This window comes from Geomonas terrae (assembly GCF_004791675.1).
GTDB lineage: Bacteria > Desulfobacterota > Desulfuromonadia > Geobacterales > Geobacteraceae > Geomonas > Geomonas edaphica.
On sequence record NZ_SRSC01000001.1, the window covers coordinates 1,261,849 to 1,377,191 of the forward strand.

94 protein-coding genes and 1 riboswitch (2 of these 95 only partly in view) are annotated in these 115,343 nt (G+C 63.6%); of the genes, 66 read left to right on the forward strand and 28 right to left on the reverse strand.

The window, feature by feature from the left end:
- The 6 genes in view from fliN to flhB are tightly spaced (at most 10 nt apart) and all read left to right on the forward strand, a layout consistent with a single transcriptional unit that may run on beyond the window.
- Positions 1 to 117: the 3' end of a flagellar motor switch protein FliN gene (gene fliN, locus E4633_RS05380; RefSeq protein WP_135869210.1), read on the forward strand. It extends 189 nt beyond the left edge of the window; only the last 117 of its 306 coding nucleotides appear in the window; its start codon lies beyond the left edge, outside the window; the stop codon is at positions 115 to 117.
- Positions 114 to 581 (forward strand): flagellar biosynthetic protein FliO, encoded by a 468-nt coding sequence (fliO, locus tag E4633_RS05385; RefSeq protein WP_135869211.1) that lies wholly within the window; start codon positions 114 to 116, stop codon positions 579 to 581. The genes fliN and fliO overlap by 4 nt, the downstream gene beginning before the upstream one ends.
- Positions 578 to 1,336: a flagellar type III secretion system pore protein FliP gene (gene fliP / locus E4633_RS05390; protein WP_281276074.1), complete on the forward strand. Its 759-nt coding sequence runs from the start codon at positions 578 to 580 to the stop codon at positions 1,334 to 1,336. The genes fliO and fliP overlap by 4 nt, the downstream gene beginning before the upstream one ends.
- Before the next feature lie 10 nt (positions 1,337 to 1,346).
- Positions 1,347 to 1,616, forward strand: coding sequence for a flagellar biosynthesis protein FliQ (fliQ, locus tag E4633_RS05395; RefSeq protein ID WP_129124837.1), 270 nt, complete (start codon positions 1,347 to 1,349; stop codon positions 1,614 to 1,616).
- On the forward strand, positions 1,617 to 2,402 hold the full coding sequence (gene fliR, locus E4633_RS05400; protein ID WP_135869212.1) for a flagellar biosynthetic protein FliR: 786 nt from the start codon (positions 1,617 to 1,619) through the stop codon (positions 2,400 to 2,402).
- A 9-nt stretch (positions 2,403 to 2,411) separates the two neighbouring features.
- Positions 2,412 to 3,470, forward strand: a complete 1,059-nt coding sequence (gene flhB, locus E4633_RS05405) for a flagellar biosynthesis protein FlhB (protein WP_135869213.1) — start codon at positions 2,412 to 2,414, stop codon at positions 3,468 to 3,470.
- A 10-nt stretch (positions 3,471 to 3,480) separates the two neighbouring features.
- On the opposite strand, the gene glgP is transcribed toward flhB, so the two are convergent.
- Genes glgP through E4633_RS05420 form a run of 3 tightly spaced genes read right to left on the reverse strand, consistent with a single transcriptional unit; the run spans position 3,481 to position 8,908 of the window.
- Positions 3,481 to 6,033, reverse strand: a complete 2,553-nt coding sequence (glgP, locus tag E4633_RS05410; protein ID WP_135869214.1) for an alpha-glucan family phosphorylase — start codon at positions 6,031 to 6,033, stop codon at positions 3,481 to 3,483.
- A 16-nt stretch (positions 6,034 to 6,049) separates the two neighbouring features.
- Entirely contained in the window at positions 6,050 to 7,417 is a 1,368-nt protein-coding gene (locus E4633_RS05415) for a sigma-54-dependent transcriptional regulator (RefSeq protein ID WP_135869215.1), read from the reverse strand.
- A gap of 42 nt (positions 7,418 to 7,459) precedes the next feature.
- A complete protein-coding gene (locus E4633_RS05420; RefSeq protein ID WP_135869216.1) occupies positions 7,460 to 8,908 on the reverse strand; it encodes a sensor histidine kinase in 1,449 nt (482 codons plus the stop codon).
- 189 nt (positions 8,909 to 9,097) lie between these two features.
- On the opposite strand from E4633_RS05420, the gene E4633_RS05425 reads away from it, so the two are divergent.
- The gene (locus E4633_RS05425; RefSeq protein ID WP_135869217.1) at positions 9,098 to 9,283 is read left to right on the forward strand and encodes a hypothetical protein; all 186 of its coding nucleotides are present in this window, start codon (positions 9,098 to 9,100) and stop codon (positions 9,281 to 9,283) included.
- Here E4633_RS05425 and E4633_RS05430 read toward each other — a convergent pair.
- Positions 9,280 to 10,131, reverse strand: coding sequence for an HDOD domain-containing protein (locus E4633_RS05430; RefSeq protein ID WP_135869218.1), 852 nt, complete (start codon positions 10,129 to 10,131; stop codon positions 9,280 to 9,282). The two genes, E4633_RS05425 and E4633_RS05430, sit on opposite strands and share 4 nt — an antisense overlap.
- A 152-nt stretch (positions 10,132 to 10,283) precedes the next feature.
- Here E4633_RS05430 and yihA point away from each other — a divergent pair, with 152 nt between their 5' ends.
- The 11 genes from yihA to E4633_RS05485 all read left to right on the forward strand — a co-directional run bounded on the left by yihA (position 10,284) and on the right by E4633_RS05485 (position 19,792).
- On the forward strand, positions 10,284 to 10,919 hold the full coding sequence (gene yihA / locus E4633_RS05435; RefSeq protein ID WP_135869219.1) for a ribosome biogenesis GTP-binding protein YihA/YsxC: 636 nt from the start codon (positions 10,284 to 10,286) through the stop codon (positions 10,917 to 10,919).
- A gap of 42 nt (positions 10,920 to 10,961) precedes the next feature.
- Positions 10,962 to 11,142, forward strand: a riboswitch (cobalamin riboswitch).
- 89 nt (positions 11,143 to 11,231) lie between these two features.
- Complete coding sequence (cobU, locus tag E4633_RS05440) at positions 11,232 to 11,753, forward strand: bifunctional adenosylcobinamide kinase/adenosylcobinamide-phosphate guanylyltransferase (protein WP_135869220.1); 522 nt, start codon at positions 11,232 to 11,234, stop codon at positions 11,751 to 11,753.
- Between the two features lie 29 nt (positions 11,754 to 11,782).
- Positions 11,783 to 12,835 (forward strand): nicotinate-nucleotide--dimethylbenzimidazole phosphoribosyltransferase, encoded by a 1,053-nt coding sequence (gene cobT, locus E4633_RS05445; RefSeq protein ID WP_135869221.1) that lies wholly within the window; start codon positions 11,783 to 11,785, stop codon positions 12,833 to 12,835.
- Positions 12,836 to 12,850: 15 nt separating this feature from the next.
- Complete coding sequence (gene cobS, locus E4633_RS05450; protein WP_135869222.1) at positions 12,851 to 13,597, forward strand: adenosylcobinamide-GDP ribazoletransferase; 747 nt, start codon at positions 12,851 to 12,853, stop codon at positions 13,595 to 13,597.
- A gap of 23 nt (positions 13,598 to 13,620) precedes the next feature.
- Positions 13,621 to 14,214, forward strand: a complete 594-nt coding sequence (locus E4633_RS05455; RefSeq protein WP_135869223.1) for a histidine phosphatase family protein — start codon at positions 13,621 to 13,623, stop codon at positions 14,212 to 14,214.
- A gap of 13 nt (positions 14,215 to 14,227) precedes the next feature.
- Positions 14,228 to 15,610, forward strand: a complete 1,383-nt coding sequence (locus E4633_RS05460; protein WP_135869224.1) for a cobyrinate a,c-diamide synthase — start codon at positions 14,228 to 14,230, stop codon at positions 15,608 to 15,610.
- A complete protein-coding gene (gene thiC, locus E4633_RS05465) occupies positions 15,607 to 16,914 on the forward strand; it encodes a phosphomethylpyrimidine synthase ThiC (protein WP_135869225.1) in 1,308 nt (435 codons plus the stop codon). Before E4633_RS05460 ends, thiC begins: the two co-directional genes overlap by 4 nt.
- A gap of 296 nt (positions 16,915 to 17,210) precedes the next feature.
- A complete protein-coding gene (locus E4633_RS05470; RefSeq protein ID WP_135869584.1) occupies positions 17,211 to 17,894 on the forward strand; it encodes an energy-coupling factor ABC transporter permease in 684 nt (227 codons plus the stop codon).
- Positions 17,887 to 18,198 (forward strand): cobalt ABC transporter permease, encoded by a 312-nt coding sequence (locus E4633_RS20720; protein ID WP_135869226.1) that lies wholly within the window; start codon positions 17,887 to 17,889, stop codon positions 18,196 to 18,198. The genes E4633_RS05470 and E4633_RS20720 overlap by 8 nt, the downstream gene beginning before the upstream one ends.
- Positions 18,170 to 18,931, forward strand: a complete 762-nt coding sequence (gene cbiQ, locus E4633_RS05480) for a cobalt ECF transporter T component CbiQ (RefSeq protein WP_135869227.1) — start codon at positions 18,170 to 18,172, stop codon at positions 18,929 to 18,931. The genes E4633_RS20720 and cbiQ overlap by 29 nt, the downstream gene beginning before the upstream one ends.
- 9 nt (positions 18,932 to 18,940) lie before the next feature.
- Entirely contained in the window at positions 18,941 to 19,792 is an 852-nt protein-coding gene (locus E4633_RS05485) for an energy-coupling factor ABC transporter ATP-binding protein (RefSeq protein WP_135869228.1), read from the forward strand.
- A gap of 33 nt (positions 19,793 to 19,825) precedes the next feature.
- Here E4633_RS05485 and E4633_RS05490 read toward each other — a convergent pair whose 3' ends face one another.
- On the reverse strand, positions 19,826 to 21,259 hold the full coding sequence (locus tag E4633_RS05490; RefSeq protein WP_135869229.1) for a transglutaminase-like domain-containing protein: 1,434 nt from the start codon (positions 21,257 to 21,259) through the stop codon (positions 19,826 to 19,828).
- 389 nt (positions 21,260 to 21,648) lie between these two features.
- Between E4633_RS05490 and E4633_RS05495 the strand changes: the two genes are divergently transcribed.
- Together E4633_RS05495 and E4633_RS05500 are read left to right on the forward strand one after the other, a co-directional pair.
- Positions 21,649 to 23,931, forward strand: a complete 2,283-nt coding sequence (locus E4633_RS05495) for a sigma 54-interacting transcriptional regulator (protein ID WP_135869230.1) — start codon at positions 21,649 to 21,651, stop codon at positions 23,929 to 23,931.
- Between the two features lie 252 nt (positions 23,932 to 24,183).
- Complete coding sequence (locus E4633_RS05500; protein WP_135869231.1) at positions 24,184 to 24,363, forward strand: ribbon-helix-helix protein, CopG family; 180 nt, start codon at positions 24,184 to 24,186, stop codon at positions 24,361 to 24,363.
- Positions 24,364 to 24,461: 98 nt separating this feature from the next.
- Here the strand turns inward: E4633_RS05500 and cysS are convergent, their stop codons facing one another.
- The 6 genes from cysS to E4633_RS05530 form a co-directional block, all read right to left on the reverse strand.
- Positions 24,462 to 25,904, reverse strand: a complete 1,443-nt coding sequence (gene cysS / locus E4633_RS05505) for a cysteine--tRNA ligase (RefSeq protein WP_135869232.1) — start codon at positions 25,902 to 25,904, stop codon at positions 24,462 to 24,464.
- Between the two features lie 94 nt (positions 25,905 to 25,998).
- Complete coding sequence (locus E4633_RS05510) at positions 25,999 to 27,687, reverse strand: glutamine--tRNA ligase/YqeY domain fusion protein (RefSeq protein WP_135869233.1); 1,689 nt, start codon at positions 27,685 to 27,687, stop codon at positions 25,999 to 26,001.
- 56 nt (positions 27,688 to 27,743) lie between these two features.
- Positions 27,744 to 28,217: a 2-C-methyl-D-erythritol 2,4-cyclodiphosphate synthase gene (gene ispF, locus E4633_RS05515; RefSeq protein WP_135869585.1), complete on the reverse strand. Its 474-nt coding sequence runs from the start codon at positions 28,215 to 28,217 to the stop codon at positions 27,744 to 27,746.
- Between the two features lie 3 nt (positions 28,218 to 28,220).
- Entirely contained in the window at positions 28,221 to 28,916 is a 696-nt protein-coding gene (gene ispD, locus E4633_RS05520) for a 2-C-methyl-D-erythritol 4-phosphate cytidylyltransferase (protein ID WP_129124814.1), read from the reverse strand.
- Between the two features lie 132 nt (positions 28,917 to 29,048).
- Positions 29,049 to 30,437: an L-seryl-tRNA(Sec) selenium transferase gene (gene selA, locus E4633_RS05525; RefSeq protein ID WP_135869234.1), complete on the reverse strand. Its 1,389-nt coding sequence runs from the start codon at positions 30,435 to 30,437 to the stop codon at positions 29,049 to 29,051.
- A gap of 223 nt (positions 30,438 to 30,660) precedes the next feature.
- Positions 30,661 to 31,350 carry a GntR family transcriptional regulator gene (locus E4633_RS05530; RefSeq protein ID WP_135869235.1) on the reverse strand — a complete coding sequence of 230 codons (690 nt, stop codon included), beginning with the start codon at positions 31,348 to 31,350 and terminating at the stop codon, positions 30,661 to 30,663.
- 145 nt (positions 31,351 to 31,495) lie between these two features.
- Between E4633_RS05530 and E4633_RS05535 the strand changes: the two genes are divergently transcribed.
- Together E4633_RS05535 and E4633_RS05540 are read left to right on the forward strand one after the other, a co-directional pair.
- Positions 31,496 to 32,548, forward strand: a complete 1,053-nt coding sequence (locus E4633_RS05535; RefSeq protein ID WP_135869236.1) for a potassium channel family protein — start codon at positions 31,496 to 31,498, stop codon at positions 32,546 to 32,548.
- Positions 32,541 to 33,311, forward strand: coding sequence for a sugar phosphate isomerase/epimerase family protein (locus E4633_RS05540; protein WP_135869237.1), 771 nt, complete (start codon positions 32,541 to 32,543; stop codon positions 33,309 to 33,311). The genes E4633_RS05535 and E4633_RS05540 overlap by 8 nt, the downstream gene beginning before the upstream one ends.
- Here the strand turns inward: E4633_RS05540 and E4633_RS05545 are convergent.
- Genes E4633_RS05545 through E4633_RS05555 form a run of 3 tightly spaced genes read right to left on the reverse strand, consistent with a single transcriptional unit; the run spans position 33,308 to position 34,452 of the window.
- Entirely contained in the window at positions 33,308 to 33,787 is a 480-nt protein-coding gene (locus E4633_RS05545) for a DUF2127 domain-containing protein (protein ID WP_135869238.1), read from the reverse strand. The two genes, E4633_RS05540 and E4633_RS05545, sit on opposite strands and share 4 nt — an antisense overlap.
- Before the next feature lie 14 nt (positions 33,788 to 33,801).
- Positions 33,802 to 34,107: a putative quinol monooxygenase gene (locus E4633_RS05550; protein WP_135869239.1), complete on the reverse strand. Its 306-nt coding sequence runs from the start codon at positions 34,105 to 34,107 to the stop codon at positions 33,802 to 33,804.
- 15 nt (positions 34,108 to 34,122) lie between these two features.
- The gene (locus E4633_RS05555; protein WP_135869240.1) at positions 34,123 to 34,452 is read right to left on the reverse strand and encodes a DMT family protein; all 330 of its coding nucleotides are present in this window, start codon (positions 34,450 to 34,452) and stop codon (positions 34,123 to 34,125) included.
- Positions 34,453 to 34,883: 431 nt separating this feature from the next.
- On the opposite strand from E4633_RS05555, the gene E4633_RS05560 reads away from it, so the two are divergent.
- From E4633_RS05560 to E4633_RS05570, 3 genes are all read left to right on the forward strand, one after another.
- On the forward strand, positions 34,884 to 36,329 hold the full coding sequence (locus tag E4633_RS05560) for a glyceraldehyde-3-phosphate dehydrogenase (protein ID WP_135869241.1): 1,446 nt from the start codon (positions 34,884 to 34,886) through the stop codon (positions 36,327 to 36,329).
- A gap of 185 nt (positions 36,330 to 36,514) precedes the next feature.
- Complete coding sequence (locus E4633_RS05565; protein ID WP_135869242.1) at positions 36,515 to 40,072, forward strand: AsmA family protein; 3,558 nt, start codon at positions 36,515 to 36,517, stop codon at positions 40,070 to 40,072.
- A 49-nt stretch (positions 40,073 to 40,121) separates the two neighbouring features.
- On the forward strand, positions 40,122 to 40,784 hold the full coding sequence (locus E4633_RS05570; RefSeq protein WP_135869243.1) for a DUF1318 domain-containing protein: 663 nt from the start codon (positions 40,122 to 40,124) through the stop codon (positions 40,782 to 40,784).
- A 455-nt stretch (positions 40,785 to 41,239) separates the two neighbouring features.
- Here E4633_RS05570 and E4633_RS05575 read toward each other — a convergent pair whose 3' ends face one another.
- Both E4633_RS05575 and radC read right to left on the reverse strand, forming a co-directional pair.
- Complete coding sequence (locus E4633_RS05575) at positions 41,240 to 41,713, reverse strand: hypothetical protein (protein WP_135869244.1); 474 nt, start codon at positions 41,711 to 41,713, stop codon at positions 41,240 to 41,242.
- An 86-nt stretch (positions 41,714 to 41,799) separates the two neighbouring features.
- Positions 41,800 to 42,501 (reverse strand): RadC family protein, encoded by a 702-nt coding sequence (gene radC / locus E4633_RS05580; RefSeq protein WP_135869245.1) that lies wholly within the window; start codon positions 42,499 to 42,501, stop codon positions 41,800 to 41,802.
- Between the two features lie 218 nt (positions 42,502 to 42,719).
- Here radC and E4633_RS05585 point away from each other — a divergent pair, with 218 nt between their 5' ends.
- Positions 42,720 to 43,337 (forward strand): DUF47 domain-containing protein, encoded by a 618-nt coding sequence (locus E4633_RS05585; protein ID WP_129124801.1) that lies wholly within the window; start codon positions 42,720 to 42,722, stop codon positions 43,335 to 43,337.
- Entirely contained in the window at positions 43,330 to 44,331 is a 1,002-nt protein-coding gene (locus E4633_RS05590; RefSeq protein ID WP_135869246.1) for an inorganic phosphate transporter, read from the forward strand. Before E4633_RS05585 ends, E4633_RS05590 begins: the two co-directional genes overlap by 8 nt.
- 63 nt (positions 44,332 to 44,394) lie before the next feature.
- Here E4633_RS05590 and E4633_RS05595 read toward each other — a convergent pair whose 3' ends face one another.
- On the reverse strand, positions 44,395 to 44,880 hold the full coding sequence (locus E4633_RS05595; RefSeq protein ID WP_135869247.1) for a DUF2062 domain-containing protein: 486 nt from the start codon (positions 44,878 to 44,880) through the stop codon (positions 44,395 to 44,397).
- A 145-nt stretch (positions 44,881 to 45,025) separates the two neighbouring features.
- Between E4633_RS05595 and proB the strand changes: the two genes are divergently transcribed.
- The 9 genes from proB to E4633_RS05640 all read left to right on the forward strand — a co-directional run bounded on the left by proB (position 45,026) and on the right by E4633_RS05640 (position 53,228).
- Positions 45,026 to 46,147 (forward strand): glutamate 5-kinase, encoded by a 1,122-nt coding sequence (proB, locus tag E4633_RS05600; RefSeq protein ID WP_135869248.1) that lies wholly within the window; start codon positions 45,026 to 45,028, stop codon positions 46,145 to 46,147.
- 114 nt (positions 46,148 to 46,261) lie between these two features.
- The gene (locus E4633_RS05605) at positions 46,262 to 47,518 is read left to right on the forward strand and encodes a glutamate-5-semialdehyde dehydrogenase (RefSeq protein WP_135869249.1); all 1,257 of its coding nucleotides are present in this window, start codon (positions 46,262 to 46,264) and stop codon (positions 47,516 to 47,518) included.
- A gap of 134 nt (positions 47,519 to 47,652) precedes the next feature.
- Positions 47,653 to 48,303: a nicotinate-nucleotide adenylyltransferase gene (gene nadD, locus E4633_RS05610; RefSeq protein WP_135869250.1), complete on the forward strand. Its 651-nt coding sequence runs from the start codon at positions 47,653 to 47,655 to the stop codon at positions 48,301 to 48,303.
- Positions 48,293 to 48,679: a ribosome silencing factor gene (gene rsfS / locus E4633_RS05615; protein WP_135869251.1), complete on the forward strand. Its 387-nt coding sequence runs from the start codon at positions 48,293 to 48,295 to the stop codon at positions 48,677 to 48,679. Before nadD ends, rsfS begins: the two co-directional genes overlap by 11 nt.
- On the forward strand, positions 48,676 to 49,140 hold the full coding sequence (locus tag E4633_RS05620) for a 23S rRNA (pseudouridine(1915)-N(3))-methyltransferase RlmH (RefSeq protein ID WP_135869252.1): 465 nt from the start codon (positions 48,676 to 48,678) through the stop codon (positions 49,138 to 49,140). Before rsfS ends, E4633_RS05620 begins: the two co-directional genes overlap by 4 nt.
- 82 nt (positions 49,141 to 49,222) lie before the next feature.
- Entirely contained in the window at positions 49,223 to 50,761 is a 1,539-nt protein-coding gene (gene gpmI, locus E4633_RS05625) for a 2,3-bisphosphoglycerate-independent phosphoglycerate mutase (RefSeq protein ID WP_135869253.1), read from the forward strand.
- Positions 50,762 to 50,876: 115 nt separating this feature from the next.
- Positions 50,877 to 51,539, forward strand: coding sequence for a flavodoxin family protein (locus E4633_RS05630; RefSeq protein WP_135869254.1), 663 nt, complete (start codon positions 50,877 to 50,879; stop codon positions 51,537 to 51,539).
- 157 nt (positions 51,540 to 51,696) lie between these two features.
- Entirely contained in the window at positions 51,697 to 52,350 is a 654-nt protein-coding gene (locus E4633_RS05635) for a lactate utilization protein (RefSeq protein ID WP_135869255.1), read from the forward strand.
- Between the two features lie 140 nt (positions 52,351 to 52,490).
- A complete protein-coding gene (locus tag E4633_RS05640) occupies positions 52,491 to 53,228 on the forward strand; it encodes a ComF family protein (protein ID WP_135869256.1) in 738 nt (245 codons plus the stop codon).
- 15 nt (positions 53,229 to 53,243) lie between these two features.
- Here the strand turns inward: E4633_RS05640 and E4633_RS05645 are convergent, their stop codons facing one another.
- A complete protein-coding gene (locus tag E4633_RS05645) occupies positions 53,244 to 53,843 on the reverse strand; it encodes a DUF2845 domain-containing protein (RefSeq protein ID WP_135869257.1) in 600 nt (199 codons plus the stop codon).
- 590 nt (positions 53,844 to 54,433) lie between these two features.
- Between E4633_RS05645 and E4633_RS05650 the strand changes: the two genes are divergently transcribed.
- The 3 genes from E4633_RS05650 (at position 54,434) to E4633_RS05660 (ending at position 57,988) form a co-directional block, all read left to right on the forward strand.
- Positions 54,434 to 55,927 carry a hypothetical protein gene (locus tag E4633_RS05650; protein ID WP_135869258.1) on the forward strand — a complete coding sequence of 498 codons (1,494 nt, stop codon included), beginning with the start codon at positions 54,434 to 54,436 and terminating at the stop codon, positions 55,925 to 55,927.
- A 91-nt stretch (positions 55,928 to 56,018) separates the two neighbouring features.
- Entirely contained in the window at positions 56,019 to 57,005 is a 987-nt protein-coding gene (locus tag E4633_RS05655; RefSeq protein ID WP_135869259.1) for a prenyltransferase/squalene oxidase repeat-containing protein, read from the forward strand.
- An 11-nt stretch (positions 57,006 to 57,016) separates the two neighbouring features.
- Positions 57,017 to 57,988, forward strand: a complete 972-nt coding sequence (locus tag E4633_RS05660) for a peptidylprolyl isomerase (RefSeq protein ID WP_246037917.1) — start codon at positions 57,017 to 57,019, stop codon at positions 57,986 to 57,988.
- A gap of 101 nt (positions 57,989 to 58,089) precedes the next feature.
- Here the strand turns inward: E4633_RS05660 and E4633_RS05665 are convergent, their stop codons facing one another.
- Positions 58,090 to 60,582, reverse strand: a complete 2,493-nt coding sequence (locus E4633_RS05665; RefSeq protein ID WP_135869261.1) for a helicase C-terminal domain-containing protein — start codon at positions 60,580 to 60,582, stop codon at positions 58,090 to 58,092.
- 117 nt (positions 60,583 to 60,699) lie between these two features.
- Here E4633_RS05665 and E4633_RS05670 point away from each other — a divergent pair, with 117 nt between their 5' ends.
- A complete protein-coding gene (locus tag E4633_RS05670) occupies positions 60,700 to 61,641 on the forward strand; it encodes a TIGR01212 family radical SAM protein (protein WP_135869262.1) in 942 nt (313 codons plus the stop codon).
- Here the strand turns inward: E4633_RS05670 and E4633_RS05675 are convergent.
- Positions 61,638 to 62,315 carry a hypothetical protein gene (locus tag E4633_RS05675; RefSeq protein ID WP_135869263.1) on the reverse strand — a complete coding sequence of 226 codons (678 nt, stop codon included), beginning with the start codon at positions 62,313 to 62,315 and terminating at the stop codon, positions 61,638 to 61,640. The two genes, E4633_RS05670 and E4633_RS05675, sit on opposite strands and share 4 nt — an antisense overlap.
- A gap of 194 nt (positions 62,316 to 62,509) precedes the next feature.
- Between E4633_RS05675 and pdxR the strand changes: the two genes are divergently transcribed.
- On the forward strand, positions 62,510 to 63,946 hold the full coding sequence (gene pdxR, locus E4633_RS05680; protein WP_135869264.1) for a MocR-like pyridoxine biosynthesis transcription factor PdxR: 1,437 nt from the start codon (positions 62,510 to 62,512) through the stop codon (positions 63,944 to 63,946).
- A gap of 69 nt (positions 63,947 to 64,015) precedes the next feature.
- Positions 64,016 to 64,813, forward strand: a complete 798-nt coding sequence (locus tag E4633_RS05685; RefSeq protein WP_135869265.1) for an FRG domain-containing protein — start codon at positions 64,016 to 64,018, stop codon at positions 64,811 to 64,813.
- A 101-nt stretch (positions 64,814 to 64,914) separates the two neighbouring features.
- Here the strand turns inward: E4633_RS05685 and E4633_RS05690 are convergent, their stop codons facing one another.
- The gene (locus E4633_RS05690) at positions 64,915 to 66,147 is read right to left on the reverse strand and encodes a BamA/TamA family outer membrane protein (RefSeq protein ID WP_135869266.1); all 1,233 of its coding nucleotides are present in this window, start codon (positions 66,145 to 66,147) and stop codon (positions 64,915 to 64,917) included.
- Between the two features lie 424 nt (positions 66,148 to 66,571).
- Here E4633_RS05690 and flhA point away from each other — a divergent pair, with 424 nt between their 5' ends.
- From flhA to flaF, 24 genes are all read left to right on the forward strand, one after another.
- Positions 66,572 to 68,650 carry a flagellar biosynthesis protein FlhA gene (flhA, locus tag E4633_RS05695; RefSeq protein WP_135869267.1) on the forward strand — a complete coding sequence of 693 codons (2,079 nt, stop codon included), beginning with the start codon at positions 66,572 to 66,574 and terminating at the stop codon, positions 68,648 to 68,650.
- Entirely contained in the window at positions 68,640 to 70,055 is a 1,416-nt protein-coding gene (gene flhF / locus E4633_RS05700) for a flagellar biosynthesis protein FlhF (protein ID WP_135869268.1), read from the forward strand. The genes flhA and flhF overlap by 11 nt, the downstream gene beginning before the upstream one ends.
- Before the next feature lie 2 nt (positions 70,056 to 70,057).
- Entirely contained in the window at positions 70,058 to 70,975 is a 918-nt protein-coding gene (locus E4633_RS05705) for a MinD/ParA family protein (RefSeq protein ID WP_246037918.1), read from the forward strand.
- Positions 70,959 to 71,711, forward strand: coding sequence for a FliA/WhiG family RNA polymerase sigma factor (locus E4633_RS05710; protein ID WP_129124775.1), 753 nt, complete (start codon positions 70,959 to 70,961; stop codon positions 71,709 to 71,711). Before E4633_RS05705 ends, E4633_RS05710 begins: the two co-directional genes overlap by 17 nt.
- Positions 71,712 to 71,723: 12 nt before the next feature.
- Positions 71,724 to 72,455 carry a flagellar basal-body rod protein FlgF gene (gene flgF / locus E4633_RS05715; protein WP_135869270.1) on the forward strand — a complete coding sequence of 244 codons (732 nt, stop codon included), beginning with the start codon at positions 71,724 to 71,726 and terminating at the stop codon, positions 72,453 to 72,455.
- 177 nt (positions 72,456 to 72,632) lie between these two features.
- Positions 72,633 to 73,421, forward strand: coding sequence for a flagellar basal-body rod protein FlgG (gene flgG, locus E4633_RS05720; protein ID WP_135869271.1), 789 nt, complete (start codon positions 72,633 to 72,635; stop codon positions 73,419 to 73,421).
- Between the two features lie 6 nt (positions 73,422 to 73,427).
- Positions 73,428 to 74,147 (forward strand): flagellar basal body P-ring formation chaperone FlgA, encoded by a 720-nt coding sequence (gene flgA, locus E4633_RS05725; protein WP_135869272.1) that lies wholly within the window; start codon positions 73,428 to 73,430, stop codon positions 74,145 to 74,147.
- Positions 74,147 to 74,848: a flagellar basal body L-ring protein FlgH gene (locus E4633_RS05730; protein ID WP_135869273.1), complete on the forward strand. Its 702-nt coding sequence runs from the start codon at positions 74,147 to 74,149 to the stop codon at positions 74,846 to 74,848. Before flgA ends, E4633_RS05730 begins: the two co-directional genes overlap by 1 nt.
- 82 nt (positions 74,849 to 74,930) lie before the next feature.
- Positions 74,931 to 76,031: a flagellar basal body P-ring protein FlgI gene (locus E4633_RS05735; RefSeq protein WP_135869586.1), complete on the forward strand. Its 1,101-nt coding sequence runs from the start codon at positions 74,931 to 74,933 to the stop codon at positions 76,029 to 76,031.
- A 9-nt stretch (positions 76,032 to 76,040) separates the two neighbouring features.
- Positions 76,041 to 76,382, forward strand: a complete 342-nt coding sequence (locus E4633_RS05740; protein WP_135869274.1) for a rod-binding protein — start codon at positions 76,041 to 76,043, stop codon at positions 76,380 to 76,382.
- Complete coding sequence (flgM, locus tag E4633_RS05745) at positions 76,372 to 76,677, forward strand: flagellar biosynthesis anti-sigma factor FlgM (RefSeq protein ID WP_135869275.1); 306 nt, start codon at positions 76,372 to 76,374, stop codon at positions 76,675 to 76,677. The genes E4633_RS05740 and flgM overlap by 11 nt, the downstream gene beginning before the upstream one ends.
- A gap of 10 nt (positions 76,678 to 76,687) precedes the next feature.
- Positions 76,688 to 77,188, forward strand: coding sequence for a flagellar protein FlgN (locus tag E4633_RS05750; RefSeq protein WP_135869276.1), 501 nt, complete (start codon positions 76,688 to 76,690; stop codon positions 77,186 to 77,188).
- Position 77,189: 1 nt separating this feature from the next.
- Positions 77,190 to 78,635, forward strand: coding sequence for a flagellar hook-associated protein FlgK (gene flgK, locus E4633_RS05755; protein WP_135869277.1), 1,446 nt, complete (start codon positions 77,190 to 77,192; stop codon positions 78,633 to 78,635).
- A 9-nt stretch (positions 78,636 to 78,644) separates the two neighbouring features.
- Positions 78,645 to 79,565 (forward strand): flagellar hook-associated protein FlgL, encoded by a 921-nt coding sequence (gene flgL, locus E4633_RS05760; RefSeq protein ID WP_135869278.1) that lies wholly within the window; start codon positions 78,645 to 78,647, stop codon positions 79,563 to 79,565.
- Between the two features lie 166 nt (positions 79,566 to 79,731).
- The gene (locus E4633_RS05765; RefSeq protein ID WP_135869279.1) at positions 79,732 to 79,989 is read left to right on the forward strand and encodes a flagellar FlbD family protein; all 258 of its coding nucleotides are present in this window, start codon (positions 79,732 to 79,734) and stop codon (positions 79,987 to 79,989) included.
- Between the two features lie 41 nt (positions 79,990 to 80,030).
- Positions 80,031 to 80,795 carry a flagellar motor protein gene (locus tag E4633_RS05770; RefSeq protein ID WP_135869280.1) on the forward strand — a complete coding sequence of 255 codons (765 nt, stop codon included), beginning with the start codon at positions 80,031 to 80,033 and terminating at the stop codon, positions 80,793 to 80,795.
- The gene (locus E4633_RS05775) at positions 80,796 to 81,557 is read left to right on the forward strand and encodes an OmpA/MotB family protein (protein ID WP_135869281.1); all 762 of its coding nucleotides are present in this window, start codon (positions 80,796 to 80,798) and stop codon (positions 81,555 to 81,557) included.
- A 209-nt stretch (positions 81,558 to 81,766) separates the two neighbouring features.
- Positions 81,767 to 82,819, forward strand: a complete 1,053-nt coding sequence (locus tag E4633_RS05780) for a glycosyltransferase family 4 protein (RefSeq protein ID WP_135869282.1) — start codon at positions 81,767 to 81,769, stop codon at positions 82,817 to 82,819.
- A gap of 4 nt (positions 82,820 to 82,823) precedes the next feature.
- The gene (locus E4633_RS05785) at positions 82,824 to 87,170 is read left to right on the forward strand and encodes a tetratricopeptide repeat protein (protein ID WP_135869283.1); all 4,347 of its coding nucleotides are present in this window, start codon (positions 82,824 to 82,826) and stop codon (positions 87,168 to 87,170) included.
- Positions 87,167 to 90,124: a tetratricopeptide repeat protein gene (locus E4633_RS05790; protein ID WP_135869284.1), complete on the forward strand. Its 2,958-nt coding sequence runs from the start codon at positions 87,167 to 87,169 to the stop codon at positions 90,122 to 90,124. Before E4633_RS05785 ends, E4633_RS05790 begins: the two co-directional genes overlap by 4 nt.
- 208 nt (positions 90,125 to 90,332) lie before the next feature.
- Positions 90,333 to 91,151 (forward strand): flagellin N-terminal helical domain-containing protein, encoded by an 819-nt coding sequence (locus tag E4633_RS05795; RefSeq protein ID WP_135869285.1) that lies wholly within the window; start codon positions 90,333 to 90,335, stop codon positions 91,149 to 91,151.
- Between the two features lie 59 nt (positions 91,152 to 91,210).
- Positions 91,211 to 91,951, forward strand: a complete 741-nt coding sequence (locus E4633_RS05800; protein WP_135869286.1) for a hypothetical protein — start codon at positions 91,211 to 91,213, stop codon at positions 91,949 to 91,951.
- Positions 91,952 to 91,956: 5 nt separating this feature from the next.
- A complete protein-coding gene (locus E4633_RS05805; RefSeq protein WP_135869287.1) occupies positions 91,957 to 92,346 on the forward strand; it encodes a flagellar biosynthesis repressor FlbT in 390 nt (129 codons plus the stop codon).
- On the forward strand, positions 92,336 to 92,725 hold the full coding sequence (gene flaF, locus E4633_RS05810) for a flagellar biosynthesis regulator FlaF (protein ID WP_135869288.1): 390 nt from the start codon (positions 92,336 to 92,338) through the stop codon (positions 92,723 to 92,725). The genes E4633_RS05805 and flaF overlap by 11 nt, the downstream gene beginning before the upstream one ends.
- A 150-nt stretch (positions 92,726 to 92,875) precedes the next feature.
- Here flaF and E4633_RS20725 read toward each other — a convergent pair whose 3' ends face one another.
- The 7 genes from E4633_RS20725 to E4633_RS05845 all read right to left on the reverse strand — a co-directional run.
- Complete coding sequence (locus E4633_RS20725; RefSeq protein ID WP_246037919.1) at positions 92,876 to 96,565, reverse strand: O-linked N-acetylglucosamine transferase, SPINDLY family protein; 3,690 nt, start codon at positions 96,563 to 96,565, stop codon at positions 92,876 to 92,878.
- Positions 96,562 to 108,369 (reverse strand): glycosyltransferase, encoded by an 11,808-nt coding sequence (locus E4633_RS05820; protein WP_135869289.1) that lies wholly within the window; start codon positions 108,367 to 108,369, stop codon positions 96,562 to 96,564. The genes E4633_RS20725 and E4633_RS05820 overlap by 4 nt, the downstream gene beginning before the upstream one ends.
- Positions 108,359 to 110,338, reverse strand: a complete 1,980-nt coding sequence (locus tag E4633_RS05825) for a DUF4254 domain-containing protein (RefSeq protein ID WP_135869290.1) — start codon at positions 110,336 to 110,338, stop codon at positions 108,359 to 108,361. The genes E4633_RS05820 and E4633_RS05825 overlap by 11 nt, the downstream gene beginning before the upstream one ends.
- Position 110,339: 1 nt before the next feature.
- A complete protein-coding gene (locus E4633_RS05830) occupies positions 110,340 to 112,007 on the reverse strand; it encodes a methyltransferase domain-containing protein (RefSeq protein ID WP_135869291.1) in 1,668 nt (555 codons plus the stop codon).
- Positions 112,004 to 113,065 carry a GDP-mannose 4,6-dehydratase gene (locus E4633_RS05835; RefSeq protein ID WP_246037920.1) on the reverse strand — a complete coding sequence of 354 codons (1,062 nt, stop codon included), beginning with the start codon at positions 113,063 to 113,065 and terminating at the stop codon, positions 112,004 to 112,006. Before E4633_RS05835 ends, E4633_RS05830 begins: the two co-directional genes overlap by 4 nt.
- A 324-nt stretch (positions 113,066 to 113,389) precedes the next feature.
- The gene (locus E4633_RS05840; protein WP_135869293.1) at positions 113,390 to 114,583 is read right to left on the reverse strand and encodes a tetratricopeptide repeat protein; all 1,194 of its coding nucleotides are present in this window, start codon (positions 114,581 to 114,583) and stop codon (positions 113,390 to 113,392) included.
- 161 nt (positions 114,584 to 114,744) lie between these two features.
- Positions 114,745 to 115,343, reverse strand: partial view of a tetratricopeptide repeat protein gene (locus E4633_RS05845; protein ID WP_135869294.1) — the final stretch only. It continues 1,198 nt past the right edge of the window; only the last 599 of its 1,797 coding nucleotides appear in the window; its start codon lies beyond the right edge, outside the window — the gene reads right to left on this strand; the stop codon is at positions 114,745 to 114,747.

The window sequence follows — 115,343 nt, forward strand, 5'->3', positions numbered from 1 at the left end:
GTCTTCGTGAACTCGAAGCTCGTGGCGCGCGGCGAGGCGGTGGTGGTGAACGACAAGTTCGGCATCAGGCTCCTCGACATCGTGAGCCCGAACGAAAGGGTGGACAAGGTGCTATGAGAACGCTTGCCGCAGTAACCGCCCTCTTTTTCGCCCTCCCCGGGGCGGCGCACGCCGAAGGCGGGCCCGACCTGGTGGGGAGCATGGCCCAGATGGCGGGATCGCTCATGCTCGTGATCGGGATCATCCTGATCCTCTATTACTTAGCCGGGCGCCTGCTGAAGATGCCGCAGGGGAACCGGGGCGGCTACATCCGGGTGGTGGAGACGAAGCACCTGGCGCCTAAGAAGTCGCTCATGCTGGTGGAGGTGGGGGGAGAGTACCTGCTCCTCAGTAACAGCGGCGAGGGGGTCACCCTCATCAAGCAGGTGGAGATGCTGGAGGAGATCGAGGTGGTCCCCGAAGGCGTCGGCGGGCTGGTCGTACCGGACCGGCTCAAGGACAAGCTGGCGGCGCTCAAGGGTGTGCTCCCGCGCAGGGAGGCGCCGCTCGAACAGTTAAGGAAAAGCGGTGGATGTGCGTGAAAGCTGACAAGATCCTCGGGGTCGTTCTTCTGGCGGCCCTCTCCCTCGTTCTGGTCGCGACTGCGGGTGCCGAGCCCCTCTCCCTCCCCACGGTAAGCGTCGGGGTCGGCAAGGTGAGCAAGCCCGGCGACGTCTCCGTGGTGCTGCAGATCTTCTTCATGATGACGGTCATCTCGCTGGCGCCAAGCCTCCTGATGATGACCACCTCCTTCACCCGCATCGTCGTGGTGCTCTCCTTTCTCCGTTCGGCGCTCGGGACGCAGCAGGCCCCCTCGAACCAGATCATCGTCGGGCTGTCGCTGTTTCTCACCTTCTTCGTGATGGCGCCGGTCTGGCAGCAGGTGAACACCCAGGCGCTGCAGCCCTACAAGGCGAACACGATCACCCAGGAGGAAGCCCTCAAGCGCGGCGTGGCACCGCTTAGGAAGTTCATGCTCTCCCAGGTGCGCGAGAAGGACCTGGCGCTCTTCATCAGCCTATCCAAGCTCCCGAGGCCCCGTAACGCCGACGACATCCCGACCATGACCCTGATCCCGGCCTACATGGTGAGCGAGCTGAAGACCGCGTTCCAGATCGGGTTCCTCATCTTCATCCCGTTCCTCGTGCTGGACATGGTGGTCGCCTCGGTGCTCATGTCGATGGGTATGATGATGCTGCCCCCGGTGATGATCTCGCTCCCCTTCAAGATCCTCCTCTTCGTGCTGGTGGACGGCTGGGGGCTCGTGATCGGATCGCTGGTGAAGAGCTTCGGATAAGGAGTTAGTAATGACCCCGGAAATGGTAGTGCAACTCGGCAGGCGGAGCTTCGAGGCGGTGATCCTCCTCTCGGCGCCGCTTCTCATCTGCGCCCTCGTCGTGGGCCTTCTCGTCAGTATCTTCCAGGCGGTGACCTCCATCAACGAGGCGACGCTCGCCTTCGCGCCGAAGATCATCGCCGTCATGGTCGCCATGGTCGTCTTCTTCCCCTGGATGATGATGTACATGAGCGACTTCACGCGCGAGATCTACGGCATGATCGCCAACATGAGGCACTAGGTGTTCGGCTCCCTCCCCTTGAGCACCCTGGCCGACCTGATCCCCTTCGGCCTCGTCCTTGCCCGGGTGTCGGGGCTCTTCATGGCGATCCCGATCTTCGGCGCCCGCGTGGTACCGAACCGGGTCAAGGCGGTGCTCATCTTCGCCCTGACCCTGCTCATCTTCCCGATCATCCGGCCGCAGGCGATGACCGCGGCGAACGACTCCATCTCCCTCATCCTCCTGGTGGTGCAGGAAGCGCTCATCGGGCTCACCCTCGGGGCGATTTCGCAGTTCGTCTTCGCCGCGGTGGAGCTCTGCGGTCAGCTGGTGGGGACCCAGATGGGGATCTCCATCGCCGCACAGTTCGACCCGACCACCCAGAACAACGTCCCGACCATGGCGATCTTCCAGGGAGCGCTCACCACCCTAATCTTCCTCTCGCTCGGCGTGCACCACTTCTTCATAAAGGCGATGGTGGAGAGTTATCAGGTGATCCCGCTCGGGGCCTGGCACGTGAGCGGGGGGCTTTTGAAGTTCATGACCCAGACGAGCACCGGGGTCTTCGTCATCGCGATCAAACTCGCGGCGCCGGTCTCGGTGGCCCTTTTGGCGACGACCGTGGCGCTTGGCATCGTTGCCAGGAGCTTCCCGGCCATGAACGTCTTCATGGTGAGCATGCCGCTAAACATTGGGATCGGTTTCCTCCTCCTCGGCATCTCCCTCCCCATCTTCCTCAGGGTGCTGCAGGGAAGCTTCGCCACCTTCACGGACCAGATGCGCACGCTCTTCAGGCTACTCGCCTAAGGCCCTCCCATGTCCGACGACAAACACTCCAAAACAGAGAAACCGACAAGCAAGAAGATCTCTGACGCGAAGAGCAAGGGACAGGTCGCGCGCAGCCGCGAGATGACCTCGGCGTTCACCCTTATCGCGGCCATGATCGGTCTCTACGCGAGCTCGGGGCTCATCCTGAAGACGCTGCAGGGAACCATGAGGGACATCTTCGGCGGGCTTGCCACCATCGAGGTGACCCCCGGCGGGGTGCATCACCTGATGATGAAGGAGTTCGGCAACCTGGCCATCATGGTCGCCCCGTTCATGCTGGTCTGCCTCATTGCGGGGATGGCGGTGGAGATCGGTCAGGGTGGGATCAACCTGAGCTCGGAGAAGCTGAAGTTCGACCTGGGGCGCCTGAACCCGGTGCAGGGTGTGTCGAGGCTCTTCAACAAGGACTCGGTCTTCGAGGTGGCCAAGTCCTTCATGAAGATGGCGATCGTGGGGTACATGGCCTACAAGATCCTCGCCGAAGAGATGGAGGGGATCGTCTTCCTGGTGGACCAGGACCTGCAGGGGATCCTGCTGTTCATAGGGCACCTTGCCTTCAAGATCGTGCTGCACACCTGCGGCGTGCTGATCCTCCTCGCGGTCCTCGACCTTGCCTTCGTGAAGTGGCGCTTCACAGAGAACCTGAAGATGACCAAGCAGGAGGTGAAGGACGAGCACAAGAACTCGGAGGGGGACCCGGCCATCAAGGGTAAGCAGCGCCAGAAGGCCTTCCAGATGGCGCGCCGCCGCATGCGCCAGATCGTGCCGACCGCGGACGTCGTGGTCACCAACCCGACCCACTACGCCGTCGCGCTCAAGTACGACCGCTTCAAGATGTCCGCCCCGATGGTGATCTTCAAGGGTGTCGACGAGATGGCGCTGCAGATCAAGATCGTGGCGCGGGAGAACGGGGTGACCCTGGTGGAAAACCGCTTCCTTGCCCGCGAGCTCCACGCCCAGGTGGACGAGGGGGGCGAGATCCCGGAGGGGCTATACGCCGCGGTCGCCGAGATCCTGGCCTACGTCTACAGCCTGAAGAAGAGGTGAGGCGGCCGCCTCACCCCCAAAGGATCAGCCCCGGGTCGTACACGGTCCCTAGTTCCGGGTGCCGCGGCATGACCCTCAAGAGAAAGCCGTGCCGCCCGCAGAAGCGGCACTCCAGCTCGCCGCCGAAGTGACCGGCCCGTTCCGGGTCGGGGGCGGGGGCGAGCGGCACCACTTCCCCTCCCACGATGGATCCCCTCGAATCGAGCACCCCGAAGTACACCTCGACCGCGATCTCGGAAAGCGGCACCTCGCCTGGGGTGATCTGCACCGAGATGGGGACCCGCTCCCCGACGGTCACCTCCCGCGCGCATGTCGCCTCCACCGCCACGATGGAAAGCCCACCCCATACGCCGTGCAGCCGCTCCTTCCAGCGCGCGAGTTCGACGGCCAGCCTCAGGTCGTCCCGGTTCAGCCGCTCCCAATGCTCGAAGGCGGGGAGGTAGCAGCGACGGGTGTACTCCTGCACCATGCGGTGCGTGGAGAACACCGGGCAGAGGGTCTCCATCGACGTCTTCATGAAGGCGGTCCAGCCGCGCGGCACGCCGTCGCTCCCCCGGTTGTAGAAAAGCGGCACGATCTCCTTCTCCAGGAGGTCGTAGATGGCCCGGCTCTCCACCTCGTTCTGGTAGGTGAGATCGTCGTAGACCTCCCCCCTGCCGATGGCCCAGCCGTTGTTCCCGCGGTAACCCTCGCACCACCAGCCGTCCAGGATGCTCATGTTGAGCCCGCCGTTGAAGGCGGCCTTCATGCCGCTCGTGCCGCTCGCCTCTAGCGGGCGGAGCGGCGTGTTGAGCCAGATGTCCACCCCCTGCACGAGGCGCCGGGCCACCGAGATGTCGTAGTCCTCGAGGAAGAGGATGCGGCGCCGGAACTTCTCCTCTTTGGAGAGCTGCACGATCTGGCGGATGAGCTCCTTCCCCTGGTGATCGGCGGGGTGCGCCTTGCCCGCGAAGACGATCTGCACCGGGCGCTCCGGGTGGTTCAGTATCCGCTCCAGACGCTCCTTGTCGTGCAGAAGGAGCGTGCCGCGCTTGTAGGTCGCGAAGCGGCGCGCGAACCCGACGGTGAGGATCTCCGGGTCGAGTACGTCGCCTGCGCGATCGATCTCCTTAGTGCTCGCGTCGAGCTTCTGCAACTGGGTCTTGAGCGAGTTTCTCGCGTAGTCCACGAGGCGCTCGGTGCCGCGGCGGTGCGTGCGCCAAAGCTCGGCGTCCGGGATGCGCGTGACCTTGCGCCAGAGGGCGTCGTCGCTCTGCTCGATCCAGCGGGTCCCGAGGTAGCGGGTCAAGAGGCCGCTCATCTCCTCGGAGAGCCAGCTCTTCTGGTGCACCCCGTTCGTTACGTAGGTGAGGGGGAGTTGTTCTTCGGGAAGGTCGGGCCAGACGTCGGCCCACATGCGGCGCGAGACCGTGCCGTGCAGCTCGCTCACGCCGTTTGAGTGCAACGAGAGCTTCATGGCGAGGACCGCCATGCAGAAATTCTCGTTGTTCCTGCCGTGGTTCTGCATCCCGAGGGCCATGAACTGCTCCCGGGAGAGACCCAGGCGGCGGTAGTACTGCCCGAGGTAGCGCTCGAGAAGCTCGGGGGGGAAGTGGTCGATGCCCGCTTCGACCGGCGTGTGGGTGGTGAAGACGTTGCCGCCGCGCACCGCCTCCATCGCCTCGCCGAAGGTGAGCGAACGCTCCTCCATCAGGAGGCGGATGCGCTCCAGGGCGAGGAAGGCGGCGTGCCCCTCGTTCATGTGGCAGACGTTGGGCTCCACCCCGAGAAGGCGCAGCGCCCGGACCCCGCCGATGCCGAGCAGGATCTCCTGGCGGATGCGCATCTCCTGGTCGCCTCCGTAAAGGCGCGTCGTGATCTCCCGGTCCGCGGGGGCATTCTCTTCCAGGTTGGTGTCGAGCAGGAACAGGCGCACCCGTCCCACGATGACGCGCCAGATCTGCACATGCACCGTGCGCCCGGGGTACTCGACCTCGAAGGCGAGCGGGTTGCCGTCCGCGTCGCGCTCGAGGGCGAGGGGAAGGTTGTAGAAGTCGTTTTCGGGGTAGATCTCCTGCTGCCACCCCTCGAGGTTCAGGTACTGGCGGAAGTACCCCTGCCGGTACAGGAGCCCGACGCCTACGAGCGGAAGCCCCAGGTCGCTGGCGGATTTCAGGTGGTCGCCGGCCAGGATGCCGAGCCCCCCCGAGTAGATCGGGAGCGACTCGTGCAGGCCGAACTCCATGGAGAAGTAGGCGATGCGGGCGCGCGGGTTGCCGTGCCGCTCGTACCAGGTGCGCGTGGCGAGGTACTCGTTGAGCCGCTCCTCCACGTGGCAGAGGTGCGACATGAACCCCTCGTCCAGCATCAGGCTCTCGTAGGTCGCCTGCTGGAGGGAGCCGAGCATCTCGAGCGGGTTGTGGCGCGTGGTGCGCCAAAGCTCCGGGTCGAGCCGTTTGAAGAGGCCGATGGCCTCCGGCTCCCAGGTCCACCAGAGGTTGTATGCGATCCGTTGCAGCCCGGCGAGCTCCTTGGGGAGCGAGGGGACAACGGTGAAGCGGTGCAGCGTCGAGAAGAGGTTCATACCGCCTCCTCGCTACTTACTCCGGCCTCCCGATACCGAACTTCTCGAGCCGGTATTGTAGCGTCTTGTAGCTCATGCCAAGAAGTGGTGCCGCTTTTGCGATGACCCAGTCGGCCCGTTCCATGGCCTTCGTGATCAGGTCGCGCTCCAGGTTGTCGATGGATATCCCTTCGGCGGGGAAGTCGAAGGGGAGAGACCCCGCCGGGTTCGCCTCGTTATGTACCTCGGCCGGCAGGTCCTCGGGCTGGATGTAATCGCTTTCCGCCATGAGGACGCCGCGCTCGATCACCGACTCTAGCTGGCGCACGTTGCCGGGCCAGTTGTAGTCCAAAAGGATCTTGAGCGCCGGTTTGCCGATCCCCTTGACCGGTATCCCCGACGCGGCGCTGTACTTCTTCAGGAAGAAGTGCGCGAGCGTCACGATGTCGTTCCCCCGTTCGCGCAGGGGGGGGAGGGTGATGCGGATCACGTTCAGACGGTAGAAGAGGTCCTCGCGGAAGTTGCCGCGCTTGGTTTCCTGCTCGAGGTCCTTGTTGGTGGCCGAGATGATCCTCACGTCGACCGGGATGTTGATCTTGCCGCCGACCCTGCGGATCTCCTTCTCCTGGATGGTGCGCAAAAGCTTCGCCTGCATGGCGACGTTCATCTCGCCGATCTCGTCCAGGAATACGGTGCCCCCCTCGGCCGCCTCGAAGATGCCGATCTCCCGGCTCCCGGCGCCGGTAAAGGACCCCTTTTCGTGCCCGAAGAGCTCGCTCTCAATGAGCGCGTCGGGGATGGCGGCGCAGTTGATGGCGAAGAACGCCTTGTCCTTCCTCTGGCTGCCGTCGTGGATCGCGCGTGCCACCAGTTCCTTGCCGGTTCCCGACTCGCCATAGATGAGGACCGTGGTGGAGGTAGGGGCGATCTTGTGGATGATGCGGGCCACTTCCATCATCTTCGGGTGCTCCCCGATCATGTTCGGCAGCGTCCTCGTCTCGGCGAGCTTTTTCTGCAGCACCCGGTTTTCCTTCAGGAGCATGATGCGTTCGAAGGCGCGCTGCACGGTGAGGATCAGGTTCTCGCGCTCGAGGGGCTTTTCCAGGTAGTCGAAGGCCCCCTTCTTCATCGCCTCCACCGCCGAATCGATGGTGCCGTGGGCGGTCATCATCACCACGCATTGGACGGGATTTTCGCCGAGCACCTGCTCCATGAGCTCCATCCCGGTCATCCCCTGCATCTTGAGGTCGGTGAGCAGGAGGTCGTACTCCGCTCGCCCCAACTCCTGCAGCGCCTCCTCCGCGCTCGGGACGGTGCAGAGGCGGTACCCCGCCTTGGTGAGGATGGCGCTCAGGATATCCCGCTGCCCTTTCTCGTCGTCTACTACAAGGATGCTGCCGCTCATTACCGCTCCTGTTTCGTTCATGTCTTTATCGATGCCCGCGGCTTACGCCTGCGCTGCCGCTTCCCGCGTTTCCTGCCTCTGTTGCGCCACGCCGGGCGCCGGAAGGATCACGGTGAAGGTAGTCCCTTCTCCCTTGCGGCTCGCCACCGAGATGCTGCCGCCGTGCTCCTTGATGATGCGCTCGGTGATGGCGAGACCAAGACCAATGCCGGCCTCGCGCGTGGTGAAGTAGGGCTGGAAGACCTTCTCGAGGTCCTGCTCCTCGATCCCGGTGCCGTGGTCGCTGAAGGTGAGGCGGAAAACCCCGTTGTCGGCGTCGAGCGCCGCCCCCAGGGTGATGGCGCCACCTTCGGGCATCGCCTGTGAGCTGTTGCTTAAGAAGTTGCAGAGGCAGTTGCGCATCAGTTCCGGGTCGATTTGCAGCGGGGGGAGGTCCGCCGGGATCTCCCTGACCACGGTGATGTTGCGCTCGACGAGCCGGTCCTGCATGATCTGCATCGCCTTGCTGACGAGGTCGTTGTAGCTAACCTGCTGCAGCTTCAGCTTGAGCGGCCGCCCGTAGTTCATGAAGTTGAGGACCATGTAGTTCGCCTTGCGGACCTCTTCCTTGATGTTGTCCGCGATTGAGGTGAGCTCGCCACCCTTGTCGCGGCAGGTCGGCAGCAGCTCGCTCTTCAAGTGGTCGATGGCCAGGCTTATGTAGTTCAACGGGTTGCGGATCTCGTGGGCGATGCCGGCGGCCAGCTGCCCCACCTTCGAGAGGTGTTCTGCCTCGTAGAGCCTTTTTTCCAGCAGCTCCTTCTCCTTCAGCTTCTTCACCATCTCGTTCAGGTTCGCGGCGAGCTCGCCGATCTCGTCGCCGCTTCCCGCCTCGAAGGTGACGCTCAGGTCCCCGGCGGAGACCTCCTTGACGCTGGTGGCCAGGCGGCGGATCGGGCTCGTGTAGCGGCGCGCCAGGAAGATGATGAGGATCATCCCCGCCATGAAGACGAGCACCGTGGCGGAGAGACGCCGGACGAAGTTCGCGTGCTGGATGTCGCGGATGTTGTCCAAAAGGAGGTTTATCTGTACGTAGCCCAGCTGCTCGTCCCCAACGATGACCGGCACGACGAGGTCGTAGGGTTTGAGCGATCCCCCTCCGCCGCCGCGGCGCGATGCCTTGAGACCCTTCTCGAGTTTCTTGATCTCGCGCTTCTTGCCGACCTGTGCCGGGTCGGAGGAGTTGATGATCTCCCCCTCGTTGTTGATGATGTTGATCTCGTTGATCCCTTTGTTCTTGGCGTGGCTTAGGTACTCGGAGAGGCGGGAGGACTCCTCTTCGGAGGTGAGGTCCTCCACGCTCAGCTGAATCGCCTTGGAGACCACCGTGGAGCTCTCCTGGATCTCCTGCACCAGGTCGTTCTGGCTGAACTGGTTCAGGAGGAAGAGTACCAGCGTGGCGACTACCAGCATGGTGAGCATGATCATCACCAGCTTTGTATTAAGTTTCATAACACCCTTTCCGGACGGTGAGTTTTCACTAAGCTCCGAAGTATACTGCAGCGCCTTCACCCAGACAAGAGCGATCTCTCGCTGGGGGGCGGTTGCGACTTCGGTTAATTAACTTCCATTAGCGTGAACTTGCTGCTAAGATGCCGGTCGTTGATATTCATGACCAGAGGCGGCGGGAGGATCGGGAGCATGAGTTACATCGTCGACAGGATTTCGAACAACCTCAAGATCGACCCGGACGCGGGGGGGCAGGAGCATCGACGCAAGCGGGAAAAGCCTGGCCACAAGGCGGATCAGGCGGACAGCGTCAGCATCTCCGACGAGGCGAAAAAGCTGCTGCAGGAGGCCGAGGTGGAGGAGACTCCCGAGGCCTAGCTGGTGAAGAGGGCCTTGTCCTCGCCGAAGGCCTTGTCGAAGATATCCAGCATCTCCTCGGCCTTTTCCTCGCTTATGTTCAGCATCTGGCCAGCCTTCGAGCCGGCGAGATCCACATCTTCCCGCGGCTCCCTGATGCCGATGCCGAGCTTGAGGCAGAACTGGTCCGCAAGCGAGGTGACCGCGGTGAGGTTCACCACCGCCGGGTCGTCCAGTTCGGTGAAGTCGAGGTTGTGGTGCTGCAGTATGGCGCTGGTCAGTATCTCCGGGAAGTTCCACTTCTTTATCACGTATGCCCCCACCTCGTCGTGGGTGAAGGGGTATATCCCGCGTTCCGCCTGCCCGAAGGTGATCCCCTCGTTGTAACAGTGCTGCATGACCTCCTGGAACTTGTCGTGGTCCAGGGTGTTCATGATGATCTTGCCGATGTCGTGGAACAGGCCGGCCAGGAAGGCCTCCTCCTCGTTGGCGGCGCGGGTGCGGTTCGCGATGATTCTGGCGGCGAGGCCGGCGGCGAAGGAATGCTCCCAGAGCATCTTCTCGGTGAGCCCGTACGGCTTGTACACCTGTTTCACCGAGGCGGCTACGACGAGGCTTCGTAAGGTGCTGAAGCCCAAGATGACGATGGCGCTTGATAGGGTCTGGATCTGGCGGCGGCAGCCGTAGAAAGAGGAGTTGGATATCTTGAGGACACGGGCCGCGACGGCCGGGTCCGAGGAAACAATCTTGGCCAGTTCTTCTGCCGTAGCCGTGTCACTCTCGATGAGCTGCATAACCTTGATGGCGACGATGGGGATGGTGGGGAGGTCCGCTGCGGTCATGATCGCAGTTTCGAGTTCTTTGTTCATGCCATGAGATCCTTGCGTGGGCTGGGACGGCGGGTTTCAGTTAGGTTCCAAAATATACCAAATTGTTAGCTTTAAGCAAGCGGGGATTTAATGATTGAAAGGGGGGGCGGCGCGGTCTATACTGCGGCGAAAAAACAGGATAGGTCGGTACATTGATCGTTAAGACGACGCAGTTTATTAAGAGTGCAACGAGACCCGCCCACTACCCCGAGGGTGACCTCCCCGAGATCGCCTTCGCCGGCCGTTCCAACGTGGGGAAATCTTCGCTGGTGAACGTGCTGGTGAACCGCAAGAACCTGGTGCGCACGAGCTCCACCCCGGGGCGTACCCAGCTCATCAACTTCTTCCAGGTGAACGACGACTTCATGCTGGTCGACCTCCCGGGGTACGGCTACGCCAAGGTGCCGCTTGCCGTGAAGAAGGACTGGCGCCCGATGATGGAGACCTACCTCGCCAAAAGGAAGAACCTGCGCGGCGTGGTGCTCATCCTGGATATCCGCCGGGTTCCGACCGAGGACGACCTGCAGATGCTCGCCTGGCTCAGGGCCTATTCCGTCGCCCCGATCCTCGTGGTCACCAAGTGCGACAAGCTCTCTAAGAACGAGCGCGCGCGGCAGACCGCGGTGATCGCGGAGAAGCTCGGCGTGGCGAAGGGGGAGCTTACCTTCTTCTCCGCCCTGAACAAGGAGGGACGCGACGCGGTCTGGGCCCGCATCGACGCCCTTTTGGCGCCCGACGACGCCGAAACCGGCGAAATGGCGTCGGAAGCCGAGCCGGTTATTGATTGACAACCCGCGGCGCCTCTGTTAGTAAACATGGCGCTGTATCAAATTCGAGACGTTCGTCCTGGTGCCCCGAGTGGGGTTAAAAGGGAAGAGGGTGTGAATCCCTCGCTGTCCCGCAACTGTGAACGGAGATGAAAGCCGCAACAACGCCACTGATCGTATCGGGAAGGCGCGGCGAGTAAGACGACCCGTGAGTCAGGAAACCTGCCAGGATAGAAGCTTACCGCAACCTCCGTGGCAGAGGGGCTAAAGCCGGAATCGCGCCCGCAGTGCGATTTTTGACCCGCCTTCCGTCCATGGAAGGGGGGTTTTTTTATGTCCAAAACGGTCCTGGTCACTGGCGGTGCGCGAAGCGGCAAGAGCCGGTTCGCCGAGGGGCTAGCCGAGAGCTACGCCCCGTTGCGCGGCTACCTCGCGACCGGCGAGGCGGGGGACGCCGAGATGGCCGAACGCATCGAGAGACACCGGGGAAGACGCGGGCCCGAGTGGCAGACCGTCGAGGAACCCGTTGGGGTGGAGGCAGCGATCCGCGCCCACGAGCACCGCTTCAACGTGATCCTTATGGACTGCGTCACCCTCTGGGTCACGAACCTCCTCTTCCGCTGCGAAGGGGGCGCCCAGGAGGCCCTCGCCCAGGTGAAGAGCTTCGCCGGAAGTTTCCCGTATTTAAATACACCACTCATCATCGTCACCAACGAGGTCGGCATGGGGATCGTCCCGGAGCACCAGCTCTCGCGGACCTTCCGGGACCTGGCGGGTGAGGCGAACGAGATCATAGCCGCGGCGGCCGACGAGGTGTACGTCACCATCTCCGGGCTGCCGCTCAGGCTCAAATGAAAGTTGCGATGACGCACAAGGAGGCAGGCATGACACTTCTGGAGGCCACCCTGGCCAAAATTCAGCCCGTGGACGAGGCGCTTCTCGCCAAGGCCCAGGCCAAACTCGACAACAAGACCAAGCCGCAGGGCTCGCTTGGGCGTCTGGAGGAGGTGGCGCGCCGTTTCGCCGCCATCACCGAGGACCTCTCCCCCGACACGGCGAAGAAGGTGATCTTCACCTTCGCGGGCGATCACGGCATTGTAGAGGAAGGGGTCTCCCTCTTCCCGAAAGAGGTCACGCCGCAGATGGTGCTCAACTTCCTGCGCGGCGGCGCAGGGGTGAACGTGCTTGCGCGCCACTCCGGTGCAGAGGTGCGTGTTGTGGACGTCGGCGTCGATTACGACTTCGAGCCCGCCCCCGGGCTCATCATCAGGAAAGTTGCGAAAGGAACGCGCAACTTCGCGAAGGGCCCCGCCATGACCACCGAGGAGGCGGTCGCCGCCGTCGAGGTGGGCATAGCACTCGCCGAAGAGGCCAAGAAGGAAGGGGTCGCCATGGTCGGCACCGGCGAGATGGGGATCGGCAACACGAGCCCCTCCTCCGCCATCATCGCCGCCATCGCCGGATGCACGGTCCGCGAGGTGACGCACCGCGGCACCGGCATCGGTGACGAGGCCCTCGAGAACAAGATCCGGGCGATCCAGGCCGGCCTCGACCTGAACCGTCCCGACCCGCAGAACCCGCTCGACGTCCTTACCAAGGTTGGGGGGCTGGAGATCGCCGGGATCGCCGGGCTCGTGCTCGGCGCCGCCGCGAACCGCCTGCCGGTCGTGGTGGACGGCTTCATATCTACTGCCGGCGCGCTCATCGCCTCCGAAATGCACCCCTCGGTGCGCGACTACATCTTCACCGCACACACCTCCGTGGAAATCGGGCACCAGATGATGATGGAGCGGATCGGCGTGAAACCGCTTCTCGACCTGCAGTTCCGTCTCGGCGAGGGAACCGGCGCGGCGCTCGCCATGGGGCTCATCGAGGCAGGTGTCAAGGTGCTGAAGGAGATGGCGACCTTCGAAGAAGCCGGGGTGGCCTCCTCTTAGGAGGCGGGAGGACCGATGCGTCTCTTCATCATCGCCTTCCAGTTCCTCACCATCGTGCCGCTGCCGGTAACGGTGCGCTGCGAGGAGGAGGACCTCGGGCGTTCCATGGCCTTCTTCCCGCTGGTGGGGCTCGCGGTCGGCGCCCTCATGGCGGGGGCGGACTTCCTGCTCGCGCCGCTGCTGCCGCGCCCGGTGGGCGACCTAGTGCTCGTCGCCCTTTTGAGCATCGTGACCGGGGCGCTCCACCTGGACGGACTCTCCGACGTCTGCGACGGGCTGGCGGCGCGCGGCCCGAGGGAGCGCTTCCTCGAGATCATGAAAGATTCCCGTGTCGGCGCGGTCGGGGCGGTCGGCCTAGTGCTCGGGCTCATGCTCAAGTACCAGGCGCTCCTGGCGCTCCCCCTGGAGCATAAGCGCGCGGCGCTTCTCTTCTTCCCGATGGCGGCGCGCTTCGCCCAGGTGCAGATGACGGTCGGCTCGCAGCGGGCGAGGAAGGACGGCCTCGGGCACGCCTTCGTCGGGGGCGCCGGGGCATTGCAGCTCGTCCTGGCCGGTGCCTGCACCGTGGCGGTGGGAGCGCTGCTCCTCGGGCTTTCGGGCCTCATCACCCTGCTCCTTTTGTTCGTGCTCACCTTAGGCATCAAGGGGTGGGCGCACCGCAGGCTCGGCGGCGTCACCGGAGACGTGATCGGCTGCGCGAGCGAGCTGAACGAGATCTTCTCCCTTATCTTCCTGCTGGCCCTTCTCGGGCGGCTAGGGTAAGTCCGGGAATAAAGGACGTGACCATGGAAAGAACACGCATACACCTGATCCGTCACGGCGAGGTCGAGCGCTCCCACTGCTACAACGGGCACTTCGACGTCCGCCTCACCCCGCGCGGCGAGGAGATGTACCACCAGATGAAGCCGCGCCTCGACCCGGACCGGATCACCGCCCTCTACACGAGCGACCTCTACCGCACAGTGCGCGGCGGCGAGATCCTCGGGCCGTACCTCGGCGTGGCCCCGGTGAAGGTCCCTGCCTTCCGCGAACTGAACTGTGGCGCGTGGGAGGGGCTTTCCGTGACCCAGATCCAGGAGCAACGCCCGGACGAGTGGGCGGCAAGGATGGCGGACCTGGAGCACTTCTGCGCTCCCGGAGGAGAAAGCCTCGGCGAACTCGCCGCCCGCGTGCTGCCGGCCCTGAACGAGATCGTGGAGCGGCACCGCGGCGAGGATGTACTCGTCGTGGCGCACGGCGGGGTGAACCGCATCGTCCTCCTGGACGCGATAAAGGCTCCCTTGGGATCCTTCTTCAGCATCGACCAGCAGTACTGCGCCATGAACATCATCGACTACTGGGCCGACGGCAACACCGTGGTGCAGTTGGTCAACGGGTGACGGGGCGGCTTCCATGAAACGATTCGTCATCGCGGCACCGCACAGCGGCTCGGGGAAGACCACAGTCACCCTCGGCATCATGGCCATTTTGAGCCGGCGCGGGTTTAGCGTCGCCCCCTTCAAGGTGGGGCCGGACTTCATCGACCCCGGCTATCACCGGCTGGTGACCGGCGCACCTTCCGTGAACCTGGACGGCTGGATGTGCCCCCCGGGCTTCGTTCGCGACACCTTCGTCCGCCACGCGGCCGGTGCCGACGTCGCGGTGATCGAGGGGGTGATGGGGCTCTTCGACGGCATCGACGGAGTATCCGAGTCAGGGAGCACGGCGCAGGTGGCGAAGCTCCTCGCGGCGCCGGTCGTGCTTGTCGTGGACGCCCGGAGCCAGGCCCGCAGCGCCGCCGCCCTGGTGCACGGTTTCGCGAGTTTCGATCCCGGCGTCAAGGTTGCCGGGGTCATCTTCAACAACGTGGCGAGCGCGAACCATGAGGCGATCCTGCGGGAGGCCGTGACGGCTTCCCTGCCGCACGTCGCCGTCTTGGGCTGCCTTCCGAAGGACCCAGCTCTCGGCATCCCTTCGCGCCACCTGGGGCTGACGACGGCGGAGGAGAACCCGCTCTCGGACGAGTTCCTCGACCATCTGGCCCGGGTCATGGAGCGGCATCTCGATCTGGAGCGCCTGCTCGATACGGCGCAGGAAGAATTCCCGGTTCAAGCAGAGCAGACCTGCGCGAGGGTCGATGACGGCTTCGGCCCGGTGCGCATCGCGGTCGCCCGCGACGCCGCTTTCTGTTTCGCCTATCCGGACAACCTGCGTCTTCTGGAGGAAGCGGGCGCCGAGCTTTGCTACTTCTCGCCCCTTGCCGATACGGCGTTCCCCGACGGCGTCGACGGCATCTACCTCCCGGGCGGCTATCCCGAACTCTTCGCGGCGCGGCTTGCGGAAAACGTGGCGATGCGGCAGGCGATCCTGAACGCGGTGGAGCGGGACATGCCGGTGTACGCCGAGTGCGGCGGCTTCATCTACCTGACCGGCGCGGTGGCCGCCGACGAAGGGAGCCACCCCATGGTGGGGATCTTCCCGGTGCAGACCCGCATGCTGGCGCGCAGAAAGGCGCTTGGGTACCGCGAGGTGGAGCTTTTGGCCGACAGCCCGGTGGGGGAAAAGGGTGCCGTCGCCCGCGGTCACGAATTTCATTATTCAGAGATGGAGGAGGTGCCGCAGCGTTTCGAGCGGCTCTACCGCGTCAGCAGGAAGGGGATCGACCTCGGCTTCGAGGGGTACCGCTACCGCAACTGCCTCGCCTCCTACATACATTTACATTTCGGCAGCGCGCCGGGTATCGCACGGGACTTCGTGGGGCACTGCAGGGCATACCGGACCAGGAGTCTTACATGAAAACGCAGATCGAATCGGCGCGCGCGGGCATCGTCACCGCGCAGATGGCGCAGGTGGCATGTGACGAGAACGTGACGCCGGAGTACGTCCGGGAAAAAGTGGCACTGGGGCAGATCGTCATCCCCTGGAACCACGTCAGGAAACCGAAGGTGGCCGGCATCGGTACCGGTCTCAGGACCAAAGTGAATGCCTCCATCGGCACCTCCTCCGACATCATCGACTACGAGGCCGAGGTAAGAAAGGCGCGTGTCGCGCAGCAGTCCGGCGCCGACACTCTCATGGAGCTCTCCGTCGGGGGGGACCTCGACCGGGTGCGCCGCGAGGTAATCGCCGCGGTCGACCTGCCGGTCGGCAACGTGCCGCTGTACCAGGCGTTTTGCGAGGCGGCGCGCAAATACGGCGATCCCAACAAGCTCGACGAGGAGATGCTCTTCGAGATCATCGAACGCCAGTGCGCCGACGGCATGGCCTTCATGGCGGTGCACTGCGGCATCAACCTCTACACCCTGGAGCGGTTGAGGAAGCAGGGGTACCGCTACGGTGGCCTGGTCTCCAAGGGTGGGGTCAGCATGGCCGCCTGGATGCTCGCCAACAACCGCGAGAACCCGCTCTACGAGAAGTTCGACCGCGTGGTCGAGATCCTGAAGCGCTACGACACCGTCCTCTCGCTCGGTAACGGCCTCAGGGCTGGCGCGATCCACGACTCGAGCGACCGCGCCCAGATCCAGGAGCTCTTGATCAACTGCGAGCTTGCCGAGATCGGCCGCGACATGGGGTGCCAGATGCTCGTGGAAGGCCCCGGCCACGTACCGCTGGACGAGATCGAAGGGAACATAAAGCTGCAAAAAAGGATGAGCGGCGGCGCGCCGTACTACATGCTGGGGCCGATTGCCACCGACGTCGCCCCCGGTTTCGACCACATCACCGCCGCCATCGGGGCGGCCCAGTCCTCGCGCTACGGCGCCGACCTGATCTGCTACATCACCCCTGCCGAGCATCTCGCCCTCCCCAACGAGGAGGACGTGAAGATGGGGGTCAAGGCGGCCAAGATCGCGGCCTACATCGGCGATATGAACAAGTACCCGGAGAAGGGGAGGGAGCGCGACAAGGAGATGAGCAAGGCGCGCCGTGACCTGAACTGGCAGCGCCAGTTCGAGCTCGCCCTCTTCCCCGAGGACGCGGCCGAGATAAGGAAGAGCCGCGTTCCCGAGGACGAGCAGACCTGCACCATGTGCGGCGACTTCTGCGCCTCCCGCGGCGCCGGAAAGATCTTCGCCGCCGACCTGCGCGGAGACAAGATCTGATGTGTGGCACGAGGTTCACAGCAAGGCGTCATCCCTCCTCTATCCCTCTCCCCCCGGGAGAGGGTGGCCGAAGGCCGGGTGAGGGAGATGCCACGAGGGAAGGCATCGCCCGTTGCGAAGCCCTCACCCCGACCCTCTCCCGGAGGGAGAGGGAGGACCGTCAATCCTTCTTCGCTTCGTTATCCATCGGCCCGGAGGCTGCAGCACGTTCCTGCTGCGGCGGGAACGCCAGACCTGGGGCTTTGCTGCTAGCAGTGCTGATCACCTCCCTGGCGACCGCAACTCCCGCCTTCGCGATGCACATCTCGGAGGGGATCCTCCCGTTTTCCTGGGCGCTCGCCTGGTACCTCGTGCTCGTGCCGTTCCTGGCGCTGGGTGCGAGGCGGCTGAACACACTTGCGCGCGAGGACCTTTCCCTCAAGCCGCTGGTGGGGCTTCTGACCGCCGTCGTCTTCATCATCTCCTGCATGCCGATCCCGGTTCCCACCGCGGGGACCTGCTCGCATCCGTGCGGTACCGGCGTGTCGGCGATCCTGGTCGGTCCCCTGATCAGCGTGGTCGTCGCCGCGGTGTCGCTGCTGATCCAGGCGCTCTTTCTAGCCCACGGCGGCCTGTCCACCCTGGGCGCCAACGCCCTTTCCATGGGGGTCATCGGCTCCTTCGCCGCCTGGTTCACCTTCCGCGCCCTGCGCCGTATGGGGGGGAGCCTCGGAGTCGCCGGTTTCTTCGCCGGGATCGTTGCCGACTGGGCCACCTATACGGCAACTTCCCTGTTCCTCGCCCTGGGGATCCGGGGGGACGCGCCTCTCTGGCCGCTCTTTGCCAAGGTCGTGGTGGCCTTTCTCCCCACCCAGCTTCCCTTGGGCATCCTCGAAGGGGTGATCACCGCCGGGATGGTCACGCTTCTCTACCGGAAACGGCCGGACCTGCTGGTCAGGATGAGGGTGATCACGGAAAAGGAGGGGGCCGTCAATGGGTGACCGGAAACAGTGGGAAAAAACGCTCCGCTCTGCGATTATGCTCCCCGCGCTGCTGCTTGCCCTCGCTTGTTTCTCTTCCGTTTCCCAGGCCTGGGACGGGGTCGACGAGGCCGTGGTGGAGAAAGTCGCCAAGGAGCACGGCCGGGAGGCGAAACCGCCCCTTCTCGATCTATCCGGCGACCTGCTGTTGTTCGCCTTTCTCATGGCGGGAGCGGTGGGGGGCTTCGTGGCGGGATACTATTGGCGTGACCTGACGGCCCAAAAGCCGAGGAAAGATGATGCATCATCACTTAAGCACACATAGCTTTCATGGCGCGCATGCCCTGGTGCAGGTCGACGCCCGGGTGAAGCTTTTGAGCGCGCTCGCCTTGCTGGTCATGGTGATCACCTCGCAAGCGGCTGCGTTCCCGCTCCTCGTTGCCGCCGCGGGCCTCGTTTTCTGTCTGCGCCTCGGGACGCCGGTGCGCCTGTTGGCGCTGCGCTTTTCCGAGCCGCTCTTCATCGCGATCGTCGTGCTGCTGCTTAAGACCTTCTTCTCGGGTAATGCTCCCCTTTTCAGCTTCGGCCTTCTGGGGTATGAACTGGTGGCGCACCGCGATGGCCTGGATGCCGGGCTCCTCATCGCCGGGCGCATACTGGGAGGGGTTACCCTGCTGGGGGTGGTCGGATTCTCGACGCCGTTCACCGAGCTGATGGCCGCCCTTTCCTGGATGAGGGTACCCCAGGTGCTTGTCGACGTTGCACTTTTCGCGTGGCGCTACCTCTTCCTGCTTCTGGAGGATGCCCAGGTGGTTTACCACGCCCAGAAAAACCGGCTCGGCTACGTCGGCTGCCGTCGTGCCCTTGCTTCCTTCGGCACCCTCGCCGGCGTTATGGTGATCAAGGCGTTCGACAACAGCCAGAGCATCACGACGGCGATGGTGCAGCGCGGCTACGACGGCGTCATGCCCATGTCGATGCACCGGCCGCTGCGCGTAGCCGAGGTCGGGTCGGCGCTTCTTTTCGTCGGCGCCATGGCCGTCATCAGGCTCATCTAGAGGGGTATCGTGGATACGAGAATTTCGGTCGACCTGGAAAGCTACAAATACCCCGACGGGACCGTCGCGCTTGCCGAGATGCGGCTTGAAATCCGCCGCGGCGAGTTCACCGGGATCCTCGGATCCAACGGCTCGGGGAAGACGACGCTTTTGAAGGTCATGGACGGCCTGATCAAGGGGTACAAGGGCGAGGTGCTGCTCGACGGGGAGAACGTGCTGAAGCTGCATCCGCGCGACATCTACCGCAAGGTGGGGCTCGTGTTCCAGAACCCTGACGACCAGCTCTTCGCCACCACCGTCTTCGAGGACGCCGCTTTCGGACCGCGCAACATGGGGTGCGGCGAGGCGGAGGTGAAAACCCGTGTCGAGGCCGCACTAGCCAGCGTCGACATGGCGGAGTTCGCCGGCAAGGGGATCCATAACCTGAGCTATGGGCAGAAAAAGCGCGTCTGCATCGCGGGACTTCTTGCCATGGGGCACGAGATACTGCTCCTGGATGAACCTACCGCAGGGCTCGATCCTATGGGAGAGTACCGGATGATGGAACTCCTGACCCGGCTGAATCGGGACCAGGGGGTGACCATAGTCATGGCGACGCACAGCGTCGATCTCGTGCCGATCTTCCTGCATCAGCTGCACATCTTGAGTCGCGGGCGTCTGATCCGCGGCGGCGCTCCCGAGGAGGTCTTTACCGCTCCCGAGGAGCTTGCCAACGTGAAGTTGCGCCTGCCCCACATCGCCGAGCTCATCTACCAGTTGAAGCATGAGGAGGGTTTCTCCTTCAGCCGGCTCCCCCTCACCATCGGCGAGGCGCGCCGCGAGATGGTGGAGGCGATGCAGCGTTCCCGTTCCGGGAATTAAGCTTCACCGCAATGTGCCATCTGCACTTCTGGCTCAGTAGCGCTTTTCCAATACTGTGGCGCGCGTCCTGCCTATCATGCCGGCGACGCTACCCATCTCGTCCACGGAATCACCTTCGATCAGCTTTATGTGCGTCAGGCCAGCCGGTATTTCGTTGAAGGTCGGGTCGATCGGCATCCAGCTCCCGTTCAAATAGCTTTCGGCCCAGCTGTGGTAGAGGAAGCCGTCCCCTTGGTAGACGAGACCGGAGACGAAGCGCGTAGGTATGCCTGCGGCGCGGGCGAGCGAGGTGAAGAGACGAGCATGGCTTTGGCAGTTGCCGCGCCCCTTTTGTAGAGTTTCCAGCGGTGATTGTGCGTCGGTTACATCGGGCTTGATCTCCGCCGCGACCCACGCGGCCAAAAGGCCCGCTTTCTTTGCCGGGTCCTTCTCGTCCCCTACGATGGCCTTCGCGCGTGCGATGATTTCGGGATTGTCGCTGGGCGTCCGCGCTCCCGGCTGCACGTCCGCCTCGGCGGGAGGTGCAGCTGCCGCAGGGGTCGGGTTCGGCAGGGTGAAGACGACGCTGCCGTCGGGCGACCGTTCCGCCTTCTGCCTCACACCCTGCAAGAGTGGCTGCTCAGCCGGGATGCCGGTCATACGGACGACCAGTTTCTGCAGCCGCTCCGGATGCTCGATCGGGGGGGTGACCCGTATGAGGCTCAGGTCGAAGACGAGGTCCTTCTTCGCCATGGCAGCCTCGGCGAGCTCGGCCCTCGCCGTCGCCTCGTCCCTGGCGAGCGTGACCACGAGCCCGTCCCGCACGGATTCCTTCAGGACGTTCCCCTTCAAGTCGATCCAGATGTCGTTGTCCACCATGGGGTAAAGGTTGTTCCTGAGGTGCACCACCGCCTTCCCGTCCAGGGTTTCCTGCCCGACTACTTCCACCTTCGCTTGCTTGACCTTCACCGCCTCCACGTCGAGGTACTGGATCTTGTAGGTCTTACCGGGCACCGCCCCATGCATGAGCGGGTAGAGGTTCAGTGCGTGCGGCGGGTAGACGACGCCTTTCACCTTGAGAGTATGCTCCTTCGTGCCGTTCCCGGAGCGGGTTACGACGCTGATCCCTTTGGGCGTGACCTCACCGCTTAACGCCGAGGGGCTGCCGTCGATACGGGTTTCCGCCTGGAAGGAGCGCAGTGCCAGGTTCGGGGCGACCTGGTAGGTCTCGGTGGAGCTTGCTTCTCTCGAAAAGCCCATCACCTTCATCTTTACGCTGCCGCGCGAGGCGAACTGGTAACCATCTGTAGTACGGGTCACGGTGGTTTGGCCGAAACCGACCTGCTCGTCCCCCATGATGATGGCAAACCAGTGCTCCCCTTCCGGGAGGGAAGCAAGTTGCGGCAGGGGGGCTGCCAACAGGCGCAGCGGCAGAAGAAGCATGATGAAGGTGGCCAGCAACTTCCCGTATTTGATATGGCGCGACATGGGCGGCTCCTCGAGGACTTTGATGATTTACTGTGGTGCGTGCGGGGGAATTTATACCACACAACCCGCGGCGTGCGCAACGCGCTAACCGGTCGGTAATTCTGATGAATGCCGGTGTGGTGCAACCTCATGAGATTGATGAGAAATATAATCCTTTGATTAAATGTAGTTAAGCTGTTGCAGTCTAAAAACGGGACAAGTATAATGGGGACATAGATAAGAGTTGCGGGGGATCGTAGGATCCCCCTTCCCCTAGCTGACTTGCCCTCCTAGTCGCTAGGGTTTTTTTTGCCCGCAATCCTGCCCCTTCGAGTGTGCCAACTGTTGCACACTTTTGCCGAATCCTATACAATCCGTTCGTCCTGTAATTCCATATCATGCGAGGAAAGATGTACCCGATAGTCACCATTACCGACCAGTGCCGTAAATGCTACTCCTGTGTGCGCAGCTGCCCGGTCAAGGCGATCAAGGTGGAAAAGAGCTACACCGAGATCATCCCGGAACGTTGCATCGGCTGCGGCAACTGCCTGAGCAACTGTCCCCAGCATGCCAAGGTCATCTCCGACAACGTCACCGTCTCCGAGGCGCTGCTTACCTCCGGGGAGCCGGTCATCGCCGTTCTGGGCTGCTCCTTCCCGGCGTTCTTCCACTACTGCTCCCCCGGTCAGCTCTCCGCCGGCCTGCGCCAGCTTGGCTTTGCCGAGGTGCACGAGGGCGCGAGCGGGGTGGAGCTCATCGCGGACGAGTACAAGAACGCGATCAGCAACGCGAACCTGCCGCTCATCTCCTCGCACTGCCCGGCCGTCGTCGACCTGGTCGAGCGTCACTACCCGCAGCTTATCGAGAACATGGTCGGGGTGGTCACCCACATGGTTGCCATGGGGCGCTACCTGAAGCACGTACTCGGCGACCACGTGAAGGTCGTCTACATCAGCTCCTGCATCGCCGGCAAGTTCGAGGTGCAGGCTGAGCAGACCAAGGGGGCGGTGGACGTCCTTTTGACCTACCGGGAGCTCGAATCGATCTTCAAGGAACGCGGCATCGACCTCACCGCGCTGGAAGAGGAGCCTTACGATGGGCGCGAGCCGCACATGGGGCGCGTCTTCTCGCTCTCCCAGGGATCCTTCCAGGCTTTCGGCATCAACCCGGACCCGCTCGATACCGATATCGTAACAGCCGAGGGGGAAGTGAACGTCATGGGGATCATCAAGGACCTGGCCGCAGGGCGCATCAGCCCGAAGCTTGTCGATCTGCGCTTTTGCTACGACGGCTGCATCGGCGGCCCGGGGCGCAACAGGGAGCTCACCGAGTTCTCCAGGCGCAACATGGTGATATCCCATTTCCGCCGCGAGATCCCCTACCGGCTGGCGCCGCACTACCAGAAGGATTGGCAGATCGATTTCTCCCGCACCTTCTCGGATAAGTACGCGAAGCTCCCCACACCCAAGGGTGGGGACGTGAAGAAGATACTGCAGGCGACCAACAAGTTTACCCAGAAGGATGAGCTTAACTGCCGCACCTGCGGTTACCGGACCTGCCGCGAGTACGCCGTCGCCGTCTTCCAGGGGCTGGCGGACCTGGAGATGTGCCTGCCGCACAACCTGCAGCAGCTCGAGGAGGAGCGCGGGCGCCTGATCCAGAAGTACGAGCTTGCCAAGAGGGAGCTGGACCGCGAGTACGGCGACGAGTTCATCGTGGGGAGTGACAGCCAGACCCTGGATGCGCTGGACCAGATCAAGCAGGTCGGACCGACCCCTACGACGGTGCTCATAAGGGGCGAGTCCGGTACCGGCAAGGAGCTCGCGGCGCGTGCGATCCATCGCTACAGCAAGCGAAACGACAAGCCGCTCGTTACCGTGAACTGCACCACCATCACCGACTCGCTCCTTGAGAGCGAGCTCTTCGGTCACAAGAAAGGTTCCTTCACCGGCGCGATAACCGAGAAGAAGGGCCTTTTCGAGGCCGCCGACGGCGGCACCATCTTCCTGGACGAGATCGGCGACATCACCCCGAAACTGCAGGCGGAGCTCTTGCGCGTGCTTGACCTGGGGGAGGTGAGACCGGTGGGTGGCACCGTGGCACGTCGCGTGGACGTCCGTCTCATAGCGGCGACCAACAAATCGCTTGAGGACGGCGTGCGCGACGGTTGGTTCCGCGAGGACCTCTATTACCGTCTGAACGTTTTCTCCATCACCATGCCACCCCTGCGGGAGCGGGTGGAGTCGATTCCGCAGCTTGCGCACCACTTTCTGGAGAAGGCCCGCAACAAGCTGAACAAGCACATCATCGGCATCGAGGAGCGCGCCATCAACGCCATGGTGAAGTATCCCTGGCCGGGTAATATCCGCGAGATGCAGAACGTCATCGAACGGGCGGCGGTCCTGACCCACGACGACATCGTCAAGCTCGGCAACCTTCCCCTTGCCTTCGCGGAAAGCTACGCCGACGAGGGTGAGGATGTCATCGACCTCCGCTCCTTCAAAAAGGAGCGCGAGCCGCACGTACTGCGCGTCGAGAAGAAGCTGATCCAGCGCTATCTGGCGGACGCGGGAGGTAATGTGTCAAAAGCGGCACAACTTGCAAACATCCCGAGACGCACCTTTTATCGTCTTTTGGCCAAGCATGGGTTAAAAGGACGCACCATTCGCGCCAGAGAGGGCGAAGAAGAGTGATTTCACGCAGGGGCGCCGTTGCGCCGGTGGTCAAAATGATACAAATGGGCACAATTACGCAGCGTGTGCCAAAATTGGCGCACTTTGTATACACTGGAACATAACAGGGCTCTAATCCTAAAAATTCGGTATACGTGAAAACAATGACTTAGGCTGGCTGAGTGCTTTTTTTTCGCATTGGCACGCATGTAGCAATAGTGTAGACATCGTGTCACCAAATTTGAGCACTAACCAGAACAAGGAGAATACAAGATGGGCAGAATGAGAGAGAACCCTAGGTACAACGTTATTTCCATGAGGATCAGCGACGCAGAGCGTGAGACCCTTGAGATGATCATGGACACCACCAAGAAGAGCGTTTCCGAAATCATGAGGGAAGCGATGGAACTGGTAAAGGCCAGAAGCGTTGAGATGGGCCAGAAGGCGGCTTAGGCCGCCTCGTAACCTACCCGTACCATAAAAAACGGCCGCGAAAGCGGCCTTTTTTTATTCCTGCGTCAGTGCCGCCGCAAGAGCGGCACCCCCGTCTCCTATTTCACCTTCCAGGTGGTCCCCTGCGGGCCGTCCAGAAGGACGATGTCCTTTTCCAGCAGCATGTCCCTGATCTCGTCGCTGCGCTTGAAGTTCTTAGCCTTCCTCGCCTCGGCGCGCTCTGCGATGAGCGCCTCGATTTCCTCGACCGGGATCTCCATCTCCGAGGTCTTGCGGTCCTTCATCCGCTGCATGAATTCCGCCGGAACCGAGTCGCACACGCCGAGCGTCACTGCTATCCGCCCTATCTCTTCCTTCACGGCCGTGAGGAGCGCGAGCGGTGCGACGGGGAGGGCGCGGTTCACGCTGCGCACCAGGTCGAAGATGTGGCCGAGCGCCATCGCGGTGTTGAAGTCATCGTCCATCGCCTCGGTGAAGCGCGCCGCGATCGTGCCGCACTTCTCCTCGAGCTCGGCGCTCTCAGCCGTGGGGGCGTGGTCGGTGCCTGCGGCGAGGCGTTCGTCGATGCCGGCCAGCGCCTTGTAGATCCTCTCCAGACCGAGTTCCGCCTCTTTCAGGTTCTGGTCCGAGAAGTCGATCGGCGAGCGGTAATGTGCGGAGAGGAGGAAGAAGCGGAGCACCTCGGCGTCGTAGCGCTCGAGCACCTGCTTGATGGTGAAGAAGTTCCCGAGCGACTTGGACATCTTCTCCGAGTTGATGTTCACGAAGCCGTTGTGCAGCCAGTACTTCACGAAGGGCTTGCCGGAGGCGGCCTCCGACTGCGCGATCTCGTTCTCGTGGTGCGGGAAGACGAGGTCTTTGCCGCCGCCGTGGATGTCGAAGGTGTCACCTAGGAACTTGGAGCTCATCGCGGAACACTCGATGTGCCACCCCGGACGCCCCTGTCCCCACGGCGACTCCCAGTACGGCTCGCCCGGCTTCGCGCCCTTCCAGAGGGCGAAGTCCATCGGGTTTTCCTTCTTGTCGTCCACCTCGATCCTGGCACCGGCCTGCATGTCGTCGAGGTTCCTCTTGGAAAGCTTCAGGTATCCCGCGAAGCGCTCGACGCGGAAGAAGACGTCGCCGCCGGACTGGTAGGCGTAACCTTTCTCGATGAGGCGCTCGACGAGCGAGATGATCTCGGGGATGTGCTCGGTGGCCTTCGGCTGGAAGGTCGGGAGCTGCAGCATGAGCCGCGCCATGTCCTTATCGAACTCCTCGATGAAGCGCTCGGAGATCTCGTTGTAGGGGACGCCGTCGCGGTTGGCGCGGTTGATGATCTTGTCGTCAATGTCGGTGTAGTTACGGACGTAGGTGACCTCGAGCCCCTTCGCCTGCAGGTAGCGGTAGATCATGTCGAAGACTACGTTGGCGCGCGCGTGCCCGATGTGGCAGTGGTCGTAAACCGTTACGCCGCAGACATACATGCCGACCTTGCCGGGGGTGATCGGTACGAACTCTTCCTTGCTGCCGGTAAGGGTGTTGTAGACGCGTAAAGGCATGTGTCGGTTCCTCTTTTAAAAGTAATAAGCCGCTTGGGCCATATCTGGTCTTGCTTTTTTAACGTTCTCCCGAAGGGGGAGGGGAGTATGGTCGTTAACGCTTCTGCTCGCTCCAGGAGTCTCTCAAGGTGGCGGTCCGGTTGAAGACCAGCGCCTCGGGACGGGAGTCCTTCATGTCGGGGCAGAAGTATCCCAGCCGCTCGAACTGGAAGCGGTCTTCGATGGTCGCCGTGGCGAGGGACGGCTCGAGCTTGCAACCCTTCAGCACTTCGATGGACTTCGGGTTCAGCGAGGTGCGGTAGTCCGGCTCGTTCTTGCCGCCGGGGTTCGGCGTTCTGAACAGGCGGTCGTAGAGGCGGACTTCGGCGTCGACGGCGTGATGGGCGCTCACCCAGTGGATGGTTCCCTTGATCTTCCTGCCGTCCGGCGCGCTCCCCCCGCGGGAGGCCGGGTCGTAGCTGCAGCGGACCTCGATGATCTCGCCGTTTTCGTCCTTCACGACGGACTCGCACTTGACGATGTAGGCGTAACGCAGGCGGACTTCCTTGCCCGGCGCCATCCTGAAGAACCCCTTGACCGGTTCCTCCTGGAAATCGTCGCGCTCTATGTAGACCGTGCCGCTGAAGGGAACCATGCGGGTTCCCATCTCCGGGTTGTTCGGGTGGTTCGCCGCCTCGAATTCTTCGTTTTCACCCTCCGGGTACCCCTCGATGACCACCTTAAGGGGGCGCAGCACCGACATGGCGCGCGGGGCGCGGACGTTCAGGTCCTCGCGCACCGCGTCCTCGAGGATGCTCATGTCGATGAGGCTGTCGCTCTTGCCTACGCCGATGGTCTCGCAGAAGGCGCGGATCGACTCCGGGGTGAAGCCGCGGCGCCTGATCCCGACCAGGGTCGGCATGCGCGGGTCGTCCCAGCCGTCCACCAGTTTCTCCTGCACCAGTTCGAGGAGCTTTCTCTTGCTCATCACGGTGTAGTTCAGGTTCAGGCGGGCGAATTCGATCTGCTGCGGGTGGCACGGTACCGGGAGCTGGTCGAGCACCCAGTCGTAAAGCGGGCGGTGATCCTCGAACTCCAGGGTGCAGATGGAGTGCGTGATCCCCTCGATGGCGTCCGAGATGCAGTGCGCGTAGTCGTACATCGGGTAGATGCACCAGGCGTCGCCGGTCCTGTGGTGATCGACCTTCTTGATGCGGTAGATGACCGGGTCGCGCAGGTTGATGTTCGGGGAGGTCATGTCGATCTTCAGGCGGAGCACCTGGCTCCCGTCCTCGAATTCGCCGGCGCGCATGCGGGCGAAAAGGTCGAGGTTTTCGGCGACGCTGCGGCTGCGGTACGGGCTCTCCTTGCCCGGCTCATTCAGGGTGCCGCGCATGGAGCGGATCTCGTCTGCGCTGCTGCTGTCCACGTAGGCGAGCCCCTTCTCGATGAGAACCAGCGCGTACTGGTAGAACTTCTCGAAGTAGTTCGAGGCGTAGTACATGTGCTCGCCCCAGTCGAAGCCGAGCCACTTCACGTTCTCCTTGATGGAGTCCTCGTACTCGATGTCTTCTTTCGCGGGGTTCGTGTCGTCGAAGCGCAGGTGGCAACGGCCGCCGAAGTCGCGGGCGAGGCCGAAGTTGAGGCAGATGGACTTGGCGTGGCCGATGTGCAGGTAACCGTTCGGCTCCGGCGGGAAGCGGGTCACGATGCTCTTGTGCTTGCCGTTTTTGAGGTCTTCGGTGACGATGTTGCGGATGAAGTTGGCCGCTTTCTCGACTAGGGGTGTTTCTTCTGTTGTCATATGTGTTGTCCTGTCCGCTGCCGGTACGACCGGCGTGCGTAGAGTTGAATATTTAATTACTTCTTTTGCAATAGCGCCACGGAGTATGCGGCGATCCCTTCGCCTCTCCCGGCGAAGCCGAGTTCCTCGGTGGTGGTCGCCTTGACGTTCACACGGTCTTCCTCGGTGCCGAGCGTTGCCGCGATGTTGCTTCTCATCTGCGCGATGAAGGGGGCTAATTTCGGGCGCTGCGCGACCACGGTGGCGTCGACGTTGCCGATCCTGTACCCCTTGTTTTCCGCGAGATCCATGACGTGGCGCAGGAGTTTCAGGCTGTCCGCCCCTTTGTAGGCCGGGTCGGTGTCAGGGAAGTGCTTGCCGATGTCCCCTTCGCCGATGGCGCCCAGGATGGCGTCGGAGATGGCGTGCAGGAGCACGTCGGCGTCGGAATGTCCGAGCAGCCCCTTAACGTAGGGGACGTCGACCCCGCCGAGGATCAGTTTGCGCCCCTCCACCAGTCTGTGTACGTCGTAGCCGTGTCCGATGCGCATCATTTACTTCTTCTCCTTCAGAAAAGCCTCGGCGAGGATCATGTCCTCGGGAGTCGTGATCTTTATGTTCGTGTAGTCGCCTCTCACGACCTGAACCGGTTTTCCCTGGCGCTCCATAAGGGAGGCGTCGTCGGTTCCGAGAAAACCATCGGCGGCGGCCTCGTCGTGGGCGGCGCGGATCAGGCCGTAGCGAAAGGCCTGCGGCGTCTGGGCAAGCCAGAGCTGCTCCCGCGCCGGCGTCTCGGCGATGACCCCATCGCGCACCACTTTTACCGTGTCCTTGACCGGGACCGCGACGATGGCGGCGCCTGAAGCTTGCGCTGCGGCAACGGACGCTTCGAGCATGGCGGCGGTGACGAATGGGCGCACCCCGTCGTGGATCAGCACCAGGTCGTCCGGGGCGATTCCCTCTATGGCGCGCAGCCCGTTATGGACCGAGTGCTGCCGCTCAGCGCCTCCCGGCACGATGGCCCGCACCTTCGTGAAGCCGTAGCGCTCGACTACCTCGCTGCGGCAAAAGGGGATCTCCTGCTCGGGGGAGACGAGGTAGATGGCGTCGATGCATGCGGCCTCCTGGAAGACCCGCACGGTGTGCGCGACGATCGGCATGCCGTCGAGCGCGAGGTACTGCTTGTTGTACCCCGCCCCCATCCTCTTTCCCATGCCCGCGGCTGGAATAAGCGCGAAAACCCTGGCCAAAAATAACCTCGATCGTGAGAGCAGCTTTCCCGGAGGGGAAAGCGCCGAATTATTGCAGTTTGGCTGTGAAAAAACCAGTTAAATATCACCAAAGTAAGCGTCGGCACGCCACCTGGAGAAGTGATGCGCTGCCTAGCCGGCCAAGGCCGTCAGGGCGGCGGCCAGATCCTGCAGGTCGTCGTCCTGCAGGGTGCGCGGGTCGAGCAGGAAGGCGTTCTTGCTGATCCGGCCGATGACCGGGATCTCCATCCCCCTGAGCCTCGATTCGATGTCGTTCGGCGAAAGCCCCTCTACGGCGACCTCGATGAGCATGGTGGGGAGGTTCAAAAGCGGCAGCGTCCCGCCACCGGCCTGCGAGAACCCGTCGGTCAGCTTGAAGCTGACTGCGTCCGGCGTGCGGCGGCGCAACTGCCCCGCGATCTTCCTGGCGCGGCCGGTGAGCTCGGGGAGCGTCGCCGTCAGCATGCGCAGCGTCGGCACCTCCTTGAAAGCCACCATCTCGTCGCGGTAGAGGGCAAGGGTCGCCTCGAGGCTCGCGAGCGTCAGCTTGTCCATCCTGAGCGCGCGCAAGAGCTGGTGCTTCTTCATCGCCTCGATGAAGGGCTTCTTGCCGACGATGATGCCCGCCTGCGGGCCGCCCAGGAGCTTATCGCCGCTGAAGGTGATGACGTCGACACCGGCGCGCACGAAGTCCTGCACCGTAGGTTCGGGGCAGGGGAGTTTCCCGGAGAGATCGACGAGGTTCCCGCTCCCCATGTCCGCCAGGACCGGGACGCCGGCCTGCTTGCCGAGCTCCACCATCTCCTCCGCGGTTACCTCTTTGGTGAAGCCCAGAACCGCGAAGTTGCTGCAGTGTACTTTCAAAAAGACCGCGGTGTTCTCGTTCACCGCGTTCTGGTAGTCCTTAGGATGGGTCCGGTTGGTGGTGCCGACTTCCCTGAGCGTCACGCCGGAAAGCCGCATCACCTCGGGGATCCGGAACGAGCCGCCGATCTCGACCAGTTCTCCGCGGGAGACCACGGCCTCGCGTCCCGCCGCCATGGCGCTCAAGGTCAGCAGTACCGCCGCGGCGTTGTTGTTCACCACGATGGCGGCCTCGGCGCCGGTCAGCTCGCACAAGAGGGCCTCGACGTGGCTGTAGCGGCTCCCCCGTACCCCCTGATCGAGGTCGAATTCGAGGTTCGAGTAGGAAAAGGCGATGGTGTTGAGGGCGTCGCGAGCGGCCTCGGGGAGGATGGAGCGCCCGAGGTTCGTGTGGATGACGATGCCGGAGCCGTTGATGACCCGCCGCAGGCTCGGGCGGGTCAGCATGCGCAGCTCACGCAAAACCGCGGTGCAGACCGCTTGCTCGGCGAAGGCCGCATCGTCGAGGGAGCCGGCACGGGCTCCGGCACGAAGGAGATCCAGCACCTGGCGTACCGCCTTCAGCACGAGTTCCCTCGGCTGTTCGGAGAGAAGCCGGCGCACACCCTCCCATTCGAGAACCCGGTCCACTTTAGGGATCAATTTCAGCTGCTGCACAAAGCCCCTCCACTCATTGAAATGGCAACGGGCTAATTTAACCCAAAGCGATGAATGAGGCAAAGAAAATCCACTGGTTCGGGGGGGATGAGCCAATTGACCGTGGGATTGAAGGATGAGGAGAGATATTGGCGGTGAGAGCGTGACGAGGCGGAGCCCTGGCTCCAGTACAGGCAAAAGAAAACCCGCAGGGCTTAAGGGCGCCGCGGGTTGGTAGGGTGGGTTAGAGGTCGAGCCCTTTGGTGGTCCACATCTCTGGGGAGTCTTCCTCCTCAATGAGGACCTTGCCGCCGTACTCGGCGTTTTTCTGCACGAGCATCTCGGCCATCACCGGATCGCGCTTGCGGAACGCCTCGATGATCTTCTCGTGCTCCTCCACCGAAAGCTGCATCCTCCCGGGCTTCATGAGCGACGCCATGCGCAGACGCTGAAACTTCTTCAGCAGCTGAGAGATCATGTCGTGCAGTTTGTCGTTGCCGGCCCCTTTGATGAAGAGCTCGTGAAAACTGTTGTGCACCTTGAAAAAGTGGCGCACGTCACCTTCCTCGGCGATCTCCCGCAGCTTCTCGTTTATCGCCTCAAGCTTGTTTATCTCGCGCGTGCTGAGCTGCGCGCAGGCCTTGCGGGCGGCGTAACCTTCCAAAATGCTCTTTATGGCGTAGAACTCTTCGACGTCCTTGGCGGAGAAGCTGGCGACCAGCGCTCCCTTGCGTGGGATGACGGAAAGATATCCTTCGGATTCCAACTGACGGAAGGCTTCCCGGATCGGTGTGCGGCTGATTCCGAAGCGGGCGGCAAGTTCGGGTTCGGCGACCTTTTCTCCAGGCTTGAGAGCGCCCGACATGATGGCGTCGCGGATCGTCTCAAGTATGCGTTCTCTGAGGGTAAGGTGCTTTTCTACGCTCTTCTTCATGCGGCCCCCTTGAATGATCGCCGTATTGTATACAGTATCCAAAGATTGTCAAGAACTTCCCTCTGCAGTTTAGGGGGATGCACATGAAAATGCTTGAAATGTCATGTCGCGGTCTGTATGTTGCGACGCTGAGGGAGTTTCGGCTATGGATCCGGTCCGGCATTTCAAAATTTCCATAGGGGTGTTGCTGCTCCTCCTTACCGTCGGCACCTGCGGGTACATGACGCTGGAAGGGTGGAGTCTTTTGGACGCCCTGTACATGACGGTGATCACCCTCGGTACGGTCGGCTTCCGGGAGGTTCACGACCTGAGCCACGTGGGGAAGATGTTCACCATGATGCTGATTTTCTTCGGGGTCGGCGTCATCGGCTACATCGTGGGCAGCCTCGCCCAGATCATGTTCGAGGGGCAGTTCCAGAGGATCCTCGGGAGGAAAAAGGTGGAAAAGGCGATAGCGGCCCTCGACGGGCACTACATCATCTGCGGGTTCGGGCGCATCGGCTCCCTCATCTGCAAGGAATTCGCAGCCAAACCGCTTCCCTTCGTGGTGGTGGAAAAGGACATCGACATGATCGCCCAGATGGAGAAGGACGGCAACGGCTACCTGTTCCTGCCGGGCGACGCGACCATCGACGACGTGCTCCTGAAGGCGGGGATACGGAAGGCGAGGGGGCTCATCTCGGTGGTCACCTCCGATACCGAGAACGTGTACATCACGCTCACCGCGCGCGGCCTCAACCCGGATCTCTTCATCCTCGCCCGGGCCGGCGAAGAGGGGTCGGAGATCAAGCTGAAGCGCGCCGGGGCGAACAAGGTCGTTTCCCCCTACCTGATCGGCGGCTCAAGGATGGCGCAGGCGATCCTGCGGCCGACGGTGGTCGACTTCATCGAAATCGCCACCGGGCGCGAGCACATGGAGCTGCAGATGGAAGAGATCCTGATTCCGGCACAGTCAGGCTTCATCGGGGAAAGTCTTGCTAGCTCGGGGTTTCGCAAGGAGACCGGCGTCATCATCGTCGGGGTGAAGAAGCAAAGCGGCAAGATGGTCTTCAACCCCGAGTCGCACACGAAGATCGAGGCGCACGACACGCTCATCGTGCTGGGGGAGCCTGCGGCGATAGAAAAGCTCGACCAGTTGGTGCGCTGCGACGGCTGCGCCGAAGAAATGATCAAAAAGCACAGGAAAAAAGATGAATAAGAGAATCTTCGCCCACGTCCCGTTCGCCCAGATCCGTGAGCATCTCCCCTTTGTCATGGAGCGCCGTCTGAGTCCCGAGATTTATCTCTCGGCCGACGCGCTCGACGCGGCCACCCCCGCGCAGCTCGCGGAGACCGCGCGGACGCTTCAGGGTGAGGGGCTTTCCTGCACCATCCACGCACCGTTCATGGACTTGAACCCGGGCTCGCTGGAGCGACTGCTGCGCGACGCCACCATGCACCGTTTCCGGCAGGTGCTCGATGCCGCCGAGATCCTGCGCCCCGAGGTCATGGTGTTCCACCCAGGCTTCGACCGCTGGCGTTACGGCGAGGCAAGGGGGCAGTGGCTTGAGCTGAGCGTCGCGGCCTGGCAAAGCGTGCTGCAGCGGACGAAGGACATCGGGACGGCGGTCGCGGTGGAAAATATCTTCGAGGAGGAGCCTTCAACCCTGCAGGCGTTGTTCGAGGCTGTGGAGGATGAGTCTTTCGGGCATTGCTTCGACGTGGGGCACTGGAACCTTTTCAAGCAGGTTTCCATGGAGAGGTGGTTCGAGGCGCTGGGCGCTCGGATCAAGGAAGTGCACATCCATGACAACGGCGGGACGAAGGACGACCATGCACCTCCGGGAGAAGGGGCCGTCGATTTCGGATTGTTCTTTCAGCTGATGGAAAGGTACGCGCCGGAAGCCGCCTACACCATCGAGTCGCACAGCAAGCCGCATTTGGAGCGTTCTCTCGAGGTTTTACGCCCGTACTTAGCTTAGCCGCGGCGGGAGCTTCTCGAGCGTTTGAGGGCGGTGGCGAGGTAGCCGACGACGCCGAGGTTGACCAGGAATACGGCGACGCGCAGGCCGTCGGGCTTGCGGAAGATCTCGAACATCTCGACGGGAAGGTAGACCGCTCCGGAGAGAAAACCGAACCATTCCGCCCATCTCCTCTCGTGCCACAGCCCGTACGCCTCGATGAGGCGTACCGAGGAGTAGGCGAGCGCGGAGAGCGCGAGCATCCAGAGCTGAAAGTCTGTGACGCGGTTCGCGGCGTCGATGAAGATGCTGGGATAGTGCCGCGCCGGGTTCATGTGCAAAAGCTGCACGAGCCGCACCGCAATATGGTGCAGGTCCTTGTGGACCAGCGACAGTACCCCGCATCCCGCAAGAAGAACCGCCGCCCCCTTCAGGGCCTCGAAGACCGCCACCACGCGCAGTCCGCGCCCCTTCGCACTTCTCCCCTTTGCCGCCATACCCGATCCCTCTTCTAAACCGGCTGCAGCACCTTGAGCGTCACATCTTCCACGAGGTCCTGTACCCGTTCCTTGTAATCGAGCATGTGCGGCGAGGCGAGGTGCGCATGAAGCGCCTCCACGCTCTGCCACTTCTCGATGATGGTCACCACCCTCTCGTCGCGCACCTGCACGGGGAGGGCGGCGTCGATGTCGAGGGCAGGGAAATATTCTATGCATCCCGCCTCGCCCTTCACCTTGGGGACGTTCTCGTTGAAGATTTTGAGGAACGCCTCGCGCGCCCCCTCCTTGACTCGTATCGAAGCCAGTACGCAGATCATGGTTTGCTCCTTTTTTTACCCGCGGAAGATGAAGAAGACCGCCCCGGCCATGCAGAGCCCGGCCCAGAGGTAGTCAAGTTTGAGCGGCTGCCCCATGTAGAAGACGGCGAACGGGACGAAGACGGACAGGGTTATGACTTCCTGCATTATCTTTAATTGTCCCAGGCTAAAGGTCCCAAACCCGGCGCGGTTCGCGGGGACCTGCAGCATGTACTCGAAAAGGGCGATGCCCCAACTGGCGAGGATGGCGACGTAGACCGGCGCGCTGCGCAGGTCCTTTAGGTGGGCGTACCAGGCGAAGGTCATGAACACGTTGGAAAGGATCAGCAGTACGATGGTTCTCATTGCGTTTTCCGGGACGATGAATTTGGGCGGATCGGCCGTGGCCGCCGCGGCGCCGAGCCTGCCGGCAATCAGATGAGCCGGGGGCACAAGGCGAAAGGATAGCACGACAGAGGCGGCAAGTGCAAAGATTAGCGTGGCGCGAAGGATGCCGATGGTCATAGCATGGTTAAAATGTGGCATGAATAATTAACAAAAACATTACTTAAATATCTCTTTGAACTTTCAATTGTTTACATCACGAAAATGCTGTAGTATGCGGGAGTTTTGGCCGTTCCAGCTCCTGTCGTTCTGTCAACCGCGAAGTGATTCAGTGTACTTAGGCGATGCCCTTGGTGGCAGTTGACAGTGGTGCGTCGGGCCTGTGACACTGAGTTTTGCGCCGGGAGCCTCTCGGTACTTCCCCGGCATTATCTTCCGCGAAGGGACGAACTATGAAGATTGAGAAACAGGAAGCTTATTTGAAGGAATGGCAGGGCCATGAGGAGCTTGCCGAGCGCATGCTCCCGATCATCGGTCATCTTTACCGCGACCACAACATCGTCACGACGGTGTACGGCCGCTCGCTGGTGAACAGCCCGACCATTGAGATCCTCAAGGCGCATCGTTTCGCTCGTCAGATCCTCGACGGCGAGCTGACCGTTCAGGAGACGTTCCCCGTTCTCGAGGCCGCCAGCAGGCTGGACCTCGCGCCGGCGCGCATCGACCTCGGCAGGCTGGCGGTCCGCTACCAGTCGCTGCAGGGCAAGGTCTCCGTCGACGATTTCGTCGCGAGCGAGCTCGCCTCGGTCAACACCGGCCGCACCTCGATTCTGGACGAGCCGCAGGACATCGTGCTCTACGGCTTCGGCCGCATCGGCCGCCTGCTCGCCCGCATCCTCGTGGAGAAATCCGGTAGTGGCGAGAAGCTCCGCCTGCGCGCCGCCGTGGTGCGCAAGGGGGGAGCGGACGACCTGGTGAAGCGTGCGAGCCTGCTGCGCCGCGACTCCGTGCACGGCCAGTTCAACGGCATCATCACCATCGACGAGGAAGAGAACGCGATCATCGCCAACGGCAACATGATCCGCATCATCTACTCCGACGCCCCTGAAACCGTCGATTACACCCAGTACGGCATCCGCAACGCCATCGTCATCGACAACACCGGCAAGTGGCGCGACCGCGAAGGCCTCGGCCGTCACCTGAAGGCGCCGGGCGTCTCCCAGGTGCTCCTCACCGCGCCGGGCAAAGGGGACATCCCCAACGTCGTCTCCGGCATCAACAACGAGCTCATCGTGCCGGAAGAGACCATTTTCTCCGCGGCCAGCTGCACCACCAACGCCATCGTTCCGGTGCTGAAGGCGGTGAGCGACAAGTTCGGCATCGTGAGCGGCCACGTCGAGACCTGCCACTCCTACACCAACGACCAGAACCTGATCGACAACTACCACAAGGCGGACCGCCGCGGGCGGAGCGCCCCGCTCAACATGGTCATCACCGAGACCGGCGCAGCCAAGGCCGTCGCCAAGGTGCTTCCGGAGCTGACCGGCAAGCTGACCGGCAACGCGATCCGCGTCCCGACCCCGAACGTCTCGCTGGCGATCCTCAACCTGCAGTTGAAGCAGGAGACCGACGTGGAGACGCTGAACAGCTACCTGCGCGCCATCTCCCTCGACTCGCCGCTGCAGAACCAGATCGACTACACGAACTCCCCGGACGTCGTCTCCAGCGACTTCGTCGGTTCGCGTCACGCAGGCGTGGTCGACTCGCTCGCCACCATCGTGCAGGGTAACCGCTGCGTGCTCTACGTCTGGTACGACAACGAGTTCGGCTACAGCTGCCAGGTCGTGCGCATGGTCCAGAAGATGGCCGGCCTCGAACTCCCCGCACTGCCGGCCTAAGGGCGTCAGAAATAGTTGGAAAGGGAAGGGGCGTCCGGAAAGCGGGCGCCCCTTTTTTCGTCCGGGAAACCGGTTGCCGTGCGTCCAGCCATGGACTCTCTCGAAGCCTCCTCCCGCTCCTGAAGCCTCTCCTTGCCCATCTTGTCGATCCAAGGTAAAGTTCACCCTGCGAAGAAAGGGGTCACATGGGCAACGACGTCGGCAGAAAATTCACTTTAGAAGGGCCGGGAAGGCTCGTAGCTTTTTGCGCTGCCGCGCTAATCGCCCTTATTCTACTTATCTTCCTCGCACTGGAGATCTATCTCGCCACCCCGCTTCCCGCCCGTCAGTTGTCTCGGTTCATCACCTCCACGCTCCACCAGGAATTCACCGTGGCGAAGGTAGGGCTCTCGGGGCGCAGCGTCATCCTGCGCGGGATCCGGTTGCACTCCCCGAAGGGGTTTGCCGGGCCCGACCTCGTCGCCGCCGAGTCGGTCACCGTGACGCCCAAATGGTTGGACCTCTTGCGTGGGCGCCGCAACTTCGAGCTCATCTCCATCGAGAAGGGTAGCGTCGACCTGCAGAAGAACCCGGCCGGCGCCTGGAACTTCTCGGAACTGCAGCGAATACTTGCCGCGCCAAAGCCGCCGGCGCGTCCCGCTCCCGAGACGGTAATCGGAAAGCTCGTGGTGGTGAACGGGTCGCTGTCGGTGCAGGGCGAGGGTGTGCAGGGGATGAACCTGAAGCTTTTCAACCTCGCCACCGGCGGCTCGCGTAGCGCGCAGCTCGACCTCGTCTTCCAGGACCCCGCCGGGAACGCCTACCATTTGGGCGGAACGGCACGCCCGGGCGCCGAGGCCGCACTCGACCTATCCCTGAGCGCCCCCACTCTCTCCCTGCAGCGGGCCGCAGCTCTCTTCAAGCTGAAGACCCCGGAACCGTTCCAGAAGGCGGGCGGCTCTCTTGCCGTTGCCGCGGTCCTCGCCAAAGGGGAACTCCGCTTCTCCGGGGCCTTACGTTTCAGCGACATCCAGCTCCCTGCCGCCCGCGGCAGCAATCCCGTGGCCGGTTCCCTGAGTTTCACCGGGACCTATGGTCTGGCGGAGGACCGTGCCGATCTCGCCGACGCGACTCTCGAGATAAAAAACGTCGCGCAACTGCACGGCGAAGGGAGCGTGTCCGGGGTAAGAAAGGAGCGCGAGTTCGCCCTTCTCTTCGCCGTGGACCGCGTGGACCTCGCCCTTTTGAACGCCATGTTGGCGGACAAGGCCCGTGGCGGACTTCTCTACAGCGGACAACTGCGCTGCGAGTCGCTACGCGTCGAGGGAAGTGCCAGTCGCGGGGTGGAAAGTGCTGCAGGTGTCCTTGTCCTCGAGGAGGGGAGCCTTGCCAAGGGAGGGGAGACCCTGGTGAGCGGACTCTCGGGAAAGGCGAACATCGCCCGCAAGGAAGGGGGCGTCGCGCTGGCTGGGAGGCTCTCGGCGCCTCAGGCAACCGGCAAGGCCCTGGTCGACGCCCTCGAGATCCCCTTCGCTCTCGTCCTTTCCCCGAAGCTTAAGCCGGTGCGCTTTGAAAGCAGCAAAGCGAGCGCGCGCCTGATGGGTGTCCCCGCAACGGGCGATCTTTCCTTCGATACCGCGCGTCCGGAGCCCATCTCGGCATCCCTGAAGATCGGCGAGGCAAAGGTCTCCTCGCTCAACCCGCTGTTGAAGCGCTACGGCGTCGAGGCCGGTACCGGAGTCCTTTCCGGGACGCTCACCGCAAGCGGCAAGGGAGGGAGTGACTTCACCGCCACCGCAAAACTGTTCCTCTCCGGCGTCTCCGCAAAAAGAGGGAAGACGTCGGCCGCCATCAGGGACGGCGCGGTTACCGCGCAGCTCGGCCGCCGCGCCGGACGGCTGGCAGCCTCCGGTGACGCACGTCTTACCGGTCTCACCCTGGACGGCAAGGGTGGAGATGCCCGCCTCGCCTATCGGGTTGACGGAACCAAGCTCACCCTCGAGGGGGTGCAGGGACGGCTGGGGGACGCTCGTCTTGCCATCGAGCGTCTGAGCGGGGAGCTCCCTCCCAAGGGGGCAACTGGCCCTACCTCGTTGGCTTGGGATCTGGAAGGGGGGGCGCTGAGGCAGGGAGAGCTTGACCTTGCCGGTGTGGCGGGGCGCTTCAGGGGACAGATGGTGCGCTCCGGGGAGGAGCGCTGGCTGGAAGGAAAAGCCCAGGTCTCGACCCGGGCGGTAACACTCAAGGGGAATGGGATCGGTGCCCCAGCTTTGCAGGCGGTCTTCTCCAGGGAAGGGGGAAAAGCAGAGGTAAGCGGTTCGCTCCTGGGAGGAAAAGTCACGGGGCAGGCTAAGTTCCGCCCCTTCACCCCGGACATGGTCCAGTTCTCTCTCTCCCTTACCGGTGCTGCGGTAGTCCAGGCGGCCGGTTTTCTAAAGAAAGACGCGGCGACAAGGCCAACCGGCGGGGAGGTCGACCTGCGTGCGAGCGGCAGCTACGCGGGGCAAAAGGGACTCGACTGCCGCTTCGATGTCAAAGGACGCAACCTCTCGGCGTCCAAGGACGGCAAGCGCGCCCTTTCCGGGGGATCGCTTTTCCTCTCGGGGAGCTACGCGTCGGGGAAACTGTCCATAGGAGAGGGGCTCCTCTCTCCGGGTAAAGGGGTCGCCTTGCGGGTGCGGGGCGAGGTGGCGCGTGCAGCGTCGCCGGGTCGGGAGGGCACCCTCGCCTTTTCCCTTCCCGAGACCCCGGTCGATGCCATCGTCGACACCGCCATCAACCTGATGCCGCAAGCCATACAGGAGGCGACCCTTAAGGGAACGCTCTCGGGTGGCGGGAAGCTCGAGCTGCGGGGCGGACGGCAGCTCCTCGAGGGTCGGGTGGAGGTCCATGGCGGCGGCATCGATGCTCCCTCCCAGAAGCTCACTATTTCAGGCCTCGACGGAACCCTCCCGGTTTCCATGGATTTCTCGGCGAAGACCGCACCCAGGCCCCGCGACAGCAGGGAGTTCAGCCGTGGCAACTACCGGCGCGTCTTAGAGGAACTCAAAGGGATGTCAGCAGGAGGCAATGCGCTAAACATCGACCGTATCTCCTACGGAACGCTGCAGCTCGAAAAGCTCGCCCTGCAGTTGCGCGCGTCCAACGGAGTGATGGAAGTGCTCCCCCTGCGTGCGACGCTCTACAAGGGCGCCATCCTCGGGACCGGTTATCTTGCCATGGGGGCCAAGGCGGTTTACCGGGCCGACCTCTTGGTGAACGGGGTGAGCCTGAAACAGCTATGCGGCAGCATCCCGAGTGTCCAGGGGTACATCTCGGGGAAGGTGGACGGCGTCATCAGCTTCCGCGGCGCCGGGGGGGGCGTCGACGGCACCGCGGGTTTTGTGGAACTGTGGGCCCGCGAAGGGAAGGAAGAGAAGATGTTGGTCAGCAAGGAGTTCCTGCAGCGGCTGGCGAAGCAGAAACTGAGCGGGTTCTTTTTAAGCCGCGATCGCCCCTATGACGCGGCGGAGATCAAGGCGACCCTGCAGGACGGCGACCTCACCTTCAATACCTTGAGGATCGTCAACACCAACTTCGTCGGGGTAAAGGATCTGAACGTGAATATAGCGCCGACCCAGAACCGCATCGGCCTTGGCCATCTCCTGGAGTCGATCAGGGAGGCTGCGGTGCGCGGCAAGCCGGCAACCGGGGAGCCGGAGCAGAAAAAGGGCGCGGCAACGCCACCGCCGGAAGCAGCGCCTGAGTTCAAGTGGGAAGAGTGAAGACGCTGTGCTATATTCATGAACGACGATACTAACGCTGGAGGCCTTTATGAAAACGAAACTGATCAAGCTGCTGTTCTCTGTCTCCTGTATTTTCCTTGCCGCGTGTGCGGTGATCACGGTGAACGTCTATTTTCCGGAGAAGGCGGCCAAGGAGGCGTACAAGTCTCTTGACGACATGCTGCTGAAAACCGGTGAGGCTCCCGGCGGCCAGAAAGTTCCTCCCGGGGTGCCGCCTGCCGCGCCGCAGGACAAGCCGCAGAGCCGCGTTTTCGGTTTCTCCCTGGTCACCGCGGCGTATGCGGCCGACACCGATGCCGACGCCGATGCCCTGGCGGTGGAGCTCTCGAGCATGCCCGAGGTGCTGAAGGCCTACGACGACATGAGCAAGCGGCTCCCGCGGCTTAACACGCTTTTTGCCAGTGGCGCCGTCGGTCTCTCCAAGCAGGGGCTCGTTGTGATACCTCCTTCGGCCAAGGGGAAGCTCGCCCCGCAGGACGAGGCGCTGGTCTCCTCGGAAAACCAGAGCCGCAAGGTCGTCGTGACGAGCATGGCGAAGGCGATTCTCAAGCTGCAAAAGCAGAAGGAGAGCAAGGAGGCGATGAACCAGGTATTGGGGAAAGCGGCCACGACATTCGCCGAGACGAAGCGTGAAGCGGCCCAACCCGGATGGTGGATGCAACTGCAAAACGACCGCTGGGTGCAGAAGTAGCGGCAAACTGAGCGAAAAAAGAGAAATCAGACTGAGGAGGCCACGTGCGATCACGTGGCCTCCTTTTATTTCTGCCTTCTAGGTGAGACGGGAAGCCGGTTTGTGGGGGGGGGCAGGTGTTGTGACGTGGTGTGCAAGTTCTGAACGCCTGTTCAAAAGCTGCAAAACCTCAAAGTTACTGGGGTTTAGCGTGGATAGGCGGCGCTGCCCAACCTTTGCTGTGCAGAAGTTGAACTTTGTCGGTTGGCTGACCGTTCGATGCACGTTAGATTTTTTGCTTTATAAATCAGCAGCTTTCGAGAAAATTTGCCTGTCGGCATATTTGGCATCGCTCTTGTAATAAGAAAGGCAAGAGCGGACGAAACGAGCCGCTCGACCAAACAAAACCCAACTTTTGCGCCGACGGTGGAGTCCTCCTTTCGCTTCGGCGCTTTTTTTTGTCCGGATTTCGCCTTTCAGGCGAAGAGCAGCCTTCCAAGCTTCGCTTTCGCCGTTTCTCCGGAAAGATCGGGGACGATTTCCAGCTCGAGCGCCGTCACCCCGGCCAGTTCCACCTGGTATTCCTCCTGTTCGACCGTGGTGCCGGGAGGGGCGAAGGTGAACTGCTGCCGCACGATCTCACGGAAGGTATCGCCTCCGTCCTGGGCGTAGCGCAACACGAACTCCTGGGTCCTGCCGACCTCTTCCTCGCTGATGAGCAGGTAGATCCGGGCGATCCTCTGGGGATGGTCGAACAGCACGCGGATCCGCTGGAGCCCTGGTGCGTCGGCACACCACCCTGGGGCGCCGATGGGCTGCAGCGCCGATTCGATCGGCTGCAGCGGGTCCTCTGAGGTGATCTCGACCCGCGCGATGCTCTCGAGATCCAACCAGTCAATGCCCTTCTTGGTGGGGTCCTGGCTCTCCTGCGTAACGATTGATTTGCGCATGTCTTCTCCTTTATGTGCTTTGGGCTCTCGTAAAGAAGTACCCGCCTTGAAAGAGTGCGACCGTGTCCAGCATGGAGCCTCCCGTGTCAGTACTGGAGCTGCCCGTGGTCGGCAAAACTGTAGAACTCGTTTTCCCCGATGATGATGTGGTCGAGCACGCGGATCCCCATGAGCTGTCCCGCATCGCAGAGACGACGGGTAACCTCGAGATCCTCGGGGCTGGGCGTCGGGTCGCCGGTCGGGTGGTTGTGCAGAAGGATCATCGCCGCCGCGGACTGGCGCACTGCAGCGTTGAACACCTCGCGGGGGTGCACGATGCTTTGGTTCAGCGATCCCTCCGAGATCTGCGCACGGGTGATGATGCGGTTTTTGCCGTCGAGCAGGAGCACCATGAAATGTTCCGTGTGGCGGTCCCGGAACTCGTGGTTCAGTTGTTCGAAGACCTGGGAGGCGGAGGTGAAGCGGACCAAGGACTCGATGGGGCGCCCCTCCTTTTCGCGGATGCGCCTTGAGAGGTCGAGGGCGGCGAGGATGCAGGTGGCCTTGGCCGGACCGATCCCCTTTACCTGCTGGATCTCCCGACACGAGGCGTCAGCAAGGGCGCGCAGCGATTTGAACTGGAGCATGAGCTCGCGGCCGAGGTCGAGGGCGCTGCGACCGCTGGCGGCGTCCCCGCTGCCCAGGATCAGCGCGAGCAGTTCGGCTTCGGACAGGGCCGAGGCCCCTTTCCGCATCAGCTTTTCCCGGGGGCGTTCCGCCTCGGGCCACGATTTGATACCGCCGCTCATGTGTCCTCCGGGACCACGGTGTCAAAAAAATTAAGGATAAATAATACACGGGCGTCGGCGTGGCGCCAGTCCCTCTGGGCGCCCAATGGTAAACGCCGAGTCGCTAATTAACGTGGTTGCATTACGTAATTCATTGTTTAATATTTGTCGCGGATGTGCTATATCTCCCCAGTTTGCAACTAGATTCGGCCTGGGGCCGACACCGATCGGAGGATTAAATGTTTGGGTTGATACCGAAAGATGAAAAGTTTTTCGCCATGTTCAGGGATATGTCTCACAACATCATCGAGGGGGCGCAACTCCTTAAGGACATGCTGGACAACTTTGACGATCCGGTGGCCAGCCAGCGCAAGATCAAAGAGGTCGAGCACAAGGGCGACACCATCACCCATGACATCATCAAGAAGCTGAACAAGAGCTTCATCACCCCCTTCGACCGCGAGGACATCTACGCTCTCTCCTCGGCCCTTGACGACATCCTCGACCTGATCGATGCCTCTGCGCAGCGCTTCGTCATGTACAACGTCACCAAGCCGACTCCCGAGTCGAAGGAACTCGCCTTCCTGATCCTCAAATCCTGCCAGACCATCGACAAGACTGTCGCCCTGCTTGGCGGCAAGCTCGAGCCGATCAGCGCTTACTGCATCGAGGTCAACGCCCTGGAGAACGAGGCGGACCGCGTCTGCCGTGAGGCGATCAGCCGCCTGTTCGCCGAGGAGAAGGATCCGATCCAGCTCATCAAGTGGAAGGAGATCTACGAGACCCTCGAGACCGCGACGGACAAGTGCGAGGATGCCGCGAACATCCTGGAAAGCGTGGTGGTAAAAAATGCCTGAGGTCACCCTGGTCCTGCTGGTCGCGGTCATCGGCGCGGCCTTGTTGTTCGACTACATCAACGGTTTCCACGATACCGCCAACGCCATCGCGACCTGCGTTTCGACGCGGGCCCTCACCGTAAGGACTGCCATCTTCATGGCCGCGGGGCTGAACTTCGTCGGGGCGATGATCTCGACCAAGGTGGCCGCGACCATCGGCAAGGGGATAGTGGACGCCAACAACATCACCCAGGTGGTGGTCTTGGCCGGCATCTTCGGGGCGATCGTCTGGAACCTGATCACCTGGTACTACGGCCTTCCCTCCTCTTCCTCCCACGCCATCATCGGCGGACTGGCGGGGTCGGTGGTGGCCCATGCGGGGACTTCCGCGCTGCACTGGGCGGGACTCAAGAAGATCATCACCGTCCTCATCGCATCCCCGATCGTCGGCGCCTTCTTCGGCTTCATGTTCATGGTGGGGATGATGTGGGTCTTTAGGAACAAGGCTCCCTACAACCTGAACAAGGTGTTCCGCAAGCTGCAGATCTTCTCCGCCGCGGTGATGGCCTTCTCGCACGGCACCGCTGACGCCCAGAAGTCCATGGGGGTCATCACCATGGCCCTTGTGAGCTACGGCTCCCTCGCCACCTTCGACGTTCCCAACTGGGTCAAGATCTCCTGCGCCGTGGCTATGGGCCTTGGCACCGCCGCTGGCGGCTGGAGGATCATCAAGACGGTCGGGCACGACTTCGTGAAGCTGCAGCCCGTGCACGGCTTCTGCGTGGAGACCGCTTCCGCCGCGGTCATCCTGGGCGCCTCGGCCATGGGGCTTCCCACCTCGACCACGCACGTCATCACCTCTTCCATTCTCGGCGTGGGGCTCTCGAAAAGGATCTCTGCGGTGAACTGGGCGGTCGCCTACCGCATCGTTCTGGCGTGGATCATCACCATACCAGCATCGGCCTCGGTCGGCTTTGTCAGCTACACCGTTTTCTCGCCGTTTCTGGGTAAGTAAAGCAGGAAGGAAATCGGGATGTGAATCGGGGGTGGCTGCGAGGCTGCTCCCGATTTTTTTTGGCTATTCCAGCTCTTCGCCGACCTTGTCCATCTCTTCGGCCTGCTCGGCCTGGGTGGCGTCCTTGGCGCGGAAGCGGAGCACCAGGTAATAGCAGAGGAAGTAGGCAACGACGGCGGCGACGAAGCCGAGGATGGAGGAGCCGAGGACCAGCGACTTCGCGTAGCGCTCCAGGTTGTGCCATTCGAGCGCGCCGGAAACGGGTAGTTCCTTGATGGGGCGGCCGCGCAGGAAGGCCCCCAGCTTGTAACTGACGCCGAGAACGGGAACCATCGTGATGGGGGTGTTGACCCACGCGCCGGTGATGCAGGTGAGCTTGTTAAGTCGGAAGAGAAAGGCGGCGGCTACGGCGAGTGCGGTGTGGAGGCCGAAGAACGGGGTGAAGCTGATGAAGACGCCGACAGCAAACCCGGCGGCGATGTGCCCCGGATGGTTGTCTAGCGAAAGAATGCTGTAAATTCGTTTTTTCCACAGCTCTTTGTTCAGCAACAGTCACCTCGAGAATGTCGCACAGTCTAAAGACCGCCCCGGTCTTTGTCAATGAGTTTGAACCGTGGCTTTCCTTAAGAAAATTGCCACGGAGTATGAATCGTGTTAGTATCCTGGCCTTTACTAAACATTATCGGAACCCGGAATGCGTAAAGAACTGCTCAAAAAAGTTAAGAGAATAGTAGTGAAGATCGGCTCCGGTGTCTTGACCTGTGAGGATAACGGGGTCGATCCCGTATTCCTGAACGGTCTCGCCTCACAGATCGCGGGGCTGCGCGCGAAGGGGATCGAGGTGGTCGTGGTCTCCTCCGGTGCGGTGGCGGCAGGGCGTCCCGCCCTCGGGCTGCCGGATCGGCCGCGCACCCTTCCGCAGAAGCAGGCCGCAGCAGCCGTCGGGCAGTCCCGCCTGATGCGTGCCTACGAGGAGGCCTTCTCCGGATACGACCTGAAGGTCGCCCAGATCCTCTTGACCCGGGACGACCTGGCCAACCGGCGCCGCTTCCAGAATGCGCGCGGCACGCTCGACACGCTGCTTTCCTGCGGCATCATCCCGGTCATCAACGAGAACGACACGGTCGTCGTCGATGAGCTGAAGTTCGGCGACAACGACAACCTCTCCGCCCTCGTCACGAACCTCGTGGAGGCGCAGCTCCTCCTGATCATGACCGACATCGACGGTCTCTACACCGCCGACCCGCGTACCGACCCGGCGGCGACCCTCATCCACCAGGTGGGGGCGGTGACCCGGGAAATGGAGCGCGGCGCGGGGGGGAGCGGCACGAGCGTCGGGACCGGCGGCATGGCCACCAAACTCGCGGCGGCCAAGAAGGTGGTGAAGTCGGGCGTCGCCGCCATCATCTTCGCGGGGAAGGGTGAGGGGAACCTCGCCCGCGTCATGAGCGGGGAGCTTGTCGGTACGCTGTTTCTGCCGGCAGGAGAAGCGCTGAACCGCCGCAAGCACTGGATCGCCTTCACCATCAAGCCCGCGGGTAACCTCGTCGTCGACGCCGGCGCCAAGGGGGCCCTCGCCACGCACGGCAGGAGCCTACTCCCGTCCGGGATCGTGAAGGTCGAGGGGCGCTTCGCCCGCGGGGCCTGCGTCAGGGTCCTCGACGTAGAGGGGAACGAGTTCGCCCGCGGCATCGTTGATTACTCGAGCCAGGAGATCGAGAAGATCTGCCGGCACAAGAGCGGCGAGATTGAGGAGATCCTGGGCTTCAGGTACGGGGACGACGTCATCCACCGGGACAACCTGGTCATACTCTAGAAAACGTTCTACGTTCTGCGTTCAACGTTCTACGTTACAATCTGAACCCCCTCGCCCTCCGGGAGAGGGTCGGGGTGAGGGGGCGGTTCAGCCTTACAAAAGTTGGAGGTACACATGTCAGTCGCCGAACAGATCCGCACCATCGCCGCCGAGGCGAGGCAGGCTTCCTTTGCCATGGCGAAACTCTCTTCCGCCGTCAAAAACGAGCTCCTGCTCGACATGGCGCACGGACTGGTGAATAACTGCGAGCAGATCATCGCCGAAAACAAGAAGGACCTCGAAGCCGGCAAAGAGCGCGGCCTCTCCACTGCCATGCTGGACCGCCTCATGCTGAACGAGGTGCGCATCAAGGGTATGGCGGACGCCATCCGCGAGGTCGCCGCTCTCCCCGACCCGGTGGGGGAGGTGACCGGCATGTGGAAGCGCCCCAACGACCTCATGGTCGGCAAGATGCGCATCCCGCTCGGGGTAATCGGCATCATCTACGAGTCCCGGCCGAACGTTACTTCGGACGCCGCGGTGCTCTGCCTTAAAAGCGGCAACGCCGTGGTGCTGCGCGGCGGCTCCGAGGCGATCCACTCGAACCTCGCCATCGCTGAGATCCTGAAAGCCGAGCTAGCCAAGCGCAATATCCCGGCGGCAGCCCTGTCGCTCATCCCCTTCACCGAGCGCGAGGGGGTGACCGAGATGCTCAAGCAGGAGGAGTTCATCGACGTGATCATCCCGAGGGGGGGCGAGAGCCTGATCCGCTTCGTGGTCGAGAACTCGAAGATCCCGGTGATCAAGCACTACAAGGGTGTCTGCCACATCTTCGTCGACGCCACCGCCGACTTCGACATGGCGCGCGACATCATCATCAACGCGAAGGTGCAGCGCCCCGGCGTCTGCAACGCCTTGGAGACCCTGCTCATCCACAAGGACGTCGCGGAGCGCTTCGTCCCCTTCATTTTCCAGGCGCTTTCCGAGCAGAAGGTGGAGGTGAGGGGAGACGAGGAATTCCGCAGGTTTGCGCCGCAGGCTGGGGCGGCGACCGAGGAGGACTGGTACGCCGAATACCTGGAGCTGATCCTGGCGGCCCGGGTGGTGGACGATATGGATGCCGCCATCGACCACATCAACCGTTACTGCTCGCTGCACACCGAGTCCATCATCACCGGCGACTACGGGAACGCCCAGCGCTTCATCCGCGAGGTGAACTCGGGGGTGGTCATGGTGAACGCATCGACCCGCTTCTCGGACGGCAACCAGCTTGGCCTGGGGGCGGAGATCGGCATCTCGACCACGAAGCTTCATTCCTTCGGCCCGATGGGGCTCACCGACCTCACCACCACGAAGTTCATCGTGTACGGGTCCGGCCAGGTGCGGTCTTAAAGGCTTCAACGCAAAGACGCAGAGCCGCAAAGACGCAAAGTTGAAAAGCAACAAGAAGTGTTTTCTTAGCGACTCCGCGCCTTGGCGCCTTTGCGTTAAAGCCTTGGTCTTCCTCCACTACTGGAGCCATGACAATGAAAATTGGGATACTGGGCGGCACGTTCAACCCGATCCATAACGCGCACCTGCGCATCGCCGAGGAGGTGCGCGACCTGTTCCAACTGGACCGGGTCATCTTCATCCCGGCGGCGACTCCGCCGCATAAGCCGCAGGTGGGCGAGCTTTCCTTCGCGAGCCGTCTCGAGATGGTGCGCCTGGCGGTCGCCGACAACCCGAGCTTCGAGGTGTCGGACATGGAGGCGGTGCGCGGTGGTCGCTCCTATTCGGTGGACACCCTGAGCCAGCTGCGCGCCGAGCGCCCGGAGGACGAGCTCTTCTTCATCATCGGCGCCGACTCCTTCAACGACATCGCCGCCTGGCACCGTTACGACGAGATCTTCACGCTTTGCAACGTGGTGAGCGTTCAGCGTCCCGGCTCCACCATCACGAGTCTCGCCAAGGCCCTCCCTGTTGCCATAGCAGGTGAGTTCTGCTATGATTCGGCGGCTAAACGCCTGAATCACAGCTCAGGGCACTGTGTTTATGCATTGGATGGCGTACTGCTAGACATATCTTCAAGTCACATTCGCCGGCTCGTTAAGGCCGGCCGCTCGGTCAAGTACCTCCTTCCGGAGGCCGTCGAGCACTACATAAAGGAACAAGGGTTATACGTTGATGCAAGATAAAGTGGTAATTCCGGCCGTGGAACGCGCCGTGAAATGTGCGGCATTCGCGCTGGACAAGAAGGCGCTCAACGTCAAGGTGCTCGAGATCAAGAACATCTCCAGCATCGCTGACTACCTGGTGCTCGCCACCGGGCGCTCCGACCGCCAGGTGCAGGCCATGGCCGAATCGGTCAAGCAGGGGCTCAAGCCGATCGACCGGGCGATCGACACCGAAGGGTACGATGAAGGGCGCTGGATCATCGTCGATTTCGGGGACGTCATCGTGCACCTCTTCCAGGAGGAAGTGCGCGCCATCTACAACCTGGACGAACTCTGGTCGAGGGCGCCCAAGGTAGAGATCCCCGAGGAGTACCTCTGGGAGCACAAGGAAAAATGAGACTTAAGCTCCTTTGGGTCGGCAAGACCCAGGAGAGCTGGGTCCGCACCGGCATCGATGAGTACGCAGGACGGGTGAGGCGTTACGCGCCGCTGGAGATCCTGGAAGCTCGTGAGGAGAAGGGCGCGCAGGCGGCCGCCATGCGCGAGCGCGAATGCGAGCGGCTCACCAAGCTCCTCCCGAAGGGGGGGAGGCTGGTGCTCCTCGACGAGCGGGGCGAGCAGATGAGCTCCCCCGAGTTCGCCTCCTTTCTCTCCAAAAACCGCGACCAGGGGACCCAGGACCTCGTCTTTGCCATCGGTGGCGCCTACGGCTTCACCGAAGGCTTCCGCAAGGAGGCCTTCAAGTCGATCTCGCTCTCCAGGATGACCTTTACGCACCAGATGGTCCGGGTGTTCCTGCTGGAGCAGATCTACCGCGGCTTCACCATAATGAACGGTGAGCCGTACCATCATGAGTAATGCAAGCTGTTGATCAAAGGTGAAGACGTTCTGCTTCACCTTTTTTAATTGGATCTAATATTCCTAATGAGGGAGAAATGCCATGCCGAAGAAGCCTCTGCTCTTGATGATCCTTGACGGCTGGGGGATCAACGCCGAAACGGAAGCCAACGCCGTCGCCCAGGCCGCTACCCCCAACATGAACCGCCTGACCGCGGAGTATCCCTCCGGCCAGATCGACGGCTCCGGCCTCGCGGTCGGGCTTCCCGCCGGGCAGATGGGGAACTCCGAGGTCGGCCACACCAACATCGGTGCCGGCCGCGTCGTGTACCAGGATCTGACCAGGATCAGCAAGTCGATCATCGACGGCGACTTCTTCACCAACCCCGCTATCATCGCCTGCATGGAAAAGGCGAAAGCGGGGACCGGTCGGCTGCACCTCGCCGGTCTTCTCTCCGACGGCGGCGTGCACTCCCACGACACTCATCTTTACGCCCTCATCGAGATGGCGAAGCGCCATGGCGTTTCCGAAGTCTTCGTGCACTGCCTGCTGGACGGGCGCGATACCCCGCCTCAAAGCGGCGCCGAGTACCTGCGCAACCTGGAAAACGAGATCGCTCGCCTTGGCTGCGGCAGAATCGCCACGGTGATCGGCCGTTATTACGCCATGGACCGCGACAACCGCTGGGACCGCGTCGAGAAGGCGTACCGCGCCATGGTCTCCGGGGATGGGAATCCTTTCCCCAGTGCCGAGGCCGCCATCAGGCAGAGCTATGCCGACGGGGTCACCGACGAGTTCGTGTTGCCCAGCGTGATCATGAACGGGGGCATTCCAGTGGGCAGGATGCAGGACGGCGACGGCTTCATCTTCTTCAACTTCCGCTCCGACCGTGCCCGCGAGATCACCCGCGCCTTCACCGATCCCGCTTTCAGCGGCTTTACCCGCGATGTCTGGCCGAGGCTTGCCTCCTACGTCTGCATGACCAGTTATGACGAGACCTTCGACCTTCCCGTAGCCTTCGGGCCGGAGGAACTGGTCAACATCTTCCCGGAGGTGGTCAGCAACGCCGGGCTAACCCAGCTGAGGATCGCGGAGACCGAGAAGTACGCCCACGTCACCTTCTTCTTCAACGGCGGCAGGGAGGAGGCGTTTCCCGGTGAGGACCGCGCCCTGATTCCTTCCCCGAAGGAGGTGGCGACCTACGACCAGAAGCCGGAGATGAGCGCGTACCTCGTGGCCGATGAGCTCATGAAGCGGCTCGACGAAGACAAGTACGACGTGATCATCCTGAACTTCGCCAACGCGGACATGGTCGGTCACACCGGGATCTTCGCCGCCGCGGTTAAGGCGGTTGAGGCGGTTGACGAGTGTGTCGGCAAGCTGGTGCAGAAGGTGCGCGAGAAGGGGGGGATCACCATAATCACCGCCGACCACGGCAACGCGGAGATGATGCAGGACGAGCAGGGTGGACCGCACACTGCCCACACCTGCGACATGGCGCCGGTGGTGCTGGTGGACGACGCGAGGAAGGACGCGAAGCTGCGTACCGGCGTGCTCGCCGACCTCGCGCCCACCATGCTGGAACTTCTCGGCCTGCCGCAGCCCAAGGAGATGACCGGGAAGAGCTTGCTCGCGCACTAGACGAGTTGGACCGGTTGGACCAGTCGGACGGGTCAGACCAGTCCGACGTGTCGGAGGGGCTGGACAGGCTGGACTGGCTGGTAAAATGCTGCAAAAGCTTGAAAGGAGAAACCGCATGAAGATCGTTGCCATTAACGGCAGCCCCCGGGGGATGAACGGCACCACCGGCAGGCTTTTGGAAGAGGTGCTGGCGGGCGCGGCCCAGGCCGGCGCCGACATCGAGGTGGTCTCGCTTTCTGAGACCCCGATCAAGCCGTGTGTCGCCTGCGACGCCTGCCACAAGGTCGGCATCTGCCCGGTGAAGGACGACTACGAAATCGTCAAGGACAAACTCATAGCGGCGGACGCCTTCATCCTTGCGACGCCTAACTACCTCCTGAGCATCACGGCCCAGTTGAAGGCGTTTCTGGACCGCTGCAACGGCCTCATCCACCTGACCGCCCTGGAAGGGAAGTACTCGGCGCTGGTGGAGACCTCCGGCGGCGGAGGTGACGAGGAGCCTCTCGAGTACATGCAGCGCATCGTCAACGCCATGGGCGCCCAGAACGTCGGGAGCATCGGCTCGCCGGGGATGGGGCCGCGCATGTTCCCCGACCAGGAGGCGCTGTTCCAGAAGGCGCGTGCCCTCGGCAAGGAGCTCTGCGACAGCGTGCGCGAGAAACGCTCCTTCCCCGAGCAGGACGGCTTCCGCCTCGGCTTCAAGGAGCGCATGAGCCACCTCATCGGTTTCATGGGGGAATGCTGGCCCTACGAGAAGGAATACCTGGCGAAGAGATAGGTCACTCATAGGGGCCCGGCCCCTGAACGTACATCTCCTCCCCCTGGAGGGGGGAGGTCGGGAGGGGGGCAGCTAAACCTCTTCCCCCTCCCTAACCCTCCCCCTCCGGGGGAGGGGACTTGGCGTGTTCAATTATCCATTGCTATTGGAGAAAAACATGAGCAATACCGAAGAACTGAACAACTGGGCCTATGCGCAGAAGTGCAAGAAGGCGGTGGAGAACCTGAAGAAAAACGGCTTCGATGCGCTCTACTGTCATAACGGCGAAGAGGTCTTCCACTACATCGTGAACGAGTCCGAGCCGGCGAAAAGCGTAGGTTTCGGCGGCTCCCTCTCCATTGCGGACTTAAAGCTTGCCGACAAGCTGAAGGGGATGGGGAAGGAGATCCTGAACCACGGGGCGCCCGGTCTCTCCCCGGAGGAGAAGCTCGCCATCACAAGGCGACAGCTTACCTGCGACCTTTTCCTGACCGGGAGTAACGCGGTCACCCTTTCCGGCGTGTTGGTGAACATCGACGGCAACGGCAACCGTGCCGCCGCCATGTTCTTCGGGCCGCAGAAGGTGATCGTCGTGGTGGGGCGCAACAAGCTGGTGGACGGCAGCATAGAGGACGCGGTGCAGCGGGTGAGGACCTACGCTTCGCCCCCCAACGCGAAGCGGCTGAATCTCTCCACCCCCTGCACCACCACCGGCTTCTGCTCGGACTGCAACTCTCCGCAGCGCATCTGCCGCGTGACCACCATAATCGAGAAGAAGCCGCGTAACACCGACATCAAGGTGCTCGTGGTGAACGAGGATATGGGGCTTTAACGGCTGAAGACGTTCTACGTTCTGCGTTCTACGTTCTACGTAAAACCCACAACAGACTCCATGGCCGCTTTCCTACGGGTTTTGCCTTTGAACGTAGAACGTAGAACCTAGAACGTAGAACCTGTTCTTTTGGGGGTTCCATGTTCTTGCGCCCTCTGCTGGACCTCTTCTTTCCGCCGCTGTGCCATGTGTGCAGGGCGTACCTCCCGCCGGGCGGTGCGGAGCACGGACTCCCCCGCCCCTTCATCTGCCACGATTGCCTCGCCAAGATCGAATTCCTCGAAGCACCCCTATGCACCACCTGCGGCATCCCCTTCGCCACTGAAGGCGGTGCTTCCCATACCTGCGGCGCCTGCCTGCAACACCCCCCTTTTCATACCTGCCGTTCTGCTGCGGCCCTGGACGGGCCGGTCCGGGAACTGATCCACCGCTTCAAGTACCGCGACAGGCCGCACCTGAGCGAACCGCTCGGTCTCCTAGCCTTCCCGAGACTGGAGATATTCCTGAAGGATTTCGCGCCGGAGTGCGTGGTGCCGGTGCCGCTGCACCGCAAAAGACTCAGGCAGCGCGGCTATAACCAGTCGCAGTTGATCGGTGAAGTGCTCGCGAGAACGCTTGGCGCGCCGCAGCAGGTGGGGAATTTGTGCCGGTGGCGCTGGACGGAACCACAGACGGGGCTTGATGCAGGGGACAGAGTGACGAACGTGAGGGGGGCCTTCGGCGTGCGCGATCCCGAGAGACTGGCTGGGAAGAGGGTGCTACTGGTGGACGACGTCCTTACCACCGGCAGCACCATGCGTGCCTGTGTGGATGCGCTGCGGGAAGCGAAAGTCGCGGCGGTCGCCGCGGTGACCGTGGCGCGAGGGCTTCAACCCTAGCTCCTTCCGTTTTGCCTATTTTCCGAACTCGCGCTGGCGGATGCCGGTGGCCCGGCCATCTTCGAAACGTATCGTGTAACCGGGAAGATCCCGACCATAGCGGTAGGTCCAATCCGTCACGGCTACGGAAGTCCGCCGGGTGATTTCGCCGTCGGTACTCTCGAGCACCTTGTCCGCCTGCTTCTCACGTGCAAGCGGCTCCCCGCATTTCATATAGGCATCCACCATGGTGTCACCCACGGCAAGTCCCTCGCCGTTGCGGCAGTTGGGCATCATCGGGTCGCGCATGCTGCCGTACCCCAAAAGGCGCGTTTCGGCCACTTTCCCGTTGAGAAAGATGATGCTCTGCATGAACTCTTGCGCGCCGGTGTCGAAGATCCATTCCTCGTAGGTCGTCGTCTTCCGCTTCTTCGTTTTGCCGTCCGACTCCTCTTCCCAAAGATCACGCTTGTCCTTGAGGGTAGGGACCTGACACAGGGCCGCCACCTCGTCCATCGGCTGTCCCACCAGGATTTCCTGGTTGCATGGAGCTGCCTCCCCACCAGCGGGGAAGGTCAGAACCGCCGCCACTGCCGCGGCGATTACCACAGTGCACCACGTACTACGACTCCTCATGTTCGCACCTCTTTTCGTAGTCAGCCGCAGGGCGCGGCCACTTGTCCGCCACCTAATAGCACAACAAAATCGAAAGCGCCATCAACAATGTGCAAACAACGGCTGTGCAAGCCTGCCCTTTGGGCGGCAGTGAGGCGACCGCCCAAAGTGGGAAGTCCGAATCTGTCTGTTTTGCGAACACACTCCTATCGTGCTGATTTGTCGTGTAATACTGTGATCTGGATCACAAGGTGCGAGTGGCTCAATGGACCAGTCATTTTAGCACGTTAGGGCGATGTACCTAAGCTGCTGAGGCCTTCCCCTCTGCGTAAAATAACCCCGGTTGGGTGTCGGTATTTGTCTTATGGGGATTTTGCCCCTCATTAATAGAGAAAACCCTATGTTTTTGGTCGCCTTCTTTTAATGAGTTAGTGGCTTTTGCCCCACTGGCATGTTCCCTGCTATTAGAAGCCACGTCTGCATACCGGGTGCGGACACAAGCATTAGCCGGTTCCGTCGGGTGAGGTACCCACCCTAGGCGGACCGGAGGGGTCTCCCCCCCCTGCCAAAGGGGAGAATGGTTCCACATCAAAAAGGAGGTAACACAAGGCATGAAATTGAAGAAACTCGTACCTGCGCTGGCCTTGACCGCAGCGGCCCTTACCGCCGTTGCCGCTCCGGCTCTTGCCGGCAGAACCACCACCCCCAGCTCTTACAAGGTGGTGGCCTGGAATGACCTTGGTATGCATTGCGCCTGCCCGACCTTCGCCGGGTTCCTGCTCCTTCCCCCGTTCAACACGGTCAGGGCTCAGGTCCTGGGATACGGCAGCAACGACCCCGTCATCATTGATTCGACCAATGCCGGCACCTACGGCGTGACCGTCAGCTATGCGATGGCCGACAACACCGAAGCCACCCTGCAGGCTGACCCCTACTTCCAGCAGTGGATCACCTACGCTCCGAAACTCTTCCCGGGCTTCGCACCGGTTTCCGGCGGCAAGGTCCAGGGCCTGGGCGGCAAAGGCATCTCAGGCAGCATGACCTACGACACCAACCTGAAGGACTGGACCGCCGTAGGCATCCCGGCGTACCCGCTGGTTGACGCGAACTCCTCTAAGAACGTCATGACCGATCCGCTGGGCGGCGCGAACCGCAACCCGTACCCGATGACCAACGTGTACGTGAAAAACGCCTCCGGCACAATCCTGGCGCAGACCAGCACCGTGACCCCGGTCGCCTTCGGCGGCTGCTGCTCCTGCCACCTTTCGCTGGCCGCAGCCAACGGCTACCCCGCGACTGCTTCCGGCTCCTTCGCCTACCTCGGCAAGATGCACGGGATGAACTCCAGCAAGATCGACTTCAACTACCTCGACCCGACCGGCGACGGCACTTCCGGCCCGATCCGCTGCTCCTGGTGTCACTGGGATCCGGCGATGGGCGAGACCGCAGCTCCGGGCCTTGCCAACGTCTGGCCGAACTACGTGATCATGACTGGCGCAGGCTTCACCAAGGCTGACATCAAGGTTTCCCAGTACTCCTTCTCCGACGTGCTGCACCGCTTCCACAGCCAGAGCACCAAGGTTCTCACCCAGTACGACGCCAACGTTGCCACCAACTGCTACGACTGCCACCCGGGCAACAACGTCAACTGCTACCGCGGTTCGCACAAGGCCAAGACCGCACTCTGGTGCGTCGATTGTCACGGCAACCTGAACCAGCGTACCGCTGCCGGCCAACTGGCCCAGCCGTGGAAAGCTTCCACCCTGCCGTCCTGCACCGCTGCCAGCGCAGGCGCCAACCCGGCCTTCGCCTGCCACGCCACCAACATCGTGGGCGGCACCGTCTATCCGACCAGCCCGACCCTGTTCGGCAAGTTCATCAACGGTCGCGGTCACAAGGGGAGCATCAAGTGCCAGACCTGCCACGGCTCCGCACATGCCGAGGCTCCGTCGACCATGACGCTTGACAACACCCAGCTGTCAAACCTGCAGGGTAGCACCAGCTACAGCTTCCCGGCCGGCAAAGACAAAACCTACGCTCTCGGCGTCTGCGTCTACTGCCATCCGACCAAGACCTCGACCTGGGGCGTTCCGCCGCACCTCTAATTTCATGTAATGCAGTGCTGCCAGGGGGGGAGGATTTTCTCTCCCCCCCTTCCAAACCCATTCAAAAGTCCGCTGCACACGGAGTGATGTCATGTTTATGAAAAGCCGCATGTTTCAGGTGATTGCCACCGTTGTCCTCATAGCCGCCCTGGCCGCCCCTGCGCTCGCCAAGGAGAAGGCGAAGGGGAAAGCCAACGGCGGAGAGTTTGATTTCAAGAAGACCAGCCAGTTCATCCGCGAGATGGAAGGTCGCCCGGATTTCCCGGTGGCCACCGTGATCGCCAACGACTACGTCTACACGCTCCTCGCCATGGGGGAAAAGATAGATGCCGGGCGGCAGAACGCCATCATCGTCAACGTGAAGCTCGGCCAGCAGAAAAACGGCGGGTTCACCCCGGATAAGACCAACAAGAACGCCTCGATCCTCTATACCGACGTCGCGCTGGAGACCCTGTCGCTGCTCAATGCCGGCAACGCCATCGATCGCGCGAAGGTGAAGAGCTTTGCCGCTTCCCTTAAAAACGCCGACGGCGGTTTCGGCTTCAGCCAGGAGGCCAAGAAATCCTCGCTTGCCACCACCTACTACGCGGTGCATGTGCTGAAGGCGGTGAACGGTATCGACGCCGTGGAAAAGGCGAAGACCGTCGAGTACGTGAAAGCCTTTGCCAAGAAGGACGGAGGCTTCGGTCCGGAGAAAGGGACGGGCGTCGCGAACGCACGCAGCACCTATATGGCGGCCTATGTCCTGAACGCCCTGGGGGCACTCGATGAGGCGACCGCCAAGAAAGCGGTGCAGTTCCTGGAGAAGACCCCTTATCTCGACAAGAAGAGCAAGGAGCGTCCCGACCTCGACGAGCAGCTGTACGCAATCCGCGCCCTCAGGGAAGTAGGCGCTGGCAACCGGGTCGACAAGGCCATCGCCCTCAATTTCATGAAGCGCCTGTACATCAAGGTGAACGGCGGCTTCGGCCCCCTCGAGGGGTACGGTTCCACCCCGGACTCCACCACCACCGCGCTGCGCATCCTGAGCGAAATCGGGAAGGCGAAAGGTGCGGTTCCGCTGGTGGCTAAAAGGTAAAGGAGATGCAGATGTTTTCGTTCAACAAGATGACACGATCGGCTGCCGCCGTTTCCCTCTTGGCCCTGGCGGCCTGCGCGGCCGAGCCGGCTAAGGATTCCCCCCAGGCCACGGTGGAGAAGGTGAACGGCGCCCCCATCACCCGGGCCCAGCTCGACCGGACCATAAAGGCCCTGGTCGGGCAGCGCGACCTGAAGCAGTTGCCGCCGGACATGCTCAAGAAGGCGACCGAGGCGGCGCTCAACCAGTTGACTGCGGCGGAGCTCCTCTACCAAGACGGCATCAAGCTGGGTGTGAAGGACTTGGACAAGCAGGTGACCGAGCGCATCACGCAGAGCAAGTACCAGTACCCCTCCCAGGCCGAGTTCGACAAGGCTTTGAAGTCGGTCGACATGACCCAGAAGGACCTGGAGGAGGCGGCACGCAAGGACATCGTGATCAACAACCTCATCGTGCAGCGCTTCGCCGACAAGGCTGATGTCGCTGATGCGGAGGTCCGCAAGTACTACGAGGAGAACAAGCTGAAGCAGTTCACCCAGGGGGAAAGGCTCAAGGTGAGCCACATCCTGATCGGCGTGGCCAAGGATGCGTCCATCGATGCCAAGCGGCAGGCAATGGAGAAGGCAATGGCAGTGCTTAAGCGGGTCAAGGGTGGGGAGCCCTTCGCCGACGTGGCGAAGAAAGAGTCGACATCGCCGACCAAGGATCAGGGCGGGAGCATCGGCATCATCGGCAGGGGGCAGACCATGCCGCCTTTCGAGAAGGCGGCCTTCGCCCTCAAGCCGGGTGAGATCAGCAACGTCGTGGAGACCGCGCTTGGTTACCACGTCATCAAGGTGGAGCAGAAGCTGCCGCCGGCGACCGAGCGTTATGAGGACGTGAAGAACCAGATCGCCGGGAACATCAAGCGCGAGAAGATCCGCCAGCTGCTCGCCACCTACGTGGAACAGCTGCGCGGCAAGGCGAAGATAGAAAAGGTTTAGTTTCCGCCGCAGCGGAAATGCGATGCGGGACGAGCTGAATGGGTCGGCGTCCCGCCCTTGAAATGGAAAGGGCCAACTGTGCAGTTGGCCCTATTTTTTGATCAGCGCGAAGCGAAGAAGGCGTCCAGCCTGCGGCAGATCTCCTCTTCCGGCGCCTTCATGACCGAAACGCCGTGCAGCGCGGTCAAAAAGATCTTCCCGTAGTTCTTGGTGAGCACGCGGGAGTCGAGGATCAGCACGGCACCACGGTCTTCCTTGCTTCGTATCAGCCTTCCGAATCCCTGCTTGAACTTGATCACCGCCTGCGGGACGGTGTACCCCATGAAGGGGTCGCCTCCCTTGGCGGTGATGTGCTCGCTGCGCGCCTCCAGGATCGGCTCGGTGGGAACCCGGAAGGGGAGCCGGGTGATCACGACGAGTTCTAGTCCGCGCCCCTGCACGTCCACACCCTCCCAGAAAGAGTCGGTACCGAAGAGAACCGGGTTAGTCGAGCTGCGGAACCTGGACAGGAGCATGTGCCGGTTGGTCTCCCCCTGGCGCATCGGGGTGAGGCCGGACGATTTGAGCGTCTCAACAAGCCGGTTGTAGACCCGGACCAGGAGATCATAAGAGGTGAAGAGCACGAAAGCCCGCCCCTGCGAGATCCTGAGTGCGTCCAGGAGGTGGCTGCAAAGGCGTGCCTCGAACATGGGGGAGGTCGGTTCCGGCATGTCGGAGGGGACGGCGACCAGCGCCTGGTGCTCGTAGTCGAAGGGGGAGGGTAAAAGGAGCTCGCTCACCCGCTCCTTGGCGAGGAGCTCGATGCCGGTGCGGTGCTTCAGGAAGTCGAACTTCTCCCCGATGGCAAGGGTCGCCGAGGTGAGCACCACGGTCTTGAAGCGATCGAGGATCGCCTTCTTGATGGACTCGGCCACCTCAAGCGGCGAGCAGCAGAGCTTCACCAGGGGGCCTTTCCTCAGTTCGAACCAGCGGCAGAACTCTTCCTCCTGCGCCATGAAGAACCTGAGCGCATCCACGGCACATTCAATTCTTCCCTTCACGCCGCGCAGGTCGGTGAGCGGCCCGGCGAGCTTGTCCAGCACCTTGTCGGAGAGTTTCTCGCACCCCTTCAAGAATCTCTGCATGGCGAGGGCGTACTCCGAGAGCTCCTTGCACATCACCTCTATCTGCGGCGTAACCTCCTGCCAAAGCGGTGTCTGGTAGAGGGCCGGTGTCACCCTGAGCTTCTGTTCGGCTCCGTTTTTGTTCAGCTTTTGGAAAAGCGTCTCGCCGATGGCGTCCATGCCGCGGGTGCAGGCGTCGAGGACGGCGACCCGGCGCGGGATGAGGGTTCCTTCCAAGACCTCGGCGATCTCGAGGTAAAGGTCGTCCTGCGACTCCGGGACCGCGGCGGAGAGCTGGGTCGAGAGTTGCGGGAGCACACCCCGGTGCGCCTTTCTCGGGTGCTGCAGCTTACCCATCAGCTTCACGAGCCCGAGCCGGGAGACCTGGCTGGAGAGGAAGCTCGTGGCCACGTCCTCCAGGTGGTGCCCCTCGTCGAAGACGAGCCGGGTGAAGGGGGGGAGGATGGCGGTGGCGTCGTAGCCGGTTTCCTGGCGCACTGACAGATCGGCCAGGAGCAGGGCGTGGTTCACCACGAGGAGGTCGGCGCCGGCCGCCTCGCGTCTTGCCTTGTAGAAGAAGCAGCGCGGGTAGTCCGGGCACTTGACCCGGCCGCACTGGTCCGACTCGCAGCAGAGCTCCTCCCAAACCTCCTCCTTCGGGATGAAGGCCAGGTCGCCGCGGCAGCCGTCATCGGTCTTCTTGCTCCAGGCGACAATGGCGTCGAGTTCCCGGGCGGTGTCGTCCTTGAAGAGCGAGCCGTCCGCCGCGTTCACCTGCAGCTTTCTGAGGCAAAGGTAATTGCTCCGTCCCTTGACCAGCACGGCCCGGAACTGCACACCGGCGTGCTTTTGCAGGAAGGGGATGTCCTTCTGGATCAGCTGCTCCTGGAGGTTGATGGTGTTCGTCGAGATCACCACCCGCTCCTTGTTGCGCACCGACCAGAGCGCAGAAGGGAGGAGGTAAGCGAGCGACTTCCCCGTGCCGGTCCCCGCCTCGACGATGGCGACCTTCTCCTCGTTGAAGGCCTCCGCGAGGTTCAGGGCCATCCTGGTCTGCTCGGGTCGGTGCTCGTAGCCGGAAAGGGCCTGGGCCAAAACGCCGTCCGGGGCGTAGAAGTGCTCGACCTCCGGGTAGGAGATGCGCTCGACCACCTTCCTCGCGAAGGGTGCTACCACCTGGTTCGCGCGGGAGGCGTCGTTGTTGACGATGTAGAAGCCGACCCCCTGGTTCCCCAGGAGGGACGCGATCTCGATGTCGGGCTGCGAGGGGGTGAGATTGCCGGAGGGGTGGTTGTGGATCACGACGTCGCCGAAGGAACAGGCGATCATGATGGCGGGAACGGCGTCCTTGTTGCCGCGGGCGAGCGGTTCGACCTGGACGACGATGCGTGCCTCGTCGGTGCGGCCGAGGAAGAAGACCTCGTTGCCGCCTGCTTCCTGTATGGCGTTTCTTAGCTGCTCGCAGGCGAGCGGGGAAAAGTACTTTTGCATGGCCCGGTTGAAGATACAGGGTTTGGGTGGGGGAGGCAACTGAAAAGCAGGCACGCCCGGGCGCGGTCATTGATCCGGTGCCGCCATATATGTTAGAAGAGAGGCCGAGGAGATTTCATGCAGCGTTACAACGCATTTTCGGAAGAGCTTAAGCGGGTGTTCGGCTGCAAGGTGCAGCGCCTGTCGGTGGACGCGGGCTTCACCTGCCCGAACCGCGACGGCGCCGTCGGGACGGACGGTTGCATCTTCTGCGGCGGCAAGGGGTCGGGCTCCTACGGCATCCTGCAGGGGGTGGGGGTCGCGGAGCAGCTCGAGCACGCCAAGGAGGTCATGGTCAGAAAGTACAAGGCCTCCCGCTTCATCGCCTACTTCCAGTCCTACTCCAACACCTACGCTCCGGTGGAACAGCTGCGCCGGCTCTACGACGAGGCGCTTTCCGTGCCGGATGTCGTCGGGCTCATCGTAGGCACCCGGCCCGACTGCCTTCCGGCCGAAACCCTGGACCTCCTCGCCGAATACGCCCGGCGCTGCTATTTCTGGCTCGAACTCGGCCTGCAGTCGCCGCTGGAGCGGACCCTTGCCGCGATCAACCGCGGTCACGATCTCGCCTCTTTCAGTACCGCCGTGAGCGAGTGTCAAAAACGCGGCATCCGCGTCTGCGCCCATATCATCCTGGGACTCCCCGGCGAAAGCCGCGAAGAGATGCTCTCCGGCGCGGAGTTTCTGAACCGCTGCGGCGTCGACGGCGTAAAGATTCACCTCTTGCACGTGATGCGCGGCACCCGGCTTGCCAAGATGTACCGGGAAGGGCAAGTGCCGCTGCTGGACCGGGACAGCTATGTCGGGCTTGTCTGCGATTTCCTGGAGCGGCTCGACCCGAGGATCGTGGTGCAGCGCCTGACCGGCGACGGCAACCGCAAAGACCTCATCGCGCCGCTTTGGTCACTGGCAAAGTTCGAGGTGCTGAACTGCATCGATCACGAGCTGGAGCGGAGAAAGACCAGGCAGGGTGCGCGCTTTGCCGGCTCCGACGTCGCCCTGCCTGACACGGTGTCCTAGTTCCAGGCGTGCGGCTTGGTAACCTGGCGGCGGCCGCCTTCGTTCCGCGCCAGCATCTTCGGAGCTTCCATCCTTTTCGCAAAGGCCGGGCGCCAGAAATAGGAGTCGGCTGCTTCTGTGCCGCCATCCTTTTTGATCCTCAGCAGCACGCCGGTTTCAGCCTCGGGTGCATAACAGAACTTGGTCAGCAGCCGCGCCGGTCTTTTCACCTCGAGGCTGTAGCTGCCGTTTCCTTCCTCAGTCAGGCGGTCCTTCGTCCCCAGTTCGCCCACGCCCCGGTTCCGCTCGATGCCCTGTCCGTCGCGGCGTTTCTCCAGGTAACTAAGCCAGATTTTGCTCGGCTGGCCGACCACCGTTCTCAGTCCTACCTCGTCCTCGTAACCGAACCGTCCGAAGGAAACCGCGGCTATGTCGTCCCGGGTCAGTCCGGTGACCGGCTTGCCGTTGCCGTCCTGCGCGGTGAAGTCGATGCGCAGGGAGCCGTCGTTGGCGACGGTCACCCACCCTATCTTCAGTTCCATCCGTTCAGCCTGTTCTTTTGCCGCGGTTTTATGGGTAACCTTGCCTGCCGTGCCGGCACGTTCTCCTGCCGCGGCGGTCATGGGAGACGCCGCCAGCAGCGCGGTGGCAATGATGGTCATGACGGTGAGGAAGTTCAGTTTTGCACCTTTCATAGTGTCCTCCTGTGGGTGGGGCGGCCCGGCTCTGTCTGGGGGGTACGGCCCCGCGATATTTACAACGCTGTAAATCTGGTGTAAGGATAGGGCGCAAACAGTATCCCTGTGAAGGGCCACATTTCATAAATTTTATGGATACACTTCGTTTACGGTTTTGCGGCAGTGCCGACGGCGAAGCGGGAGAACGCGCGATGATATACCTTAACCCGGAGTCGAAAAAGCCTTTGTATCAGCAGCTTTACGAGCAGCTGAAGCAGAACATCGTCACCGGGGAATACGAGAAGGGGAGCCGGCTGACATCGACAAGGGATCTCGCCAAAAATCTGTCCATCGCGCGCAACACGGTGGAGGCGGCTTACGACCAGCTCTGCATCGAGGGGTACGTGGAGGGAAGGCACGGGTCGGGATACGTGGTGCAGGATCTTCAGGAAGACCTGCTGCATTTTCCCGGCATGACGTCTGACGAGGATGAGGCGCCGCACATCCCGGCGGGGGGTGCGGGACCGGATGAGCCGGTGCCCGCGCAGTCCCGGCCGGTGAAGTACAACTTCTCCTACGGGGACTTCGACCCGCACTCCTTCCCGCACGCGCTCTGGCGCCGCCTGAACAACGAGGTGCTGACCTCGATGAAGGTCGACTCCATCGCCTATTACGGCGACAAGCAGGGGGAGCTGCAATTGCGGCGGGAGCTGGCGAAGTACCTGCGTCAGTCGCGCGGTGTCAAATGTTCGCCGGAGCAGATCGTGGTCGGCGCGGGGCTCCAGGACCTGGCCATGATGATCTGCCTGCTGTTTCCGCTTAAGGAGCGGATCCTCGGCATGGAGGAGCCCGGGTACGACTTCACCAGGGTCATTTTCGGGAACCACGGCTACCAGGTGCTTCCCATTCCGGTCGGCGAATCGGGCATCGACCCTGCCGCGCTGAAAAAGAGCGGGGCTCGGCTCGCCTACGTGACCCCATCGCATCAGCTCCCCACCGGGGTGGTGATGCCGATCCAGCACCGCATGCGGTTGCTGCAATGGGCGGAGCAAAGCGGCGGGGTCATCATCGAGGACGACTACGACAGCGAGTTCCGCTACCGAACCCGGCCGATCCCGGCCCTGCAGTCGATCGATCGCCAGGAGCGAGTCATCTACCTCGGCACCTTTTCCAAGGCGTTTGCGCCGGGGCTGCGCATGGGGTACATGGTGTTGCCGCAATGGCTCCTCGCGAGGTACCACACCGTCTTCGAGCGCTACAAGTGCACCGTCCCGAGGTTGCAGCAGTACGTGGCGGCGAGCCTTTTGTCGGGGGGGCATTGGGACCGGCACCTGAGGAAGGTCTGTCTGGTCAACAAGAAGAAGCACGAAGTGCTGGTGCAGTCGATTCAGCGGGAGATGGGGGACCGGGTGCGGATTTACGGGCAGAACGCAGGGTTGCACGTGCTGCTCGAGCATTTCACCGGAGAGAGCCAGGAGGCGATGGTGGAGCGGGCGGCGGCGTACCGGGTGAAGGTGTCGCCGACGCGCCAGTTCTGGCAGAACCCGGAGTCCGCGCCGGAGAACCTGATCATGATAGGGTTTGGCGGCCTCTCCGCGGAGGAGATCGCCGAAGGGATCAAGCTCTTAAGCCGGGCTTGGTTCGGTTGAGGCTGCCGGAAAGATTATTTATGGTTAACTCTTGTGGTGCCGCGCGGCGGCACAGTCAGGGAGGGTACCATGGACATCTCCGGCGAGATCACGTCATTCGAGGACTTCCGCAAGCTCATCATCAAGACCGCCCCAGGCTCCTGGAACTTCTTCCGGGGCGAGAGCCGCGATTTCTACACGTTGGTACCAAAGATAGGGCGTTTGACGCCGGACCCCGGTGCTGCGGGTGGGCGTCCTGCCGGCGAGGTGATGCCGGCCGACATCTACGGGGAGTATCAGGCGTTGCAGGAGTTCAAGAAGTCGGGACGTCACCTGGTCGAAGTGCAGCCGGCGACGGAATGGGAGTGGCTGGCCCTGGCGCAGCACCACGGACTTCCGACGCGTCTTCTGGACTGGTCGGTTAACCCGCTGATCGCCCTGTACTTCGCCGTCGCCGAGCCCTACGCCGATCTCGACCTGCGCCGGGACCGGCTGAACAACCCCTGCTACAGCGGCGGTGCCGCCTTCTACATCGCGCACACCATGTACGGCCTTTCCGAGATCGACGAGAAGGCGAACCCCTTCGAGGCGGAGACCTGTTTCTTCATGGCGCCGGTGATCGCCTCCCGGATAAAGGCCCAAAGCGGCGTCTTCTCCTTGTTGCGCAACCCGTGGCGGGCGCTGGAGGAGCAGCTCACGCCGCGCGAGCACATCCGGAAGTACCGCATCCCTTTCGAGAACCGCGCCTTTCTGGCCCAGGAGCTGAAGCTTCTCGGCATCAACCACGCCTTCGTCTTCGCCGACCTCGATGGTCTTGCCCGTTACATCCAGGAGAAGGTTTCCGACCGGATCGACCCCCAGCAGTCCCTCGCCCACCGGCATACCTAACATTAATCACTTAAGTAACGTAGAACGTAGGACCTAAAACCTAAAACCTAAAACCTAGAACGTTGAACGTTGAACGTTGAACGTTGAACGTTGAACGGCAGTTAGAACGGGTACCCAAGCCCCACGAACACAGCGGCGCCGTCCTTGCCGAAGCCGACGTCGATGCGTCCCAGGATGTTGGGGCGGACCACGGCGCGGAAGCCGACCCCCGGGTTCACCTCGAGGTTTCCAACGCGCAGATCCCCGAAGGAATCCATTACCCCCCCGATGTCGACGAAAGGCGCCAGCTCCCAGTCCGCCCGTACGTCGAAGACCTCCCACCTGAAGAGCCGGATGCGCTCCTCCAAGTTGCACAGTACGTACGAGTTGTCGATGAAACGGTTCTTGCCAAACCCCCTGAGGGTGTTCTCGCCCCCCAGGATGCTCCGCTCTAGAAACGGTATCGAGCTGCCGCGCGTCTGGCCGAAAGCGACGCGCCCGGCGCTGATGAAGCGGGTGTCAGGCACCGGGAAGAACCCCTTGAGCTCGCCCTCGTAGCGGCCGAAGCCGGCGGTGCTTCCCAGCCCGGCGAGGCTTCCTTCCAGCGTGAGGCGCGCGCGGACCCCGGAACTTGCCATCGCGGGTGCGTCCAGGGTGCTGTAGACCACGGAGATGGACTGGGCGTGGGTGGCGAAGCCGTCGCTGCCGGGGATCTCGTCTACGGTGAAATGGTCGCGCAGGTACTGGAGCTTCTTGACCGCCCCCTCGTCGACGGTCAGCTTTCTCACGCGATCACCGAGGAAGAGGATCGTATTGGTAAGAATGGGATAGCCCGCGGACGCGGTGAAGCCGTATTCCCGGTCGGCGAAGTTGGTTTCGTCGACGGCCTTGCTTTCCGAGCCGAAGCCGAAGAAGCGGGCCGAGCCGTCGGTGAAGCTGTACAAAAAGGCGTTCAGCTCGAGCTTTTGCTCCATGAGGTGCTGGTCGCGGACCCGCACCTCGTAGTCCTCGTTGACCCTGGTGGACTTGGAGAGGTTGAACTCGATGCTGCGCAAGGGGGATGGGTACATGGCGCCGTAGATAGTGCCAGTGGTGCCGAAGTTCTCGTTCTGGTTCAGCTGGGGCGCGAAGAGCGCCGAGACTTCGTCCTTCTCGTTGTGCAGGAGAAATGCGGTAAGCGCCCCGTAGGTCACCCCCTCATTCGGGCTCGTGGCTATCACCGGCAGCGGGATGGTGACCATCTTTGTGTACGGTTGCGCCGGCGAGGAGGTGGGCAGGACCGTGGAGGGAATGAAGCTGGTGCAACCGGCAAGGAGCGAGAAAAGGATGGAAAATAAAATGGAAAACGCGCGCATAGTGTCCGTTTCGGCAAGGCTCGGGTGAGCATCTAATTTATTGGGTTTTCCGGGGCAAGCTCACCTCCCGCCTTCGCGGACCTGGGCACCGCGGTGCGCAGGCCCGTAAGGTGAGGGGAGCCGGGACCCGGAAAGGCTCGAAAACCTTAACGGCTGCGGCGGATTTTGACAAGAAAAAAAGGGGCCGTTAACCGGGTGACGGGGGTGGCGGTCAAAAAGTTGACCGACCGCTCTCTTTAAAAATGACGTTCCCCGCACCTCCCGGCAGCCCCGCATTTACCCTGAAAACGCCTCCCGCCGCTTCCCGCCTCCCGGATTCATTCCTGTTTTTGCCCCCTGAGGGGCGCTGCCCGGAAATGGCATGACGGTTGCACAAAGTGCGTGGGCACGGTGCCCCCACCGATAAAAACAGAGGAAATGACGCATGGCAAACCCCTCGACGGACGCCCTGGCGCTCCCGGGACCTAAAAGCAATTCGGACATCTACATGGCGGTCGCCCTGATCGGCGTGCTCGCCCTCATGGTGATCCCGCTGCCGGCGTTCATGCTCGACATCTTCCTGGCGACCAACATCACCGTCGCCCTCGTCATCCTGCTCGTCTGCCTCTACACGGTGCAGCCGCTCGACTTCTCGGTCTTCCCCTCCATCCTGCTGGTCACGACGCTCTTTCGCCTCGCCCTGAACATCGCCTCCACGCGACTCATCCTCCTGCACGGCAGCGAAGGGGTCGAGGCCGCGGGTGGAGTGATCAAGGCGTTCGGCCAGTTCGTGGTCGGCGGCAACTACGTGGTAGGGGCGGTCATCTTCCTGATCCTCGTCATCATCAACTTCGTGGTCATCACCAAGGGGGCCGGGCGCGTCGCCGAGGTGGCCGCAAGGTTCACCCTGGACGCCATGCCGGGCAAGCAGATGGCCATCGACGCCGACCTCTCCAACGGCATCCTGACCGACAAGGAGGCGAAGGCCAGGCGCAAGAAGATCGCCCGCGAGGCCGACTTCTACGGCTCCATGGACGGTGCCTCCAAGTTCGTGCGCGGGGATGCCGTCGCCGGCATCATGATCGTCCTCGTCAACATCTGCGGCGGTTTCGTCATCGGCGTCTGGCAGAAGGGGATGCCGCTCGACGTGGCGCTGCAGAACTACACCCTGCTCACCATCGGCGAGGGGCTCGTGGCCCAGATCCCCGCCCTGATCATCTCCACCGCGGCGGGCGTCATCGTAACCCGCTCCGCCGACGAGAACAACTTCGGGCACGAGATCGCGGGACAGCTCCTCAACTACCCGAAGGCCTTCCAGGTCTCCTCGGGCGTACTGTTCCTCTTCGCCATGATCCCGGGGCTGCCGCACTTCGCCTTCTTCCTCCTTTCCGGCGTCGCCTACCTCGTGAGCAAGATGGCGGTGGAGAAGAAGGCCGAGGTCGAGGACGTGGTGGAAACGCAGACGTCCGCAGAAGAGAGCGACCAGATCAGCAGCATCCGCCCGCTCGACATGCTGGAGCTCGAGGTGGGCTACGGCCTCGTCCCGATGGTCGACGCGAGCCAGCAGGGAGAGCTCCTCGACCGCATCCGCTCCATCAGGAAGCAGGTGGCGGACCGCATGGGCTTCATCGTCCCCCCTATCCATATCCACGACAACCTGCAGTTGAAACCCTACGAGTACAACATCCTCATCAACGGCGCCAAGGTCGGCGGCGGCGAACTCTCCGGCCAGTACCTCGCCATGGACTCCGGCGGCGCCATGGGGCAGCTGGACGGGATCAAGACCACCGAGCCCGTCTTCGGTCTCCCCGCGGTCTGGATCAAGGGGAAGGAGCGGGAGAAGGCGCAGGTCTCCGGCTACACCGTGGTGGACAACACCACCATCCTCGCCACCCACATAAGCGAAACCATCAAGAAGCACGCCCACGAGCTGGTGGGACGCCAGGAACTGCAGCAACTGCTCGATTCCATCGCGGCGACGCTTCCCAAGGTGGTCGAGGAACTGGTGCCGTCGCTCCTCTCCCTGGGGACCGTGCTGCGTGTCGTGAAGAACCTTCTGAAGGAAAACGTCTCGATCCGCGACCTGCGCTCCATCCTGGAAACCCTCGCCGACTACGGCGGGATGACCAAGGACCCGGAGATGCTTACCGAGTTCGTGCGGCAGAGCCTCGGTCGCTACATCGTGGAGCAGTACAAACGCGACGACGACACCCTCTGCGTGATCACCCTAAACCACGACATCGAGGAGGCGATCGTCGACTCGGTCCAGCTCTCCGAGCAGGGGAGCTACCTGGCCATCGACCCGCACCTCGCGCAGCGCATCCTGGCCGCGATCAGGAGAAACGCGGAGCAGTTCGATGCCATCGGCGCGCTGCCGGTGCTCATGGCCTCGCCGACCATCCGCCGTCACGTGAAGAAACTGACCGAGCGGTTCATGCCCAATCTGGCGGTCATCTCGCACAACGAGATCCCGCCCAATATAAAAATCCAATCCTTAGGGGTGGTGGTGACCAATGCTAGTTAAAACTTTCCAAGCAGGCGAGATGTCGGAAGCTCTCAGGATGGTCAAGGCCGAGATGGGTCTGGACGCGATGATCCTTTCCTCGAAGAAGGAACGCAAGAAGGGGATCTTCGGCTTCTTTTCCAAGCCGTATTACGAGGTGACCGCGGCACTGGACCCGAGGCCGGCGCCGAAGGCGAACCCGTACCGCGAAGAGCCCCCGGCGCCCCCGGAGCGCGAGCTTTCCACCCGTGAGGAGTTCCAGAACTCCATGCTGGGCCCCCTGGCCCGCGAGGTGCGCGAGCTGAAGCAGCGCATCGAGGCGCTCACCAAAAAAGAGGCGCAGCAGGCGGCCCCGCCGGCTCCCCAGGCGGCTGAAGCGCTGGGGGAGGCCCCCGCGGCACCGAGGACCTTCGGCAAGGAGGAACTCGAGGAGATCAAGCAGCTTCTCTACAACGCCGTCTCCGGCGGAAAAGAGAAGGGTGCGAAGCCGGTGACCTTCCCGCTCGCGGGGATGAACCTCGAGCAGGTGGTGAAGAGCGCGGTGCAGCCCGAGGCCGTGGCCGAGGCACCGGCACCGGTCGAGGAGAGACCCCGCCCGACCCTGGAACTCGTCAGGGAAAGGGTTTCCGTGAGCGAAGAGGACGAGCTCCTGCATCGCCTGGCCGAGGAATTAAGGGGAGAGGACGTGGGCGCGGCAGCGGTCCAGCGTCTCACCGAATCGGTGCGCGGCGCGGCCGAGGATGGGGCGTCCCTCGAGGAGCTGAGAGGCCTCATGGCCGACAACCTGGCCGGCATGGTGAAGTGCTCCGGCTCGCTGCGCATCAAGAAGAACGGACCGCGCATCGTCGCCGTGGTCGGCCCGACCGGCGTCGGCAAGACCACCACCATCGCGAAGATCGCCGCCATGTACGCCCTTAACCGCCGCGTCTCCGTCGCCATGGTCACCATGGACAACTTCAGGGTGGGCGCGGTCGAGCAACTGAAGACCTACGCGAAGATCATGGACCTGCCGCTCGAGGTGGCGGGGAACTCCCAGGAGCTCTCCAAGGCGCTCGCAAGGCACTCGGACAAGGACCTGATCCTGATCGACACCGCCGGCAGAAGCCCGAAAGACGTCGATCGCCTCGACGAACTGAAGGGGTTCCTGGAGACCCAGACCGGCATCGACGTTTACCTTTGCCTCTCGGCAACGACGAGGAGCCGCGAGATCGACGAGATCATCGCCACCTTCGGGACGCTCCCGCTCACGAAGCTCCTCTTCACCAAGCTCGACGAAAGCCGGACCTTCGGCTGCATCGTCGACACCTGTTTGAAACACAAGATCCCTCTTTCCTATTTCAGCACCGGCCAGAAGGTGCCCGAGGACATCGAGGTTGCCACCTCGAGAAAGCTCGTCGCCATGGTGGTGCAGGAGTCCAACAGATGACTATGTCTTGCCTAGCAACAACAGACCAGGCCGAGTCCCTCAGAAGGCTTGCGGGACGGACAAAAAGCGAGGCGCCGGCGCCGGACCTCTTGCAGGTGCGCGAGGGGCTCCGGGTGATCTCGGTGAGCAGCGGCAAGGGGGGGGTCGGCAAGACCTCCGTGGTGGTGAACCTGGCCGCCTCCCTCGCCGCGGCAGGGGAGCGGGTGCTCATCGTCGATTCCAACCCGGGGGTGGGCGACATCTGCCTGCGCCTCGGCAAGGATGCGCCGTACCGGATGGGGCAGGTCCTCGCCGGGGAGATCGCCCTGAAGGATACCGTGGTCGACATCGGGGGTGGCATCAGCGTGCTCCCCGCGGGAATGGACGTGCAGCAGTACAGCTCGCTTTCGCCGCGCGAGCGCAGCGCCCTTTTGCAGGCGATGCTCAGGCTGCAAAACGACTACGACTACTTCCTGATCGACACCGGGGCCGGCATCGCCGCGAACCTGACCGGCTTCGCCTCCCTCGCCCGCGAAATCATGCTGGTGGTGACACCGGAGCCGACCTCGATCACCGACGCCTACGCCCTCATCAAGATGCTCTCCGGGCGCGACAACTCCTTCCGTTTCCGGCTCCTGATCAACATGTGCCGCGACAATCAGGAGGGGGATACGCTCTTTTCAAAATTATCCGCAATTACGGGCCGCTTTTTGCAAGTACAGTTTGACCACGCGGGATCGATCCTGCACGACGAGCTCCTGGTGGAAAGTGTGAGGCGGCGCGGGGCTTTATGCCGCCTCTTCCCGGAAGCCAAGGCGTCGACAGGTTTCAAAATTTTGGCACAGAAAATCAATAAGGAGACGCCGGCGGTCGCAGAGGCCATGTCGGCGGCTTCGATGGCATCCAGCACGATGTGGAGGAACCATGAACTGTCTTCTTAAGGCGTACGAGCATGAGGCGCAACGCGGGGTCCCGATGAGCCGGGACGAGCTGGTGGTGAACCACCTCCCGCTGGTGAAGTTCATTGTTGACCGGATCGCCTCGTCACTCCCCCCGCACCTCGACCGTGACGATCTGAGGAGCGCGGCGGTGATAGGGCTGATCTCGGCCGCCGAGCGCTTCGACCCAAGCCGTGGGGTACAGTTCAAGACCTTCGCGGAGCAGCGCATCCGTGGCACCATCATGGACGAGCTGCGGGCCCAGGACTGGCTCACCAGGAGCCTCAGGGACAAGTTCAAGAAGCTGGAGAAGGAGTTCTCCCAGCTCGAGCAGCGCCTGGGGAGGAACCCCTCCAGCGACGAGGTGGCCACTGCCATGGGGCTCGAGCTGAAGGACTACTTCCGGCTCCTCGAGGAGATCCACCTTCTCTCCTTCGTGTCGCTCGACGACGCGTGGCACGACGAGGACGGCGCACCGTTCGGCCTGCTCGACGTCCTGGAGGACAAGGGGACTGAGAGCCCGCAGAGCCAGCTGATCGCGCGTCAGACCGTGGAGCGCCTTGCCGAGGCGATCGACGCCCTCCCCGAGAAGGAGCGCATCGTGATCACGCTCTACTACTACGAGGAACTGAACCTGAAGGAGATCGGCGCGGTGCTCGATCTTACCGAGTCGCGCATCTCCCAGCTGCACAGCCAGGCCATCATCAGGCTGCGCGGCAAGATGAAGCGGATGGGCTAGGGGAGAGACAAGATGAACAGCGGCATGTACGCAGCCCTCACCGGCAACCTTTCCGCCCAGCGCAGGCTTGACGTGGTCTCCAACAACCTCGCCAACGCGAACACCACCGGTTTCAAGGCGGACCGCATCCAGTTCGAGAGTGTCCTCGCCAATGTCAAAAATTCGACAGATGGGCCGATTTTCAGTAACGACCGCTACTCCACAGACTTCTCCTCCGGTAGCCTGCAGCAGACCGGCAACGCGCTCGACGTGGCGCTCGAGGGGGACGGCTTCTTCGTGGTGAATACGCCGCAGGGAACCGCCTACACGAGGCAGGGGAGTTTCCACCGCAGCGCGACGGGGCGGCTCGTCACCGCGGACGGCTACGAGGTGCAGGGGGCGGGCGGTCCCATCACGGTGAACGGCGGCAAGGTCCAGATCGGGGACGACGGCACGGTATCGGTACAGCAGCCGGGGCAGACCACGGCCGACACGGTCGGCACCATCGCCACGGTCGACTTCCCGAAGCCGTACGCCATGGAGAAGCTCGGCAACGGCCTGTTCCGGCCGAGCGATCCGCAGGCCGCGACCGTCGCCTCGACCGCCGGGGTCAAGCAGGGGTACCTGGAGACCTCCAACGTGAAGGCGGTGGTGGAGATGTCGCGTCTCATCGAGGCGAGCCGCTACTTCGAGATCTGCGCCAAGGCGGTGAAGACCTACGACGACATGAACAACCGCGCGGCTAACGATCTCGGGAAGGTCTAAGACCCGTTCAACGTTCGACGTTCAGCGTTCGACACGGGCACGGCTTCGGCCCGCTTCAGCGCGGCGGCAAGGTCTCACAAGTCACGATAAGGATGGCAGGAAGGTTCAGTGGTCGAACGTTGAACGCTGAACGTTGAACGGCCTTTAAAGCCGTTAAGGCAGTTAAGGAGATTCATCATGATAAGAGCACTTTGGACCGCCGCATCAGGGATGCAGGCTCAGCAGCTGAACATAGACGTGGTGGCCAACAACCTGGCCAACTCCAGCACCACCGGCTTCAAGAAAAGCCGCGCCGACTTCCAGGACCTCATGTACCAGACCGAGAAGACCACCGGCGCACCGGCCACCAACACCACCACCATCCCGACCGGCATCCAGGTTGGCCTCGGTGTCCGCCCCGGCTCGGTCTCCAAGATCTTCACCACCGGGACCATCGTCCACACCGGCAACGAGCTCGACGTCGCCATCGAGGGGGACGGCTTCATCCAGGTGCAGCAGTCGGACGGCACCACCGCCTATACCCGCGCCGGTTCCCTCAAGAAGGACGGCCAGGGACGCGTGGTCACCTCGGACGGACAGCCGATCGTCCCGGAGATCGTCATCCCCAGTAACGCCACCAGCATCAACATCGGAAACGACGGCACCGTCTCGGTGCAGCAGGCTGGACAGACCGCGGCGACCACGGTCGGCACCATCCAGCTCGCCTCCTTCACCAACCCCGCGGGTCTGAACGCCATCGGCAAGAACCTCTTCCTCCCCACCGACTCCTCGGGTAACGCGACCACCGGCACCGCCGGGCAGAACGGCCTCGGCACCCTGGACCAGGGATACATCGAGCAGAGCAACGTGAGCGTCATGGAGGAGATGGTGAGCATGATCGTCTCCCAGCGCGCCTACGAGATCAACTCGAAGGCGATCCAGGCCTCCGACGACATGCTGCAGCAGGCCGCAGCACTCAAGAGGTAACCTCTGATGCGCGCGTTCCTGTTCGCACTCGCGCTCCTCGCTCTCCCCATTTCGGGGATCGCCCGCGCCGCTGTACCGGCCCCCGTGAACCTCGTCACCGAGGCGACGGTGAAAGGGGCGATCACCGACTACCTGATGCAGAAAGCCGCCCCGCTGAACGCCCAGGTCACCGTGAAGAAGATCAACTACCAGGGGAACCTGAAGCTCCCCGCCGGAAAGGTGACCTTCGACGTGGTGGCCCCGGAGCGCTGGGAGGGGTACGGAACGGCCTCGGTGGCCCTCGTGGTGCGGGTCGACGACCAGGTGAAGCGGAACCAGACCGTGCTGGTCGACGTCGAGGCGCTGGCCGACATGGTGGTTGCGTCGCGCACCCTGGAGCGTGGCGAGGTGCTGGCAACATCGGATCTCGCCGTCGCAAAGCGCGACCTGGCCCAGGTGCAGGGGCGTTATTTCAACAACATCGACGAGGCGGTAGGTCTCAGGGTGAAGAGCACCATGAGGGCCAACGCCCCGGTAAGAAAGGACAACCTAGAGAAGGTGCCCGTCGTCAAAAGCGGCCAGGTGGTGACCATCGTGGCCGAGAACGACGTGGTGCGCATCACCGCGACGGGACGGGCCAAGGGGCCGGGCGCCCCGGGCGACCTGATCACGGTGCAGAACCTCTCCTCGCAGAAGGAGATCGCGGCGCGGGTGGTTGACGCGACCACGGTGAAGGTGGATTTCTGATGGACCGCAAGAAGAGCGCAGGCTCTCAAATATTTAAGGCGGCGGCCCTGTGCCTGCCGCTTTTGTGGCTTGCCGGGTGCGCCCACGAGAGCGCCGAGGTGACCACACCGAGCTTCGACCAGCAGATCCCGGCGCCGCAGATGAACTACGCCTCCGGATCGCTCTGGCAGGCCTCCTCGACGGGACTTGCCGAGGACGTGAAGGCGAGAAGGCGCGGCGACATCGTCACCGTGGTCATCTCGGAAAACGCGAGCGCCAGCAAGAAGGCGGCCACCGGCACCTCGCGCGACTCTTCGATCAGCGCCGGCATCCCGAAGCTCTTGGGCCTCGAAAAGACGCCGGTCAAGACCTGGGCCGACCTCGCGAACCTTTTGAGCGCGAGCAACAGCTCCAAGTTCGACGGCGCGGGCTCCACCTCGCGGCAGGAGACCCTGCAGGCGACCATCTCGGCCAAGGTGGTCGATGTGATCCCCAACGGCAACCTCCTCATCGAGGGGAGGCGCAACGTCAAGGTGAACAACGAGGACCAGGTGATCGTGCTGACCGGCACGGTGCGCGGGCGCGACATCAGCGCCGACAACACGGTGAATTCGGCCCTGATCGCCGATGCCAGGATTTCCTACTCGGGCAAGGGGGTCATCTCGGACCGGCAGAAACCTGGGTGGCTCATGAACGTGCTGGACAAGGTGTGGCCGTTCTAGGGGGCGGCGTGTGCGGGAATTGACGTTTTGTGTCAAGTTTCCGACACGGCGCGCCGAAAAGGGTTAGGTGAACCGCTTGAAAATTAACCTTTTATCAAAATACGCTTTCGCGCTCCTCGTCTTTTTGCTCCTTCCCGGGGTCGCCCTCGGGGCGCGCATCAAGGACATCGCCGCCTTCGACGGCGTGCGCCAGAACCAGCTCATCGGCTACGGCCTGGTGGTCGGCCTGAACGGCTCAGGCGACTCGGACCAGACCAAGTTCCCGGTGCAGTCGCTGGTGGGCGCTCTGGAGCGGCTGGGGCTCACGGTGAACCGCGGCGACATCACGGTGAAAAACGTGGCGGCCGTCATGGTGACCGCCGATCTCCCCCCCTTCGCCAAGCAGGGAAACCGGCTCGACGTGCTGGTCTCCTCGATGGGCGACGCGAAAAGCCTCGCCGGCGGCACGCTCATGATGGCGCCCCTGAAGGGGGCCGACGGGCAGGTCTACGCGGTCGCGCAGGGACCGGTGCTCACCAACTCGTTCTCCTACGGCGGCCAGGCGGCCAGCGCGGTGAAGAACCATCCCACCGCCGGCACAGTCCCCGAGGGGGCCCTCGTGGAGCGCGAGCTCCCGAACGTGCTCGCCAACCGCTCGGTGCTGAAGCTGAACCTGCACCAGTCCGATTTCACCACGGCAAGCCGCATCGCCTCCGCCATCAACGGTCGCTTCCAGGGGGCCGCCTCGCTCACCGATCCCGGCAGCGTACAGGTCGCGATTCCCGCAGACTACCAAAACCGCGTCGTCGAGTTCGTGGCCGACCTCGAGCGCCTCGACGTGAACCCCGACGTGACCGCGAAGGTGGTCATGAACGAGCGGACCGGCACCATCGTCATGGGCGAGAACGTCCGCATCTCGACGGTGGCGGTCTCCCACGGCAACCTGACCGTCGTGGTGAAGGAGACCCCGAAGGTCTCCCAACCCGCCCCCTTGTCGAAGGGGGGCACCACCGTCGTGGTGCCGAGGACAGACCTGAAGGTGGCCGAGGAGAAGGTGAACCTCTCCCTCGTCAGGGAGGGGGCGAACCTGGGCGATGTGGTACGGGGCTTGAATACCCTGGGGGTCACCCCGCGTGATCTTTTGGGAATCATGCAGGCGATCAAGGCGGCCGGCGCCCTCAACGCCGAGCTGAGCGTGATGTAGGAGAGCGGCATGGAGCTTAAGTCGATACCGGACAACACCTTGCCGGTCGCAGACCTGAGGGCGCAAAAGGGGCGGCAGGAGCAAAACCCCGAGCAGATCCGCAAGGTGGCGCGCGACTTCGAGGCGATGTTCGTCTCCATGATGCTCAAGTCGATGCGGGACACGGTGGGGAAAGACACCCTTACCGGCGGTGGCAAGGGGGAAGAGACCTTCCGCTCCCTGCTCGACCAGGAGTACGCCAACGCCGCGGTGCAGGGAGGCGGCATAGGACTGGCAAAGACCATAGAGAGGGAACTCTCTCGCGCTTACGGCGCACCGGCTCCGGCTAAGGGGGTGCACGATGCGGATTGAAGGCTCTGCCTACGTAGTCGACCTTAACCGCTCCCAGCAGGTCCGAAACGAAAACCAACAGGCCCAGGCGGTCCAGGGCTCCCGTCCCGCCGGGCGGGTCATCAGCATCGACCGTGTTGAGATCTCCCAGAAGGCGAGGGAGCTGCAGACGCTAAAGGACGAGGTGGCGGCCATGCCGGACGTGAGGCTCGACCGGGTGGCGCTCGCCAAACAGAACCTGCAAAACGGAGGGTACCGCGTGGACCCCTCCGTTTTGGCGCAGAAGATGATGGACGCGTACGGAAAGTCGCGTTAAGGGGGAAGTGATGGATCGCAGCATAGCGGAACTGATAGCGGCCCTGTGCGAAAAGGGGATACTCCTGGACCAGTTGCAGGCCCTCCTCAAGGAGGAGGAGAACTGCATGATCTCGCTGGACCTCGCGAGGATGGAGGAGAACCAGCAGGAGATCGCCGCGGGGATGGAGCGCCTGGCGAAGCTCTCGGAGCAGTGCCGGCTCATGATCGCCTCGATCGGCGCCGAGCTCGGCATGCCGGGGAACCAGACGCTCTCGCCGATCATCGAGCGCCTGGGGGCCGCGCAGAAGCGGGCGCTTACCGAGGCGCAGCAGTCGGTTTCCGGCAACGCACGCGCCCTGCAAGGGGCACTCGCCCTGCACCGGCGCCTCATCGAGGACTCCCTGAACGTGGTGGGGAATTCGGTGAACTTCTTCAACCGCATCTTCAACCCCGGCCACACCTACGGCGTCGCGGGCGCCTTCGTGAACGGCGGACGCGGCACCTCCGGATTCGTCAGCAAGGAGATCTAGCATGGGCCTCAACACCATCTTCGACATAGCCTCCTCCGGGATCACGGCGCAGCGTCTCGCCCTGGAAGTCACCGGCGAGAACATCGCCAACGTCAACACCGAGGGGTACTCCAGGCAGCGGGTGATCATGGAAAACAAGCCGGTCACCACGGCGAACGGCTTCCCGCTCGGGACCGGGGTAGAGGTCGCGTCGGTGCAGCGCTCCTACGACAGCATGCTCCAGTTGCAGCTCGTGAACGCGAACAGCGGCTACCAGGAGAGCCTCGCCCAGCAGTCGTCCCTCGAGCAGATCGAGGCGAGCTTCAACTCGCTCACCTCCGACGGGCTAGGCACCGCGGTGACCAACTTTTTCGGCGCCTTCCAGGACCTCTCGGTGAACCCGTCCGGGGCCGCCGAAAGACAGGCGGTGCTGACCCGGGGCCAGATCATGGTGGACAGCTTCCACCAGGCCGACTCGAGCCTCACCTCGATCGCCTCCACCGCGGACCAGAACCTGGTCGGGATCACCGCCGAGGTGACCGACAACGCGAGGAACCTCTCCCTGGTGAACCAGCAGATCCTCGCCACCAACGCGGTAGGGGGGAACGCCAACGAGCTCTTCGACCAGCGCGACCTCCTGCTCAGAAAGCTCTCCGAGCAGACCGGCATCACGACCAGCATCGGCAACGACGGCACCGCCTCGGTCACCCTGGCCGGAGGCGCCCAGTTGGTCGCCGGCACCAAATACGCCACCCTCTACACCAACGCGACCGGTACGCCCGCCGCGAACGACATCATGATCTCGGGGCTCGGCAACCCGCCTCCCGCCAACGCGCCGGGGACGGACACCGTCGTCGCCACGGTGGGGGACGGCGCCGCGATCGGCGGGAAATTAGGCGGCACCATGGAGGTCAGGGACAGCATCGTTCCCAAGTACCGCTCCATGCTCGACGAGATGGCGAACCAGGTGGTCACCCAGGTGAACACGCTGCACGCGGCGGGGTACGCCCTCGACGGGACGACCGGCAACGACTTCTTCGACGCTTCCGGGGTAACCGCGAAGGACATCGCGCTCGATTCGGGGATCTCCGCCATCAAGATCGCCGCCGCCCTGCCGACCGCGAGCGACCCGGTCCCGACCAGCAGCGGCAACAACGTGAACGCCCTCAAGCTCGCCAACCTCTCGAGCACGAGCTTAGCCTTCAGCACCGGCAACGCGACCTTCGGCAACTTCTACAACTCCATGGTCTCCCAGGTGGGGGTGGATACCGAGGGGGTGCAGAACGTGACCACGCAGAACGCCGCCTTTTTGAAACAGCTGAACGCCCTGCGCGCTTCGAACTCGGAGGTCTCGCTCGACGAGGAACTTCTGAACCTCACCAAGTACCAGCGCGCCTTCCAGGGGGCCGCCAAGGTGGTAACCGCGGGAAGCGACATGCTCGACACCATCCTCGGCATGGTGCGATAGGAGACCGTCATGAGAATCACGCCCGGCATGAGCGCCGATAACGCGATCTACAACCTGCAGCAGGGGCGCACCACCATCGACCAGCTTCAGGAACAGCTCGCCTCCGGCTACAACATCAACCGCCCAAGCGACGATCCGCTCTCGACAAGGCAACTGCTCGACCTGCAGGAGCAGATCGACGCCGGCAGCCAGTACAGCTCCAACATCACGAAGACCGAGACCCTGCTGAACGTCTCCAACACCGCCCTCTCCAGCATGGCGGACCTGATGCAGCAGGTGAAGAAGATCTCCGGGGACATGGTGACCGGGACCCTTGATGCGACCAGCACGGCGAGCGCGATCACCAACCTTACCCAGTTGAAGAGCCAGCTGGTCGACATGGGGAACACGCGCCTTGGGGACCAGTACGTCTTCGGCGGCTACTCGACCAGCCAGCCTTTCGACTCAACGGGAGTCTTCAGCGGCACAACCGACATACTGAAAGTCGAGGTCGCCCCGAACAGCTACGTGGGCGCCACCGTGGACGGTGCGGCCCTCTTGCGCGGCGGCAAACCGGCGGCGACGGTTGGGAGCGGTGCCACCGCTGGGCAGGGGCCGATCGACATCCTGGGCTCCATCGACGCCCTCATCACCGCGATCGGGAACAAGGATAGTGCCGGGATCCTGGACGGGGTCAAAAACCTGAAGGCGGGGGCGGACCAGATCAACGTGGCGCTTTCCGACGTGGGTGGCAGGCTCGTGCGCCTGGACAACATGAAGAGCATGATCACCAACAACCAGAACACGCTGAAGACCGTCTTCGGCGACATCCAGAACGTGGACTACGCGAAGGCCGGAGTGCTTTTGTCGCAGCAGACCACCGCCTTCAACGCGGCGCTTTCCGCAACGGCGAAGCTTAGCCAGCTTTCGCTTCTGGACTATATGAGCTAGGGGGGGGACGCACCCCTGCGCCGTCATGGGCCGGGCGAGCAGAGGGCTCGCCCGGCCCTTTTCGTTCCTTTTTTCGACGTGGCGGCGGTTAGCGCTAAAGCTTTCCGCGGCACGTCCGAATAAAACACTATCGGCTGTATTAGGAACTTCGCCCGTGGGGGAGCGCATGATCAAGGTGACAACACGCGACGGCACCGAGATGTACCTGAACCCGGACCTGATCGAGATCATCACGGAGACCCCGGACACGCACATCACCCTTTCCAACGGCAACCGCTACCTCGTGCTGGAACCGGCACGAGTGGTGATCGACCGGGTCGTGACCTTCAAGGCGCACGTGTTCCGGCAGGCTTCGTCGAGCGTTGCCCGCCGCTACCTGCGCAGAAGGGACGCGGAGCGCTACCACCCGAACTGCAAGATCTAACCTCCCGGATGACGGGAGCGCAAGGTTGATCCGGAACCACTATGGATTTATCGACCATAATCGGAATCACGCTGGGGCTTTTCGCGGTCTTCGGCGGTGCGGCCCTGGAGGGGCTGCACATGTCGGCTCTCATACAGCCGACCGCGGCCATCATCGTGCTCGGCGGCACCGCGGCGGCGACCATCGTCAGCTTCCCGTTGCCGATCCTGCTCGCCGCGGTGAAGGACCTGAAGAAGGTCTTCATGCCCCCGAAGGAAGACCCCGAAGGTGTGATCAAGAACATCATCAACTACGCCGCCAAGGCGCGCAGAAACGGCCTCATCTCCCTGGAACAGGAAGCCCAGACGGTGAAGGACTCCTTCACCAAGAAGGGGATCTCGCTCGTCGTCGACGGCATCGACCCGCAGAAGCTCAGGGAGACCATGGAGATCGAGCTAGGCTCCTTCGAGTCGCACGGCAAGCACAGCGCTGAGGTCTTCGAGGCGGCGGGGGGCTTCGCACCGACCATCGGCATCATCGGCGCCGTGCTCGGCTTGATCCACGTCATGAGCAACCTCTCCGACCCCTCCAAACTCGGCGGCGGTATCGCCGTCGCCTTCGTGGCCACCATCTACGGTCTCATGACCGCCAACATCTTCTGCATCCCCTTCGGCACCAAGCTGAAGATCCGCCTGAAGGAGGAGCTGTTGCAGAAAGAGATGGTCATCGAGGGGCTCATCGCCATCCAAAACGGTGAGAACCCCCACTTCATCGAGCAGAAGCTCAGGGCATACCTGCACGAGGGGCCCGAGAAGAAGGGGAAGTAGATGGCTAAGAAGAAGGAACACGAAAAGGAACCGAACCACGAGCGGTGGCTCGTTTCCTATGCCGACTTCATCACCCTGCTCTTCGCGGTGTTCGTGACGCTCTACGCCATGAGCCAGACCGACAAGAAGAAGGCGGAAGAGGTGCTCGCCTCGATGCGGGAATCCTTCGGTTACAGCACCACGAGCGCCGGCGCGAAGCCAACCGTGATCGACACCGGCTCCATGAGCGTGATCCCCTCGATGCACAAGATGACCCAGGCCCCCAAGCGCGGCAAGAGCCGCGGCAGCGAGCAGGATTTCCGGGCCACCAAGGCCTCGATCGAGGCTTATCTTATGAAGGTCGGGGCGCAGAACAAGGTCTCCGTCTCGGTGACCCAGCGCGGGCTCGTGGTGAGTCTCAAGGAGGCGGGATTCTTCGATTCCGGGAGCGCCACCCTGAAGTCCGGTTCCTACGCCCTCTTAAACGACGTGATGGCCTCGCTCGCCAGTTATTCCAACGGCGTGCGGGTCGAGGGGCACACCGACAACGTTCCCATCAGTTCTGCCGCTTTCCCGTCGAACTGGGAGCTTTCCACGGCGCGCGCCACCAACGTGCTGCGCTACCTGGTGAAGCAGGAGGATTTCGATCCCGCCAACATATCCGCCGCGGGGTACGGCGAGTACCGCCCGGTAGCCGACAACAGCGATGAAGACGGTCGGGCCAAGAACCGCCGCGTCGACATTGTCCTTCTCAACGAGCAAAGCGAGCGCAACGAACCGTAGCCCCCTGCGTCCAGCAACCCGCCCCGCCGCCCCGTCCGACTGCTCCGACTGGCGGCGCCACCCTTGACTTCCACTGTCAAAGAAATGACCCGCGCCCCCGCTGTCTGAATTAAACCCGCATTTTCGGACTCTTACCCTCGCATGCCGTCCTCTGGTACGGTAGTTGCTGCCGTCTTGTGGCAGCCCTATCACCACCGAGAGGTACATTCATGAAAGTATCGATGCCCAGCGGCTCCATGCACGGCTGGGGAGTAGCCGGAACCTACCTGGAACGAGAAATCGCCAAGCTCCCCCCGGTCCCCGGGGTCACGCTGCACTGCATGTCGAGGTCTCTGGCTCCCCGCACGTCGGAGGACTGGAACGCCATCAACATCGGCTACTGCTTTTTCGAGGACAACATCGAGGTCCTGAACTTCACGCGCGAGGCGGCGAAAAAGTGGGACTTCATCGTCGCCGGCTCGAAATGGTGCGAGTACCAGCTGAGGATCGGCGGCGTTAAAAACTGCTGCACCATCCTCCAGGGGATCGACCCGGAACACTTCTTCCCGGTGCCGTTCCCCCCGGACGATCGCTTCGTCATCTTCTCCGGCGGCAAGTTCGAATTTAGAAAGGGGCAGGACTTCGTCATCGCGGCCATGAAGGTGATGATGCAGCGGCACCCCGACGTCTACCTTTCCTGCAGCTGGACCAACCAGTGGCCCTTTTCCCTCGCGACCATGGCGGCATCGCGCCTGATCAACTACCGCCATGACGAGGTCGATTTCCTAAACCTGCCGGGACGCTGCGCCCTGGAAAACGGCCTCGACCCCGTCCGCACCCTGGTACACCCCCTGGTGGACAACAAGATGATGCGCCGGCTCTTCTCCGAGACCCACGTCGGGCTCTTCCCGAACCGCTGCGAGGGGGGGAACAACATGGTGATGTGCGAATACATGGCGTGCGGCCGGACCGTGATCGCCTCGGATTCATCCGGCCACGCCGACGTCATCACACCCGCCATAGCTTATCCCCTCAGCCGCTACGTGCCGATGGTGGTTGCAAGCGGCGGGGTGCAGAGCGCGGTGTGGGAGGAGCCGGTCCTGGAAGAGGTGATCGAGACGCTCGAGCGGGTCTACCGCAACCGCGACGAGCTCCCCGGGAAGGGGGCCCTCGCGGCGGAGGAGATGAAACGGCTCACCTGGGACGGCGCCGCGCGCCAGTTCCACTACATCGCGACCAAGCTCGCCAACCGCGCCGAGCTCGCCCGCATGCAGGGGGCCTGATCCCATGGCCGGTGCTACCGACCCGGCACGGGAGTTCGCCCGCGCCATGGAGCTGCAGCGCGCCGGCCGCCTGACCGAGGCGGAGGCGATCTATCGCCCGCTGATCGCAGCAGGAGGGGCGCTCGCCGTGGACGCACGCATCAACCTGGGCGCTATCCTCGACGAAACCGGGCGCCCGGTCGAGGCGCTCGACGAGTACCGCTCAGCCCTCGCCGTGAGGGGGGGAGACCCGATCGCCCTCAACAACATGGGCTCGACCCTCTTCAGGCTTGGGCGCTTCGCCGAGGCGGCGCGTCAGTTTCGCCTGGCGCTCGAGCGTATGCCGGACGCCCCGGAGATCGCCATCGCCCTTGGTGGCGCCCTGCAGCGCTCGGGCGACCTCGACGGGGCGCTCGCCTGTTTCCGCGACCTGGCGCGCCGCCGTCCCGATGACGCCGAGGCGCACTGGAACCTCGCCCTCGCCCTGCTCCTCGCGGGCGACTTCAAAATGGGGTGGTCCGAGTACCAGTGGCGCTGGAAAAAGGAGAGCTTCACCTCGCCCAGGCGCGCCTTCGACGCCCCCGCCTGGGACGGCGCGCCGCTCAACGGAAAGCGCATCCTGGTGCACGGCGAACAGGGGTACGGCGACACGATCCAGTTCGCCCGCTACCTCCCGATGGTGGCGCAGTGCGGTGGCGTCGTCATCGCCGAGTGCCAGTCCGCCGCCCTCATCCCCCTCATGAAGAACATCCCGGGCGTAAGCGAGGTCTGCGTCATGGGGGGGGAGCTCCCCCCCTTCGACCTCGAGGCGCCGCTTCTCTCGCTCCCCCACCTCTTCGGCACCGAGCTTGAAACCGTTCCGGACCGCGTCCCGTACCTAGCGCCCCCCCCGGAGCGGCTCGCCCACTGGCGCGAAAAGCTCTCCGGCGACCCCGGGTTAAAGGTCGGGCTCGTCTGGGCCGGCAAGCCGCTTCCCGACCCCTTCCGCAGTTGCCCCATCGCAGAACTCACCCCCCTCTCCGAGGTTCCCGGGGTGACGCTCTATTCCCTGCAGGTGGGGGAGGAGGGGGCGAAAGCGCGCGAGTGTTCGGGGCTCGTCGACCTGACCGCCGGCATCCGCGACTTCGGTGACACCGCGGCGCTCATCGCCGGGCTCGACCTCGTCATCTCCGTCGACACCTCGGTGGCACACCTGGCCGGGGCGCTCGGCAAGCCGGTCTGGCTTCTCCTCCCCATGGCGGGGGATTACCGCTGGCTCGTGGCGCGCGAGGATTCCCCCTGGTACCCGACCATGCGTATTTTCCGGCAGAAGCTCCAGGGGGAGTGGGGCGAAGTGGTGCAAAGGGTGCGCACGGCGCTTCTCGGCGCGGCGCTCTCCTTCTGGGAAGGGGCCCTCGCCAGGCGTCCCCTCGACGGGACCGCACACTACCTCTGCGGCGCCCTCTTGGCTGCAACCGGCAAGCCGCGCGAGGCGACGGTACGCCTCACCAAGGCGGCCCAGCTCCTGCCCGGGCGCTGGGAGCCGCATTACGCCCTTGCCGGCGCGCTGCAGCAGATGGGGATGATGGCCGGGACGCGCGAGGCGCTGGAGGCGGCCCTCGCCCTTGAGCAGAAAGCCCCCCTGTTGCACGAGGCCCTCGGGATCGCGCGGCAGATGGAGGGGGATCTCCAAGGCGCCGCGGCCAGCTACCGGGAGGCGCTGCGCCTGGACCCATCCCTCGTGAAGGCCCGCTACAACCTCGCCACCGCCTGCAAGGAGCTGGGGCTTTTCAAGGAGGCGCAGGAAGAGTTACGTGAGGTGGTGCGCCGCGCCCCGGAACACGGCGATGCGCACTGGAACCTGGCCGTGCTCCTGCTTACGCGCGGCGACCTCGCCGCCGGGTGGCGCGAGTTTGTCTGGCGCTTCAAGAAAAGCAGCGAGGCTCCGGTGCGGCGCTTTCAGGAGTTTCCCGCCTGGGACGGCAGCGCGCTTGCCGGGCGGACCCTCCTTTTGTGGGGCGAGCAGGGAGCGGGGGACACGCTGCAGTTTCTGCGCTACGCGCCGCTTGCCGCCGAGCGGGGGGGGCGCGTGCTGGTAGAGGTGCAGTCCGCTTCGCTCGTCGAGGTCGCCCGCAACGCGACCGGGGTGGCCGGCGTCTTCGCCCGCGGCGAGAAGCTTCCCCCATTCGATCTGCAGGCCTCGCTCATGGATCTTCCCGGCATCTTCGGCACCGAGCTTTCGAACATGCCGAACCGGGTTCCCTACCTGCAGGTGGACCCGGCACGCCTCGAGCGTTGCCGTTTCCTGGTCCGGGAGGACGGAACGCTCAAGGTAGGGCTCGTCTGGCGCGGCAACCCGGCCCACCCAAACGACCGGAACCGCTCGCTTCAGGCTTCGGCGCTCGCAGCGCTCACCGGTCTTCCCGGCGTGAGCTTCTATGCGCTGCAGGTGGGTGGGAGCGGGGAACTCCCTCTTGCGGCGACCGACCTTGCCCCGGCAATCCGGGACTACGCCGACACCGCGGCGCTGCTAAGCCGCCTCGACCTGGTCATCGCCGTGGACACCTCGGTGGCACACCTGGCCGGCGCGCTCGGCATCCCGGTATGGCTCCTCGTCCCCTTCATCCCCGACTGGCGCTGGATGACCGGTCGCGAGGACTCCCCATGGTACCCGACCATGCGCCTGTTTCGACAAGAGCAGGCCGGTGACTGGGAGGGGGTACTCTCCCGGCTGCGCGCGGACCTGGCCGGGCTCGTCGCGGGAGCCGGTGCCGCCCCACACGCCGTCCAGCCTCCCGCGGCTGCCGTGGGCCGAGGCTCCAGGGCGGAGTTCTTGAACGACGAGGGGTGCGCGCTTGACGAGGCGGGGAGGCAGGAGGAAGCGGTTGAACGCTACCGGGAGGCGGTCCGGCTTGCCCCGGAGCTCATCGCACCCCACTACAACATGGGGAACAGCCTCTACACGCTCGGGCGCAACGGCGAGGCGATCGACTGCTACCGGCGCGCCCTCGCCCTCGATCCGGCGCTGCCCCAGGCCTGGCACAACCTGGCGCTTGCCCTGAAGGCGCAAGGTGCGCTCGATGAGGCGCTGCACGCGCTCAAAAGGGCGGTCGCCGCGGCGCCGGATTACCTCGAAGCCCGGCACCACCTGGGTGAGCTGTACCACGCAACGGGCGCCTTCGAGCGTGCCGAGGAGACCTTCCGCGCCGTCCTGGCGGGCCATCCCGGCTACCTCCCGTCATGGAACGCGCTCGGCATCACCCTGCAGGTCCAGGGACGCCTGGAGGAGGCGGTGCAATGCTACCGCACCGCGCTCTCCCGTGACCCCGATTACCTGCACGCCCTCAACAACCTGGGCTCGGCAAGCCGTGCCATGGGGCACGTGGACGAGGCGATCGCCTGCTACCTCAGGGTGCTGGAGCTCGACCCCTCCTATGCCGATGCCCGCTGGAACCTCTCCCTGATCGAGCTGCAGCTCGGGCGCTACCGCGAAGGGTGGCTGGGCTACGAGGCGCGCTTTGAGAGGGAAGATCCCATCCCGCGCCCGGAGCTTGCAGGCCCCGCGTGGGACGGCTCTTCTCTCGCGGGGCGGACCATCCTGCTCTACGCCGAGCAGGGGTTCGGTGACACCTTCCAGTTCGTGCGCTATGCGCCGCTACTCGCCGCGCAGGGGGGGCGCGTGCTGGTGCAGTGCCAGGGGAGCGCCATCGCGGCGGTCCTTGCCACTGTCCCCGGCGTGGAACGCGTGCTCCTGCGCGAGGACCCGTTACCCCGCTTCGACTGCCACGCGTCGCTCATGAGCCTCCCTTTCCTGTGCGGCACCGAGCTCGCCACCGTGCCGGCGCACATCCCCTACCTCTTCGCGGATCCGCTCCTCGTAGAGCGCTGGCGTCCCCGCATCCCGGTCGGCGGCTTGCGCGTCGGGCTCGTCTGGGCGGGTAGGAAGAGCTACAAGGACGATCTGAAACGCTCGCTGTCGCTGCCGCTCTTCGCGCCGCTCGCCGGGGTTTCCGGCATGCGCCTCTGCGCTCTGCAGGTGGGGGACGGCGCCGAACAGGCGGTCCACCCTCCGCCGGGGATGGAGCTTGCCGACCTTGGAAGTGCCATCAGGAGCTTCGCCGACACCGCTGCCATCCTGGCCCAACTCGACCTCGTCATCACCGCGGACACCGCGGTGGCACACCTGGCCGGGGGGATGGGGGTGCCGGTCTGGGTGCTCCTCCCCGCGGCCTGCGACTGGCGCTGGCTCATGGAGCGGGAGGATTCCCCCTGGTACCCGACGGCGCGCCTTTTCCGCCAGAAACGGCGCGGCGACTGGGCAGAGGTGCTCGAGCGGGTGGCGCGTGAACTGGCAACCCTCACGGCAAAGGGCGACAAGGAGAGCATACGGTGACCGACCGTTTTACCGAATTGAACCAGGCGCTGTCGGAAAACCGCGTCGAGCGTGCGGGCGAGCTCTGCGCCGCGCTTTTGCGTGAGGAGCCCGACAACGTCGAGCTGCTGACCCTGGCCGGCGCCATCGCCCGACAGCGGGGGGACCTGGGTGAGGCATGCGAGCTCTTCTCCCGCGCCGCCGTGGTCGATCCGGACCGTGCCGAGGCGCACAACAACCTGGGGGTGATCCAGGAGGAGATGGGGCGACCGGACGAGGCGGCCGCATCGTACCGGCGCGCGCTCGGGGTGCGCTCGGAGTACCCGGAGGCGCTCGGGAACCTGGGCAACGTCCTCCTGAAGCTCGGCCGCATCGACGAGGCGGTCGACCGTTTCTGCGACGCCATCGCCCTCGATCCGCATTTCGTCGACGCCTATTATCACCTGGGGCACGCCCTGCGCCGTCAGGCGGAGTGGGGGGGGGCGGTGCAGTGCTACCGCAAGGTAGTGGAGCTGCAACCGGACCACGTGAAGGGATGGGTGAACCTCGGGGGGGCGCTCCTCGCGCTGAACCGCTTCGACGAGGCGATCGACGCGCAGCGCGCGGCGCTCTTGGTCGATCCGCAAAACGTGGACGCGCACTGGAACCTGGCTCTCGCCCTCCTCGTCACCGGGGATTACCCGGAGGGGTGGCGCGAGTATCAGTGGCGCCTGAAGGACCCGGGCGCCGGACTGGCCGAAGGGGGATGGGACGGTTCTCCCCTGGCCGGGCGCACCCTTTTCGTGCGCGCAGAGCAGGGGTTCGGCGACGCCATCCAGTTCTTCCGCTACGCCCAGCTGCTCGCCAGGCGCGGCGAGCAGGTGCTGCTCGAGTGCCGCCGCGAGCTCCTGCCGCTCTTCGCTGCCCAAGGTGACGACATCACCCTGGTCGCCGTCGGGGACGAGCCCCCCCGCTTCGACGCCTGGTGCTACCTGATGAGCCTGCCGCACCTTCTGGGGACGACGCTCGCGAGCATCCCGGCGCAACAACCTTGCATCGCGGCGGATCGGGAGCGCGCCGCCTCCTGGCGGGAAAGACTCGCGCCTGATGCGGGGCTCAGGGTCGGCCTCGTGTGGGCCGGGAGCGCCGGATACAAGAACGACCGCTACCGGTCGCTGCCGGTGCAGGAGCTCCTCCCTATCGCCCGCATCCCGGGGGTGACGCTCTACAACCTGCAGTTGGGGGCCCCACCCGAAGACCTCGCCCTGCTTTGTTCCTCCGGGGCGGTGCGCGACTTCAGCGCCGAGTTGAAGAGCTTCGCCGACACCGCCGCACTCATCGGGGAGCTTCACGCCGTCGTGTCGGTGGACACCGCGGTGGCGCACCTGGCGGCGGCGATGGGTAAACCGGTGCACCTCATGCTCCCCTTCTCATGTGACTGGCGCTGGCTCGCCGGACGCCGCGATTCACCGTGGTACCCGAGTGTCACCCTCTACCGGCAGGCGACCGCCGGGGAGTGGGGAGCGGTGGTCGCGGCGCTGGCAAAGGAGCTCTTCCTCGCCCCCCGTCCGGACCTCGACCCGAACCTGATCTTCCGCGAGGCGAACCGGCTGCGGGGCGCGGGGGATCCGGACGGGGCGGTACGCGCCTACCGGGCCCTGCTCGCCCGGTGCCCGGACCTCGCCGAGGCGCACAACAACCTGGGGCTTGCCCTGCAGGACCAGGGGATGGACGCCGAGGCGGAGGCGAGCTTCCGGCGCGCCCTGGAACTGAACCCCGGCCTCGCCGACGCCTGCAACAACCTCGGCACGCTGCTGGTCTCGCGTGGCGCGCACGAGGCGGCCGTGCCGCTGTTCCGACGTGCCCTGGCGCTGAACCCCGGCTATCTTCCCGCATACGCGAACCTCGGCTCCTGCCTCCAGGTCCTGGAGGAGCCGGCGCAGGCGGTCGCGTTGTACCGCGAGGCGATCGCCCGGGACCCCCGCTTTTTCGAGGCTCGCGTCAACCTGGGGACCGCGTACCAGGACCTGATGCAGCCGCACGATGCCATCGCCACCTACGAGGAGCTCCTCGCCATGGCGCCCGAGCGCCCGGACGCGCACTGGAACCTGGCGCTCAGCCTCCTGTCGATCGGCGAGTACCGACGCGGCTGGCAGGAGTACGAGTGGCGTCTCGCCGGGGAGAAGGCGGAGCTCCCGCTCCCGGTCTGGCGAGGCGAGGATCTCTGCGGGCGTACCATCCTCCTGCAGTGCGAGCAGGGGCTCGGCGACACGCTGCAGTTCGTACGTTACGCCCCGCTCGTGGCGGAGCGCGGGGGGAGGGTGGTGGTGCGTTGCCAGCTCCCCACCCTGAAGCCGCTCATCGCCCGCGTCCCCGGGGTGAGCGCGGTCTGCGCCAAGGGGGAGGCGATCCCCGCGTGCGAGCTCCAGGTGCGGCTTGCGAGCCTCCCGCATCTCTTCGCGACCACGCTGGAGACGATGCCGCCGTGGCGCCCCTATCTTATCCCGCATCCCCGGCGCGCGGCGCTCTGGGATCTCGCCCTGGAAGAGGGGGGACGCCTCAGGGTGGGGCTCGCCTGGCGCGGCGGCCCCCTGCCGAGAAACCGCGCCTGCCCGTTCAAGGAGTTCGCCCTCCTCGCCGATATGGAGGGGGTGGCCTTTTACTCGCTGCAGCTTGGCGAGGCGCCCGACCCGGAGATCCTCAACGCCGCCGACCTCTCGCCACAGATCGGGGACTTCGGCGACACGGCGGCGATCATCGCCGGCCTCGACCTCCTGGTCACCGTCGACACAGCGGCGGCCCACCTGGCAGGCGGGATGGGGGCGCCGGTCTGGCTCATGCTCCCTTACTCCTGCGACTGGCGCTGGTTCGCTGACCGGGACGATTCCCCCTGGTACCCGACCATGCGCATCTTCAGGCAGGAGCGCCCGGGCGACTGGCAGGGGGTGCTGCGCCGCGTCCGGGCCGGGCTGGAGGAGAAGCTGAAGCGTCGATAATTTGACAAAAATAATCGCAACGGGGCGTTTTTCCGCTAAAGTTCCTACCCCGCAGTGTCGATATTCCTTACAAAAGCGCAGGACGCGCCGGCGAGTTTCGCCGCAGGGCAGGATGCCCGGGAAATCAGAGCTCGTCGGAAAACAACCATCAACCAGGTTTCACAAGCCGGCAAGAATGCCGGTACAAACCCAGAAAAGGAGAAACACCATGAGCACCAGCGACATCTCTCTCACCGCAGGCATGAGGACCAACCTTCTCAACCTCCAACAGACCAGCAAGCTGCTGAACAGGACCCAGGAAAGGCTTTCCTCCGGCAAACAGGTCAACAGCGCACTCGACAACCCGACCAACTACTTCGCAGCGCAGAACGCCACCCAGCGTGCCAGCGACCTCGCCGACCGCAAGGACGGCATGGCAGAAGCGGTGCAGACCGTTTCCGCAGCCAACGCCGGCATCACCGCCATCACCGGCCTGATCAACGCGGCTAAAGGTATCGCACAGTCCGCCCTTTCGACCAGCGACACCTCGACCAGGTCCACGCTGTCGACCCAGTACGACACCATTCGGAGCCAGATCGACAACGTCTCCTCCGACTCCGGGTATCGTGGCCTTAACCTGCTGAGCGCGACCAACACCCTGACCGTAAACTTCAACGAGGACGCAAGCTCCAGCCTCGATGTGAAAGGCTTCCTCGCCAACGCATCCGGCCTGAGCCTCACCTCCGCAAGCGGCTCGTGGGCTGCCAACTCCAACATCACCACCGATACCGCGAAGATGGATACCGCGATCTCGACCCTCAGGACCAACACCCAGACCCTGGCTGCGAACCTGAACGTCATCACCATCCGCCAGAACTTCACTGACTCGATGATCAACACGTTGCAGACCGGTGCTGACAACCTGACCCTGGCCGATATGAACCAGGAAGGCGCCAACATGCTGATGCTGCAGACCCGCCAGAGCTTGGGCACCACCTCGCTCTCGATGTCTTCGCAGGCAGCACAGGCAGTCCTCAGGCTGTTCTAACCCTAGCTTTGCGGAGCGGGGAAACCCGCTCCGCAATCCCTCTTCACCGGGGGTAGCGTATGTTAATCGACCGGCTGCAACCAGAGAGCGTTCCCATCGCTTCCGCTTCTCTCCCCTCCTCCCACTCCAGCTACGTCCAGAATCCCCAGATCGAAAAACAAAAGCCCGCAGATCCCGTGATAGCCGACCAGGTACTCGTTTCCGAACAAGGCGACCCCCGCATCGGCGACATCGCCAGGCAAAACGAGCGTAAAAACTCCGCCGCGGCTGCCATCCACAGGACTGACGAGGCGGCGCGGGAACTGGGTCAAAGGATTGACAAGCTGAAGGAACCTCTCGAAACCATCGTGAAGAATTTCCCTCCCTTCGCACCGCAAGACAAGGAAAGGGTCAAGCTGCTGAGAACCTACAACGCGATCCGTAAAGAGATCGACCAGCTCACCGTTCCCCAACCTCCTTCCGTCGTCGAGGCTCGCAAGCTGACGGAGCTTCCCGAGCCGCTCTCCATGAATGCGAATGACAGTCAAATTGCTGACCACGTGGACAAACTTGACGCAGCGGCCCGGTCGCTGCAGGCCATGCGCGGCGACATCGCCGTCGACACCGCGTCATTATTGCGCGACGGGCGCTTCGCCGACATGTTTGCCGCTCCTAAGGGTTCGGAATCGTTGAGTTTGACTCCGATAGCCTCCGATGCGGGCGCCGCGCAAAAAAGTGTCGAGGTTGGCCAGCAATTTGCAGATTCAGTTGCTCAGGGGGTGACGCTGCAACGCCCTCAATTCCTGAAAGGGTTGAGCTAACTGACATGTCCCTTAAAATCACCTTGAAGAGCAACGAGCGGCTGATCGTGGGCGGCGCAGTGGTCAGAAATGGCGGCAAGGGTACCGTACTGTTCATCGAGAACACGGTTCCCATCCTGCGCGAGAAGGACATCCTGGGCGAGAAGGACATCACCACGCCCTGCAAGCGCGTCTATTTCACCATCCAGCTCATGTACATCGACGAGCCGAACGTACCGACATACGTGAAGACGTATGCGGAACTGGCCGCCGAGATACTGAAGGCGGCGCCGAGCACGAAGCCCCTCATCGAGCAGCTGAACGAACGGATCGAGGCTGGCAGCTACTACCAGGCCCTCAAAATTGCGAAGAATCTCATCGAGTACGAAGAGGAGCTACTGAAAAATGCAAACTAACAACGCGATCAAGGAGTACGTCGGTATCCAGAAGGAGAGTATGTCGGGACGCGAGCTCGAGGCCTCCGTGCTGACCAAGGCGGGGCTGATGCTCAAGGCCGTCCAGGATAACTGGGATGCCCCGGACCGCGAGGCGAAGATGCTGGAGGCGATCAAGTACAACCAGAAGGTCTGGAGCTTCTTCCAGGCCGAGCTGACCGAACCGAACCACCCGATGCCGTTAAAGCTGAGGGAGGACCTCCTCAACCTGAGCCTGTTCGTGGACAAGAGGTTCTTCGAGGTCATGGCTTACCCCACCCCGGAGAAGCTCTCCATCGTCATCGACATCAACTTCAACATCGCCGCCGGTCTCAGGACCACCCCCGCGACCGAAGGTTAGCAGCACGGCAGCTCTTCGAGGGGAGGAGGGACAAGGTCCCTTTCTCCCCTGCGAGGGGCCGCGTCCTCAGAAGACCACGCCGCTATGACCTCCCGCACCCCATCTGCATCCTTCCCGCAGTAAAAGTAATGACCCGCGTCCCTTCCGGTGCTATTCCCGCTCCGCCCTCATTTCCGCGTATAGATCGCGAAGCACAACCTCGAGTTCCCGTGTCACCCCCGTCGCGTCCAGAAGCGGGGAACGCTGCAGCCGCTGACGCGCGTCGCTCCTGAAGGACGCGAGGGTCCCGGTATCGGCGGCCACCCGGCGTGCCATCTCGACGTACTGCGCCTCGCTCGTCGTCACCATGTCGGCGAGACCGCAACTGGTGAGGAGGGTCGCCCCGGTGCGCGAGGCGTGGTGGTCGCCGGCGAGGGTGATCACGGGGACCCCCATCCAGAGCGCCTCGCAGGTGGTCGTTGTGCCGTTGTATGGGAAGGTGTCCAGTGCGATGTCGACGCGCCGGTACTGCGCCAGGTGCTCCTGCGAAGTGGGCTGCCCGGCGTCGAGCTCGATGCGCCCGGGCATGATCCCCTGCGCCTCGAACAGGGCCAGGATGCGGCGGCGCACCCCGGCATCGCCGAGCGGCTGCGCCTTTACGAGCATGCCTGACCCCGGGACGGCATGGAGCACGCGGCTCCAGAGCGCTATCACCTCGGGTGTCACCTTCGCGAGGTTGTTGAAGGAGCCGAAGGTGACGCGCCCGGTCTCGAGACAGGGGGGCGGGGTGACCGGCGGCGCCGCATCGAGGGGGAGGTAGCAGCAAAAGACCCGTGGCAGCCGGACGAGACGCTCGCTGTGGTAGCGTTCCTCCTCACCCGGCGGATCGGCGATGGCGTCGGTGATGCGGACGTCGATCGCCTTGAGGCCGGTGGTGTCGGGATAGCCGATCCAGGTTACCTGGAGCGGCGCGGGGCGCAGCGCGAAGAGCGGCAGGCGGTTCCCCGAGGTATGCCCGGCCAGATCGACGAGGATGTCGATGCCGTCGGCGGCGATCATCGCGGCGGCCTGCGCGTCCGGGATGCCGTGGATGTCGCGCCAGTGCTCGGCGAGCCCCTGCAGGCGCTCCGTGGCCCGGTCGGCGCGAGGGAGGTTCGCGTAGCAGAAAACCTCGAAAAGGGCGCGGTCGTGCTCCCTGATGACCGGCTCGATGAAGCTTGCCACGGAGTGTTGCCTGAAGTCGGGGGAGACGTAGCCGATCCTGACGCGCCCCCCGCGCGGTCGGGATGCCGTCGCCATTGAGCCGGGCGCCGGGCGGAAGGGGCGGGTACGGGCCGCCTTCAAGTGTTCCGCGAAGATGAGACGGCGGCCGAACCTGGGCGCGTAGTGCAGGGCGAAGAGCATGTTCTGGCGGGCGTCCAGGTGGTCGGGATCGAGGCGCAGTACGGCGCGGTAGGCCTCTATGGCGTCGAGGCTCCTCCCCTGGGCCTGCAGCACGTTCGCCAGGTTGTAGCGAAGGGGCACCGATGCGGCATCGCAAGCGACACCCCGATCCAGCTCCTCCTCCGCTTCCGTGAGCCGTCCCCCCTCTTTCAGCAGCAAGGCGAGGTTGATGCGCGCCTGCTGAAAGGACGGATCGAGGCCCAAGGCGTTGCGATAGCAGGCTTCCGCCTGCTCCACCTGTCTTAGCTGCCGCAGTGCGGTCCCAAGCGCGTTCAGGGCCTTGACATGCTGCGGGTCCTGAGACAGGACCCGCAGCAGGAGCCCCGCGGCCTCCTCCGGAAAACCGTCCTCTCCCCTGAGTACGGCGAGGAGGTACCCGGCTGCGGTGTTTTCCGGTTCCTGCCCCACAAGCCCCCTCAGCCGGTCGCAGGCCTCCTCGCGCATCCCCTTTTTAAGGAGCAGCTCGACGTACCTGAGCCCCGGCTCGTCCGCGCGGCCTGCGCCGTGGCCTGCGGCGGAGCGCAGCCGTTCCTGCCGGAGGCACCACCTCTCCCAGGCAGCGGCGAGGGCGTCCTCGTAACTGCGCGTGAAGCCGGCGCCGTCGGTAAGCGGTGCGGCGGCCATGGTGGCGCGCAGCGTCCTTCTAAGGGAGGAGAGGCGTTCCGGGTCCCCGGCGAGTGCGCGGGCGGTCGCCACGAAGCTGCCCGCGTCCCCCGCAGCGAGTTCCGGGAGCCCGACGGCGTTGAGGAGCGATGCGCCGACCCGCGCGCGGTGCGAGGCGCCGGTCAGGGTGATCACGGGGACCCCCATCCAGAGCGCCTCGCACGTGGTCGTGGTGCCGTTGTAGGGGAAGGTGTCCAGGGCGATATCGACCTTGCCGTACAGGGCTAAGTGATCGCGGTAGGAGGGGGTGTTGCCGGTGAGGGTGAGCCTATCCCGGTCGATACCGTGTGCGGCGAAGGCCTCTTCGAAGCGCTTGGCGGTTTCCGGGCAGGCGAGGGAGTACCCTTTGAGCAGCAGGCGCGAGTCCGGGACCGCGCGCAGCACCTCCGACCAGAGCGCCACCGTCTCCGGGGTGATCTTCGCGGGGTTGTTGAAGGAGCCGAAGGTGATCCGGCGCGTTGCGAGCGCCGGTAGTTCGGCGACCTCGGGCGCCTCCTCGGGGGGGGCGAAGCAGGAGAACGGACCGGGCAGGCGGATGAGTTCCTCGGTGTGGAAACGCTCGGTCGCCCCGGGGGGGTCGCAGACGGCGTCGGTGATGCGGTAATCGATGGCGGCGAGGCCGGTGGAGAAGGGGTAGCCGATCCAGGTCATCTGCACCGGGGCGGGCTTGCGCGCGAAGAGGGACAGGCGGTTGCCCGCCGAGTGCCCTGAGAGGTCGATGAGGATGTCGATCCCGTCCCGGTTGAGCATCTCTGCGACCTGCGCATCGGAAAGCCCTGCTATGTTGACGAAGCGGTCGCAAAGGGCCGCGATCCGCGCGCTCCTGTCGTCGGGGGCGGTGACGTTCGAGTAGCAAAAGACCTGGAAGCGCGCCCGGTCGTGGTTTTTAAGGACCGGCTCGATGAAGCGCGCCACGGCGTGTTCCCTGAAGTCGGCGGAGACGTAGCCGAGTTTCAACACCCGTTCGGTCGAGAGGGTGTTGCCGTGGACCGGGGGAGGGAAGCGGTGTGCGGCGCCGAAGGCGGCATGCTCGGCAAAAACCTCTTTTTCCGGGATTTGCGCCGGGTAGAGCAGGGTGAAGAGCAGGCTGCTCAAGGCGTCCTGGTAGCCTGGCCTCAAACGGAGCGCCTCGCGGTGCTGCGCGATCGCCTCCGCGTGCCTTCCCTGCGCTTTGAGGGCCGTCCCCAAGTTGTGATGCGCCTCGGCGAAGTCCGGTCGAAGCCTGATCGCCTCCAGGCAGGAGCCGATGGCGGCCGCGACATGGCCGAAGCGCTCCAGGAGGACGGCGATGTTGGCGCGGGGGGCGGGGTCGAGCGGATCGAGGCGGATCGCCTCCCTGAAGGCGGCATGGGCCTCCTCGCCGCGCCCCAGGGCGTTCAGCGCAAGCCCCAGGTTGTTTTGGTAGTCGGCCCGCTCCGGCGCGAGGTCGCATGCCTTCTGCAGCGCGCCGGCCGCCTCGGCCATGCGCCCCGTCCTGGCGAGGGCGAGGCCGTACTTGCCGTGCGCGTCGCTCCACCCGGGTTCGAGGGCTGCGGCGCGCTCGAAGTGCGGCAGGGCTTCGGCCGCCCCCGAGATCAATTCCAGGGCGCAGCCAAGGTTGTAGTGTGCCGGCGTCAGGTCGGGGTGCAGGCGCAGGGCGGCCCGGTAGCATGCCGCGGCCCCCTGCAGGTCCTTTGCGGCGTAGCGCTCGTTTCCCCAGTCGAGGTATGCCTTTGCGTCCGCAGCGGTGGGGGCGGTCATCGTGACGTCGGTCATTGCGCCGAACCCCTTCGCTCCAGCCGCTGCGCCAGTTCCCTGACCGGGGCGGCCAGCTCTCCGCGCTCCCCGCGGGCCAGTCCCGCGGCGTACTCGGCGAGGAAGTCGACGCAGTCGTACCCAAGCTGCGTCAGCCTGCGCACGATCGCCTCCGCCTCTTCCGCCTCCCCGGCGAGGAGCCGGCAAACGCAGAGGAGGGAGAGCGCCGGAGGATACTCGGGCCATTTGAGCAGCATGTCGCGGCAGCCGGCCGAGGCGCGCTCGGTGTCGCCGAGGTACAGTTCGGCTTTGGCGAGGTTGAAGGCCGCTTCCTTCATCTCGGGGGCGAGTTCCGCCCCCTTCAGGGCGTGCTCGCGGGCCTTTCGGTAATCGCCGAGACTCAGGTAGAGGTATCCCAGGTTGAAGTACGGCTCGGCCGCCTCCGGGGTCAGCTCGAGCACCCTGCGCCAAAGCTCCTCCGCCTCGGAAAAACGCGCGAGCTCGGTGGCCTGGATCGCCAGTTCGGTGAGCGCCTCGACGGTGGCGCCCCCCTGGGACAGTTTCTTCATCCCCAGGAGGTAGTAGTGCTCCTGCTTCTCGGCGCACTTGGCGTTGTCCAGTTTGCCGTAATGGTGCACCGGGATGTCGCAGGAAAGGACCGGGATGCCGCACTGCGCCAGCGTCCCTTCCACCAGCTCGTGCACGGCCCCCTGGAAACGGACGCGGGCGTCGTTCGGGAATAGTCGCACCTTGAGGCTCGGGGTCCAGCCGAGCCCGCGCTCTTCTGCCGGGTACTCTCCCGCGTTCGCCGTCCAGTGCTTCCGGGTCACTTCGGCGGTGTAGTTCCTGGTGATGATCGAGAAGGCGGCGGAACCCGCCCGGGAGAGAAGCTCCTGCAAGCGCGGCAGATCGCGCGCCGCCAGTACCTCGTCCGCGTCCAGCACCAGGATCCATTCCCCGGTCGCCTGCGAAAGGGAGACGTTGCGTGCCTCGGAGAAGTCGCCGTTCCAAGGGGAGTCGAAGACCCGGGCGCCGAAGAGACGGGCCAGATCGCCGCTTCGATCGGTGGAGCCGGTGTCGACCACCACGATCTCGCTGACAAACGGCTTCACCGAGGCGAGTGCCGCCGGCAGATGGCGCCTCTCGTCCTTCACTATCATGCAGAGGGAAACGGCGGCACGGCACGGGGAGTCGGGAAAGTCCGGCCCCGCGAGCTTCCTGATTTCCAGCGCGGCGTCGAGAGCCGCGTCATCCAGTCCGTAAGAGACCGCCGCCCGCTCGAGCTCTTCCAGCGCCTGCAGGTGGTGCCCCTGCCGGATCAGCACCTCGACGAGTCCGAAACAAAGCCCCTTGTGCTCCGGGTAGAGACGGCACGCCTCGCGCACCCGTTTTTCCTCGCGCGGCAGCTCGGAAAGATCCTCGGCGAGACCGTGGAAGAGGGCGAGCCCCGGGAGATCGAGCGGCGCGAGCATGAAACCTTTCTCGGCAAGGTCGAGCGCCTCGCCGTACTCACCACGCTCCCGGTGCAGGAGGGCAAGCTCGAGCCAGGGTGGGGCGAAGCCGGGGTCCGCCTGGCAGGAGCGGCGAAAGAGCGCCTCCGCGCCCGCAGCATCACCTCGGCCGGCCGCCGCTTTCCCCTGCAGGTAGAGGGCGAGGGGCGTCTCCGGGGCGAGCTGCACGATCGCTTCGGTGCGCGCCAGGGCCTCCTTCTCCTGTCCGAGCGCGCTTCGGCAGCGCCAGTCAAGGTACAGCCGCTGAAGTTCCGCACCGGCGGGGACCTGTTCCAGTACCTCCAGGGCGTTCTTAAAGCTCCCGGCGTCGAGGAGCGCTTCGGCAAGAAGCAGGTAGGGCGCAGGTTCGGTCGGCGCGAGGGCGATTCCCTGTTGCAAAAAGAGATCGACGGCGGCATCCAGGCTTCCCTGCCGGGCGAGCTGCTGCGCCAGAAAGAGCGCCTGCCTGGAGGCCACCCGCTTGGCAAGCTCCGGCTCCAGTCCGCCGAGGGCCCATTTCTCCCTAAAGGAGAGCTTTCCGGCTTCGGGAGCGTCTGCGGGCCCAGTGGAGGGGAGCCGGTGGAGAAAGACGTCTCCCGCCACCACGCAACGAAAGCCGGCCAGGGCGGCGCGCAGGCAGAGGTCCCCGCCCCGGTCGCCACGCCTCAGCCGGGCGTCCGGTTCCCCCGCGGCTTTAAGCGCCGTGCGGGTCAAAAGCATGCAGAAGGGGTCGAGCATCCGGGCCTGTATGCGGCGCCGGGCGTGTTGCGCGGCGAAGGAACGGGCGAACTCATCCAGGGCCGCCTCGTCGACAGTCTCGGGGCCTCGGGCCCTCTGCAGGCCGGTCGCGCCGTCTCCCATCGGCCCGACGATGCCCGCACCGGCTTCCCGGTCCAGGCAGACGAGCATGCCGGCAAGCCATCCGGGAGTCACCACCACGTCCGGCTCCATCAGTACGAGCACATCGCCGCGCGCCTGCACGATCCCGGCGTGGTACGGATCAGCATCCGCAAGCCGGGTGCTCCCATCCACCAGTCGGCACTCTGCGTGCCGGCGGGCGAGCTTTTCGAGGCGTGCGGCTTCCTGCCCGCCGTGATGGCTCAAGAGCACCTCGTGTCGTTCTTGCGTGTGCCGCGCGATGCTGTCGAGGCAGCGCTCCATGTTTTCCAGGGCCCCGGCCGTCTCGATGACGATGGAGCAGAGGAGCCCCTCCTCGCGCCGCGCCCGGGGCGCCTCACTACGCGGCGCCGTATCTTCGCTGAGGGCCGCCAGCCGCGCGCGCACGCAGGCCGCGGCCTTCTCCCAGGTGAAGTTCCGGGCGATGTGGCGGGCCGCCGCCCTTCCCCTTTCCCGCGCCTCATCGGGGTGCTCCGCCACGTGACGCATGATGTCGGCGAGGGCGGCGGCATCGGGCTCGGCGAGCCAGGGGTGATCGACCGTCTCCAGCTCACCCACCTGTTTCATCGGCAGCTTCACCTCGCGCGCCGGAATGAGGTAGGCGGTCTCGGCGGAGCAGAAATCGAGGGCGGCGCCGTGCCCGGTGACCACCACGGCGAGGCCGCATGCCATCGCCTCGGCCATCGGGAGGCCGAACCCCTCGCCGCGGTACGGGTGCACCAGGCAGTCGCAGGCGGTGTAAAGCCCCGCGAGCTCCCGGTCGGGGAGGAACCGGTCCAGGTATTCGACCTCGGGGAGATCCGGGTTTTGCCGGTAGCGCGCGATCAGCTCCTGGGCGGTGCGCCCCTGGTAGAAGGACCCGCCTCCCATGTCCTTGATGACGAGGCAGACGTCATCGCCGCCGGTGAAGGCGGCGGAGTAGGCCTGGAGCAGGATGTCGATTCCCTTGCGCGCGATGGTCCCGCCGACGAAGAGGAACTTGAACCTCTTCTGCGTCTTCAGGGTAATGGGGGGAGCCTGCGGGTTGAAGAGCGCCGTGTTGACGCCGTTGGGGACGGTGAAGACCCGCTCCGGCCGGACCCCGCTGCGCAGGTAGCAGTCGCGCACGTACGAGGAGGGGACCCACACCTCGTCGACCATGCCGTTCATCGCCTCGACCCAGCGGACGGGGAGGCTGCCGAACTCCCAGGGCTGGATCATCACCCAGCGACCCTGCGGGGGAGGGGTGAAGTCGGGGGGCCACTGGTGCCGCACGTGCACCGCAGGTGCAGCGGGGAGCGGGCGCCGGACGGCCTCGGCGAGGAGGTGAAAGCGGGGATCGGCCTCGGCCCCGAACTGGTCCTCCTCGTACGGGATGATGCTCAGCGGGTAACCGTCCCCGATCAACTGCAGGCAGAGTTCCCGGTTGACCAGCGCAAGGGAGTGCCCGACGAACTGCGATCCCTCCCACACCACGGCGGGAAGGGGGGCGGGCGCCTGCTTCGCCCCGAGCCGGACGCGAAGTTCCAGCTCCGGCAAAAGGAGAGGCCTTCGCTCCTTGAGGAGACGGTAGATCTCTTCCAGGTGCCCCAGGTAGCGGCTGAAGGAGTGGGGGGAGGCGAGACTCCCACGCATTTCGGCAACCATGCAGGGGTCGGCGGCGCAGCGCTTAAGGCATGCGACGAGCTCCGCCAGCGAGTCGTGCCGGTACAAAAAGCCGTTCACCCCTTCCTCGACGAAATCGGGTATGCCGCCGATTCTCGCCCCGATGATCGGGAGCCTTAAGGCCATGAGCTCGAGAAGGACGAGCGGTGCGCAGTCCTCCCAGACACTCGGCGCCACGGCGACGTCGATTCCGGCAGCGATGGCGGGGAGGTCCGCTTCGCCGTATGCGCCGTGAAATACCACCATGCCGCGCCGGTCGAGCTCCCGCAGCTCATCGAGGTACCCCGCGGAGACGAAGCCGTACACGTGGAACTCCGCCTCGCCGGGTTGGAAGAGCTGCGCCGCCCCGACCAGCATGTGCACCCCTTTGTGCGGCATGACCCCGCCGATGAAGCCGAAGCGGAGCGGCTTCTCGATCACTCGCGCGCCGAGGGTAGCGAGCGCCGGGTCCTGCCACAGGAGGTCGGTGGAGCGGCTCGCCTGGTGCACCACCGCGATTCTCTCGGGCGAGGCGCCGAATGCGACGAGAAGCTCTTTCTGACGCATCGATACCGCCAGGGTGACGTCGACCCACTCGTTGAGCAGGCGCTTCGTCGTCTCGCCCCGCAGCCGGTATTGCGGCACCTTTTCCGGGTTACGCGCCACCGCCTCGGAGTTCGCGATCAGGTCGGTCCCGTTCCAGAGCGAGAGGTCGCTGTTGAAAAGGTAGAGGTCGGGATCGATCATGTGGTAGTTGTGCGGCGTGTAGACGCTCGGGATGCCGGCTAGCCGCGTCTCCTGCGCCATCGCGAGGGTGAGGCCGTGGAAGTTGTGGAAATGCACCACGTCCGGAGCGCTCTCACTGAGCACCTGCCGGAAGGCCCTGAGCACCCCCTCGTCGAGCATCTCGCGTTCCGGGTGGTCCGGGTCGGTGAAGCGCGCCGGGCGGTTGAAAAGGGCGAAGAGGCGTACCCCCTCCTCCATGTGAGTCTCCAGCGCGTATTCCGGCCGGGCGGGGTCGGTCGCAAGGGAAGCGTAGAAGACGGTGACGCGATGCCCCTGCCGGGCGAGTTCCAGCGCCACCGATCTCGGGAAGGTCGTGCCGCCGCCGGTCTCGTCCCAGCCGTACATGGTGAAAAGGATGCTGAGCCCTTGAGCGGGCGCCGGCACGGGTGCGTGCCCGCCCGCTCCGGCAAGCACCTCTCCGTCGATCTGCAGCGTTTCCCGCCACCGATCCAGAAAGCGCCGCCTGCCGCGCCCCTCTTCGTTGTCGACCCCTTTCTCGTAGTGGAACTGTTCCAGGCCTATGAGCCGCTTGGTGCGGGACTCGAGGTGCGTGACCACGCTGGACGGGCAGTACATCACCTTGGCGCCCGCGGCCCGCGCCTTCATGCAGAGGTCCAGGTCTTCGTGGCCGTTAACGTAGGCCTCGTCGAAGCCGCCCACCTGCCGGAAGAGCCCGCTTCTGATCATGAGGCACGCGCCGGTGACCATCTGGTACTCGTGCGGGACGTTGACGAGCGGGCTGCCGGACGGCTCGCACAGGTGCACGTGGTAGGGGTAGGGCTCCCCGTCGCGCAGACCGACCACCACGCCGGCGTGCTGGACGCGGTCGTCGGGGTAAAGAAGCTTGCTGCCGACGACGCCGATCGTCGCGTCCTGCCGCGCCATCGCGACAAGCCGCTCCAGCCACCCCGGGTGCGGCAGCGTGTCGTTGTTGAGAAAGAGGATGAATTCCCCCCCGGCCGCCTGTGCCCCCTGGTTGCAGGCCTTCGCGAAGCCGAGGTTCTCTGCGTTGCCGATCACGGTCATCTCCGGCGCCCGGAGTCTCTCGAGCAGTTCCCGGGTCCCGTCCTGCGAGCCGTTGTCGACGATCACCACCCGGTACATCCCTTTGGGGGTGTTCGCCGCGATGGCGCGCAGGCAGTTCTCGGTGAGATCGGCGCCGTTGAAGACCGGGATCACGATGGTCACCTCGGCCGCCTCTCCCCCCGTGCCGCGTGGGGCGTCGCTTGCCGGTGAGACGCTGCCGGCGCCCGATTCGGGAGTCCGTCGACGGTCGAGAACCGCGGCGTAGATGGCCGAGAGTCCCAGCACCTCGTCGTGCGAGGTCTTCACCGGGGTGATCCCCGCTCTCAGCCCGGCGAGCAGGGCGGGGTCGTCGATGACGGCATTCATGCGGGCGGCGAGGTCGACGTGGTCCCCGGAGTGAAAGAGCAGGCCGTTCACGCCGTGCCGCACCGCTTCGGGAAGCGCGCCCGCGTCGGAGGCGATCACCGGCACGCCGGCCTGGAGGCACTCCCTGGCGGTCTGGCAGAAGCTCTCGTTGCGGGAGGGGATCACGGCGACGTCGATGGAAGCGAGGATGCCGGGAAGCTCGCTGCGCAGGTATGTCCCGTGCCCGGTGACGGGCACCGGTGCGTTCAGCTCTCCCCCCGCCGCGCGGAAGTACACCGGGTCGCGCACCTCGCCGAATATGGCGAGTTCCGCCTTGCCGGGTCGCAACAGGTTCGCCGCGCGCATCAGTACGTCGAGCCCCTTCACCGGGTGGACGTGGCCTATGTAGCCGAAGCGGACCCTTCCCGGCGTCCCGCTTTTCCGGGGCAACGGGGAGAGTTCCGTCAGGCCGAGCGGGTGCACCACGCAGCGCGGGTGGTCGAGTCCGTGGCGCCTCAGCTTCTCCAGCATGAACCGGGACGGGAAAAGGACCGTGTCGGCGAGTAAAAGCCGCGACTGGATGTAATCCCTGCGCTCCTTAAGGAGCTCCTCGAGAGCCTGGTCTCCCGGAGCGGAGGAGCCGCCGGTGAGGCAGCGCACGCACGCCTGCGCCGGAACCGGCCCCTCTTCGCAATAAGTGCCGTCGGGCCGGAAGAAATGGTACAGGGGGCAAACCGCCCAGCCGTCGTGCAGCGTGACGACGCTCGGTACGCCTGCGCGCGCCGCGGCGTCGAGGAGTGACGCGGAGAGGTCGATGAAGTGGTGAAAGTGCACCAGGCGCGGCTTGATCCGTTGCAAAAAGTGCTCGAAGTGGGCCGCCAGCCTGTCGTTATGGAACTGTTCCCTCAGTTGCCGCACCCCTTGGGGACCGACGGCGGGGGGGACGTTCATCTCGGCGACCAGGATCCCCCCCTCCTCGTGCTCGACGATCTCACCTTCCGGCCGGTCCGGGGCGTGCCCCGGTACCAGGACCACCACGTGAGCACCCCCCAGGCGGAGTTCCCGCGCCAGGGACGCCACGTACAGTTCGGTGCCCCCCGTCTGTCCGGGAGGGTAGCCGTGGCAGACGAGAAGGATCGGGCTTGGAAGCGGCGCCTTTTCCGCCGGGGGACCGTCCGGGTCGGGGAGACCTGCGACGAGCTCCTGCTGGGACGGGAAGCTGAAACCGGACGGCATCAGTTTCAGGTCCGTCGGGGCACAACGGTCCGCGGTGACCAGGCGGAGGTTCCAGGTCACGGCTTCCTCTGCGCTGCGGGACGCGAGCCGCTGCAGTATGTCGAGCGCCAGATCGCGCTCCCCTTCCTGGAAGGCGGCAACCGCCAGGTTGTTCCAGGGGGCGACGGCGTTGCCCGAGAGCGCGGCGGCGCGCTGGAAGCAGAAAAGGGCGAGCTCCGGGTCACGCTCCGGGGCCCCCTCTTTCCAGGGAGGGTAGAAGCGCAGCGCCCGAATGCCCAGGTCGAGAAGCGCCTGCGCCTTTTCTCCGTCGCTGTCGCAGGGGAGCCCCGTCGCACGGTAGAGGCGGAAAACGGTCTCCTCGTTGTGGTAGGTCTTGCGCAAAAGGACGTTCTCGTTCCCCATCCGGTTGTCGCGGAAAGAGATCGCCGTCGGCGCCTCGAGGTAGAGCCCCAGCGCTTCCGGCAGGTGCAGCGCCTTGCAGGCGAGCGCGAAGCGGATGTTGAAGTCGTAGTCCCCGGCGGCGTGGAAGGAGCCGTCGAAGAGGCCGATCTTTTCGTGCACCGAGCGCCGCCACATGGGCTGCGGCCCCAGCTGGTAGTGGAGCAGGGAAGCGGGTGCCAGGAAGTCCGGGTACCTGAAGAGCCGGTCGTGTGCGGACTCTGCATAGGTCTGGTTCTCGACGGTGGAGACGTAGCAGTCGCCGTAGACGAGATCGACCTCGGGGTTCGCCTCCAGTGCGGCCGCCATGACCTCCAGGGCGTCCGGGCGGTGCCTGTCGTCGGTGTTCGCGTTGGTGAGGAAGGTGCCGCGGGCCGCCTCGACGCCGCGGTTCCAGGCCGCGTAGAGGGTTTCCCGCTCGGCGGTGCGTATGTACCTTATGTTGTCGTAGCGTTTCTGGAACTCCGCGACGACGGCGGCTTCGTTTTGCGGCGAAGCGCTGTCGACCACGATGATTTCCATCCGGTGCGCGATGGTCTGCGCCTCGAGGTCCTCGAGGCATCCCCGGATGAAGCGCTCCGAGTTGTAGGTGGAAACGATCGCCGAGACGAGCACCCCTTCGGACCTCGCGCCGGGAGAGCGTCGGGGCGCCGCCTGCGCCGCAAGCTCGGTGCGCCCGGCCGCTTCTGAACCCTCCAGGAAGGCGAGGTAGCCGGCGGCGAGCGGGCTCTCCGGGGCTATCGACTTGGCACGCAGGTAATAGGTGCGGGCCTCTTTGAAGCGCCCAAGCAGGGTGAGGATCGCCCCGGCGCAAAGCTGGTGCTCCAGGTTCTCCGGGGCGGCGTCCGCCTGTTCCAGGTAGTAGTGCAGCGGCTCGGAGAGCTCCTTGGCCTGGAAGGCGCGCAGCCCCTCGCGATAGCGTTCCGAGGCGGGGTCAAGCAGCACCGCCTTCTCGAAATGCGTCTTGGCGAGGCCGATGTCGCCGCGCCGGTGCAGGAGCAGGGCCAGTTCGTGGTGGGGTTGCGCGGCGCGCGGGTGGCGCTTCAGGAAATTTTCCACCTCGCCCGGTGCCGCCGGGTCGCCCGCTTCGAGGCGGGTCAAAAGCCGCTGGAAGGCCTCCTGTTCCTCCGGGGAGGGCGCTACGGGCGGAGGGGTGAGCGGGGCGTACCTCGGGCGGTACTCCTTCTGCACCTGCAGGTATTCCAGGGTGGGGAGGTCCCCCTTTCGGGAGACCGTGTCCGGCGAAAGCCAGTAGAGACCCAAAAACTGCGGGACGTGGACGAAGTCATGGCCCAGGGCGGCGCGCAGCCAGAACTCGTAGTCGGCCGCACTTTTGAAGCGCTCGTCAAAGTAGCCGATCTCGTCGTGCAGCGACCGCCTCCAAAGCGGGAAAGGACCGACGCAGCAGAGCTCGAGAAGCCCCAGGCGGTCGAAGTCGGGCCAGTCGCGGAAACCGTGGCTTTCGTGCGCCGCGAAGGTGGCGTTTTCCTGCTGCGTGATGCGCATGTCCGGGTAGGCGAGGACGCACTCCGGGTGCTCCCGGAGCGTCCGCACGAGGATCTCGTAGGCGTCGCCACGCAGGCGGTCGTCGGTGTTGGCGTTGGTGACGAACTCGCCGGTGGCCATGCGTATGCCGCGGTTCCACGCCTGGTAGACGGTCTCCCGCCGCTCGGTTCTCAGGTAGCGGATGTTGTCGTAGCGTCTCTGGAACTCTTCCACGATGGCCCGCTCGTTACCAGGCGACGCGGCGTCGATCACGATAATCTCGAGCCGGTCCGCGATGGTCTGGGCCTCCAGGTCCTCGAGCTTGCCGCGCAGAAAACGTTCCGCGTCGTAGGTGGAGACGATGGCGGAGACGAGGTATCCCTTCCCCTTCTCCATCAAGGAATCGCTTCCTGAACCGCCGCGCCTTTCCGGTGCGACCGGGGTGAATTGTGTGACCGGGACGATCTCGACCGGGTAACGGTCGACGATGCCGTCGCAGTCCTGCCAGGCCGGTTCCCCGGGAAGCGGAAGCCACTCGCTCCGGTCCTGGCAGAACATCCTGATCTTGTCGCTGGGGCCGGCGAGGGCCGATGCGATCGCCGCGGTAAGCACCGCAGGGTTGACGTCCTTCACGCAGTGGGCCTTGGCGTAGGGACACCGCCAGTCGCAGCGATAGCAGGCGAGCGGCAGGCAGGCAACCGTGGTGAGGGTGGTGTAGGGCATGAAACGTCCGAAGTGCCCGCCCCCTAGGAGGATGACGTTGGGCGTACCGACGGCACAGGCGATGTGGGCGGTCCCGGTCTCGGCTCCTACGGCGAGGCGGCAGCGGCTGATGATGGCGGCGACCTGACGCAGGGTAAGCTTCCCGCACATGTTGATCCCGGTCGCCCCGCTCTCGTCGAGGTTCTTTTGCCCCAGTTCGCGCTCGGCTGCCGAGCCTACCGCGATCAGGGTGAAATCGTTTTCCCGGCAGATCGGGGCGAGCGCCTTGCCGAAGTGCTCGTAGTTACGGTACGAGGACTGGGCACCTGCGAACACCGCGATGCAGTTGCGCCCCTCCAGCCTGTGCCCGGCGAAGAACTCCTCCGCGAAGCGGCGGTCGTCCTCGGTGAGCCAGATCATCGGCTGGAGCGGCGGGGCGACTATGTCGATGCCGGCGAGAAAGTCGCGGTTTCTCTCGAGCTCCGGCTTCCAGTCCCCATCCGACTCGATCAGGTGGGTGAAGCGCGGGTCGTTCTGTTCGCGGACCTCGGCGGAGAGGTTGCTGAGGTTTCCCCGCATGGCGACCCTGGTACGGGCGCCGCTGCCGATGGTGAAGAGGTCGTACAGGGCGTCCCGCGAGTACACCGGGTAGAGGGCGATGTCGGCGTGCACCGCCGCTATTTGCCTCACCACGAGGTTGCGATAATCCTCCTCCTGCATGGCCTTCTCCCGGTCGAAGCGGATCACCGCGTCGACATAGGGGGAAGAGTCGTACAGTTCGCCCACCTGGGACTGGCAGACGACCGTGATGCTCGATGAGGGAAAGCGCGCCTTGATGTGGGGGAGCATGGATGCCGCGAGGACGCTGTCCCCTATGGAATCCGGGCGCAAAAAGATGATGTTGCCGGTCTCGCCATCACCGCCGGGAAGGTCCCGCACCGGGTCATCCTTGCGCCGGACCAGGGCGCCGTCGTGGACCCAGGGGAAATAGTCGGCAAGGCGGACCGGGAAGCCGGGCGCCTGCTGCAGACGCCGCCAGCCCGCCACGGCGTCGGCGTAGCCGTAGTAGATCTCCTTGAAGCGTAGCTGTGGCTCGGTGACGTACGCCAGATGCTCGAAGGTGAGTCCTTGCCGCTCGGTCTCGGCGTGCCGAAACGGGTTGATCCGGCCGAGATCACCGAAGCCGCCGCCGGCTTTTGGTCGGCAAAGGCGCGGCGGTTCGTGGCTGACCCACTGGTCCCCCGGAAGGTAGTGCCAGGTGCGTAGCCACTCGTAGTGCGAATGATTCCCGTAGGTGTCGCGCGTTGAGATGACGAGCTCGGGGCCGACGTAGAAGTTGCAGTAGTAAAACGCGGAGGTTTTCGATGGGTCATCCTGGAACATCGCTCTGGCTGTTTCGATCTGGGGTGCCGTCCAGAACTCGTCCGCGTCGATCTGCCAGAGAAGGCATTCCCGCCTGATATTGCCAAGCGGCGCCGCGACCATCTCCAGCTTGCCGTCCCAGAAGACCCCTGCCGGCTTTCGGTACAGCGTGACCCGGTCCGGGAACAGTCGCGCCAGTTCATCGAGGTATGCGGTGGTGCCGTCGTTACTGAGCCCGTTACGGTGCAGCTCCTCCGATACTCTCCCTCCGTTCTCGAGGCTCCACGCCGTGTCGTGCTTCAGATCCGCCACTCCCTCCACCACGTGCCAGTGCCAGGGAAAGGTGAGTTTCTTGAACTGCTCGATGTGCCAGCGAATGAAGGGTTCGCCGTTTAGGACGATGGTGAAGAAATTGACTTCAAGATCATCTTGCATCTCGACCACCACGTTCGAATTTGTGCAGAGCGGTTTGTTTCGAGATCAGGATCTCCAGCATCCTCGTCGTCTGCCCCATCTTTTGTCCTACCAGGAGGTCGTCGGTCTCCTCGTGGTTCACGAGCGCCGACTGCGCAAGGTCCTTCATCGCCTCGAAAAGCTCCGAAGCGGAGGGATCCGGACGGTAAAAGCCGATCAGCCCGCCGTCCTTCACCATGTGGTGCCCCGACAAAAAGGACGGGAATCCCTTCTCGGGGTGCAGCGCTATCAGCAGGAAGTCGATCTGCGCCCCACCGTTCGCCCCGCTCCAATCGGACAGCGGGTCGTCGGAATCGCTCTTCAGTACGGTCACCTGATCCGCCAGACCGGCGGCGGTCAACTCGGCCTCGAAATCCCTTCCCGTCGCCAGGCAGTGCACTTTTCTGGCGCTGCCACGGCAGGCGGATCCTAGCGCCGTTGCCATTTCAGCGTGATCGGCCCCGATTTCGACGATAACGGCATCGCCGGGGAGCGATGTCACCTTGTCGAAAAGGTACTGCTGGCGAGGGGTGAAGCGGGGTTCCGCGCCGGCGCCGGGCGCGCTGCCGTAAAGCGACGGGTTCAGGGAGGCGTCGTTGTACATCTTGAACTGGTAATAGGTCTTGAAGGCCCTCGTGCCGTCTCTGAATTCCAGCAGCATGTTGGACAGGGCGCGGGTGAGGTCGTCAAGCTGCTCCGAGAGGCGCCGCATTTTGAGGGCGCAGGTTTCCCGGTGCGCCTTAGATGCGGAGTCCCGCTGGACCTCCTGTTCCATATGGAAAATCTTGAGACACAAGACGGTGAGCCTGTCGAAGGAGAGGCCGGGGGGCTCAGTGTTGAGCGGGGCCGACGGGTTTGTCACGAGGTGCAGGAGCGACTCGTCCACGCGCTCGATTATGTCGTTTCTCGCCTGGTTCGACTTGTCGATCTGCCTTTTGAGCCCTGCGATGTAGGAGTCCGAGACGTCCGCGCGGCGGGCCTCGTCTTCCAGGTGCCAGATCTCGTAGTTTTTATCCAGCAACTGGACGAGGTTGGCCTCGAACGGGAGCAGCTTCTCGGTGTCGCTCCAGATGGCATCGTCGTCGTGCTTCATGGCGATCCGCGCCAGGACCAGCTGCGCGATCTGTTTGGCGCTTGCCATGCGGGCGGTGGTGACGCCGCTTCCCCCCCTCTTGATCGTCAGGCTTTCCATTCTGGGGGCCGTGCCGACCCGCGTCCTGATGAGCCCCGCGACATCGCTCGGGCTTACACCGAAGGGGAGGTAATCGACGCCGGAAGGGTAGTGCCACTCTTTCCAGTTGTAATCGGGGGAACTCTGGGGCACGAGGGCGATGGCGTCCGTGCCGCAGGCGAGCGCCAAGTGCATGTCGCCGGTGTCGACCCCCAGGTGCAGGTCTGCCAGGTGCTGCAACGCAGCGGCCTCTCGCAGCGGGAGGTCAAGGAGCTGGGGCACGCCAGGCAACGGCGTGATGTTCCCGGATAACCCGATCTGCACCAGGTCGAAGTCGTTGCCCAACTCCTTCAGCACGGCTTGCCAGAACCCGCCTTCCATGTAACGGACGTGCTTCCAGTGGGGAGCGCAGTCGATACCGATGGTGATGAGGGGCTTCGAGGTCCTTTTATGCCGTGCGGCGGCCTGCCGCACCTCATGATCGGTGAGGAAAATCTGCGGCAGGGTGGAGTGCGGTTCGACGCCGTAAAACCTGCACTTGCGCTCCACCCACAGGCCGTCGCCACTGTTTGGTGTGACGAAGGGATCGGCCATCGTCCTCACCTCGTCGATGAACGGGTTGTGCAGGAAGAGTTCCGCCCGCTTGCTGACCTGCAGCTCCACCGTCGCAAACGGGTTTGCGAGCTTCACCTCGCGTGCCACCGCGGTAAGCAGCAGGTAATCGCCCACCCCCGGCGAGTTGTCTCCGATCACGATGTGCTTTTTCTGTTGCTCCAGCATGCTACCTCCAGAAGACGAAGAAGTGTCGGTCGCCCTCGGGCCCGCCTTTGTCGATGAGTTGGTACTTGAACCCGGAGTTGTTCGCCATGTCTATGAACTCATCGTAGGATTGAAAGGCGATCATGCTGCCTGAATTGATCTCCTGCTGGGACTGCTTGAGTCTCGCCTCGATGATCATCGCCTTCTTGTTTTCGGAGATGATTTTGACGAAGTTCCTGAAGTCATCCACATGGTGCAGTATGGAAAGCGCCATGCAGAAGTCGTACTCCTTGTATTGAGCGACTATGTCGCCGGAGAGCCATTTGGTGTTGAGGTAGTCGACGTTCTTCAACTTGTAGTGAAGCCGTGCGATGAGCGCGCGAAGCACCCGCCCCGCCTCCATGTCGATGCCGCGCATCTTTATGCCGAAGGCATTGGCTGCCATGAGCGTGTACAACCCTTCGGCACAACCGATGTCTATGCCGCTGGTAAGCGGGATCTTCAGCTCTTTGATGAAGGCGAAACACTTCGAGAGGAAGTGGTATTTCTGTGAAGTCTCGGGCGAGCCGAACGACTCGAAGGTGAACGAGGGGCCTTTGGTTTCATCGCTTTGGAAGGAGGACCAGAAACTGTTGTCGAATTTCGAGTAGTAGTGGTCCTTCAGGCTTGAACCTTCATGGATGTCGTAGAGCTGGTAGATCCTTGCCTTGATCGGTATGCCCAGCCTCTCCATGGTGACCAGCCGGTGATGCCCCTCGAAGCACCTCAGGTCTTCGACCCTGGACCCGTCGAGGAAATTGAGCTGCACCGGTGCATCCGCGGTGTAGTGCTTCACGCAGATTATCGGTTCCAGTTGCCCAAGTCTCTGTATGGAGTCGGCGAGGTCCTGGCGGAAGTACCTGTCATGCGCCTCGGTTCTGCATTTCTCGATGAAAGAGGAGACGTGAATGCTGCCGGTCTCCAGCACTTTGTCGTCGACCCGGTACACGAGGCAGGAGTTGGGTACGTCGACCCTGCTGCCGGTTTCGTCGCATTTTATGTAGTACCAGGGTTTGTAGATGTCGCCGACACGGATGTCGTTGTTGGTGAAGTCGCACCTCGGCGTCCGGTTCCTGTCATCGATAAAGCTCTTGCTTCCGCTGTGCTCTTCACCCTGGATATGAACGCGCCCCGCCTCTTTGACGGCCGAGATGCGCATGTTGAGGTTGTGAGCCAGCGGGTTTTGCGTGAGGACGCCGTCGATCTGGTCGCTCTCGGTCTGCACGACGGTAAGGCCCTGTTTTTTAAGAAGCTCGGTCAGCGTCTCGATGGTGAAGGCGGACTTGTGGAAGTCGTGTTGGTTGGGGCTGCTGTCATGCCAATTGACCCCGGCGAAGAGCATGTGGTTGAAGGAGGCGACATTCCAGACGTTGGAGAGGAAGGCCTTGATCTGCAGGTTCAAGGAGATGGTCTGCAGGAGCAGTTTGCCGCCGGGCTTCAGCACCCGGGCCCATTCCGACAGGGCCGAACAGGCGGTTTCAAACGGCATGTGCTCGAGCACGTCTTTTGCCACGATCTCGTCAACCGAGTCGTTGGGGATGAACCCCAGTGAAGACGCGTCGCAGTTCAAGACCCGCGGATGCGAAAGTGCGATGTCGATGTTGATGAAGCCTTCTAACAGATCCTTGCCGCAGCCTAGGTTTAGTTTCATGCGGTTACCTTTCTTCCGGTGGTATTTTCAAAGTATTCCGAATTTCGCGTGGATTCCAGTATCTTTGCGATGACCTGTGCCATCTTCGATTTCGCCCGCCATCCCATGTCGTTTGCAGCTTTCCCCGGGTTCCCGCAACTTACGAGGATGTCGGTGGGGCGCAGCAGTGAACGGTCCGAGACGACGTATCTGCGCCAGTCGCGGCCGACACTCTCGAACACCTTTTCCACGAACTGCTGGAGCGTGTTGGCCTCTCCCGTCGCGATGACATAATCGGTAGGGGAGGGCTGCTGCAACATAAGCCACATGGCCTCTACGTACTCGGGGGCCCATCCCCAGTCCCTCGCGATGGAGAGGTCACCAAGGTGGAGTTTCTCCTCGCTGCCGTCGGCGATCCGGACGGCGGCCTGGATGACCTTCTGGGTGACGAAACGCTCAGGACGAAGCGGCGACTCGTGGTTGAAGAGGATGCCGGTGCAGGCAAAAAGGTTGTACGCCTCGCGGTAATTGGCGACCTCCCAGAAGGCGGTGGCCTTGGCGACGGCGTACGGGCTGCGGGGGCGGAAGGGGGTGTCCTCGTCGGCGGGGCTGCCGGCGGTATTGCCGAAGCACTCGCTCGAACCGGCATTGTAGAACTTCACCGGGCGCTCCAGGAAGCGGATCGCCTCCAGCAGATTCAGCGTCCCGATGCTGACGCTCTCCAGTGTTTCTACGGGCTGCTCGAAGGAAAGGCCCACGGAGCTTTGTCCGGCAAGGTTGTAAACCTCCTCCGGCTGCACCTTTGCCATGACCTGCAAGACGCTGCGGAAGTCGTTCATCGCCATGGAATGAAGCTTCACCATGGAGAGGGCGCCCAAGGCCCTCAAAGACGAGAAGGCGCACATCTGGGCATCCCGGGAGGTGCCGTGCACCTCGTAACCCTTATCCAGCAGCAGCTTCGCCAGATAGGCTCCATCCTGGCCGGATATGCCGCAAATAAGGGCTTTCCTCGCCGTGTGCGGCGCGCCGGCGCGTGAAAGTGTCAGTTTAAAACCCCGCTCTCGTTTCGCTGAACTCACAGTTGTCCCCGTTTTATTGCAGCGCGAGCAAAGAGCACTCGTTGCGCTGTCTGCCATCTCGATGGCCTTTGAAAAAGCTTCCGCCTTGGCATGAGCTGTCGCCACTGGAGGTCGAATACTATAAGCAACTGCCGTGCCATGGTGGATCGGCTGCAAGTGCCTGTTTTGGCAGGCCAGGGGGAAGGGTGTGTCGGTGTCAAATTATTGAGCGGAGCGCTTAGAGGCTTTGGATGGGGAGGCGGGGTACGTCACCGGGGTGCGGTAGTGGCAGGGAAGAGCCCGTTCCGGTCAAACGGGTTCTTCCCTGTAGGTGCTTCTAGGGCGTCAGAACGGGGTCTGTGCCGCGCCGTCGAACTGGTCCGCGGTCGGGTCCATGATCTTGCCGCGGGAGTCGGTCCCGGTGAACTTGAAGACCATGTGGGAAGGGTCGATGGTCGCGTTGTTAGTGGAGTTCTGGCTCAGCAGGAATGTGACGGTGGCGGATTGCTTCTCCGGGTCGTAGACCACGCTGGTCGGGTTCTGCGGGATGTACGCCTCGGTCGGGAGCACCGGGAGGAGGTTGTTGTAGTAACCGGCAGCGCCGCCTGTTGCCTTCGTTATGGTCCAGTTGCTCGTGTCCTGCACCGATTTCGCGTCCATCGCCGAATCGAAATAGAAGGTGAGGCTGAAGGCCTTGGACTGGAGCGGCTGCCCGGTGGTGCTGTTGACCCCGAGGAGGCCGAGCAGCGGGGTGCCGGCCTGGAGTGCCGGGAAGAACGTGTCGGTCTCGCCTCCCCCCCCCGCGACCATCTTGGGCTGGGCGATGGTCGCCTTCAAAATCGCCCCCTGGGACGCGTCCAGGTTGGTCAGGGTCGTCACCTCCTGCTGGGCTTTGGTGCTGTCGCCGAGTTCGGAGTAGGCGACGCCGAGTTCGAAGTGTGCCGCCGCCATCTTGGGCCTGATCTTGACCGCCTTGGTCAGTTCCTTCACCGCCTCCGCGTACTTCCCCTCCTGGTTGTAGGTGGCCCCCAGGCTGTAGTAGGGGTTCGGGTCGTAGGGGGCCATCTTGGAGACCTTCTTGAACTGGGTTTCTGCCTCGCTCAGGCGGTCGGTCTGCAGGTAGAGCTGTCCCAGCGTGTAGGGGGCGAGGGTGTCGGTGGGGTTCAGGCGGGCGGCTTCCTTGAACTCCTTCTCCGCCAGGTTGTACTTCTTTTGCTGCAGGTAGATGTTCCCCAGGTTGGTGTGCACCGAGTCCTGGGTCGGGTCGATGGAGAGCGAGCTCTTGTAGGTCTTGATGGCGTCGTCGTACTTCTTCTGCGCCAGGTAGGAGTTGGCCAGGTAGTTGTACGACTGCGCGTTAGTCGGATCGAGGGAGATCGCGCGCTTGAACTCGCTGCTCGCGCGGGCGTAGTCCTTCTTCTGGAAGAAGGTCGCACCAGAGGACATGGCGCTCGTAGCCGCCTGCGCCCTCATGGTGTCCTGCGACGTCAGGGTGTCGAACATGTCGCTCAGGTAGTCCCATGCTGTTTTTGTTGCCATAACGTCCTCCGCCTTGGGCTTGTCAGCCGCGTAACGTATCGGCGCAACCCGGGCGAAACTTTAATAAAAAGTTGCCCCGTCCCCAGTAAGACGGGGCCCGACCACTAGCTGTTGGTTGTTAACGTAGAACGTAGAACCTAGAACGTAGAACCCGTTTTCGGTTACCCGTTCACCGCCTGCTTCAGGGAATTGAGGCTCTCGCGGGCCTCGCGGTTCCATGGCTCCAGGTTGATCACCTTGCTGTAGAAGGTCTCGGCCTCCTCGGGACGGTCCAGCATGGTGCAGATCCTGCCGAGGCCCATCAGCGTCTCGATGTTTTTCGGTTCTTTTTCGAGTTCTTCCAGGTAGATGTTGATGGCGCCGTCCACGTCGTACCCCTCCACGAAGTAGAAGTCGGCGAGGTTCTTCCTGAAGGTGCCGTTGCCCGGCCTCAGCTGTGCCGCCTTTTCGTAGTGGATGCGGGCGGTCTCCGTGTCCCCGTGCTCGTAGGCGAGTACGGCCAGGTCGTTGTGCGCCGGGGCGAAGTCGGGGTAGAGCTCGATAAGTCTGTGCAGTTTGGTCTCGGCGCCCGAGCGGTTGCCGCTTTGCACCATCTGCTGCGAGACCTCGTAGAGCTCCTCCGCGGTCAGCTCGTCATCCTCGCACGCCGGGGCGGGTGCCGCTGAAGTGGCGCTTGCTTGAGCCGGGGCGGCCGCGGCCTCCCTGAGCGCTTTCAGGCGCTCGCGCGCCGCCTGGTTCCAAGGCTCGATCTCGAGCACCC

Excerpts from the sequence above, each read along its gene's own strand:
- fliO (WP_135869211.1), top strand. The coding sequence starts at position 114 with ATGAGAACGCTTGCCGCAGTAACCGCCCTCTTTTTCGCCCTCCCCGGG.
- fliQ (WP_129124837.1), top strand. The coding sequence starts at position 1,347 with ATGACCCCGGAAATGGTAGTGCAACTCGGCAGGCGGAGCTTCGAGGCG.
- flhB (WP_135869213.1), top strand. The coding sequence starts at position 2,412 with ATGTCCGACGACAAACACTCCAAAACAGAGAAACCGACAAGCAAGAAG.
- glgP (WP_135869214.1), bottom strand. The coding sequence starts at position 6,033 with ATGAACCTCTTCTCGACGCTGCACCGCTTCACCGTTGTCCCCTCGCTC.
- E4633_RS05415 (WP_135869215.1), bottom strand. The coding sequence starts at position 7,417 with ATGAGCGGCAGCATCCTTGTAGTAGACGACGAGAAAGGGCAGCGGGAT.
- E4633_RS05420 (WP_135869216.1), bottom strand. The coding sequence starts at position 8,908 with ATGAAACTTAATACAAAGCTGGTGATGATCATGCTCACCATGCTGGTA.
- E4633_RS05425 (WP_135869217.1), top strand. The coding sequence starts at position 9,098 with ATGAGTTACATCGTCGACAGGATTTCGAACAACCTCAAGATCGACCCG.
- E4633_RS05430 (WP_135869218.1), bottom strand. The coding sequence starts at position 10,131 with ATGAACAAAGAACTCGAAACTGCGATCATGACCGCAGCGGACCTCCCC.
- cobU (WP_135869220.1), top strand. The coding sequence starts at position 11,232 with ATGTCCAAAACGGTCCTGGTCACTGGCGGTGCGCGAAGCGGCAAGAGC.
- cobT (WP_135869221.1), top strand. The coding sequence starts at position 11,783 with ATGACACTTCTGGAGGCCACCCTGGCCAAAATTCAGCCCGTGGACGAG.
- cobS (WP_135869222.1), top strand. The coding sequence starts at position 12,851 with ATGCGTCTCTTCATCATCGCCTTCCAGTTCCTCACCATCGTGCCGCTG.
- E4633_RS05455 (WP_135869223.1), top strand. The coding sequence starts at position 13,621 with ATGGAAAGAACACGCATACACCTGATCCGTCACGGCGAGGTCGAGCGC.
- E4633_RS05460 (WP_135869224.1), top strand. The coding sequence starts at position 14,228 with ATGAAACGATTCGTCATCGCGGCACCGCACAGCGGCTCGGGGAAGACC.
- thiC (WP_135869225.1), top strand. The coding sequence starts at position 15,607 with ATGAAAACGCAGATCGAATCGGCGCGCGCGGGCATCGTCACCGCGCAG.
- E4633_RS05470 (WP_135869584.1), top strand. The coding sequence starts at position 17,211 with ATGCACATCTCGGAGGGGATCCTCCCGTTTTCCTGGGCGCTCGCCTGG.
- E4633_RS20720 (WP_135869226.1), top strand. The coding sequence starts at position 17,887 with ATGGGTGACCGGAAACAGTGGGAAAAAACGCTCCGCTCTGCGATTATG.
- cbiQ (WP_135869227.1), top strand. The coding sequence starts at position 18,170 with ATGATGCATCATCACTTAAGCACACATAGCTTTCATGGCGCGCATGCC.
- E4633_RS05490 (WP_135869229.1), bottom strand. The coding sequence starts at position 21,259 with ATGTCGCGCCATATCAAATACGGGAAGTTGCTGGCCACCTTCATCATG.
- E4633_RS05495 (WP_135869230.1), top strand. The coding sequence starts at position 21,649 with ATGTACCCGATAGTCACCATTACCGACCAGTGCCGTAAATGCTACTCC.
- E4633_RS05500 (WP_135869231.1), top strand. The coding sequence starts at position 24,184 with ATGGGCAGAATGAGAGAGAACCCTAGGTACAACGTTATTTCCATGAGG.
- cysS (WP_135869232.1), bottom strand. The coding sequence starts at position 25,904 with ATGCCTTTACGCGTCTACAACACCCTTACCGGCAGCAAGGAAGAGTTC.
- E4633_RS05510 (WP_135869233.1), bottom strand. The coding sequence starts at position 27,687 with ATGACAACAGAAGAAACACCCCTAGTCGAGAAAGCGGCCAACTTCATC.
- ispF (WP_135869585.1), bottom strand. The coding sequence starts at position 28,217 with ATGCGCATCGGACACGGCTACGACGTACACAGACTGGTGGAGGGGCGC.
- E4633_RS05530 (WP_135869235.1), bottom strand. The coding sequence starts at position 31,350 with ATGAAGAAGAGCGTAGAAAAGCACCTTACCCTCAGAGAACGCATACTT.
- E4633_RS05535 (WP_135869236.1), top strand. The coding sequence starts at position 31,496 with ATGGATCCGGTCCGGCATTTCAAAATTTCCATAGGGGTGTTGCTGCTC.
- E4633_RS05540 (WP_135869237.1), top strand. The coding sequence starts at position 32,541 with ATGAATAAGAGAATCTTCGCCCACGTCCCGTTCGCCCAGATCCGTGAG.
- E4633_RS05545 (WP_135869238.1), bottom strand. The coding sequence starts at position 33,787 with ATGGCGGCAAAGGGGAGAAGTGCGAAGGGGCGCGGACTGCGCGTGGTG.
- E4633_RS05550 (WP_135869239.1), bottom strand. The coding sequence starts at position 34,107 with ATGATCTGCGTACTGGCTTCGATACGAGTCAAGGAGGGGGCGCGCGAG.
- E4633_RS05555 (WP_135869240.1), bottom strand. The coding sequence starts at position 34,452 with ATGAGAACCATCGTACTGCTGATCCTTTCCAACGTGTTCATGACCTTC.
- E4633_RS05560 (WP_135869241.1), top strand. The coding sequence starts at position 34,884 with ATGAAGATTGAGAAACAGGAAGCTTATTTGAAGGAATGGCAGGGCCAT.
- E4633_RS05565 (WP_135869242.1), top strand. The coding sequence starts at position 36,515 with ATGGGCAACGACGTCGGCAGAAAATTCACTTTAGAAGGGCCGGGAAGG.
- E4633_RS05570 (WP_135869243.1), top strand. The coding sequence starts at position 40,122 with ATGAAAACGAAACTGATCAAGCTGCTGTTCTCTGTCTCCTGTATTTTC.
- E4633_RS05575 (WP_135869244.1), bottom strand. The coding sequence starts at position 41,713 with ATGCGCAAATCAATCGTTACGCAGGAGAGCCAGGACCCCACCAAGAAG.
- radC (WP_135869245.1), bottom strand. The coding sequence starts at position 42,501 with ATGAGCGGCGGTATCAAATCGTGGCCCGAGGCGGAACGCCCCCGGGAA.
- E4633_RS05585 (WP_129124801.1), top strand. The coding sequence starts at position 42,720 with ATGTTTGGGTTGATACCGAAAGATGAAAAGTTTTTCGCCATGTTCAGG.
- E4633_RS05590 (WP_135869246.1), top strand. The coding sequence starts at position 43,330 with ATGCCTGAGGTCACCCTGGTCCTGCTGGTCGCGGTCATCGGCGCGGCC.
- proB (WP_135869248.1), top strand. The coding sequence starts at position 45,026 with ATGCGTAAAGAACTGCTCAAAAAAGTTAAGAGAATAGTAGTGAAGATC.
- E4633_RS05605 (WP_135869249.1), top strand. The coding sequence starts at position 46,262 with ATGTCAGTCGCCGAACAGATCCGCACCATCGCCGCCGAGGCGAGGCAG.
- nadD (WP_135869250.1), top strand. The coding sequence starts at position 47,653 with ATGAAAATTGGGATACTGGGCGGCACGTTCAACCCGATCCATAACGCG.
- rsfS (WP_135869251.1), top strand. The coding sequence starts at position 48,293 with ATGCAAGATAAAGTGGTAATTCCGGCCGTGGAACGCGCCGTGAAATGT.
- E4633_RS05620 (WP_135869252.1), top strand. The coding sequence starts at position 48,676 with ATGAGACTTAAGCTCCTTTGGGTCGGCAAGACCCAGGAGAGCTGGGTC.
- gpmI (WP_135869253.1), top strand. The coding sequence starts at position 49,223 with ATGCCGAAGAAGCCTCTGCTCTTGATGATCCTTGACGGCTGGGGGATC.
- E4633_RS05630 (WP_135869254.1), top strand. The coding sequence starts at position 50,877 with ATGAAGATCGTTGCCATTAACGGCAGCCCCCGGGGGATGAACGGCACC.
- E4633_RS05635 (WP_135869255.1), top strand. The coding sequence starts at position 51,697 with ATGAGCAATACCGAAGAACTGAACAACTGGGCCTATGCGCAGAAGTGC.
- E4633_RS05640 (WP_135869256.1), top strand. The coding sequence starts at position 52,491 with ATGTTCTTGCGCCCTCTGCTGGACCTCTTCTTTCCGCCGCTGTGCCAT.
- E4633_RS05645 (WP_135869257.1), bottom strand. The coding sequence starts at position 53,843 with ATGAGGAGTCGTAGTACGTGGTGCACTGTGGTAATCGCCGCGGCAGTG.
- E4633_RS05650 (WP_135869258.1), top strand. The coding sequence starts at position 54,434 with ATGAAATTGAAGAAACTCGTACCTGCGCTGGCCTTGACCGCAGCGGCC.
- E4633_RS05655 (WP_135869259.1), top strand. The coding sequence starts at position 56,019 with ATGTTTATGAAAAGCCGCATGTTTCAGGTGATTGCCACCGTTGTCCTC.
- E4633_RS05660 (WP_246037917.1), top strand. The coding sequence starts at position 57,017 with ATGTTTTCGTTCAACAAGATGACACGATCGGCTGCCGCCGTTTCCCTC.
- E4633_RS05665 (WP_135869261.1), bottom strand. The coding sequence starts at position 60,582 with ATGCAAAAGTACTTTTCCCCGCTCGCCTGCGAGCAGCTAAGAAACGCC.
- E4633_RS05670 (WP_135869262.1), top strand. The coding sequence starts at position 60,700 with ATGCAGCGTTACAACGCATTTTCGGAAGAGCTTAAGCGGGTGTTCGGC.
- E4633_RS05675 (WP_135869263.1), bottom strand. The coding sequence starts at position 62,315 with ATGAAAGGTGCAAAACTGAACTTCCTCACCGTCATGACCATCATTGCC.
- pdxR (WP_135869264.1), top strand. The coding sequence starts at position 62,510 with ATGATATACCTTAACCCGGAGTCGAAAAAGCCTTTGTATCAGCAGCTT.
- E4633_RS05685 (WP_135869265.1), top strand. The coding sequence starts at position 64,016 with ATGGACATCTCCGGCGAGATCACGTCATTCGAGGACTTCCGCAAGCTC.
- E4633_RS05690 (WP_135869266.1), bottom strand. The coding sequence starts at position 66,147 with ATGCGCGCGTTTTCCATTTTATTTTCCATCCTTTTCTCGCTCCTTGCC.
- flhA (WP_135869267.1), top strand. The coding sequence starts at position 66,572 with ATGGCAAACCCCTCGACGGACGCCCTGGCGCTCCCGGGACCTAAAAGC.
- flhF (WP_135869268.1), top strand. The coding sequence starts at position 68,640 with ATGCTAGTTAAAACTTTCCAAGCAGGCGAGATGTCGGAAGCTCTCAGG.
- E4633_RS05705 (WP_246037918.1), top strand. The coding sequence starts at position 70,058 with ATGTCTTGCCTAGCAACAACAGACCAGGCCGAGTCCCTCAGAAGGCTT.
- E4633_RS05710 (WP_129124775.1), top strand. The coding sequence starts at position 70,959 with ATGAACTGTCTTCTTAAGGCGTACGAGCATGAGGCGCAACGCGGGGTC.
- flgF (WP_135869270.1), top strand. The coding sequence starts at position 71,724 with ATGAACAGCGGCATGTACGCAGCCCTCACCGGCAACCTTTCCGCCCAG.
- flgG (WP_135869271.1), top strand. The coding sequence starts at position 72,633 with ATGATAAGAGCACTTTGGACCGCCGCATCAGGGATGCAGGCTCAGCAG.
- flgA (WP_135869272.1), top strand. The coding sequence starts at position 73,428 with ATGCGCGCGTTCCTGTTCGCACTCGCGCTCCTCGCTCTCCCCATTTCG.
- E4633_RS05730 (WP_135869273.1), top strand. The coding sequence starts at position 74,147 with ATGGACCGCAAGAAGAGCGCAGGCTCTCAAATATTTAAGGCGGCGGCC.
- E4633_RS05740 (WP_135869274.1), top strand. The coding sequence starts at position 76,041 with ATGGAGCTTAAGTCGATACCGGACAACACCTTGCCGGTCGCAGACCTG.
- flgM (WP_135869275.1), top strand. The coding sequence starts at position 76,372 with ATGCGGATTGAAGGCTCTGCCTACGTAGTCGACCTTAACCGCTCCCAG.
- E4633_RS05750 (WP_135869276.1), top strand. The coding sequence starts at position 76,688 with ATGGATCGCAGCATAGCGGAACTGATAGCGGCCCTGTGCGAAAAGGGG.
- flgK (WP_135869277.1), top strand. The coding sequence starts at position 77,190 with ATGGGCCTCAACACCATCTTCGACATAGCCTCCTCCGGGATCACGGCG.
- flgL (WP_135869278.1), top strand. The coding sequence starts at position 78,645 with ATGAGAATCACGCCCGGCATGAGCGCCGATAACGCGATCTACAACCTG.
- E4633_RS05765 (WP_135869279.1), top strand. The coding sequence starts at position 79,732 with ATGATCAAGGTGACAACACGCGACGGCACCGAGATGTACCTGAACCCG.
- E4633_RS05770 (WP_135869280.1), top strand. The coding sequence starts at position 80,031 with ATGGATTTATCGACCATAATCGGAATCACGCTGGGGCTTTTCGCGGTC.
- E4633_RS05775 (WP_135869281.1), top strand. The coding sequence starts at position 80,796 with ATGGCTAAGAAGAAGGAACACGAAAAGGAACCGAACCACGAGCGGTGG.
- E4633_RS05780 (WP_135869282.1), top strand. The coding sequence starts at position 81,767 with ATGAAAGTATCGATGCCCAGCGGCTCCATGCACGGCTGGGGAGTAGCC.
- E4633_RS05785 (WP_135869283.1), top strand. The coding sequence starts at position 82,824 with ATGGCCGGTGCTACCGACCCGGCACGGGAGTTCGCCCGCGCCATGGAG.
- E4633_RS05795 (WP_135869285.1), top strand. The coding sequence starts at position 90,333 with ATGAGCACCAGCGACATCTCTCTCACCGCAGGCATGAGGACCAACCTT.
- E4633_RS05800 (WP_135869286.1), top strand. The coding sequence starts at position 91,211 with ATGTTAATCGACCGGCTGCAACCAGAGAGCGTTCCCATCGCTTCCGCT.
- E4633_RS05805 (WP_135869287.1), top strand. The coding sequence starts at position 91,957 with ATGTCCCTTAAAATCACCTTGAAGAGCAACGAGCGGCTGATCGTGGGC.
- flaF (WP_135869288.1), top strand. The coding sequence starts at position 92,336 with ATGCAAACTAACAACGCGATCAAGGAGTACGTCGGTATCCAGAAGGAG.
- E4633_RS20725 (WP_246037919.1), bottom strand. The coding sequence starts at position 96,565 with ATGACCGACGTCACGATGACCGCCCCCACCGCTGCGGACGCAAAGGCA.
- E4633_RS05820 (WP_135869289.1), bottom strand. The coding sequence starts at position 108,369 with ATGCAAGATGATCTTGAAGTCAATTTCTTCACCATCGTCCTAAACGGC.
- E4633_RS05825 (WP_135869290.1), bottom strand. The coding sequence starts at position 110,338 with ATGCTGGAGCAACAGAAAAAGCACATCGTGATCGGAGACAACTCGCCG.
- E4633_RS05830 (WP_135869291.1), bottom strand. The coding sequence starts at position 112,007 with ATGAAACTAAACCTAGGCTGCGGCAAGGATCTGTTAGAAGGCTTCATC.
- E4633_RS05840 (WP_135869293.1), bottom strand. The coding sequence starts at position 114,583 with ATGGCAACAAAAACAGCATGGGACTACCTGAGCGACATGTTCGACACC.